This is a genomic window from Ornithinibacillus caprae (genome assembly GCF_009728145.1).
GTDB lineage: Bacteria > Bacillota > Bacilli > Bacillales > Amphibacillaceae > Ornithinibacillus > Ornithinibacillus caprae.
In genome coordinates this window covers 1-115,343 of the sequence record NZ_WOCA01000003.1, presented here as the reverse complement: position 1 = coordinate 115,343, position 115,343 = coordinate 1, and the positions used below count along the sequence as shown (strand labels likewise).

Annotated in this window: 126 protein-coding genes, 3 pseudogenes and 1 riboswitch; of the genes and pseudogenes, 95 read left to right on the top strand and 34 right to left on the bottom strand. The window is 35.6% G+C overall.

The features are described from left to right. Window positions 1-32: 32 nt before the first annotated feature. The 9 genes from GMD78_RS05510 (at window position 33) to GMD78_RS05470 (ending at window position 6,120) form a co-directional block, all read left to right on the top strand. Window positions 33-1,088, top strand: a complete 1,056-nt coding sequence (locus GMD78_RS05510) for a flavin-containing monooxygenase (RefSeq protein WP_155667751.1) — start codon at window positions 33-35, stop codon at window positions 1,086-1,088. A gap of 317 nt (window positions 1,089-1,405) precedes the next feature. Further along, complete coding sequence (locus GMD78_RS05505; RefSeq protein ID WP_155667748.1) at window positions 1,406-2,101, top strand: VOC family protein; 696 nt, start codon at window positions 1,406-1,408, stop codon at window positions 2,099-2,101. An 18-nt stretch (window positions 2,102-2,119) separates the two neighbouring features. Beyond that, a complete protein-coding gene (locus GMD78_RS05500; protein ID WP_343042137.1) occupies window positions 2,120-2,590 on the top strand; it encodes a VOC family protein in 471 nt (156 codons plus the stop codon). A 161-nt stretch (window positions 2,591-2,751) separates the two neighbouring features. After that, entirely contained in the window at window positions 2,752-3,570 is an 819-nt protein-coding gene (locus tag GMD78_RS05495) for an alpha/beta hydrolase family protein (protein WP_155667746.1), read from the top strand. A 387-nt stretch (window positions 3,571-3,957) separates the two neighbouring features. Next, the gene (locus GMD78_RS05490; RefSeq protein WP_196493739.1) at window positions 3,958-4,287 is read left to right on the top strand and encodes a hypothetical protein; all 330 of its coding nucleotides are present in this window, start codon (window positions 3,958-3,960) and stop codon (window positions 4,285-4,287) included. A gap of 224 nt (window positions 4,288-4,511) precedes the next feature. Further along, the gene (locus GMD78_RS05485) at window positions 4,512-4,850 is read left to right on the top strand and encodes a hypothetical protein (RefSeq protein ID WP_155667743.1); all 339 of its coding nucleotides are present in this window, start codon (window positions 4,512-4,514) and stop codon (window positions 4,848-4,850) included. Window positions 4,851-4,963: 113 nt separating this feature from the next. After that, on the top strand, window positions 4,964-5,329 hold the full coding sequence (locus GMD78_RS05480; protein WP_155667741.1) for a YybH family protein: 366 nt from the start codon (window positions 4,964-4,966) through the stop codon (window positions 5,327-5,329). Window positions 5,330-5,405: 76 nt separating this feature from the next. Next, window positions 5,406-5,573, top strand: coding sequence for a hypothetical protein (locus tag GMD78_RS05475; protein WP_155667739.1), 168 nt, complete (start codon window positions 5,406-5,408; stop codon window positions 5,571-5,573). A 70-nt stretch (window positions 5,574-5,643) separates the two neighbouring features. Then, complete coding sequence (locus GMD78_RS05470; protein WP_155667737.1) at window positions 5,644-6,120, top strand: SRPBCC family protein; 477 nt, start codon at window positions 5,644-5,646, stop codon at window positions 6,118-6,120. Between the two features lie 272 nt (window positions 6,121-6,392). On the opposite strand, the gene GMD78_RS05465 is transcribed toward GMD78_RS05470, so the two are convergent. Beyond that, window positions 6,393-6,836 carry an Lrp/AsnC family transcriptional regulator gene (locus GMD78_RS05465; protein WP_155667736.1) on the bottom strand — a complete coding sequence of 148 codons (444 nt, stop codon included), beginning with the start codon at window positions 6,834-6,836 and terminating at the stop codon, window positions 6,393-6,395. Between the two features lie 134 nt (window positions 6,837-6,970). Between GMD78_RS05465 and GMD78_RS05460 the strand changes: the two genes are divergently transcribed. Both GMD78_RS05460 and GMD78_RS05455 read left to right on the top strand, forming a co-directional pair. Next, the gene (locus GMD78_RS05460; protein WP_155667734.1) at window positions 6,971-7,372 is read left to right on the top strand and encodes a carboxymuconolactone decarboxylase family protein; all 402 of its coding nucleotides are present in this window, start codon (window positions 6,971-6,973) and stop codon (window positions 7,370-7,372) included. A gap of 258 nt (window positions 7,373-7,630) precedes the next feature. Next, complete coding sequence (locus GMD78_RS05455) at window positions 7,631-8,224, top strand: YdeI/OmpD-associated family protein (RefSeq protein ID WP_155667732.1); 594 nt, start codon at window positions 7,631-7,633, stop codon at window positions 8,222-8,224. A gap of 375 nt (window positions 8,225-8,599) precedes the next feature. On the opposite strand, the gene GMD78_RS05450 is transcribed toward GMD78_RS05455, so the two are convergent. Beyond that, window positions 8,600-9,316, bottom strand: a complete 717-nt coding sequence (locus GMD78_RS05450; protein WP_343042160.1) for an aspartate/glutamate racemase family protein — start codon at window positions 9,314-9,316, stop codon at window positions 8,600-8,602. A 110-nt stretch (window positions 9,317-9,426) separates the two neighbouring features. On the opposite strand from GMD78_RS05450, the gene pdxR reads away from it, so the two are divergent. After that, window positions 9,427-10,821, top strand: a complete 1,395-nt coding sequence (gene pdxR / locus GMD78_RS05445) for a MocR-like pyridoxine biosynthesis transcription factor PdxR (RefSeq protein ID WP_155667730.1) — start codon at window positions 9,427-9,429, stop codon at window positions 10,819-10,821. Between the two features lie 310 nt (window positions 10,822-11,131). Here the strand turns inward: pdxR and GMD78_RS05440 are convergent, their stop codons facing one another. Then, window positions 11,132-11,680, bottom strand: coding sequence for a flavodoxin family protein (locus tag GMD78_RS05440; protein WP_343042159.1), 549 nt, complete (start codon window positions 11,678-11,680; stop codon window positions 11,132-11,134). A gap of 44 nt (window positions 11,681-11,724) precedes the next feature. Then, window positions 11,725-12,300, bottom strand: a complete 576-nt coding sequence (locus GMD78_RS05435) for an NAD(P)H oxidoreductase (RefSeq protein ID WP_155667726.1) — start codon at window positions 12,298-12,300, stop codon at window positions 11,725-11,727. Window positions 12,301-12,434: 134 nt separating this feature from the next. Between GMD78_RS05435 and GMD78_RS05430 the strand changes: the two genes are divergently transcribed. The 21 genes and pseudogenes from GMD78_RS05430 to yiaA all read left to right on the top strand — a co-directional run bounded on the left by GMD78_RS05430 (window position 12,435) and on the right by yiaA (window position 28,709). After that, window positions 12,435-13,292, top strand: a complete 858-nt coding sequence (locus GMD78_RS05430) for a LysR family transcriptional regulator (protein WP_155667724.1) — start codon at window positions 12,435-12,437, stop codon at window positions 13,290-13,292. Between the two features lie 310 nt (window positions 13,293-13,602). Next, entirely contained in the window at window positions 13,603-14,130 is a 528-nt protein-coding gene (locus tag GMD78_RS05425) for a nucleoside/nucleotide kinase family protein (protein WP_155667723.1), read from the top strand. A gap of 69 nt (window positions 14,131-14,199) precedes the next feature. Further along, window positions 14,200-14,622 (top strand): hypothetical protein, encoded by a 423-nt coding sequence (locus GMD78_RS05420; protein ID WP_155667722.1) that lies wholly within the window; start codon window positions 14,200-14,202, stop codon window positions 14,620-14,622. A gap of 209 nt (window positions 14,623-14,831) precedes the next feature. Further along, window positions 14,832-15,743, top strand: a complete 912-nt coding sequence (locus GMD78_RS05415) for a serine hydrolase domain-containing protein (protein WP_155667721.1) — start codon at window positions 14,832-14,834, stop codon at window positions 15,741-15,743. 38 nt (window positions 15,744-15,781) lie between these two features. After that, window positions 15,782-17,041 carry a serine hydrolase domain-containing protein gene (locus tag GMD78_RS05410; protein ID WP_155667720.1) on the top strand — a complete coding sequence of 420 codons (1,260 nt, stop codon included), beginning with the start codon at window positions 15,782-15,784 and terminating at the stop codon, window positions 17,039-17,041. Between the two features lie 676 nt (window positions 17,042-17,717). After that, a pseudogene (locus tag GMD78_RS21925) lies at window positions 17,718-18,271 on the top strand (DUF3885 domain-containing protein). A gap of 76 nt (window positions 18,272-18,347) precedes the next feature. After that, window positions 18,348-18,779, top strand: coding sequence for a DUF4181 domain-containing protein (locus tag GMD78_RS05400; protein ID WP_155667719.1), 432 nt, complete (start codon window positions 18,348-18,350; stop codon window positions 18,777-18,779). 573 nt (window positions 18,780-19,352) lie between these two features. Next, complete coding sequence (locus GMD78_RS05395; protein WP_155667718.1) at window positions 19,353-19,976, top strand: hypothetical protein; 624 nt, start codon at window positions 19,353-19,355, stop codon at window positions 19,974-19,976. A gap of 464 nt (window positions 19,977-20,440) precedes the next feature. Further along, window positions 20,441-20,857 carry a hypothetical protein gene (locus GMD78_RS05390; protein ID WP_155667717.1) on the top strand — a complete coding sequence of 139 codons (417 nt, stop codon included), beginning with the start codon at window positions 20,441-20,443 and terminating at the stop codon, window positions 20,855-20,857. Window positions 20,858-20,986: 129 nt separating this feature from the next. Continuing rightward, on the top strand, window positions 20,987-21,412 hold the full coding sequence (locus GMD78_RS05385; RefSeq protein WP_196493738.1) for a hypothetical protein: 426 nt from the start codon (window positions 20,987-20,989) through the stop codon (window positions 21,410-21,412). Window positions 21,413-21,497: 85 nt separating this feature from the next. Next, complete coding sequence (locus GMD78_RS05380) at window positions 21,498-22,490, top strand: S66 family peptidase (RefSeq protein ID WP_155667715.1); 993 nt, start codon at window positions 21,498-21,500, stop codon at window positions 22,488-22,490. Window positions 22,491-22,622: 132 nt separating this feature from the next. Continuing rightward, window positions 22,623-22,853 (top strand): annotated as a pseudogene (locus GMD78_RS21825) (hypothetical protein). Between the two features lie 144 nt (window positions 22,854-22,997). Next, window positions 22,998-23,654: an HAD family hydrolase gene (locus GMD78_RS05370; RefSeq protein WP_155668035.1), complete on the top strand. Its 657-nt coding sequence runs from the start codon at window positions 22,998-23,000 to the stop codon at window positions 23,652-23,654. Window positions 23,655-23,707: 53 nt separating this feature from the next. After that, complete coding sequence (locus GMD78_RS05365) at window positions 23,708-24,160, top strand: hypothetical protein (protein WP_155667714.1); 453 nt, start codon at window positions 23,708-23,710, stop codon at window positions 24,158-24,160. Window positions 24,161-24,397: 237 nt separating this feature from the next. After that, on the top strand, window positions 24,398-24,835 hold the full coding sequence (locus GMD78_RS05360; protein WP_155667713.1) for a VOC family protein: 438 nt from the start codon (window positions 24,398-24,400) through the stop codon (window positions 24,833-24,835). Between the two features lie 211 nt (window positions 24,836-25,046). Further along, window positions 25,047-25,385: an ArsR/SmtB family transcription factor gene (locus GMD78_RS05355; protein WP_155667712.1), complete on the top strand. Its 339-nt coding sequence runs from the start codon at window positions 25,047-25,049 to the stop codon at window positions 25,383-25,385. A 21-nt stretch (window positions 25,386-25,406) separates the two neighbouring features. Next, window positions 25,407-25,904, top strand: a complete 498-nt coding sequence (locus GMD78_RS05350; RefSeq protein ID WP_155667711.1) for an SRPBCC family protein — start codon at window positions 25,407-25,409, stop codon at window positions 25,902-25,904. Window positions 25,905-25,947: 43 nt separating this feature from the next. Then, window positions 25,948-26,346 carry a VOC family protein gene (locus GMD78_RS05345; protein WP_343042158.1) on the top strand — a complete coding sequence of 133 codons (399 nt, stop codon included), beginning with the start codon at window positions 25,948-25,950 and terminating at the stop codon, window positions 26,344-26,346. Window positions 26,347-26,456: 110 nt separating this feature from the next. Beyond that, complete coding sequence (locus GMD78_RS05340) at window positions 26,457-26,807, top strand: DUF2200 domain-containing protein (protein ID WP_155667709.1); 351 nt, start codon at window positions 26,457-26,459, stop codon at window positions 26,805-26,807. A 308-nt stretch (window positions 26,808-27,115) separates the two neighbouring features. Next, complete coding sequence (locus tag GMD78_RS05335) at window positions 27,116-28,030, top strand: aminoglycoside phosphotransferase family protein (protein ID WP_155667708.1); 915 nt, start codon at window positions 27,116-27,118, stop codon at window positions 28,028-28,030. Window positions 28,031-28,238: 208 nt separating this feature from the next. Beyond that, window positions 28,239-28,709: an inner membrane protein YiaA gene (yiaA, locus tag GMD78_RS05330; protein ID WP_343042135.1), complete on the top strand. Its 471-nt coding sequence runs from the start codon at window positions 28,239-28,241 to the stop codon at window positions 28,707-28,709. A gap of 171 nt (window positions 28,710-28,880) precedes the next feature. On the opposite strand, the gene GMD78_RS05325 is transcribed toward yiaA, so the two are convergent. Further along, window positions 28,881-29,780: a LysR family transcriptional regulator gene (locus GMD78_RS05325; RefSeq protein WP_155667707.1), complete on the bottom strand. Its 900-nt coding sequence runs from the start codon at window positions 29,778-29,780 to the stop codon at window positions 28,881-28,883. 164 nt (window positions 29,781-29,944) lie between these two features. On the opposite strand from GMD78_RS05325, the pseudogene GMD78_RS05320 reads away from it, so the two are divergent. From GMD78_RS05320 to GMD78_RS05280, 9 genes and pseudogenes are all read left to right on the top strand, one after another. Next, window positions 29,945-30,648: pseudogene (locus GMD78_RS05320) on the top strand (SDR family oxidoreductase). A gap of 1 nt (window position 30,649) precedes the next feature. Next, window positions 30,650-31,237 carry a DapH/DapD/GlmU-related protein gene (locus tag GMD78_RS05315; protein WP_246187571.1) on the top strand — a complete coding sequence of 196 codons (588 nt, stop codon included), beginning with the start codon at window positions 30,650-30,652 and terminating at the stop codon, window positions 31,235-31,237. A gap of 327 nt (window positions 31,238-31,564) precedes the next feature. Continuing rightward, window positions 31,565-31,999 (top strand): hypothetical protein, encoded by a 435-nt coding sequence (locus GMD78_RS05310; RefSeq protein ID WP_155667706.1) that lies wholly within the window; start codon window positions 31,565-31,567, stop codon window positions 31,997-31,999. A 69-nt stretch (window positions 32,000-32,068) separates the two neighbouring features. Further along, the gene (locus GMD78_RS05305) at window positions 32,069-32,839 is read left to right on the top strand and encodes a GNAT family N-acetyltransferase (RefSeq protein WP_155667705.1); all 771 of its coding nucleotides are present in this window, start codon (window positions 32,069-32,071) and stop codon (window positions 32,837-32,839) included. A gap of 27 nt (window positions 32,840-32,866) precedes the next feature. Next, complete coding sequence (locus GMD78_RS05300) at window positions 32,867-33,376, top strand: GNAT family N-acetyltransferase (protein ID WP_155667704.1); 510 nt, start codon at window positions 32,867-32,869, stop codon at window positions 33,374-33,376. Between the two features lie 29 nt (window positions 33,377-33,405). Further along, complete coding sequence (locus GMD78_RS05295) at window positions 33,406-34,371, top strand: quinone oxidoreductase family protein (protein WP_155667703.1); 966 nt, start codon at window positions 33,406-33,408, stop codon at window positions 34,369-34,371. Window positions 34,372-34,401: 30 nt separating this feature from the next. Further along, complete coding sequence (locus tag GMD78_RS05290; protein WP_155667702.1) at window positions 34,402-34,941, top strand: hypothetical protein; 540 nt, start codon at window positions 34,402-34,404, stop codon at window positions 34,939-34,941. Window positions 34,942-35,501: 560 nt separating this feature from the next. Continuing rightward, window positions 35,502-36,317, top strand: a complete 816-nt coding sequence (locus tag GMD78_RS05285) for an aminoglycoside adenylyltransferase domain-containing protein (protein WP_155667701.1) — start codon at window positions 35,502-35,504, stop codon at window positions 36,315-36,317. Window positions 36,318-36,341: 24 nt separating this feature from the next. Further along, window positions 36,342-36,599, top strand: a complete 258-nt coding sequence (locus GMD78_RS05280) for a hypothetical protein (RefSeq protein ID WP_155667700.1) — start codon at window positions 36,342-36,344, stop codon at window positions 36,597-36,599. Between the two features lie 67 nt (window positions 36,600-36,666). Here GMD78_RS05280 and GMD78_RS05275 read toward each other — a convergent pair whose 3' ends face one another. Beyond that, window positions 36,667-37,119, bottom strand: coding sequence for a hypothetical protein (locus GMD78_RS05275; RefSeq protein WP_155667699.1), 453 nt, complete (start codon window positions 37,117-37,119; stop codon window positions 36,667-36,669). A 139-nt stretch (window positions 37,120-37,258) separates the two neighbouring features. Between GMD78_RS05275 and GMD78_RS05270 the strand changes: the two genes are divergently transcribed. The 3 genes from GMD78_RS05270 to GMD78_RS05260 all read left to right on the top strand — a co-directional run bounded on the left by GMD78_RS05270 (window position 37,259) and on the right by GMD78_RS05260 (window position 38,855). Next, the gene (locus tag GMD78_RS05270) at window positions 37,259-37,438 is read left to right on the top strand and encodes a hypothetical protein (protein ID WP_246187570.1); all 180 of its coding nucleotides are present in this window, start codon (window positions 37,259-37,261) and stop codon (window positions 37,436-37,438) included. 107 nt (window positions 37,439-37,545) lie between these two features. Next, window positions 37,546-37,815 (top strand): DUF1292 domain-containing protein, encoded by a 270-nt coding sequence (locus GMD78_RS05265; protein ID WP_155667697.1) that lies wholly within the window; start codon window positions 37,546-37,548, stop codon window positions 37,813-37,815. A 119-nt stretch (window positions 37,816-37,934) separates the two neighbouring features. Next, entirely contained in the window at window positions 37,935-38,855 is a 921-nt protein-coding gene (locus GMD78_RS05260; RefSeq protein ID WP_155667696.1) for an aminoglycoside phosphotransferase family protein, read from the top strand. An 815-nt stretch (window positions 38,856-39,670) separates the two neighbouring features. On the opposite strand, the gene yidC is transcribed toward GMD78_RS05260, so the two are convergent. After that, entirely contained in the window at window positions 39,671-40,471 is an 801-nt protein-coding gene (gene yidC / locus GMD78_RS05255; protein WP_155667695.1) for a membrane protein insertase YidC, read from the bottom strand. Then, a complete protein-coding gene (locus tag GMD78_RS05250) occupies window positions 40,420-40,788 on the bottom strand; it encodes a hypothetical protein (RefSeq protein ID WP_155667694.1) in 369 nt (122 codons plus the stop codon). Before GMD78_RS05250 ends, yidC begins: the two co-directional genes overlap by 52 nt. A gap of 190 nt (window positions 40,789-40,978) precedes the next feature. Here GMD78_RS05250 and GMD78_RS05245 point away from each other — a divergent pair, with 190 nt between their 5' ends. Then, the gene (locus tag GMD78_RS05245; RefSeq protein WP_155667693.1) at window positions 40,979-41,266 is read left to right on the top strand and encodes a hypothetical protein; all 288 of its coding nucleotides are present in this window, start codon (window positions 40,979-40,981) and stop codon (window positions 41,264-41,266) included. A 96-nt stretch (window positions 41,267-41,362) separates the two neighbouring features. Here the strand turns inward: GMD78_RS05245 and GMD78_RS05240 are convergent, their stop codons facing one another. Next, window positions 41,363-41,509: a hypothetical protein gene (locus GMD78_RS05240; protein WP_155667692.1), complete on the bottom strand. Its 147-nt coding sequence runs from the start codon at window positions 41,507-41,509 to the stop codon at window positions 41,363-41,365. A 20-nt stretch (window positions 41,510-41,529) separates the two neighbouring features. Then, window positions 41,530-42,765: a helix-turn-helix domain-containing protein gene (locus tag GMD78_RS05235; protein WP_343042157.1), complete on the bottom strand. Its 1,236-nt coding sequence runs from the start codon at window positions 42,763-42,765 to the stop codon at window positions 41,530-41,532. Between the two features lie 340 nt (window positions 42,766-43,105). Here GMD78_RS05235 and GMD78_RS05230 point away from each other — a divergent pair, with 340 nt between their 5' ends. The 7 genes from GMD78_RS05230 (at window position 43,106) to GMD78_RS05200 (ending at window position 50,880) form a co-directional block, all read left to right on the top strand. Continuing rightward, window positions 43,106-43,327, top strand: coding sequence for a heavy-metal-associated domain-containing protein (locus GMD78_RS05230; RefSeq protein WP_155667690.1), 222 nt, complete (start codon window positions 43,106-43,108; stop codon window positions 43,325-43,327). Between the two features lie 50 nt (window positions 43,328-43,377). Beyond that, window positions 43,378-45,282 (top strand): heavy metal translocating P-type ATPase, encoded by a 1,905-nt coding sequence (locus GMD78_RS05225; protein WP_196493735.1) that lies wholly within the window; start codon window positions 43,378-43,380, stop codon window positions 45,280-45,282. Window positions 45,283-45,294: 12 nt separating this feature from the next. Beyond that, the gene (locus tag GMD78_RS05220) at window positions 45,295-46,014 is read left to right on the top strand and encodes a Crp/Fnr family transcriptional regulator (protein ID WP_155667688.1); all 720 of its coding nucleotides are present in this window, start codon (window positions 45,295-45,297) and stop codon (window positions 46,012-46,014) included. 239 nt (window positions 46,015-46,253) lie between these two features. Further along, window positions 46,254-46,697: a MarR family winged helix-turn-helix transcriptional regulator gene (locus GMD78_RS05215; RefSeq protein ID WP_196493734.1), complete on the top strand. Its 444-nt coding sequence runs from the start codon at window positions 46,254-46,256 to the stop codon at window positions 46,695-46,697. After that, on the top strand, window positions 46,698-48,089 hold the full coding sequence (locus tag GMD78_RS05210) for an MATE family efflux transporter (protein WP_155667686.1): 1,392 nt from the start codon (window positions 46,698-46,700) through the stop codon (window positions 48,087-48,089). Window positions 48,090-48,353: 264 nt separating this feature from the next. Next, the gene (locus GMD78_RS05205) at window positions 48,354-49,364 is read left to right on the top strand and encodes a DUF1646 family protein (RefSeq protein WP_155667685.1); all 1,011 of its coding nucleotides are present in this window, start codon (window positions 48,354-48,356) and stop codon (window positions 49,362-49,364) included. A 355-nt stretch (window positions 49,365-49,719) separates the two neighbouring features. Continuing rightward, window positions 49,720-50,880 (top strand): endo-1,4-beta-xylanase, encoded by a 1,161-nt coding sequence (locus tag GMD78_RS05200; RefSeq protein ID WP_155667684.1) that lies wholly within the window; start codon window positions 49,720-49,722, stop codon window positions 50,878-50,880. Window positions 50,881-51,292: 412 nt separating this feature from the next. Here the strand turns inward: GMD78_RS05200 and GMD78_RS05195 are convergent, their stop codons facing one another. Beyond that, entirely contained in the window at window positions 51,293-52,312 is a 1,020-nt protein-coding gene (locus tag GMD78_RS05195) for a DUF3231 family protein (protein ID WP_246187569.1), read from the bottom strand. Window positions 52,313-52,496: 184 nt separating this feature from the next. Here GMD78_RS05195 and GMD78_RS05190 point away from each other — a divergent pair, with 184 nt between their 5' ends. Next, on the top strand, window positions 52,497-53,135 hold the full coding sequence (locus GMD78_RS05190) for a hypothetical protein (RefSeq protein WP_155667683.1): 639 nt from the start codon (window positions 52,497-52,499) through the stop codon (window positions 53,133-53,135). Between the two features lie 24 nt (window positions 53,136-53,159). Then, the gene (locus GMD78_RS05185) at window positions 53,160-54,017 is read left to right on the top strand and encodes a protein kinase domain-containing protein (protein WP_155667682.1); all 858 of its coding nucleotides are present in this window, start codon (window positions 53,160-53,162) and stop codon (window positions 54,015-54,017) included. Between the two features lie 125 nt (window positions 54,018-54,142). Here GMD78_RS05185 and lipA read toward each other — a convergent pair whose 3' ends face one another. The 3 genes from lipA to GMD78_RS05170 form a co-directional block, all read right to left on the bottom strand. After that, a complete protein-coding gene (lipA, locus tag GMD78_RS05180; protein ID WP_155667681.1) occupies window positions 54,143-55,078 on the bottom strand; it encodes a lipoyl synthase in 936 nt (311 codons plus the stop codon). After that, window positions 55,071-55,916 (bottom strand): lipoate--protein ligase family protein, encoded by an 846-nt coding sequence (locus GMD78_RS05175; RefSeq protein ID WP_155667680.1) that lies wholly within the window; start codon window positions 55,914-55,916, stop codon window positions 55,071-55,073. The genes lipA and GMD78_RS05175 overlap by 8 nt, the downstream gene beginning before the upstream one ends. 106 nt (window positions 55,917-56,022) lie before the next feature. Then, window positions 56,023-56,127, bottom strand: a riboswitch (TPP riboswitch). Between the two features lie 54 nt (window positions 56,128-56,181). Next, on the bottom strand, window positions 56,182-57,096 hold the full coding sequence (locus GMD78_RS05170; RefSeq protein WP_155667679.1) for a DNA-3-methyladenine glycosylase 2: 915 nt from the start codon (window positions 57,094-57,096) through the stop codon (window positions 56,182-56,184). 149 nt (window positions 57,097-57,245) lie between these two features. Between GMD78_RS05170 and GMD78_RS05165 the strand changes: the two genes are divergently transcribed. Together GMD78_RS05165 and GMD78_RS05160 are read left to right on the top strand one after the other, a co-directional pair. Then, window positions 57,246-57,809 (top strand): bifunctional transcriptional activator/DNA repair enzyme AdaA, encoded by a 564-nt coding sequence (locus GMD78_RS05165; protein WP_155667678.1) that lies wholly within the window; start codon window positions 57,246-57,248, stop codon window positions 57,807-57,809. Window positions 57,810-57,824: 15 nt separating this feature from the next. Then, a complete protein-coding gene (locus GMD78_RS05160) occupies window positions 57,825-58,361 on the top strand; it encodes a methylated-DNA--[protein]-cysteine S-methyltransferase (protein WP_155667677.1) in 537 nt (178 codons plus the stop codon). 124 nt (window positions 58,362-58,485) lie between these two features. Here the strand turns inward: GMD78_RS05160 and GMD78_RS05155 are convergent, their stop codons facing one another. Next, entirely contained in the window at window positions 58,486-59,769 is a 1,284-nt protein-coding gene (locus GMD78_RS05155; RefSeq protein ID WP_155667676.1) for a hypothetical protein, read from the bottom strand. Window positions 59,770-60,037: 268 nt separating this feature from the next. Here GMD78_RS05155 and GMD78_RS21290 point away from each other — a divergent pair, with 268 nt between their 5' ends. Together GMD78_RS21290 and GMD78_RS21285 are read left to right on the top strand one after the other, a co-directional pair. Next, window positions 60,038-60,238, top strand: coding sequence for a hypothetical protein (locus GMD78_RS21290; protein WP_196493733.1), 201 nt, complete (start codon window positions 60,038-60,040; stop codon window positions 60,236-60,238). Between the two features lie 2 nt (window positions 60,239-60,240). Continuing rightward, a complete protein-coding gene (locus GMD78_RS21285) occupies window positions 60,241-60,546 on the top strand; it encodes a class I SAM-dependent methyltransferase (RefSeq protein WP_196493732.1) in 306 nt (101 codons plus the stop codon). Window positions 60,547-60,943: 397 nt separating this feature from the next. On the opposite strand, the gene GMD78_RS05145 is transcribed toward GMD78_RS21285, so the two are convergent. Continuing rightward, window positions 60,944-62,017 carry a DUF4097 family beta strand repeat-containing protein gene (locus tag GMD78_RS05145; RefSeq protein ID WP_196493731.1) on the bottom strand — a complete coding sequence of 358 codons (1,074 nt, stop codon included), beginning with the start codon at window positions 62,015-62,017 and terminating at the stop codon, window positions 60,944-60,946. Between the two features lie 403 nt (window positions 62,018-62,420). Between GMD78_RS05145 and GMD78_RS05140 the strand changes: the two genes are divergently transcribed. After that, the gene (locus GMD78_RS05140) at window positions 62,421-62,783 is read left to right on the top strand and encodes a hypothetical protein (protein WP_155667674.1); all 363 of its coding nucleotides are present in this window, start codon (window positions 62,421-62,423) and stop codon (window positions 62,781-62,783) included. A gap of 105 nt (window positions 62,784-62,888) precedes the next feature. Here the strand turns inward: GMD78_RS05140 and GMD78_RS05135 are convergent, their stop codons facing one another. Both GMD78_RS05135 and GMD78_RS05130 read right to left on the bottom strand, forming a co-directional pair. Then, complete coding sequence (locus tag GMD78_RS05135; protein WP_155667673.1) at window positions 62,889-63,281, bottom strand: VOC family protein; 393 nt, start codon at window positions 63,279-63,281, stop codon at window positions 62,889-62,891. Window positions 63,282-63,359: 78 nt separating this feature from the next. Beyond that, window positions 63,360-63,959, bottom strand: coding sequence for a TetR/AcrR family transcriptional regulator (locus tag GMD78_RS05130; RefSeq protein WP_155667672.1), 600 nt, complete (start codon window positions 63,957-63,959; stop codon window positions 63,360-63,362). A gap of 193 nt (window positions 63,960-64,152) precedes the next feature. On the opposite strand from GMD78_RS05130, the gene GMD78_RS05125 reads away from it, so the two are divergent. The 3 genes from GMD78_RS05125 to GMD78_RS05115 all read left to right on the top strand — a co-directional run bounded on the left by GMD78_RS05125 (window position 64,153) and on the right by GMD78_RS05115 (window position 67,770). Then, window positions 64,153-64,890, top strand: coding sequence for an SDR family NAD(P)-dependent oxidoreductase (locus GMD78_RS05125; RefSeq protein WP_155667671.1), 738 nt, complete (start codon window positions 64,153-64,155; stop codon window positions 64,888-64,890). Window positions 64,891-65,153: 263 nt separating this feature from the next. Continuing rightward, window positions 65,154-66,575, top strand: a complete 1,422-nt coding sequence (locus tag GMD78_RS05120; RefSeq protein ID WP_246187568.1) for a Na+/H+ antiporter NhaC family protein — start codon at window positions 65,154-65,156, stop codon at window positions 66,573-66,575. A gap of 16 nt (window positions 66,576-66,591) precedes the next feature. After that, complete coding sequence (locus GMD78_RS05115; protein WP_155667670.1) at window positions 66,592-67,770, top strand: saccharopine dehydrogenase family protein; 1,179 nt, start codon at window positions 66,592-66,594, stop codon at window positions 67,768-67,770. On the opposite strand, the gene GMD78_RS05110 is transcribed toward GMD78_RS05115, so the two are convergent. Continuing rightward, a complete protein-coding gene (locus GMD78_RS05110; RefSeq protein ID WP_155667669.1) occupies window positions 67,759-68,445 on the bottom strand; it encodes a GntR family transcriptional regulator in 687 nt (228 codons plus the stop codon). The two genes, GMD78_RS05115 and GMD78_RS05110, sit on opposite strands and share 12 nt — an antisense overlap. A 167-nt stretch (window positions 68,446-68,612) precedes the next feature. Beyond that, on the bottom strand, window positions 68,613-69,788 hold the full coding sequence (locus tag GMD78_RS05105; RefSeq protein WP_246187567.1) for an MFS transporter: 1,176 nt from the start codon (window positions 69,786-69,788) through the stop codon (window positions 68,613-68,615). Between the two features lie 222 nt (window positions 69,789-70,010). On the opposite strand from GMD78_RS05105, the gene GMD78_RS05100 reads away from it, so the two are divergent. The 14 genes from GMD78_RS05100 (at window position 70,011) to qoxD (ending at window position 87,927) form a co-directional block, all read left to right on the top strand. Continuing rightward, complete coding sequence (locus GMD78_RS05100) at window positions 70,011-73,280, top strand: ATP-binding protein (protein ID WP_196493730.1); 3,270 nt, start codon at window positions 70,011-70,013, stop codon at window positions 73,278-73,280. 551 nt (window positions 73,281-73,831) lie between these two features. Next, window positions 73,832-74,137, top strand: coding sequence for a hypothetical protein (locus GMD78_RS05095; protein ID WP_196493729.1), 306 nt, complete (start codon window positions 73,832-73,834; stop codon window positions 74,135-74,137). A gap of 300 nt (window positions 74,138-74,437) precedes the next feature. Then, window positions 74,438-74,725: a hypothetical protein gene (locus GMD78_RS05090; RefSeq protein WP_155667666.1), complete on the top strand. Its 288-nt coding sequence runs from the start codon at window positions 74,438-74,440 to the stop codon at window positions 74,723-74,725. A 547-nt stretch (window positions 74,726-75,272) separates the two neighbouring features. Then, window positions 75,273-77,345, top strand: coding sequence for an McrB family protein (locus GMD78_RS05085; RefSeq protein ID WP_155667665.1), 2,073 nt, complete (start codon window positions 75,273-75,275; stop codon window positions 77,343-77,345). Next, window positions 77,317-79,821 (top strand): restriction endonuclease-like protein, encoded by a 2,505-nt coding sequence (locus tag GMD78_RS05080; protein WP_155667664.1) that lies wholly within the window; start codon window positions 77,317-77,319, stop codon window positions 79,819-79,821. The genes GMD78_RS05085 and GMD78_RS05080 overlap by 29 nt, the downstream gene beginning before the upstream one ends. Before the next feature lie 226 nt (window positions 79,822-80,047). Further along, a complete protein-coding gene (locus tag GMD78_RS05075) occupies window positions 80,048-80,995 on the top strand; it encodes an HNH endonuclease (protein ID WP_155667663.1) in 948 nt (315 codons plus the stop codon). Between the two features lie 35 nt (window positions 80,996-81,030). Further along, window positions 81,031-81,342, top strand: coding sequence for a hypothetical protein (locus GMD78_RS05070; protein WP_155667662.1), 312 nt, complete (start codon window positions 81,031-81,033; stop codon window positions 81,340-81,342). A gap of 350 nt (window positions 81,343-81,692) precedes the next feature. Beyond that, entirely contained in the window at window positions 81,693-81,827 is a 135-nt protein-coding gene (locus GMD78_RS21710; protein ID WP_281349678.1) for a hypothetical protein, read from the top strand. Window positions 81,828-81,992: 165 nt separating this feature from the next. Continuing rightward, window positions 81,993-82,820 carry a nuclease-related domain-containing protein gene (locus GMD78_RS05065; protein ID WP_155667661.1) on the top strand — a complete coding sequence of 276 codons (828 nt, stop codon included), beginning with the start codon at window positions 81,993-81,995 and terminating at the stop codon, window positions 82,818-82,820. 141 nt (window positions 82,821-82,961) lie between these two features. Continuing rightward, the gene (locus GMD78_RS05060; RefSeq protein ID WP_155667660.1) at window positions 82,962-83,690 is read left to right on the top strand and encodes a DUF4181 domain-containing protein; all 729 of its coding nucleotides are present in this window, start codon (window positions 82,962-82,964) and stop codon (window positions 83,688-83,690) included. A 395-nt stretch (window positions 83,691-84,085) separates the two neighbouring features. Next, the gene (gene qoxA, locus GMD78_RS05055; RefSeq protein WP_155667659.1) at window positions 84,086-85,039 is read left to right on the top strand and encodes a cytochrome aa3 quinol oxidase subunit II; all 954 of its coding nucleotides are present in this window, start codon (window positions 84,086-84,088) and stop codon (window positions 85,037-85,039) included. A 59-nt stretch (window positions 85,040-85,098) separates the two neighbouring features. After that, on the top strand, window positions 85,099-87,048 hold the full coding sequence (gene qoxB / locus GMD78_RS05050; RefSeq protein ID WP_155667658.1) for a cytochrome aa3 quinol oxidase subunit I: 1,950 nt from the start codon (window positions 85,099-85,101) through the stop codon (window positions 87,046-87,048). Continuing rightward, window positions 87,045-87,641: a cytochrome aa3 quinol oxidase subunit III gene (gene qoxC, locus GMD78_RS05045; protein ID WP_155667657.1), complete on the top strand. Its 597-nt coding sequence runs from the start codon at window positions 87,045-87,047 to the stop codon at window positions 87,639-87,641. Before qoxB ends, qoxC begins: the two co-directional genes overlap by 4 nt. A 1-nt stretch (window position 87,642) precedes the next feature. After that, a complete protein-coding gene (qoxD, locus tag GMD78_RS05040) occupies window positions 87,643-87,927 on the top strand; it encodes a cytochrome aa3 quinol oxidase subunit IV (protein ID WP_155667656.1) in 285 nt (94 codons plus the stop codon). Window positions 87,928-88,221: 294 nt separating this feature from the next. Here qoxD and GMD78_RS05035 read toward each other — a convergent pair whose 3' ends face one another. After that, the gene (locus GMD78_RS05035) at window positions 88,222-88,446 is read right to left on the bottom strand and encodes a hypothetical protein (RefSeq protein ID WP_155667655.1); all 225 of its coding nucleotides are present in this window, start codon (window positions 88,444-88,446) and stop codon (window positions 88,222-88,224) included. Window positions 88,447-88,701: 255 nt separating this feature from the next. Between GMD78_RS05035 and GMD78_RS05030 the strand changes: the two genes are divergently transcribed. The 6 genes from GMD78_RS05030 to GMD78_RS05005 all read left to right on the top strand — a co-directional run bounded on the left by GMD78_RS05030 (window position 88,702) and on the right by GMD78_RS05005 (window position 93,145). Then, window positions 88,702-89,283: a P-loop NTPase family protein gene (locus tag GMD78_RS05030; protein WP_343042133.1), complete on the top strand. Its 582-nt coding sequence runs from the start codon at window positions 88,702-88,704 to the stop codon at window positions 89,281-89,283. Between the two features lies 1 nt (window position 89,284). Then, window positions 89,285-89,587 carry a YfzA family protein gene (locus GMD78_RS05025; RefSeq protein WP_155667654.1) on the top strand — a complete coding sequence of 101 codons (303 nt, stop codon included), beginning with the start codon at window positions 89,285-89,287 and terminating at the stop codon, window positions 89,585-89,587. 206 nt (window positions 89,588-89,793) lie between these two features. Next, window positions 89,794-91,230 carry an MDR family MFS transporter gene (locus tag GMD78_RS05020; RefSeq protein WP_155667653.1) on the top strand — a complete coding sequence of 479 codons (1,437 nt, stop codon included), beginning with the start codon at window positions 89,794-89,796 and terminating at the stop codon, window positions 91,228-91,230. Window positions 91,231-91,442: 212 nt separating this feature from the next. Then, entirely contained in the window at window positions 91,443-92,231 is a 789-nt protein-coding gene (locus GMD78_RS05015) for a hypothetical protein (RefSeq protein WP_155667652.1), read from the top strand. A 1-nt stretch (window position 92,232) separates the two neighbouring features. Then, the gene (locus GMD78_RS05010; protein ID WP_155667651.1) at window positions 92,233-92,694 is read left to right on the top strand and encodes a hypothetical protein; all 462 of its coding nucleotides are present in this window, start codon (window positions 92,233-92,235) and stop codon (window positions 92,692-92,694) included. A 19-nt stretch (window positions 92,695-92,713) separates the two neighbouring features. Further along, window positions 92,714-93,145 carry a hypothetical protein gene (locus GMD78_RS05005; protein WP_155667650.1) on the top strand — a complete coding sequence of 144 codons (432 nt, stop codon included), beginning with the start codon at window positions 92,714-92,716 and terminating at the stop codon, window positions 93,143-93,145. Between the two features lie 308 nt (window positions 93,146-93,453). On the opposite strand, the gene GMD78_RS05000 is transcribed toward GMD78_RS05005, so the two are convergent. After that, complete coding sequence (locus GMD78_RS05000) at window positions 93,454-93,909, bottom strand: hypothetical protein (RefSeq protein ID WP_155667649.1); 456 nt, start codon at window positions 93,907-93,909, stop codon at window positions 93,454-93,456. A 23-nt stretch (window positions 93,910-93,932) separates the two neighbouring features. Beyond that, window positions 93,933-94,445, bottom strand: a complete 513-nt coding sequence (locus GMD78_RS04995) for an NTTRR-F1 domain (RefSeq protein ID WP_343042156.1) — start codon at window positions 94,443-94,445, stop codon at window positions 93,933-93,935. Window positions 94,446-94,882: 437 nt separating this feature from the next. Between GMD78_RS04995 and GMD78_RS04990 the strand changes: the two genes are divergently transcribed. Beyond that, complete coding sequence (locus GMD78_RS04990) at window positions 94,883-95,923, top strand: beta-carotene 15,15'-monooxygenase (protein ID WP_155667647.1); 1,041 nt, start codon at window positions 94,883-94,885, stop codon at window positions 95,921-95,923. A gap of 64 nt (window positions 95,924-95,987) precedes the next feature. On the opposite strand, the gene GMD78_RS04985 is transcribed toward GMD78_RS04990, so the two are convergent. After that, window positions 95,988-96,917, bottom strand: coding sequence for a DUF4349 domain-containing protein (locus GMD78_RS04985; RefSeq protein ID WP_155667646.1), 930 nt, complete (start codon window positions 96,915-96,917; stop codon window positions 95,988-95,990). A gap of 219 nt (window positions 96,918-97,136) precedes the next feature. On the opposite strand from GMD78_RS04985, the gene GMD78_RS04980 reads away from it, so the two are divergent. Next, window positions 97,137-97,958, top strand: coding sequence for an alpha/beta fold hydrolase (locus GMD78_RS04980; RefSeq protein WP_155667645.1), 822 nt, complete (start codon window positions 97,137-97,139; stop codon window positions 97,956-97,958). A 19-nt stretch (window positions 97,959-97,977) separates the two neighbouring features. Further along, on the top strand, window positions 97,978-98,133 hold the full coding sequence (locus GMD78_RS04975; protein WP_155667644.1) for a hypothetical protein: 156 nt from the start codon (window positions 97,978-97,980) through the stop codon (window positions 98,131-98,133). A 131-nt stretch (window positions 98,134-98,264) separates the two neighbouring features. On the opposite strand, the gene GMD78_RS04970 is transcribed toward GMD78_RS04975, so the two are convergent. Then, the gene (locus GMD78_RS04970; protein ID WP_155667643.1) at window positions 98,265-99,107 is read right to left on the bottom strand and encodes a dimethylarginine dimethylaminohydrolase family protein; all 843 of its coding nucleotides are present in this window, start codon (window positions 99,105-99,107) and stop codon (window positions 98,265-98,267) included. Between the two features lie 93 nt (window positions 99,108-99,200). Next, complete coding sequence (locus GMD78_RS04965) at window positions 99,201-99,509, bottom strand: DUF3892 domain-containing protein (protein ID WP_155667642.1); 309 nt, start codon at window positions 99,507-99,509, stop codon at window positions 99,201-99,203. A 200-nt stretch (window positions 99,510-99,709) separates the two neighbouring features. On the opposite strand from GMD78_RS04965, the gene GMD78_RS04960 reads away from it, so the two are divergent. Further along, complete coding sequence (locus GMD78_RS04960; RefSeq protein ID WP_343042131.1) at window positions 99,710-100,603, top strand: DMT family transporter; 894 nt, start codon at window positions 99,710-99,712, stop codon at window positions 100,601-100,603. Window positions 100,604-100,727: 124 nt separating this feature from the next. Here the strand turns inward: GMD78_RS04960 and GMD78_RS04955 are convergent, their stop codons facing one another. The 4 genes from GMD78_RS04955 to GMD78_RS04940 form a co-directional block, all read right to left on the bottom strand. Beyond that, window positions 100,728-101,087 (bottom strand): hypothetical protein, encoded by a 360-nt coding sequence (locus tag GMD78_RS04955; protein ID WP_155667641.1) that lies wholly within the window; start codon window positions 101,085-101,087, stop codon window positions 100,728-100,730. A gap of 142 nt (window positions 101,088-101,229) precedes the next feature. Continuing rightward, window positions 101,230-102,231, bottom strand: a complete 1,002-nt coding sequence (locus GMD78_RS04950; protein ID WP_155667640.1) for a DUF3231 family protein — start codon at window positions 102,229-102,231, stop codon at window positions 101,230-101,232. A 240-nt stretch (window positions 102,232-102,471) separates the two neighbouring features. Next, window positions 102,472-103,260 carry an HAD family hydrolase gene (locus GMD78_RS04945; RefSeq protein WP_155667639.1) on the bottom strand — a complete coding sequence of 263 codons (789 nt, stop codon included), beginning with the start codon at window positions 103,258-103,260 and terminating at the stop codon, window positions 102,472-102,474. 152 nt (window positions 103,261-103,412) lie between these two features. Continuing rightward, window positions 103,413-104,276 carry an EAL domain-containing protein gene (locus tag GMD78_RS04940; RefSeq protein ID WP_155667638.1) on the bottom strand — a complete coding sequence of 288 codons (864 nt, stop codon included), beginning with the start codon at window positions 104,274-104,276 and terminating at the stop codon, window positions 103,413-103,415. Window positions 104,277-104,507: 231 nt separating this feature from the next. Here GMD78_RS04940 and GMD78_RS04935 point away from each other — a divergent pair, with 231 nt between their 5' ends. From GMD78_RS04935 to GMD78_RS04920, 4 genes are all read left to right on the top strand, one after another. Then, a complete protein-coding gene (locus GMD78_RS04935; protein ID WP_155667637.1) occupies window positions 104,508-105,335 on the top strand; it encodes an amino acid ABC transporter substrate-binding protein in 828 nt (275 codons plus the stop codon). After that, on the top strand, window positions 105,322-106,023 hold the full coding sequence (locus GMD78_RS04930; RefSeq protein ID WP_155668029.1) for an amino acid ABC transporter permease: 702 nt from the start codon (window positions 105,322-105,324) through the stop codon (window positions 106,021-106,023). The genes GMD78_RS04935 and GMD78_RS04930 overlap by 14 nt, the downstream gene beginning before the upstream one ends. 15 nt (window positions 106,024-106,038) lie before the next feature. Beyond that, the gene (locus GMD78_RS04925) at window positions 106,039-106,788 is read left to right on the top strand and encodes an amino acid ABC transporter ATP-binding protein (protein ID WP_155667636.1); all 750 of its coding nucleotides are present in this window, start codon (window positions 106,039-106,041) and stop codon (window positions 106,786-106,788) included. A gap of 138 nt (window positions 106,789-106,926) precedes the next feature. Next, complete coding sequence (locus tag GMD78_RS04920) at window positions 106,927-107,091, top strand: hypothetical protein (RefSeq protein ID WP_155667635.1); 165 nt, start codon at window positions 106,927-106,929, stop codon at window positions 107,089-107,091. Between the two features lie 40 nt (window positions 107,092-107,131). On the opposite strand, the gene GMD78_RS04915 is transcribed toward GMD78_RS04920, so the two are convergent. Continuing rightward, entirely contained in the window at window positions 107,132-107,620 is a 489-nt protein-coding gene (locus GMD78_RS04915; RefSeq protein ID WP_196493728.1) for a YusW family protein, read from the bottom strand. 232 nt (window positions 107,621-107,852) lie between these two features. On the opposite strand from GMD78_RS04915, the gene GMD78_RS04910 reads away from it, so the two are divergent. Continuing rightward, window positions 107,853-110,129, top strand: a complete 2,277-nt coding sequence (locus GMD78_RS04910) for an outer membrane protein assembly factor BamB family protein (protein WP_246187566.1) — start codon at window positions 107,853-107,855, stop codon at window positions 110,127-110,129. Window positions 110,130-110,257: 128 nt separating this feature from the next. Further along, window positions 110,258-110,392 (top strand): hypothetical protein, encoded by a 135-nt coding sequence (locus GMD78_RS21705; protein ID WP_281349677.1) that lies wholly within the window; start codon window positions 110,258-110,260, stop codon window positions 110,390-110,392. 483 nt (window positions 110,393-110,875) lie between these two features. Here the strand turns inward: GMD78_RS21705 and GMD78_RS04905 are convergent, their stop codons facing one another. After that, window positions 110,876-112,075, bottom strand: a complete 1,200-nt coding sequence (locus tag GMD78_RS04905) for a PQQ-dependent sugar dehydrogenase (RefSeq protein WP_246187565.1) — start codon at window positions 112,073-112,075, stop codon at window positions 110,876-110,878. Window positions 112,076-112,287: 212 nt separating this feature from the next. Here GMD78_RS04905 and GMD78_RS04900 point away from each other — a divergent pair, with 212 nt between their 5' ends. Further along, window positions 112,288-113,190, top strand: a complete 903-nt coding sequence (locus GMD78_RS04900) for a cation diffusion facilitator family transporter (RefSeq protein WP_155667633.1) — start codon at window positions 112,288-112,290, stop codon at window positions 113,188-113,190. A gap of 254 nt (window positions 113,191-113,444) precedes the next feature. Here the strand turns inward: GMD78_RS04900 and GMD78_RS21530 are convergent, their stop codons facing one another. Then, window positions 113,445-113,636: a hypothetical protein gene (locus tag GMD78_RS21530; protein WP_246187582.1), complete on the bottom strand. Its 192-nt coding sequence runs from the start codon at window positions 113,634-113,636 to the stop codon at window positions 113,445-113,447. Window positions 113,637-113,869: 233 nt separating this feature from the next. Between GMD78_RS21530 and GMD78_RS04895 the strand changes: the two genes are divergently transcribed. Beyond that, the gene (locus tag GMD78_RS04895; protein WP_155667632.1) at window positions 113,870-114,733 is read left to right on the top strand and encodes an NAD-dependent epimerase/dehydratase family protein; all 864 of its coding nucleotides are present in this window, start codon (window positions 113,870-113,872) and stop codon (window positions 114,731-114,733) included. Window positions 114,734-114,869: 136 nt separating this feature from the next. Here GMD78_RS04895 and GMD78_RS04890 read toward each other — a convergent pair. Beyond that, a partial coding sequence (locus GMD78_RS04890) for a transposase (protein ID WP_196493727.1) occupies window positions 114,870-115,343 on the bottom strand: 474 nt, incomplete at its 5' end.

Here is a 115,343-nt window from a genome sequence, read left to right as displayed (position 1 = left end):
TAGAATGTATTTGTATGTGAGGAGTGAGAACAATGATAAATTATAAAGTTGTTATTATTGGAGGAGGTCAAGCAGGTATAGCAATGGGATATTACCTAAAAAAGGAAAATATTCCATTTGTTATATTGGATAAAAATGATCGCGTAGGCGATTCTTGGAGAAAAAGATATGATTCTTTGGTTTTATTTACTCCACGTAGATATAGTAGTTTACCTGGATTGAAGATGAAAGGTTTATTGAAAGAGTTTCCAACGAAAGATGATGTTGCGGATTATTTGGATAACTATGTTAAGCACTTTGACCTACCAATAATGCTTAAAACTAACGTAGTTAAAATACATAAACAGTTAGATGATACATTCCTCTTGGAAACTAGCAACGGGAAGATCAATGCCCAACAAGTGATAATAGCAACTGGGGCTTTTCAAAAACCTTATATACCTAATGTAATTAAAAGGGAAGCGGGTACTTTTCAGCTTCACTCTTCTGAATATCATTCGCCGAGGGAAGTTCCAGGGAGTGATATATTAGTTGTTGGTGGTGGTAATTCTGGAGCACAAATTGCAGTGGAATTAGCAAAGGATAAAAATGTTACAATAGCGGTTGGTCATAAATTCAAATTTCTACCTTTAACATTCCTTGGAAGAAGTATATTTAGTTGGCTGAAAATATTAGGGTTGCTTTATGCAGGTGAAGATACGCTAAAAGGTAAATGGTTTCAAAAACAGAATGACCCGATTTTCGGAAAAGAATTAAAAAAACTTATTAAAAATAAAATAGTTGATGTTAGACCTAAAGTTATACAGGTCAGTGATACAGAAGTTTGTTTTGAAGATAACACCCGAAAGAAATTCGAAAGTATTATATGGTCCACTGGTTTCATTCCTTCATACGAGTGGATTAATATAGAGGGAGTTATTTCTGATGATGGAAAACCAATACATAAAAGGGGTATAACCAAAGTTAATGGCCTATATTTTATAGGATTACCTTGGCAATATCAACGAGGTTCAGGGTTAATATGTGGAGTAAGTTTGGATGCTAATTATCTAGTACCAACAATTATGTCAAATGTTTCTAAAATATAAATATATCTTACTATGAATAATAGAGGGTGCAAGAGTTTAACTTGAAAATTATCATTTTAGAAAGAATTAAATATTAGTTTTATTAACTTTTTTTGTTGTACTGAAGTGTGCGGTTGTTAAAGAAGGTGATCATCATGATCATCTTTTTTTGTAAAAATACTTTTTGAGCTCTTTGTTAGTATCGAAGTAAAGGTTGTGCTAACAGTTTTACTATATAAGAAAAACTTATCAATAAAGAAAGGAAATTAGTATTTTTATAATTATCAGTTGTTTAGTAAAATTTAGAAAAGGGATAAGAAAAAAATGGAGGAATTCGTATGGAAATAAAGGAATTGTCATTACTAACATCTAAATTACAAGAAATGAAAAGATTTTACGTTGAAAAACTAAGCATCCCATTGTTTATAGAAAATGAGCAGTCATTTACATTAAAGATTGGTAATTCAAAACTTATATTTGTGAGTAGCGAGGAAGATTCTTTTTATCATTTTGCTTTTAATATCCCGAACGAAAAACTGATGGAAGCAAAGAATTGGTTGTCGGAGCGGACTGAAATATTAACAGAGGATGGAGAAGAAATTATTCATTTTCCCAGTCCATGGGACGCAAAGGCATTTTACTTTTTTGATCCATCAGGGAATATTGTGGAACTAATCGAAAAAGAAAGGCTTAATCAATTTAGCGATGAAGAGTTTAGTGGGGCTTCAATTTTAAGTGTAAGTGAAATTGGTTTTCCAGTAGATAGTCCGGAGAATTTCAAAGCGCTATTAAATGACCTTCATATTCCTGTATTTCGTGATTTTGAACAGTTTAAAGCATTGGGTGATGATCATGGATTATTTATCGTTGTCAATAAAAACCGAAAATGGTTTATGGGAAATAAAAACCCCGTTATTTCAAAAATCAATGTAACAATTAATGGAGAGAAAACGATGCTCATTAATGTACCGAATCATCCTTATAAAATAAAAGTAGAAGCATCTTGTAAAGATAAAGTCATTAATAATCGTTAATATAAAGGAGAGGTAGTAGTGATAAATGGATTATATGAAGCACATTTACCTGTAGAAAATTTAGAAATTTCGATTAAATTTTACCAAAGTTTAGGTTTAAAGTTTGCTTGGCGTGATGAAGAGACAGCTTTTTTTTGGTTAGAAGAGGGGAAAAGTTGGCTAGGATTGTGGGAAGGAATGGAGTACCAAACTACTTATCATCCATCATTGAGACATATTGCTTTTCGAGTTTCTTATGAGGATTTAAAGAAATCAATTGAATGGCTAGAATCCTTAGAAATTAAAGCTGTCCCTTTTGGTAGTAGAACTTCGGTTGAGCCGTTTATAAGACCGCATCAGGGAAATGCCTCAGTTTATTTTCGAGACCCAGATGGCAATAGTCTAGAATTGATGAGCTATATTGATGTTCCTGATCAATTAAAACATATTTCTGAAAAGTTATCATTTGAAGAGTGGGAGAAATTATTAATTAATAGTCAAAATAGATAAAAAAGATAGAACTGATAATTTATCAGTTTAACAGATGACCTTGGACCGTTATGAATTCTGTTTTAAACAACCTTTTATTTTTTTGCGAGAAAGGAGTAAGTTAAAATGGATAATATTTTCTTAGGTGGTAAATAGAGTTATTAATAAGAGAGGTGTCACTTATGACTAAAATAATAATCGAAGATAGCTTGGTGAATGACATACCGATTTTAAGTATTTATCAAAGTGAATTAAATAAATACCCGTTAATCTTTTATCTACATGGATATGGAGGAGATCGTGAACAAGCTATAGATTTTGGATATATGCTTGCAAAAAAAGGATTTTATTACGTTAGTATGGATTGTAAAGAACATGGTAAAAGGGAAACGAGGAACGAAAATAACAAGTTTTCTGAAGTATTTCCACCAAATACAGGTCTCGATACTTATGTTCACATGCATGAAATAATTGAACAGTCTGCAATAGATATACAAAGTCTCATTGAATATTATAAAAGTAGAAATGAGATTGACTCGAGTAAAATAGGAATAACAGGTTTTTCCATGGGGGGGTATGCATCGTTTTATATCGCTGCTAATAACCCTAATATTAAGGTTGCAGTTCCAATAGCAGGAAAGCCAGCTTTTACTAAAGCATGGAAAGATAGCATTCTATCAACTGGTACTTATAAACAATGGAGTGAACAGATTCAGAATGCAGAGAAAGAAATTGCCAAAAGAACAGAGTACTTCCAAAGGATAGATCCATATGAAAAGATGAGTAATTTTTCACCCAAACCATTACTAATTATCAATGGTGATCAAGATACTGATTCACTATTCATTTACTCGTTAGAACTCTATAAAAAGTTGCTACCATTGTACGCTGAACACCCTGAGAATCTTCAACTTTGGATGCCTTTTGCTGATCACCAATTTGCTTATAGGATGAAACTAAAAGTCTGCAATTGGTTTGAAAAGCATCTTGGCAGTCATTAATTGGATACTCATTTTCCTAAAAAAATTGAAGACATGAAGTTAAATATTCTGATTAGAGACGTTTCTTCTAGCAGTGTACGTAACCAAAATTATGGAGACCTAATTCAATGAAAAAACAATAATGAATGTAAGACTGAAATTGTTCGTTGAAAGTATTGATCCAGATGGTTATTATTTAAGAATTACATCAAGATATTAACGTTGTCGAACGGTTGTAATAATTAATTAGGACGGTCATCAATCGATCGTCTTATTTTATTATTTAATAATATCTTTAGAATATTATGTTAGTATTGATGTAGAGAAATTGAATCAACCAGGTAGCATTGTATAAAAATCTATTAATTTTGCCTAAAAAAGTAGAAAAGGAAGAGTTAATTTGAACCTTTGGGTATATTTCTTTCGGGAGATTACCTGTCCAATGTCGAATTTCCTTTTATTTTTAGTAGCTACAATGATTATCTTGATACTATGAAAAAAGCGGATTATATATTACATAACCATAATATTAATTTTCATATTCCAGGTCATGGTTCTATTACAGAAGAAGAACAGGAAATGTTAAATAGATTAAACTTTTCGAAGTATTATTTAGAACATCTAATGTCTTATAGTGGAGAATTATCAAAATATTGCCGTAAAAAGTTTAAGTTCTTTGAAGGGATGAAAAGTATTCACCAAGATAATAAAAAAATAGCAAGAGAAGAGAATGCCTAAGAAGTTTGGCTTGCACATATAAATGCGAGTTCATACCTGACTTATCTAGGTAATTCATTTTTTGATAACATCTTTACTTCGTTATTTTTAGTAACCGGTATATTGTTCATAGTTATTGCCTTTAAAGAAAAATCATAGTTTCTTCAACTATCAGGGCAATTGTTTAATAAGGGATATAGTATTAAAGGAATTTACTAAAGAAGATATCGGCTAGGGGGGATATTTTGATAGGTAGTATAGGTGGAATTACTGAAATAATAATCTCTATTTTAGTTTTTGTTTTACTTATAATTGGCTTGTGGTTTTGTAAAATTTATTCGTTTAAAGCAGGCATTTATTTTTTTCTATTGATCTTAATTCATAAAATTTATTCATTTGTAGCTCCTCCTTTAGTAGGACGTTATATAGACTGGCTAGGGGATGAGAATAAAAATTTATGGTTTGATATGACTACTGCAGAGTTAGTGGTTTTGTTTTCAATAATTCCTAATATACTTGAATTAGTTGCTTTCACTTTTTTAATTATTGGTTTTTATCGCTACTTAAACAGACGTGTGTGTTAATTCAAGAAGGATTAATCACTCTTTTTGTAGAAGTTATTAAACTATCTGGTCGGTAGTTCATGAAGATTTTAAATATATAAAGGATTTAAATGGAATTTAAGTGAGGAATGCAAATGAGTTATAGAAATGTTTTAGAAGAATATATCAAGTCTACAAACACGCATCATTTTGAGAATGTGAAACAGTTATTACACCCCAATGCAGTCTATTGGTTTTCCGATAAAACTTGTACATCAGTAGAAGAGATTCATAATTATTTGGAGAACTCTTGGAACATTATCAAGGAAGAAGTCTATTCAGTCTCAGATATACAATGGTTAGTAGTTGATGAAAATAGTGCAACTTGTATTTATACATATCACTATGAGGGGTATTATAATGAAAGCTTTGTATCTGGAAGTGGACGAGCTACAAATGTTTTTATAAAAGATCATGATCAAAAATGGAAATTAATCCACGAACATTTAAGCAGTAATTAATTACTCTTTTTCGGCTAACTCGTTGTTAATATAATTACGAGATAAATTAGTAAATACATAACAAGGAGAAACATTAATGAGACTGTGTTTTATTGGGGGAGGAATTCCTTTAACCGGGGAACTTGATAATGTAATGAATTATTTTTCACATCAGGTAGGAGCAGAAGATAAAGTCTTAATCATTCCTTTTGCAACCGAGGATTCAAAACTCGATAGATGGTTTGCCTTTGCAAAAATCCTTTGATTCAATAAAATATTTAACTATGTGTAAGTATTGGAAATTATAATTCATTCGAAAAAAGGGGGTAACATTTATGAGTAACTATGGCAGTCTCCATGAAAGAGATGGAAGATACGCTTTGGTTTTTGAACGTAAATATCCATTTAGTCCTGAAAAAGTATTTCGTTTTATAACGGATCCTGATTACTTTACTCAGTGGTATCCATTTGCAACTGGAGATATGGATCTTAGTGTTGGAGGAAAGATAATGTTCGATGATGGTGAAGGGTCAGTCTATGAGGCAGTTATTACCGAATTAATTCCTCCATATTTCTTTTGTTTTCAGGAAATTGATGATTTGTTAGAGATAAGAATACATGTAGCGGATCAAGGATGTACCTTGACATTTAGTCATACGTTTGATGATCAAACAATGGCGATATATATAGCGGCAGGATGGCATAGATGCTTGGATGTCCTTGGTCAATTAATCTATGGTCATACAGTAGAATGGGAAGATAATGCACTTGAATTACGTGAATACTACAAAACAAATTTGTATAAAAATTAGTTTACTTAAATATATGTAGCCGAATGCACAATAAGTTAATACGATTAATAATTGGTGGTTGTTTTTTTTTTGAAATTCACCCATGTAAATTGTAGAGCTTATTAAAGCTATAATCCCATTAACGATATTGTTGAGCACGATCAGGTATATCAACAAACAATTTCAACAAAACTAAATTTATGTAGTTGACTATGAAGAATTGAATATATAATATCCATAAATCTAGTTTATTAAACAGAGACTTAGTTGATAAAGGTGATTATTAGGAATGATCACCTATTTCTATTCTTATTAAATTTTGTCGGTACTTGTGAAAAAATAAAATATGTTGCAGTTTGTGCAATTTGGCTTACTTCATCGATGAATTTTTCTACATTAGTGAAAGTTTCAAATTGCATTTTAATCATATAACAAGCATTTCCTGCTATTCGATAACAAAATTCTACGTTTGGAAGCTTCTCTATATAATTTTTAAAAGACTTATAGTCACCATTTTTAACAGTTGCTTCAATAATGCACTGGATTGGTAAACCTAATTTCTCATAATCAACTTCTATAGTATATTTTTTTATAATGCCAAATGATTCCATTCGCCTCACTCGTTCCGTTACGGATGGTGAGGACAGATTCACCCTTCGCCCAAGCTCGCTCATTGATAAACGACTGTTATTATGTAGTTCATCTATAATCTTTTTGTCAATATCATCTATTTTCATTTTTAAAGTTTTCCTATCTTTAATTGTTGATTTTTGAAATTATTTATTTGATTATCGTTGCAAATTTAATGTTAATTACTTGTTATATTTTATATAATTAATTCACATATAAAATATAACAAGGAGGGACTTATATGGCAAGAATTGTTGAATCTAATTATGGGGAAACACCTTTTCAAAGATTATTGGGGCATAATAAGGATGTAATGGAAGGGTGGAGTCAGTTAGGTGATGTGTTAGAGAAAAATGGGATACTAAAATCTAATTTAAAGGAACAAGTAAGAAGAACATTAGCTCAAAGTAACGGATGTGAATATTGTAAAGCCAAAGGAAAACCAGATACAGGTAAGTTTGATGAAAAAACATCTATTGCAGTAGGATTTGCAGAAGTTTTCTTAAAACAAAAGGGAGATATAGCTGATTCAACTTTTGATGTTTTGAGAGAATGTTTCACTGAAGATGAAATAAGCGAATTATGTGCATTTATTTCTTTTACTACTGCTTCACAATATTTTGGTGCAATAATGAAATTATAACAGAATATAACCAATAGAATTATTCAACAAATGATTGCTTGTCTTTAATAAGAAGGCATCTTCGATGTGACTAAACCAAGTGATGAATATACAATAATTGTTCTTCAACTAATGGGTTAAATAGTTTAACAAGGTGATCATCTTTTTAACGAGGAATTTTAGTTGTAAAGGGATTAACAAAAAATTAACTGAGTAATTTGCTTCCTTAGTACTAATAGTATTAAAAACATATTTTTAAATAAAGAAAGGGTATATTTGATGATAAATAGTAGATTGAATCCTAAGGTTGATGAATATTTAAGTAAAGCCAATAAGTGGCAGGATGAATTTGAGAAATTGAGAGAAATCATTCTTGATTGTGAACTGACCGAAGAATTGAAGTGGAACAAGCCGTGTTACACGTTTCAGAAAAGTAATATAGTTATAATACAAGGATTTAAAGAATACGTTGCGCTTATGTTTTTCAAAGGTTCCTTATTAAAAGATCCAAATAGAATTCTAATCAAACCCGGGGAGAATTCGCAGGCACAGCGCCAGATTCGGTTCTCCAATGTACAAGAAATAGTTGAGATGGAAATGATTTTGAAGGATTATATTTATGCGGCAATTGAAGTGGAACAAGTCGGTTTGGAAGTGAAATTTAAAAAGACTACAGATTACGAAATCCCTGAAGAACTTCTAAATAAGTTTGATGATAACGCTAACTTGAAAACTGCATTTGAAGCTTTGACGCCGGGACGACAAAGAGCATATATTCTTTATTTTTCTAAAGCCAAACAGTCTAAAACTCGAGAGTCAAGGATTGAAAAATATATACCGAAAATTCTCAATGGAAAGGGATTAAATGATTAGAATTTTCGATGAGATAGTGAATTAATCTAACTTTAAGAAATTACCGCACTTTTCGTTTTATCAATCTGCTTATTGGTCAGAGGTAACATTGAATCAATTATTCTAGGATATCTTAAATGGCAACATCCAGAAGAATTATTTATTATAACTTCCGGTTTCGGAGAACTTATTGTTTTTTCTAAAGGTTGCTTTTTAATGTTTTTGAACCACAAAGATGTTAAAAGTTAATTTCCCAGGCAATCGTGTGAAAGTCGACTCCGAAGTCCACCAGGATACAATTTATAGCAAAAACGGACAGGCCCCAGTGTACTCAGTATTTGAAAACTCTAGATATAAAACCTGTCCTAGTAACCTACTAAAATACTCCATATTCTTTTAGATAGTTAATGGACTGTTGCTTTTATCTTGTAATCCAAGTTCTGCAACTTTATTTGCGTGTATTTGCGTAGTATCAAATAGTGGAATTTCTGTATCATCTTGTTTGATCAATAACGGAATTTCTGTACACCCTAGAATGATGCCTTCCGCACCATCCTCTACTAATTTTCTTATAATATCTAAATACTTCTCTTTAGACGAGTCCTTCAAATTTCCTTTACACAATTCATTGAAAATGACATCATGTATGACTTGCCTATCTTTTTCACTTGGTATTAGAACATCAATGTCGTGCTTGTTTAGCAATTTCTTGTAGAAAGATTGTTCCATCGTAAATTTTGTGCCGAGTAAACCAACTCTGGAAATAGACTGGTTTTGAATTTCGCTAACAACACAATCTACGATATGAATTAACGGTATATTGCAAGCTTTCTTGATATCATCTGCCATGAGATGCATTGTATTTGTACATATTACTATCAGTTCTGCACCACCTTTTTCTAAGCATTTTGCAGCCTCTACCATTCTACTTGTTGCTACTTCCCAATTACCTGATCTTTGAAGTGATGCAATTTCTTCAAAATCAAACGAATAAATTAAACATTTGGCAGAATGTATACCACCTAATTCCCGTTGAACATATCGATTGATATAAGAATAATAAACACTTGTTGATTCCCAGCTTAATCCACCAATTAATCCAATAGTTTTCACCACAATACGCCTCCTTTACATTAATTCAAAAATAGCATATTATACTGGTATTATATAGATCCAAAAAAAATAGATTTTTATAGTACCAGATTAATGGTGGTGATAATCTCATGTGGTTTCAAGTAAGTCGATCAGATAAAAAGACGTTAACATTGCAGGTTTATGAACAGCTAAGAGATTATATTTTAAATGGAACTGTAAAAGTTAATGACAAAATGCCTTCCACAAGGGAATTATCAAACTCTCTTGGTGTTTCTCGAAACATTATTATTGAAGTCTATGATCAGTTAGTCGCAGAGGGGTATTTAATCGTTCGTCCAAGATCTGGGACGTATGTTGCTCCGGGATCAACATTTAATAAGAGTCAACATCAACAATCCTATAACTCAGAGGAAAAGCATCATGAGAATACCAACAAGGAATTAATTGACTTCAAGGCTGCAACACCTGCTATGGATCATTTTCCCAGAAAAATATGGGGGAGATTGGCTAAAGAAGTGTACTATGATGCCCCAAATTCTATCTTTGGCTATCATTCTTCAGAGGGCATTATAGAACTAAAAGAGGAGTTATCTAGGTATCTTTTAAGGAACAGAGGAGTCGTAAGTCATCCTGATCAAATCATGATTACTTCCGGGGCAACTCAGGCATTATCATTAATTACCAACCTATTAATAAAAAATAACGAATATGTTGCTGTTGAAGATCCAGTGAGTGATGAGATGCGAACCATATTTTCCTATGGTGGTGCTGCCATATCTCCAATTCCTGTTGATGATAAAGGTATTAAACCAGAGGAACTTTCACAGGTGAATCCTCCTGGGTTTGTATTCATACTTCCTTCTCATCAATTTCCGTTAGGAGGAACCTTAACCATTCAAAGGAGAATTCAACTTATCGAATATGCACGTAAATTTAACTGCTATATAGTTGAAGATGATTATGATAGTGAATTTACATATGAGGGAACTCCTATACCTTCCGTTCAGGGGCTTAAACCAGATCGAGTGATTTATGTAGGTACATTTAGTAAAATTTTATCTCCTTCTTTAAGGATTGGGTATGTTGTATTGCCAACAAAATTAATAGATCGTTTCAAAAAAATAAAGTGGTTTACTGATAGACATAATTCATCCCTAGAGCAAATGATACTAGCTCGTTTTATCAAAGAAGGCTATATTGAGCGTCATGTTCGAAAGATGAAGAGAATTTACAAACAAAGAAGAGAGGCACTGGTCAAGAGTTTAAATCAACATTTCTCGGATTGTTCGATTTTGGGACATGCCGCTGGAATGCATTTAGTGGTAGAATTTCCATCCATCAAATTTAGTAAGCGTCTAATTCATTGGATACAAGAGCATTCTGTGAAAATTTACTCGGTTGAACAGTATTCTATTTTAAAAGGCAAACATTCCAATAAGATTGTTATGGGATACGGGAGCTTACCAACTGAAAAAATAGAAGAAGGTGTTAGAAGACTTAAAAAAGCCATAGAGACATATTGAATCAGAAAAAATCCAAAAGGTATTCTTGGATTCAGAGAACGTTCTCATGTCTATGTAATAATCCACGGGAAAGTGGAAGGGAATCATGAGTCTCAGCAGGTTATTTGTAAATAAGATAGTTTATCGGCATACAGTATACGAGTTGCAAGAATTAGATGAACGAGGCTTGGAAACATTATTCCCAAGCCTTGTAAATGCAAGCAACATTAGAAAGAAATGATCACAATTCACCTTTTTCATTTGTTTGTTCATATTAGGGCCTGCCTGGTTATAACCTTTTTTGTCTATCTAAAAAATTCTCAATCAGTATCTACTTAACGGTAGAACTTTTCAACTTTTCATTCCATAAATTTGCTTTTTTTAATGCAGACGAGTCTTTTAAAATTTCATTTGGTTTGTTTGCTTTACCAATAATATAATCGACAAATTCAATTCCTACATAGTTGAAAATATAATCAAACTGTTGTATCAGTGGTAGTGCGGAGATTTTGGGATCTGGATTGTTTCCAACAACAATAACATAAGCTTTTTTCTTTTTCATTTCTTCTTTGAAATCAAAACGATTATCCCTTAAATATTGACTCCATCTATCAATGAAATTCTTTAATTGACCAGACATTCCAAACCAATATAATGGTGTGACGAAAAATAGAGTGTCATGTTTTAGAAACTCTAAGAATAACCTTTCATAATCATCATTTACATCACTAAAATTTTCATTTGCATGTCTCTTATCTACTATAGGTTTTATTTCATTTTCCAATAGATAGATGGTTTTGTGGTCAATATCCTGTAAAGCCTTATTTACTAGATACTCTGTATTACCATTTCTTCTTGAACTCCCTAAAAGTGCCATAATGCTCATTGAATAACAACTCCTTCTGTAAATCGGTCGAAAATTTATTAATTCTTGGCATACTCTAATCCTAATTTATAGGCTTGATTTAGCCAATTTTCCATATAGCCCGGTTTTGCACCTATTGTTTCATATAAGAGCTTAAAATCTGAACTTGGAATTCCACAATAATCTGCTAAACCTATGTTAAAGTAATGGTCCATCATCTTGTCGTAACGTCTTTTAGTAAATCTTTCAATAGGGGCACCGGCTAGGCTAAGCCATAATACATGTTGGTGATTCAATTTATTCGGTCCATAAGCAAATCCGTAGTTCCATACACGATCAATGTATCCCTTTAACATGGCTGGCATACTCCACCACCAAAGCGGAAATACAAATGCCAATGCGTCAACTTTTTTCAATCTTTCCATTTCTACTTCAACTTCGGGTGAGAACTTTTGGGTATTAGTAGCCCATGTCGGTTCATCTTTCTCCCATAAAACCGGATCAAAATTGCTACGATATAAATCTAATATTTCAGCTTCATGCCCTGCGTCTATTAATCCTTGAACAAATCGGTTGGCAACCTTAAATGTTAAGGAATCTTTTCTGGGATGAGTTATAACAGTTAATATTTTCATATACTCTAACCCTTTCTTTTTTTATTTGAAAATGTTATACGTTCAGTTTATAGTAAGAATTAAGTTCAGTAAAATAGATGTTTTCGATATATTGATTCAGTAAAAATGATAATAAAGTAGAAAAGAGGTATGAAATGGAACTTCGCCACCTTATTACCTTTAAAACCATTGTTGAGACTGGTGGGTTTAAGAAAGCTGCTGAAGAATTAGGATATGCCCAGTCATCAGTTACTGGACATATCAAGGAATTAGAGGAAGAGTTAGGGAAACCGTTATTTGATCGTTTAGGTAGAAATATTACTTTAACTCAAGCAGGTAAAGACTTTTTTCCATACGCAATAGACATTATAAAACTTTATTCTAAGTCCAAAGAGGTAATAAATACATCAGATGGGCCTTCTGGTCAACTTACTATCGGAGCAAGTGAATCCTTGATGATCTACTGGTTGCCGGCTATCATTATGGAATTTATGGAAAAGTATCCAAACGTTGAATTAACACTAAAATCCCTTCATTATGAGGATTTGTCATCGCAATTAAAGAATGATGATATAGACGTTGCGATTCTAGTCGAATTACCTAATTGGAGTGTAAAAGATTTAACTACTGAAAAAATAAAGGATGAAACCCTTTCTCTGATAAAATCTGTTAGAAAAGTAAATAATACGACACCAGATACGATGCTTGTTACAGAATATTCATGTAGTTGGCGTCCTGCTGTAGAACAATATATAAAAAATGAAGGATATGAATCTATATCAAAAGTAGAATTACCCAGTGTTGAGGCAATTAAAAAGTGTGTTCTATGCGGACTAGGAAAATCTATGCTTCCCCAATTTATAATTAAAGAAGAATTAGACAATGGATTGATTGAGGAATTACAAGTAAATGGAGAATCCCAATCATTGGGGATTTATACAGCAATCCATAAGGGTAAATGGGTTTCAAAAAATTTAGAGGTATTTTTGGATCTCTTAATCTCGCAACGATAGTGGTTTCAATCGATTTTCAATCCGTATTCAGTGTTTTCTAACTGTGACTACATCCTTAAATTGTTATATTTCCTTTCTCTACTCTTGTTCAATCTTTAGACTTTTTCCCAATTTTGGGAGAAAGTTTTTTTTATAGTAGTAGAATATACTATACATTTTTGAAAAGAAAAGCGGAGGAATAACTACATTTGGGAGCAGAACCTAAAAATAGATGGGGTGGATTATAAGTATTCTGAATATATGGTAAAATAAAAAACGATAGATGTGAATATTTAAATTACATATGTACTTTAAAAAGTGGGTGGAATTAATGAATACAATTTATATTATATCTGGACCAGCAGGAGTTGGTAAATCCACAACTTCAAAGGGTCTTGCTGTACAGTTTGACAATAGTGCTTATATTGAGGGGGATTTTATCAATCATATGGTTATTGGTGGATACCTTCCACCGTGGGAAAGCGAAGAATTACTTTCACTAACTTGGGAAAATATAGCCGACTTAAGTATCAATTTTGTTCAGGCGAATATGAATGTAATCATTGATTATGTTGCTTTTCCAGAAGAAGTAGAAAAATTTTCTCAAAAGATTTATGCTGAGGTAAAAAGCGTAGAAATTATATATGTTGTATTATGGGTCGATAGTGCTGAACTGTTGAGAAGAGATGCTTTAAGGTTTAAAGAACATCAGATGGGAGTAAGATGTTTAGAATTAATGAATGATTTTGAAAGTAAAGGAATAGATAAACGCTTTCTCTATAATACAACCTACTTACAGCCATCAGATTTAGATGAAATCTTTCTGAATATAAGAGAAAATCCTTCATTCAAATATTAATTTTTACAACAAAGGGTGCTATTAGTTGAGAAAGAAAATCGATTAGTTTAAAAAAATAAGGGGGTAATTATGAAAAAGGGTAAATTTCAGTTTTTTTATATTATTAGTTTATTACTATTACTAATGATTTTAAGCAATAGGATGTATAACAATATAGGTGAACCTATTTTTTTAATAATTGTTATTATTGGTTCTCTGATAATAGGTCTGGTTGGGGTATATTTATTTGGAAAAGATATGAGAATTTATAAAAACTTGTATTTCGTAAGTTATATTATTACGATAGGGTTTGCGTTTGTACCAGTTCTAGGAGTTTATATCGAAAATGGTAATTATTATTATGGGTTCCCTGCTCAATGGTTCAGTTATTATTCGAATGGCTATGTTAACTTTGAGATATTAGGTTTTGTATTTAATTTTTTTATTATTTATTTAGTTCTTCGTTTTTTGACTAAAATAACCTCAAGTTTTTTTAAGAATAACCATACATAAATCAGTCATTTATATTAAAGTAACGGAGTCAATATTTAAAAAAGTCGATCATCGGAGTGTTAAGTTAACAAGGCATTATTGATGAATAAGAATAAAAGAATGGTATACACATTTACAGCGAAGATAAGTGGATTGTTGTTAGATATCATACTTAAAATAAGGAATCAATAATGTTATCAAAAGTTAAATGAGGTGTACTTATAGAAAATATGGAACATAATTCATATGAAAATTTAGAAAAAAATCTTAAAAGTTGTCGAATAGAGGGTTTTATCATAAACAAAGATGAAAAAAGGGTTTTTGAGTATTTTAAGAATAAGAAGGTCCAAGAAAAGCATTCGAAAGTTTATTCTATTACCAAAAGTATTACATCTATCTTAATTGGCATTTTAATAGATAGAGGTTTAATTCAAACTATACATTATCCCATATATAACTATTTCCCTGATATAATAAATAATAATGAATCAAGTAAAAGAAATATTACAATCTTTCATTTACTTACAATGACTTCTGGTCTTAAAGTAGCTAATTATCAAGCATCAAAAAACTGGGTTAATTCTATTTTGGAGCAGCCTGCTATTTATAATCCTGGAACAACCTTTCAGTATAATTCAGGGAATTCACATTTGCTTAGTGCCATTATTACTAAGGTTACTGACGTTTCAACAGCTGATTTTGCAAATGAAAGCCTCTTCAAACCATTAGGAATTAACAAGTATAGTTGGAGATCTGACCCTCAAGGTATTTATGAAGGTGGCTTTAGTTTATCTATGAACATTGATGATATGATGAAAATTGGCTTATTATTTTTAAATAATGGAAGATATAATGCGAAGCAGATTATTTCACCGATTTGGGTATCACAGTCTACTTCTGCTTACAAAAATGTCGGATTCTCAGAGTACGGAACTTACGGGTACGGTTTTCAACTATGGACGTTTGAGAGCAATAAAACGAAGGATTCAATTGATTATTACTATGCTAATGGAATTTTTGGACAATATATATTCGTAGTCCCAAAGTTAAATATAGTTGCAGTAGCAAAAAGTCAATTACAAGATAATAGAAAACATTTACCTAAACTCTATTTTGAAGAGTATTTACGGAGTTTGGTATGAATGAAAATACGAAGAGAAAAGTTGTGAGGAGAGAACTGATGCAAGAGGTATCTATGAAACTTGACACATATATAAATAATTATCTTAATTTGTGGGACTTTTACGGGGTTATTCAAGTCATTAAAAAAGATGAAATTCTTTTTGAAAGAGCATATGGTTATTCAAGTATTGAGTTTGGAATTAAAAATGAAATAAAATCTTGCTTCTCCATTGCCTCTATGTCTAAACAGTTTACTGCCTTTGCAATCATGCTCTTATATGACAAAAAAATGTTAGATATCGATAAACCTGCAAATCTTTTCCTCCCTATAGATTTGAAGATCGATGATTCGATTACTGTACATCACTTATTATCACATACTTCAGGGTTATATAATTTCTATAATTTTGAGAATGATTTTTTTGCTGAATATAATAGAATGAATTACTCAAGAATCGATTTTTTTAATTTATATATTAATAAAAAACCTATAAATCCATCAGGAAAAGAGTTTGATTACAATATTTCGAATTATAATCTACTTGCTTGGATTATTGAATATGTTTCAGGAGAAAATTATGAAGATTTTATTCGTAACAACATATTTATACCTTTGAATATGGCGAACAGTTATGTTGATGACGGATGTAAAACGATTAAAAATAGATCTTGTAATTATGTAAAAGATTTTGATGCAAACATAAAATCTCCTTATCATAACGAAAAATTTAGCATTGGTGCAGGTTCTATCATTTCAAACTCCGATGATCTATTCAAATGGTATTCCTGTTTGCGTGATCGGAAAATTCTATCGCAGAAAACTTATACACGATTTTTCAACAAGAACCAAGATAACTACTGTTATGGACTGGAACACCACCATGTTTACGGTACAGACAGATATTCTCACGGAGGAGATCACCTTGGTGTAACCACTTTTATGCAAAATTATTTTGATGAAGATATTTGTATAATCATTCTTTCGAATAATGAAGCTATCGATCAATATAGATTGGGGAATGCAATCTCTGATATTCTGCATCATGTTGATGTAACTCATCCGAACATTCATGAAGAATATTCCCTTAGCGAAGAACAGTTAAAAGAGTATTGTGGAACATACTTACAAAATAAGATTGAAATAGAACTCATCAAAGGAAATTTATACTTTACTAGGCTCAGGGGTAATCTTCATATTGAAATTTATCCGATAGGTAAAGGAAGATTTGTTCGAAGATATTCTGACCAAATTGCGCCATACAGAATAGCTAGGAATGAAAACGGTGATATGACTTTTTTCGGTTATATCAAGAAATAAGCTCCTCTATCAGAAAAAGAAATTAATTATAATGATAAAAAGTAAGATTAGTAAACTTGATTATCAACAACTCACAGAAGTTCTTTTAATAGCCTCTTTAACTACAGTGTATCATTAACTTCCAACGATTAAAGTGAAATGAAATCCTTTGACTGAAAGTACATAAGTAGTTGAATATGTTAATGATTTTCTTTAGAAATTGACGAGATAGTTGAAAAATGGTTTGGTGGAAAAGGTGTTGTAGGATTTTTTTGAAAAGAGAATTAAAATGAATAAAGCAACAAGCTTAAATGCAAAGAGAAATGAGGTTTGAACGAGCAATTAGATAAACTTATTCGAGAAAATTTTCCGCATTTAGAACTTAGAGTGCCCAAATGAAGTCGTAGAAACGTCAAACGGTAACTCAACGCCGCTATGAGTGCCCAAATGGAGTCGGAGAAACGTCAAACGGTAACTCATCGCGAGTATGAGTGCCCAAACGAAGCCGGAGAAACACCAAACGGTAACTCATCGCGAGTATGAGTGCCCAAATGAAGTCGTAGAAACGTCAAACAGTAACTCATCACCGCTATGAGTGCCCAAATGGAGTCGTAGAAACACCAACGGTAACTCAACGCCGCTATGAGTGCAACCTCTATTTTACTTATGGAAATATGGAATCAGATTTGAAATTTCTATGCCTTGGGTGGACCATGAGAACAAAATTAATCTTCAGCAAATAAAAGAAAGAACGGTTACAATATTCAATAAGGTGTTTAATAATATGGATGAAATGTTCCTTATTACGGATATACATTGTGAACAAAACAATACATTCTTGCAAAAGAGACCAACAAAAGTGTACCAGAAATATATAAAGAGTAAAGAGACCGTAAGAAAACTTCAACATAGAGTTTTACCGAATATGTTGGAAGATGAAGAAATGGTTACGCATAGATTTGTTCTGCACTGTAAAAAGAAAGACATTCGATTAAATCACTTTTAAATGCAATTAGTTATGAAGATTTCCCACATCAAGAGAAAATTTTAAAAGGGTTTCCGCGAAGTGGAATTGACATATATTTTGTCAATATTACTAAGAAAATGATTTACCATTTATATGATGATCGAGGTTGTGACGTTATTGCATCTAATAAAGAGGATTTATATTCACTTTATAAAGAATGTAACAAGTGGATATTGGACTATGACCGAGTCGAAATAGATAAAGTCTTCAAAAAAGAATATTGAGCTAACGCAGCAGCTTAATAAATAATAGAATTATCCTATAATGTAAATTCAGAAGTGTGGTGGGGGTGTTTTATATATGGGTTATGGTGTGGAGTCAGATTTTGGAATTAGATTAGTATTATTGTTAGCTATTGTTTTATTATTGTTGGTTTCATTTCATACAATAATGAGAAAATGGTTGAATGTGGAGAGGAAGAAATTCCTTTCCAATAATTACGTTAATGGGAAACATAAAAGTATTGAATGGACAATTAGAATTGTGACTATTGTCAGTCTTTTGTTAGGGTATGGTATAAACATTACAAGAGACCCAGCACATTGGTACTGGTTTTTACAGCCGTGGTTTATACTAATTATTTTTGCTTTTGTTTCTCAGATAGTTAGTGCTGTTATGGAACGAAAGTATGCACAAAATCCTAATGCTTATAAAGTGACAATTAGTGAAACAATATTTTTGCTTATTTTGCTCATTACCTTATTCAATACTGATTTTTTTGGATTAATCTAAGTTATGAAATATTGAATTAAAGAGGGTAGTAGTTGAATAAGATGATTTACTAATGTAATAGGACGATTGAATGATAGAAAGTTAGGTGCGTGAGGGGAAAAACGGTGATTGAATTTATTATCAGCAATATCTTTTGGTTAATCATTTTGGTAGTGATAATAGCAGTGCTAATTATTATAAGGTTTAAGTAAAAATATACCTGATCTAACGGGAGATATATTCCAATAATAAATGTATCACCTTTTAGTTATTCAATTACCGCTGCAGGTTTTGTTCAATAAGGAGAATTTCTATCTATCGAAGAACCTTAATAATTGAATGATATTGGAGGAGCATTATGTAGTTCAATACATATAGGAGCATTCCTGTAATGAAGAAATTTGAGGGTTGAAAAAAGTAAAACAGAGCGATTAAAATGGACCGTCTTTTCTATTGTAAAATCTCTCGATAATTTGTTTGGAATATTTTGTTAGTATTGAAGTGTGGAGTATTAAGCTAACAAGGCAGGTTAATGGAATTTAAGATTGTTGCGAAGTATTTTAGTAAAAATGTTTTTAGATTGGGGGAGGCTCTTTGATAAAAAATTTTTTCTTGTTCAGTTCTTTCTTATTTTTGTTCTTATTATTAAGCTCTGGTTGTACTAATTCAAGTGAAGATATAGCTACCATTTCAGTTAATTCAGATTCTGAATTTGCGAACACCTTTGAAGGGTTAAATTTAGGGATACTATTCGATTTTAATTTCAAATTACCTAATGCAGATAAAAGTTGGGTAAATCTTTGGGTAGAAAGGTACAATGATGGTAAAAAAGATTCTCAACCATTGACGCAATTATCTTACGGTAACAGCCCAAATGAATTTGAGGAAGGGAATTTGGGGTTTGGGATGATAAATCCTAATTCAGAAGATACTATAGTAGTTCTATATGGACCTGGTGTAAGCGCTCAACAATCAATAATCGAAAATGAATCTAAGACCGATATTATAAGTTCTTGGAACTATGCCATGGATAATAAAGAAGTAAATTTAGAATTAGGTGAAACAAAAATATTAGCAGCATATCGTGAAACAAAAAGCAACTCTATAAGTACGGTTGATTTACAAGATGAGGAATCAATAAAGAGAATGATTAAACAAGATGATATGGTACTACTACTGAAGATAAATATAGAAGAAAAAAATATGAATCATAACTAAAGGACTGTATGTACTACATTGTGAAGTAACGCACTTAATCTATAGGGGGCATGAGGTGAAAAAGATGGTCACTAAATTTGATCATCTTTTTCTTTTGGTAAAATTCAAATGTTATTTTGGAATATTATGTTAGTATTGAAATATTGAGTTAATTAGTTAACGGAGTAGTAGAGTTGAATATTGAGAGGGGGGAATATATTGGGGATAAGAAGAAGATAAATCTTACAGTCATATATATTTTTTCAAGACCCAGACGGACATTTGTGGGAAGTTGTTTGGAATCCAGCATGGAAATTTACAAGAATAAGTAAAGTATATCTTCATCTTCAGTTAAAGGATGCAAGAGTGAAATAAAGGATCATCACATTGATGGTCTTTATTTTCGGGGTTAATATTTAGAATATTATGTTAAGATTATACTAACTGGGCAGGTTTACTTAACGAGTTTTAGGAGGGAAGCGATAATGAAATATCTTGTTTTGATTGGTAGTATAATACTTCTCGGTGTGATAATAGGCTGTTCAGAAGAAAAAGAAGCGTTTGATGATGAGAATATAAATATCGAAGTCAAATCAAATACAATTGAAATAAAAAATGAATCTGGTTTTGATTTAGATAACCTTTCTTTGAAAATAAGCTATCCATATGATGCGGAAAAATCAAATAATACCAGTGCTGAAAGAGAAACGGTTAAATTTGTGGAAGATTTCAATATTAGATCTGATAAAACTAGGGAAATTTCAATGCCATTAAAACTCAAAGAGGACGGGATAGAAACTATTAATTTAGAAATTGACCTTAAGGGTAATGTAGTTGAAGGGAATGAAAAAGTACCTTTTAATATAGGGGGTTCGTTAAGTGGATTAGTTATAAACCCTTAACCTAATTGATTTATCTCAGTTAATAGAAATTTAATTCTTATTCAACTAAAGATTGATGTTTAACTTGTGTTCCGCAATCGGGCAATTTTGCGGAATAAATAAAACCTATACTGAAATGGGGTACATAAAGTGAATCGGATACTTTGTAGTGTGGTTATAATTATTTGTTTAATTGTTATAAACGGGTGTAGTGGAGCAAAGGAGAATGAGAAATTTAAAATTTCCGATGGTGACCCAGTTGTTATGACTCACGATATAGAAGATGGTATGGAAGAAAAACTTAAAGGTGTTCTTGAATACGATAATGAAACGAAATGTTTGTATATTAAGAGTACCATCAAAGATGATTTAAATAAAATTAAGGTACCCATTTGGCCAAAAGGTACTACTGCATATACAGAAAATGATCTACATGGTGTTAAAATTCCAGACCATGGAACCGTTCTTGAAGGAGATACTGTAGAAGGTGGTGGTGGTGGAGTTGATGCTTCGACTTTAGAAAGTGACTGTCTGGAAAAGGGTATAACTTTTGGAGTTACAAGCTTCAATAAATAAAAAGCATAGTTCCATTGTTTAACAAGATAATGGACTATTAAGATACTTCATAAAACAAAATCTGTCGTGGAAAGGTTGTTATTCTATGTTGAAACCTAAATTTTTGAAAAGAGGAGATACTGTTGGCATTATTACTCCATCGTCACCAGCACCGGTTCTATATAAGGAAAGATATCAAAGAGGATTAATTCAGTTAGAGAAAATGGGATTTAATATTATAGAGGGTTCTTGTACGAGGGAAATACAATCTTATCGTTCAGGTTCAATTAGAGCAAGAGCCGAAGAAATAAATGAGTTAATTTATAATGACGATGTAAAAGCAATTATAAGTACAGATGGAGGACTAAATTCTAATTCCTTACTACCGTATATTGACTACGAATATTTAAAAAACAAACCTAAAGTTGTAATGGGATACAGTGATGTCACTGCTCTTTTATTAGGAATATATGCTAAAACAGGATTAACTACTTTTTATGGTCCTGCTATTATCCCTTCTTTCGGTGAATTTCCTGAAATGTTACCAAAGGGAAAAGAGTATTTTGAAGATATAATGAAATTAAAGAAGAGAGCTCCGTTCTCGCTAGAAGTACCGTTGGAAAGGTTAGATTGGGACTCACAAGATAGAGAAAAAGAAATGTTCAACAATGAAGGATGGATACCACTTCGTGAAGGTATTGCCACAGGGAGATTGATTGGTGGAAATTTAAATACGATGACTGGATTCTTTGGTTCAGAATACTTTCCCAAATTAAAAGGAGCGATACTCTTTATTGAAGACGGCTATAAAGATATGGCTATTCAAGAACGTTCACTAAGTATGTTAAAAGCAGCTGGAGTTTTTGATGAAATTGCAGGTTTGGTAATTGGGAAGCATGACCATTTCAATGATTTAGGTTCGCCATTTTCACTCGATGAATTACTTATTGAAATAATTGGAGATACGAATATACCTATACTTTCAAATTTTGACATTGGACACACCTTCCCATCGCATGTATTTCCAATTGGGATTGAAGTAATTCTAGATACTACTCAAGGTACAATTACATTCCTTGAAGATGGTGTCTTCGAATAATACAGCTTATTTAAGTAAAGGGCGCAATAATTAGCTCAAAAAGAACAATCGGTTTTTGAACTAAACCAGCAGGGTAATTGAATAAAGAAGATTGAAAAGAAAGTAATTCACAAATAAAGGGAGGTATAAAAGGTGGACTTATTACTCTGGATAACTATTAGTTTCATATTAATCGGATTGGTTGTTCTCACTTCTATGAAAAAAGGTATGGAAAGTAAGCTCGCTTTTATAAAATCAAATACGGAAGACGAGGAAAGTTCAACATAAGCTAAATCCATAATTTGGTGGATAGGGAGTACCACAGCTTGGGGAATAGCGAGTATGATTCTTATTGTTTGGTGGTTTCATAATCACTTTGGATAACTGGTGGTTTCAAATGTACTTAAACGAACGAGTGCGATAGTTGAAGATGATATTTTCTGGTAAACCGAAATTTTGAAGGTTCGAACTAGGGCTTTATATTTAATGTAAGAAAGGATGTGAAGTTATTTGAGAGATTATAAAGCAATGCTATTTGATTTAGATGATACCTTACTTAATAGGGATAGGGCAGTAGATAAAATGTTTTTAATTATTTTTGAAAAGTGTTATGAGGATGTTAAGCAATCAGTGAAAAATGAGATGTGGCAAAAATTCAAACAATATGATAATAAAAACTGTGGCTATAGTGATAAAACAAAAGTTTTGGAATCATTCTTTGATGAATTTCCACCAAAATATAGATTGCCACGCAATTATATTCAAGAATTTTGGAATAATAATTTTCCTCATTGTTTCTCTATTGACCAAAATACTATAAATATCGTAAATACGATAAAGGAGCAAGTAAAAGTTGCAATTATAACAAACGGCTCATCTCAGAGACAAAAAGCAAAAATAATAAACACTAATTTAGATAGTTGTTTTGAAATAATAATTATTTCTGAAGAAGTAGGATTTAGTAAGCCTGACAAACGCATATTTGAATTAGCATTAAATAAGCTTAATGTGCAACCTGAAGCCACATTGTTCGTTGGCGATGATTTAGAAAAGGATATTAGTGGTTGTCAAAATGCAAATATAAAGGGCATATGGTTCAATCCTCATATGATAAAGAATGATACCGAAATAAAGCCATATGCCGAGATTAATTCTTTTGATAGATTATTAAGATATTTAACATAGTAATTCATTGCAGCACAGGAGTTAAACAAGAAAAAAATCCAATAAAGCGGGGAATGAAATTTTATAAGATGCTTTTATTGTTTGTTGCATTATTATTAGGTTTAACTGGCTGTCAGGAAAAAGATTTATCAGAAACTGCTGCGCTTGCAAAAGAATATCTTGAACAACAAGGTTATAAAGTAATTTCGTATGAACAACACCAAGAAAGTTACAAAATTATAGAAAGTAAAATTGAAACAATGCCTTATAGCTTTTATTGGAAGATGCCAGGCAATGACGCTAAACTATATGTTGGAAAAATGGTAGATGTTGAAAAATTCATTGTCAAGAATCACCCATTGGACAATTGGGAATGTTGTGATGGCGTAAAATCAAAAGGTAAAGTTTATGTCTATGTTTACGTTGTGGAAGATAAGGTTGTAGGTGGTACTTCGTTTCCTTATGGGGTAGATGACGCTGGATTAGTTGGTGGTTATTGGTCATTAGATGGAAGAACTGAAGAATAAACAAACCTCTACTTTCAACAAACGGGCTCAATAGTTAAACAAGTCGGTCTTATCCACGATCGCCTTTTCGTTTTCAATTTATTTTTGGAATATTATATTATTATTGAAGTGTTAAGGATTTCAACTACTGGGCAAGTTAGTTGAAGAAGGATATTTTCTTTTTTAAGCGAATTGAAGCAAATTAAACACAAGAATATAGGATATTGCAAAATAATAAAAAGATAGGAGGTATGAGATATGAAGATCAATAGAATAGATCATGTGGGTATAATCGTCAATGACCTTCCAGCCGCGAAAGCATTTTTTCTTGACTTTGGCCTTGAAATGCTAGGGGAAGGAGAAGTGGAAGGTGAGTGGGTGGAGCGGATAATAGGGCTTCAAGAAGTTAAAGAGGAGGTTGTAATGTTGCGAACGCCAGACGGTGAGGCGAATATAGAACTAGTAAAATTTCACACACCAACAGATGAAAATGGCATTCAGCATCCTTTGGCAAATACGCTTGGTATCCGGCATATAGCTTTTGCTGTTGAAGATATTGAAACCCTTGTTGCAAATTTGAAAAAGAAAGGCGCGGAACTTATTGGTGAGATACAAAACTACCAAAACGCTTATAAATTATGCTACGTTCGTGGACCAGAAGGAATTATTTTAGAGTTAGCGGAGCAAATCAAATAAATTTAGGATACTTCATAGGCATCTGGCTGATGTTTAAAGTTATTGAACTAACGAAACAGAAGAATTGAAGAATGTTTTTTAATTTGCACTCAACAATTTGTCAGTTTATGGAAGAACTAAAATTACACTTCTTTAGTGCATGAGAAATAGAAATGTTTTATATTTAACCAATTGGTTGAATAAAGGGATTATATCTGTTATATTTAACTACATGAACTATAATGATAATCATTTAAATAATATTTTTCATGCTTTAGCTGATTCAACAAGAAGAGAAATGGTTCAAATGATGGCGCAAAAGGAAAGGACAGTTTCTGAATTAGCAAAGCCTTTTGATATGTCCCTTGCTGGTATTTCAAAGCATATTAAGGTTCTCGAGAGAGCAAATTTAATGGAAAGGAGTGTAAAAGGAAGAACTCACATATGTCGCTTAAATACTGAATCTTTAGCTCAAGCTACTGAATGGCTTCGTTTTTATGAAAAATTTTGGAGCGATCGTTTTGATCTTCTGGAAAGTGAGTTATTGAAAGCTAAGAAGAAAGAACACTAAATTATCGGAAGGGGGAAATTTATGAACAACATCTCAACTACAACATTAACAATGAAAAGAGAATTTAATGTAAAACCTGAAAGAGTTTTTGACGCATGGTTGAATCCTTTAATGATGAAAAAGTGGTTTTTTACATTAGAAGGAACGAATAAGGTTGCACATAATGACCCCAAAGTAGGAGGAACTTGGGAAATCGTGGACCATAGAGATGGAATGGATTATCGAGCAGTAGGAGAGTACCTTGAAATTGATCCTCCTAAAAAATTGGTATTTACTTTTAAAATGCCTCAATTTAGTGAGTTAAAAGATACAATAACCGTTGAGTTAAAAGAAATTTCCACAGGCTGTGAAATGATTTTTACCCAGCTTATACATGTTGCCAAAGAAGAAAACTGGACAAAAGCAGATATGGAAAAAGCTCTAGGAGAGTATAAAGATGAGTCTGAACATGGTTGGAACTTAATGTTTATGGGGCTCAAAGAACTAGTTGAAACTGGATCTATTAGCTATAAAGGTTGATGACCTACAAGGATTATAAAAAACTATTATAAGGTGGATAAAAATTTCTAAAGTTACACCGTTTTTAATGTTTCAAGACGGAAAAGTAGAAGAAGCGATGAATTATTATACATCGCTAATTAGGGATTCAGAAATTAAAAGTATAGTCCGATATGGAGTCAATGAAGCTGGGGAAGAAGGAACAGTAATGAAAGGAGTTTTTTCATTAAAAGGGCAGGAATTTATGTGTATTGACAGTGACATAAGACATGAATTTTCCTTCACACCATCATTTTCAATCTATGTTACTTGCGATACAGAAGAAGAAATTGACAATCTTTATCAAAAATTGATTGATGGTGGAGGAGCCCTTATGTCTATTGGCGATTATGGTTTCAGTAAGAAATTTGGCTGGCTAGTTGATCGTTTCGGAGTGTCTTGGCAGCTTGATTTACCTAAATAATCTTATTGAAGGAAAAATCATCGTATTCAATTGATGGTTGCAAGGATGGTTATTTTGTTTGAACCAGAATATTTTTCGATAAAATAAAACCATATAAGGTAGGATGTATCATGAACAATCCCAAGATATATACAATGAGTTTTTCAAAAGTCTATCCCCTATATATTACAAAGGCGGAGAAAAAAGGGCGTACCAAAGCGGAAGTCGATGAAATCATCCGTTGGTTGACAGGGTATAGCCAGGAAGAGTTAGAAGCACAATTGGAAAAACAGTCAGACCTTGAGACATTTTTTGCAGAAGCTCCCCAACTGAATTCTTCACGGGCTTTGATCAAAGGTGTGATCTGCGGAGTACGAGTGGAAGACATAGAAGAACCAACTATGAAGGAAATTCGCTATTTGGACAAGTTGATAGATGAGTTAGCAAAAGGAAAAGCGATGGATAAGATTTTGCGGAAATAATAATTAAAAACGAAGAAACACTGATTTTAAAATGTAAAAAGAAGTGTACTTAAATGGGTGCAGTAATTAAACAAGTCGATCATCAATTGATCGACTTGTTTAATTGTTTACTATTATTTTTGGAATATTGTGTTAGTATTGAGGGGTGTAGGTTTATAATACCAGGTGTATGTATTGTTATTAGCTTGGCTATTGCAGAGTTAATTATAAAAAAATTCAACTAAGACAAGTTGTTCCTTTTCAAACAAACTGGGCAGGACATTTAAACAACAATGATTAATTAAAGTCTGTGTACAGGGAGGAAGAAAATGCATTACGGGATTGAAAATGTAATGGATAGAATATCATTCCTTAATGGTTATTCAAGCGTGGAAAAAGTCGAAAAGGGTTATTCACCTGATGATAAATACATAGTTATAAAGGGAAGAAATAAATATCTTTTACGTATTTCAGACATAAAATATTATCAAAAAAGGGAAGCGGAATATAAGTTGCTTCAAGAGTTACAAGAAAGGAATATTCGTTCACAAAAACCTATTTTATTTAGTGATATAAGAAATGATAACATTTGCTTTATGGTAATAGAATATATTGAAGGAACTCCTGCAATTGAAGCATTCAAAAGATGTTCTAATAGTATCCAATATCAAATTGGTTTAGAGGCTGGTAAGGAATTATATAAAATACATAAAATAAATGCCCCTTCTTATGTATCTAAATGGGAAGATAGACAAAGCAAGAAATATAGATATTACCTAAATGAATATAAGATCGGCAATTTTAAACATAAAGATGATAGTAAAATCATTAGTTTTATTGAAAATAATATAAAGTTAATAACCGATAGACCTAATACTTTGCTACATGACGATTTTCATTTGGAACATATAATACTTTCTGATTATAAATATAAAGGGATTATTGATTTTAATGGATACGATTACGGTGATCCATATCATGATTTCTATAATCTATCTTTGTTTAGTAGAAGAATTAGCGTGCCATTTGTTATAGGGCAAATTGAGGGTTATTTCTCAACTCAACCTGAAGACTATTTTTGGAAATTGTATTCCTTATATTCTGCAATGAATATATTTTCAACCATAGTTTGGACTTCAAATAATGACCCTAACTCATTTGATGATGCCTTAGAAAGAATCGAGATAATTTTAGAAGACCATGATTATTTCAACAGTATTAAACCTAAGTGGTATAACCCATAAATTTGTATACTCTTTTTAAAACCTTATAGCTATGTGAGTAAGCACTCTTATACTAGAGTTGAAGATGATTTGAAAACAATAAAAAAATAGATTAATCCCTTTTGAAAAATTTCGATAATTATAGTGGGATATTATGTTATTATGGAATTGTTATGATATGTGAATTTTTAGATTAAAAGAAGATATTTTTTCAAAAGGGGGCAATGTTGTGTCTGAGCAAAATGATGTTTTATTAGAAAAAGATGAACTCGAGAAACCCAAACCTGAAATAAAAAGAGTGGAAGGTGATCCAACTCCTGCATTTAAAGGGGCATCTTGGGCAGCATTATTAATTGGTGTTGTAGCTTATTTGATTGGCTTGTATAATGCAGCAATGCAGTTAAATGAAAAAGGATATTATTTTGCTGTTTTAGTTTTTGGATTATATGCTGCCATATCCTTGCAGAAAACGGTAAGAGATAAAGAAGAAGGTGTGCCTGTTACCAACATATATTATGGTGTTAGTTGGGTTGCATTAATTGTAGCTATAGTGCTAATGGCAGTTGGTTTATATAACGCTGGTAGCATTACTCTAAGTGAGAAGGGTTTTTATGGTATGGCATTTGTTCTTAGTTTATTCGCCGCAATAACCGTTCAGAAAAATATTAGAGATTCACAAAAAGCTAGAAAAAAAGAATAATTAGTCGAGCATATTGGCTAACTGGAATCAGGGATACTGACATGATACATTTTCGGGAGTACTATAATATTTCTTTGTAAGAGTGGTAATGATATTAGGTTATATAATATGAGAAAATTTTACCTATGCGATTCTGATAAGAGTCGCATTTTTTATTTAGGTTTGTTCTACCTAACTATTTTTAGAAGTGTACAATTCGATATTATTTCGAAGCTGATCTAAAAACTTATTTGCTGCCTTAGAAAATACTTGATGTTTTTTCCAGATAATATTTAAGTTAGCTTCTGATCTAGGATGAAATGGTTTAAAGCAAAGGTTACTATTTCCTGATGTGTTGATTAGTTTATCTAAGCATAAGGCGTATCCAATATTTTCTTCAACCATTAATGCAGCATTGTAAATCAGATTATACGTTCCCACAATATTAAAATTCTCGATATTTTGTCCCAACCATCCCGATAATTCATTACTGACAGTAGTTTGACGTGAAATTAAAAGTGGTTTATCCATTAAATCTAATGGCTGAATGAACTGCTTGTTTGCTAGTGGGCTATCTCTACGCATTAAAACTCCCCAAACATCTGTAGCAGGTAATTGTATATAATCGTATTTCTGTTTATCTGTTGGTTCTATAACAACACCGAAGTCTATCAATCCACTATCTAATTTACTTTTAATATCATCAGCATTACCACTGTATAAATGAAATCGAATACCTGGATAATTTTCAATTAATTCTTTTGATGTTCTAGCAATAAAACGCATAGCATCTGTTTCACCACCACCAATGTAAATATCACCACTAATAATTTCTTTTGATTCCTTTAAACTGGCCTCGGTTTTATCTGCTAACTCAACAATTTCTTTTGCTTTTTTTAATAAAAATATCCCTTCGTCTGTTAATGTGACCTTTCGATTTCCTCTTACAAATAAAGTTGTTCCTAATTCTGTCTCAAGGTCTCTTAATTGTCTGGATAATGTAGGTTGGGTTAGATGTAGCTGTTTTGCAGCAGATGAAATATTCTCTTCATACGCTACTGCAATGAAATAGCGTAACACTCGGATTTCCATAACAATCTATCTCTCCTTATTATTAGCATGCCCGAAAGGTATATGAGTATATTTGATATAGGTATTTGATATTTGAATTGTATCATTTTATGATTTAATTGAAAATGATAAATCTTTAAAGGAGGATTTATAATGGCTATTAAGGATAAGGTGATTATTATATCATGGGTGCTTCTAGCGGAATTGGTGAAGCAACCGCAAAAAATTTAGCTGAAAAGGGGGCTAAATTAGTACTAGCAGCACGTAGAGAGGATAACTTAAAGGAGATTAGAGAATCTCTTCCTAATGCACACATTGTCTATAAGAAAGCTGATGTTTCAAATTATGATGAAGTACAACAAGTCGTTGATTTGGCTATTTCTGAATACGGTAAAATAGATGTTCTCTTTAATAATGCCGGATCATGCCAACAGCACCGTTAGTTGAGGCAAAACGGGATGAGTGGAAAAACATGCTGGACATAAATGTAATGGGTGTTCTAAATGGAATTGCTGCTGCACTTCCTAAAATGGTTGAACAAAAGTCAGGGCATATTATCTCGACCGATTCAGTTGCTGGTCATGTTGTCTATCCAGACTCTGCAGTTTATTGTGGTACAAAATTTGCAGTAAGAGCAATTATGGAAGGACTACGACAGGAACAACGGGAAAATAATATCAAATCAACAATTGCATCACCAGGTGCGGTTCAGACTGAACTATATAAGACAATTAGTGATAAAAAGGTTTCAGATGAACTTCATAAAGCCCAAAGAGAGTGGGGACTAGTTGCGGAAGATATTGCTCAAGCAGTTGCTTATGTCATTGATACACCTGAAAGAGTATCAGTTAGTGATATGATAATTCGACCAACAAATCAAGAAGTGTAAAATGGGTGATTTTAAAATGGACATGAAGGAATTTATAGATTTTTGTAAGAAAGGCAATCCCATTTCGGGGGAGGACAAGGAATTACATGGACTGTTAACTCAATGTAGTTTTGAAGCCCAAAAGGTCACAATGGAATTGAATACATCCTATCATTCACAAGTGGAAATAGTAGAGATTTTTAGTGAAATAACTGGTAGCAAAGTTGATCCGTCGTTTACGTGTTTTCCACCATTTTATACAGACTTTGGAAAAAATATCACTATTGGAAAGAACGTGTTTTTGAACACTGGATGTTCATTCCTAGATAGAGGTGGAATAAGTATAGGGAATGGTTCAATGCTGGGCATGAATGTCACGATTGCTACACTTAATCATGGGTTACCTTCAGAAACAAGAAACACAACATATCCCTCTCCAGTTGTAATTGGTGAAAATGTATGGGTTAGGTCAAGCGCAACAATTCTACCTGGTGTGATGATTGGTGACAACTCTGTAGTTGCGGCAGGAGCTGTTGTTACTAAGGATGTCCCAGAAAATACTGTTGTTGCAGGAGTACCAGCAAAAGCTGTTAAAGAAATAAATAATTAATGTAGATTAAGTTTTGGTAACATTTTTCAAAAAGATAGGTTGTGTCACCATAGATTTGCACCATTTGATTGTGACAGACCTTAAACTACAGGTTCTTTTACTGTATAACTACTATACAGATTATAATTTATAAAGGTTGGGTTTCTTGAATTTACCCAGCCTTTTTTGTGTGAACTGGTATTTAACCTGTAATTTCAAAGTTATGTAATCGGAATTAATGCCTTTTTATTATTTGACAAAATTCAATAATATTTTGGAATATTATGTTAGTATGGAAGTAGGGAATATTAACCATAGGAGTTGAATTTAAAAGAGGGGAAAAGGTATATGGTCTATAACATAACACCTGGGAGGCTATCTATTTTTAATGCCATTTTTGTTCTCCTATTATGGCATGTATTATCGGAGAACTTTGGTAGGTCTTTACTTATACCTATATTGGTTTTGCTGATAGCTGTCGGAATAGCATCTATTCGGTTTAAGTTTAAAATCATGGATGAACAGCTAGTATACGAGATATTATATTTCTCCAAATCCATTATCAAAAAGGAAATTTACCCGTCTCAAATCATTCAATTGAAATTTATACGAGTGGGATGGGCAAAAAAAGCTGCCATTATAGAAATAGATAAAGGAATTAATATTAGATTAGCAGTTTTAGAGCCACCAACGGCGTATGAACATTTATTAAAGTTTGCAGAGAAACACGATATTTCCATATTAAAAACAAGGGATTATTTAATTTTGGAAAAGATGAAATGAATGTTTCTAGATAAGTGAACTAATGTAAAGATGATCAAGTAATAACTAACACTAGAAAGAAGGAACTGAATGATTATTGAAGCGAATAGTGAAACAAGAAAAAAATTAGTCTCAATGTTTGAGAATATCGATAGTACGATAATACGATCATATCTCCAAGGACATATGGGGACTGCATGGGTGGATGATCTTGAGAATCCAACGGTTGCTCAGATAACTGTGGGCATTTTTGTGTTTTTTGCTGGGAATCCTTATGCGAAGGAAGCGGAAGAATTACTTTTTAATCTTCCTGATTTTACTTTAGCGATTGTTGACAAAGAGGAATGGAAAGATCGTATAGAAACAGTACATCATGGTTCAACGGAGAAGTTTCAACGATATAGGTTTGAAAAGAAACCAAAGCATCTAGATCGAGCGCAATTAATGAGCTTAACGTCTACACTGCCAGAAGAATACGTTCTTAAAAGAGTTGATAAACATATTGCAATCGCACCTTCTTTCCATGAACTTTCGGAAGACTTTGTAAGCCAATTTGATTCTATTGATGATTTTTTAGATAGAGGAGTGGGCTACGCAATTTTACACGAAGGACAGGTTGTTTCTGCAGCAACGTCCTACAGTATTTATGATGATGGAATTGAGATTGAAGTTGCTAGTCACCCTAATCATAGAAGAAAAGGGTTAGCAACTATAACAGCAGCTGCCTTGATCGTCGATTGTCTGGATAGGGGAAAGTACCCTAGTTGGGATGGAGCGAATACTGAATCGGTTATGTTAGCCGAGAAACTAGGTTACATATTAAAAGAATCGTATGATACGTACTTTATCGAGAAAAAATAGCAAGTTATTTTTAGGGGGAGAGCGCAAATGGACGTTTCGTTATCAATAGCTCCATATGAAGATAAGTCCACCCTTAGCCATTTGATTCAGTTATATCGGTATGATAGCAGTGAATTTGATGGACATGTTTTAAATCAGCACGGACTATACAATTATAAATATCTCGATCATCAATGGACTGAGGATTATCGTCGTCCTTTTATAGTACGAGTCGACGGTGAAATTGCAGGTTTTGCACTGATGATCGTCGATGTACCAAGAGAATTTGTTACATATAGTACAGCAGAAAAGACACATGTAATCAGTGATTTTTTTATCATGAGGAAGTTTAGACATAGAGGTGTGGGTAGAAAAGTGGCGTATTCTCTATTTGATCAGTTTCAAGGGACATGGGAAATTAAACAAACTGAAAATAATAAACCAGCGTATGAATTCTGGAAAAAAATCATATTAGATTATTCAACTAGTAAGTCGTTCAACGAAAAAATAGTTAATAATGAAAAGTGGAATGGTCCAATCTTGGTTTTTGAATCCTAATCATTTGGAGTTTTGAGGGGGATATAGAAATGAAAGCAGTAATCCAACGTGAATTTGGTGATGTGAATGTACTTTCATACGAAGATATTGATATACCAAAAATAGGGGAGAACGAAGTCTTGATAAAAGCAGCCTATACAAGTGTAAATTATGCTGATATTAAAAAGCGTGTAGGAAATAAAGGGAAAGGTAAATTTCCTTTAATACTTGGATTGGATGTGGCAGGGACTGTTGAAAAGGCTCCAACAAATTCGAACCTTTCAAAAGGAGACCGTGTGATAGCTTTTCCAACGAGCGGATCATACGCAGAGTATGTAGTTGCGAATGAACTATTAGTATTTAAAATTCCTGAACATCTTGAATTAGAGCAGGCTGCAACCTTGCCAACCGTATCTATATTATCTTACATTCTTTTACATGATATTGGACAAGTAAAACCAACAGATACGATCGTCATACATAGCGCTGCTGGTGGAGTAGGGTCAACACTAGTTCAATTAGCTAAATTATTGGGGGTTCAGAAAATAATTGGAACTGTCGGGAACCTAGAGAAAGAAAGCTATGTAAAAAAATTAGGTGTTGATGTCGTTTGCACCTATGAAACGTTTACAGAAGAAGTTTTAAAACAGACGAATAATCAAGGTGCTAATGTCATCTTTGATTCAGTTGCCGGAGAGGTAACGAGTAGAAGTCTAGGGTGCTTAGCATTTTACGGTACGCTTGTTCAATTTGGTAATAGTAGTGGTAAAGCTGGTACTTTCAAAACTAGTGACGTACATAGTAGTTGTAGGAATATTAAAGGTTTCAGCTTAGGAACAACTAGAAAGCACAATCCAGAACAATTAGCTCCTGTCGCAGAAAAGGTTTTGGGTTTATTTGCTTCTAACAAAATTTCTATTCCGATTGCACATATATTTAATCTAGAGGATGTTGCACAGGCGCATAAATTAATTGAAAGTAGAAATTATCATGGAAAAGTTTTGATTAAAATATAGATTATTGCTTTAAGATGGGAGGTTTAATCAATGAATAAATTGATTAGCTTCGTTGTTTTTGTTAGCTTTATATTTCTTATTGGTTGTACTAATTCGATAAAGTATAACGATGAAGATGTTGCAGCCATCGTTAGAGGAGAAGAAATAACAATTGGTGAGCTGCGCTTTTTATATCAAGATCAGAAATTGCTGGATGTGATTGACGGGGTTGTTAAAGCTGAGTTAGCCGTCCAAGAAGCTAAAAAAATGAATCTCGATGTATCCAAAGAAATAAAAGAAACCATTGAAGCACGTGGTGGCTATCCACCTGATGATATAGATAACCCCACTGCAAAATCTATTCGTGAATTCGCTGAACCACAAGCAAAAAAACTTGGAATGGACCCAGGAGAATATTACGAAAAGTATATTGAAATAACAACTACTACAGTTGCATATATCAATGCTTATGTGCATGAAATTCTAGGTGAACCGGGCGATAATGTGGAAGAATATGATGAACGAGCAAATCAATTGCTGAATGATTTAGTGGAAGAAAACGAAGATGAGATTGAAATTTTAATAGAATAGTGGAATGAGGATCCTATAGGGTGGTGGAGCGGATCCTGGTTCCGTTAAAAGGAAAAAAAGTTGCATATAGTAGGGTGAAGCGGATCGTGATTCCGCTAATAGCACATAAGCAATAGATTTTGGAGTAGAAAGAGGCAAATAACGGAACGAGGAACCGAAAACATGCTCTAAATTGGTGATTTTTAGGGAATAGCGGAATGAGGAACCAACTAAATTAGCGAAGCGGATCAATGTTGAAAGAAATATCGACTCTTGATAGATTCATAATATAATTGTAGAAACAAATCAAATCCTCAAACGTATGTAATAGCAATAAACGTGCAGGAGGGGTTATATTCAAACGAAAAAACTACACTATCTTATTGCTGTTATATCGTACCCGATAACCATGTTACATTTTTTCTTTGGTAATTACACAAGAGAAAAGTTACTTTCAGGTATAGCTTTCTTTTCCGTTGCTACTGTTATTTACATTGGACTTGTATTTTTATTTTTTAACGTGATGGAGAGTAGTTATAGCTTTCAATCAACAAATAGATTAAAACCCAGGAGCAAATCACATGAATAGAATTCCAAACGTCGTTCTCAATTTACTCAATGATTATATGTATTTATGGAATGAACGATTACCACACACACTTGAAGGATTATACCTGCACGGTTCAATTGTGCTTGATGCATATACAAATAATTCAAGTGATATCGATTTTATTGCAATCACCAAAAATCGACTATCAAATGATGAAATTGTTGTCATGACGGAAATCCATAAAATTATTTCTAACAAATACATATGGCCAGAAATGGATGGTTCTTACATCGTTTGGGAGGACCTAGGTAAGGATGAAACGTTTGATCATCGTTCATACCCTTTTTACAATGGTGGAGAAATTGGATATAGTACACAATTTAATCCAGTTACATGGTGGCTATTAAAAACGAAGGGAATTAATATTTTAGGGCAAAGACCAACTGATTTAAATTTGAAGGCTAACAAAGAGGATTTAGTTTCATATGTACTAGAAAATATGAATTCTTACTGGTTAAATCGTGTTCAAAGACTGGAAAAGTCAGTAGAGGAATTACTGGATATTTCGACTAAAGAGGAAATAGACAAAGAAGTTGAATGGACAATTTTAGGATTGCTACGTCAATACTACACCGTAAGGGAAAGAGACATCATTTCTAAGCTCGGTGCAGGAAGATATGGATTAGTCCATCTGCCAGCTGATTGGCACACGATGATTCAAGAAGCAATAAATATCCGTGAAAATAGAGGAACAAGCTTATTTAAATCGGAAGAAGATAGAATTGACTGTATGTTACGATTCTCCAAGTATTTAATAGGTTTTTGTAATCAATTAATGTCTACATAATAAATTGGGGAGGGAGGATGGGACATGAAGAATGCGATGGCCTCTTATTTTGGAGCTTTGTTCTTTTACTTTTTAAGCTTTATTTCCGCCTTTTCAATTGGATTATATGTATTATTAGGTGCAGTTTTATTTCTAGTGTTAGGGATAGCAAAGTCTTTGAATTTACTAAGGAAGAAAATCAATTATTTGTTTTTTAGTCTGGTTTCAGTTGTAATATGGTATCTCTTGATAAGTTTCGTTGATGATTATTATTTATTTTTCCCTTTTGCAGTTTTCTCATGACGTACAAACAAAACGCACCTCATTTTAAGGTGCATTTTGTTACATGTATATTTTTTCCTGCAATAAGTTACTTTTCCAACCTTCTAAATCCTTCTTGCTGTAAATAGTCAGCTGCGGCCTCATAGGTTGTATGAGTAGCATCGAGCATGTCACCAGCATAAACATTCCATAAGTCAAAATCATGTACGAGTTTAAGTGTTTGATTTTCCTTATTGATCCATGTTTCTTCAAAAGGCTCTTGTTCAGATAGGGAATCAATCGATTGTTTGATCACTTTTCTAAGCTCTTCCTCTGAAAAGTCACGAATGTTCACCATTCCTTTACTATCAACATCATAGTCATCATCAATTAACTCTGCATAAACAAAGCCGTTACCGTTTGGATGGAGACGATAAACTACGATTTTTTTGTCCATCACACTTTCTTCATAATGGAAATTAACTCTGCCAAGTGAAACATCATGACGCTTAAGCTCTGGAAAAGATTCAATAATAGCAAGTTTTTCTTCAAATGTAAGCATGGTACCTCCTGGTAGTAAGTAAAGTATATTTATTAGTATATCCTACTTAGCGCGTAAAAAATAGTAAAGCCAATAGATGAATCATTTTCAAGGCTCAAACGTATGAAAATATACATTGTAAAACATGGGGGAATATTTTTTGATAAAATGGCGGGATAAGGGAAATAGGTTAAAGCATAAAGAAAATTATTCCATACTTGACCTAATCGCAGATATCCTGATATGGATTCCAGAAGTTCTACTGTTCCCGATAAGGCTTTTATTTTGGGGGATGCGTGGGCTTGGGAGAGTAATTGGGAATTGGCTAGATGTGTGGTGAGAAGTCCACCTTCACACTCATATGAAAATTCATCAGATAATGAAGGATTAAATTCAGCATTAAAGGTAACCATAGAATTAGGACTTTACCAGAAGGAGGACTAATTAATGGATGAAATTAAAGTAGGAGAGGTATTTACTATTAGTGATGAAAACACTGAAGACCAAGAGGTAGAAGTGCTTGCTAAGGTGACCTTAGAAGGAACAGATTATATTGCAGTTGCTTTTACAGAAGACCTAAAGGGAGGAAATGAGGAGGAAATTGATATCTTCTTTCTCAAAGTAGAAGCAGACGGAGACCTAAGCGCAATTGAAAGTGATGAGGAATTTGATAAGGTTTCTGCAGCTTATGATGCGCTATTAGCAGATGAAGGCTAATACTTTCAGAAAAGATTGACAGTAATGAACAATAAAATTATACTTATATTCGTCTCAAAAAGAAGTAATCGTTGCTAGGTTACTTCTTTTTAGTTTCTAACCTAATAAGGAGTGAAGCCATGAAAGTAAAAGATGATATCATAAGTTACCTCTTGGAGTACAACCCTCACTTAAAAAATGCTACTTCAGTAAAACAACTTGAAAAAGGGTTTTCCCATGATAAGAAGTATATTATCGATGACTCGTATCTGTTAAGAACGTTTACCAGTGAAGATGAAGCAAGAAGAAAACAGGAATTTGAGGTGATCAAACTTGCATCCAACTATTCCACATACGTCCCAAAGGCTATCGAATTTAATACAGTACATGACTTTCATACGAGCTACATGCTCCTAACTTATCTTCCTGGGGAGGATGGGGAGGAAGCATTGAGTAAGTTAACCGAAGAAGAGCAATACAATGCTGGATATGTTGCTGGAGTAGAATTGAAAAAACTACACCAAGTGAATGCGCCCGCAGATTATCCTTCCTGGTACTCGATTAAGAAAAAGAAGAGTGAAAAGTATTTACAAGAGCTAAAAGATATTTCCATTGAAGAACAGATTAAAGAATTGCTTGAAGCCTATATTCACAAGCACGAACATCTCATGCTCGATCGACCAAATACATTTCAACACGATGACTTCCATCCATCTAATCTACTTATAAAAGATAAGGAATTCGCTGGAATCATAGATTTTCAGCGGATGGATTGGGGTGACCCTGTTCACGATCTACATAAATTAGGTTTCTTTTCCAAGCATGTAAGTATTGAATTTACAAAAGGTATTATTGATGGTTATCACAATCATAACGTTACGGATGAATTCTGGAAATTATACGCGCTATACAGTGCCATGCATGTGGTCTCAGCAATCGTTTGGGGAAATAGGCAAGGACCAGAATCATTTGAAAAACTTTTAATATATTCATTAGAAGTTATTGAGGACCATGATTCTTTTCGAAACATTATTCCAAAGTGGTATGATTCTTCGAGATAATGAGTGGGTGCCCGGATGAAGAACGGTAACTCATGGCCGTTATGAGTGCCCATCCGAAGCGGAGCAATCGCCAAACGGTAACTCATGGCCGTTATGAGTGCCCATCCGAAGCAGGAGAACCGTCAAACGGTAACTCAAAGCCATTATGAGTGCCCATCCGAAGCGGAGCAACAGCCAAACGGTAACTCATCGTCGTTATGAGTGCCCATCCGAAGCGGAGCAACCGCCAAACGGTAACTCAAAGCCATTATGAGTGCCCATCCGAAGCAGGAGAACCGTCAAACGGTAACTCATCATCGTTATGAGTGCCCATCCGAAGCGGAGCAACCGCCAAACGGTAACTCATGGCCGTTATGAGTGCCCATCCGAAGCAGGAGAACCGTCAAACGGTAACTCAAAGCCGTAATGAGTGCCTATCCGAAGCAGGAGAACCGTCAAACGGTAACTCAAAGCCGTAATGAGTGCCTATCCGAAGTGGAGCAACAGCCAAACGGTAACTCATGGCCGTAATGAGTGCCCATCCGAAGCGGAGTAATCGCCAAAAGGTAACTCATAGCCATTATGAGTGCCCATCCGAAGTGTGAACAATCGCCAAAAGGTAACTCAAAGCCATTATGAGTGCCCATCCGAGGCAGAAGAACCGTCAAACGGTAACTTAAAGCCGTAATGAGTGCCCATCCGAAGCAGGAGAACCGTCAAATGGTAACTCATAGGCGTTATGAGTGCCCATCCGAAGCAGAGCAACCGCCAAACGGTAACTTATAAAAAAATTAAACAGGACAAACCTCCAGTTTGTCCTGTTTTCCTAATATATATTAAGCTGTACTTTCAGCAGTGGTATAAACTTTACGAGCAACGTACGTTTGCACCATTAAGAATAATCCTCCGACTGCCCAGTACAGTGGTAATGCTGCTGGTGCTGAAAGAGAAAATACTCCAATCATAATCGGGGAGATCCATCCCATGATAGCCATTTGCTTCTTCATATTTGGATCCATGTTCATTTGTGATACTTTAAATTGCGCAAAATAGACAGCAACCGCGATTAAAGTCAGAATAATATCTGTCTGACCTAAGTCAAACCATAAAAAGGAATGTGTTGCAATTTCCGGTGTTTGGCGGATCGCATAAAAGAAGCCAATCAAGATCGGTAGCTGAAGTAGCATTGGTAGGCATCCGCCAAAGGCTGCCATTGGACTCATGTTATGCTTTTGATACAGTTGCATCATCTCTTGTTGCATTTTTGATTTGGATTCTGGATCTGTTTTTCCACGATACTTTTCCTGCAATGCGTCCATATCAGGCTTCATAACTTGCATTTTTTCTTTCATTTGCATACTGCTTTTCGTTTGTTTTAAAAAGAACGGCATCAATGCTAGGCGTATTGCCAACGTAATAATGATGATTGACAGGCCATAGCTATCATGAAAAATACCAGCAATCCATTTTATTAACTCAGAAAATGGTATTACAAATACTTGATTAAAGAATCCTCCTGAACTTGCCTCCGTGGGATCGACCGGTGTCCCTTGACACCCGGATAAAATAAATAAGAAAAGAACTCCTAAAATAACGCTATATTTTCGAATGAAAGTGAATACGGATGTTTTCTCCATTGTTTTCCTCCTCGTAATTTCATTGCTTGAAATAATGAGAAGGAATCTGCATCTGTATCATCATCTGGAGCTTCTATTCGCTTTGTTTTGATTGCGATCCAGTTGCGAAATTCTATCAACCTAGGAATCATGATTTGGTTAGGCAGTAGCTGAATCTGAATTTCATGCCACTTTCGAATATGGAGATGATTTTCCCATACACTGTGGTGAACCCCATTATAAAATCGATTCAAGTAAAAGATTGACAACACGGCACTTACATATAGGTAGAGTGGGGAAAATTCGTTAGCGAAATCATTAATCATTTCTAAAAACATCTGTATTCACCTCCTTTTTGTTTTTAAGTAATACGTATCTATCATAAAATAGGTTTCAGTTTTTAACAAGTGTCGTCAGCAGGGCATACTTCCATATTTTACTTCAATTCTACTTAGAAAAATGCAGGAAAGAACCAAGCTTATCCCCGCATATAATTAGATACAAATTATATACGGGAGGGATTTTTCTGTGCATGAGAAAATGAGACAATTAGAATTCCCAGTAGTAGGTAAAACGTATATAAGTAAAAGTCGGAACAGTAAATACAATAAGGTAAAAGTACTGGAGCATAAAGAGGATATATATAAATTAACTGGTGGTGAATCGCCAGTAAGCTTGGTGATTTATAAGGTCCTTGAACCGATGGATGCCAAGGACAATATTGATATCGAAATTAGTGATTATTTTTATGCTAACTATAGGAGTGAAAAGTCTCTCGTTTGCTGGAATTGTAAACAGCGGATTAATGAAGGGTAAAAAAGGTTTGCCTTACACAAAAAAAGAATACGCTTTCACCATAAAAAAAGAAAAAGCGTCCATTGGGCGCTTTTCCATGAAACAATTTTAGCTGTGTTAATGACCACCCTCACCAGGATCTGAACTATCATGGTCAGGATGTTCTTCATCTGCAAGTATGATGGTATGGTTTACATTACTTGCAGAAAGTCCTGATAAAATTAGAGCGAATGATACAAAAGAAATAGCAATTAACTTTTTCATTATAAACCTCCACATAATTATTAAATTTTGTTTCTTACATTTAATGCATGATTATAGTAGCTGGCTGATAATTTGTATTTCCTATTATTAAAATAGTAATCAGCCAATATTTTTAGATAGGAGAATTTTTCATAATGTAATTCCCTTTCTTCTAGATAGGGAATGATCTTTTTAAGAATTATTTGATCTAAAGATGTGTTATCTCCATTAATCAATTGTTCATAGAGTTGAAATTCCAGTGTATAGAAGGAATCTAAATTCCCTTGGGATATGATCTCTAGTCCTTCTTGTAGCCACCTCTTGGAATTATAAATATCATGACGTTTATAATGCTCTTTCATTAAACTAGCAATTGGAACGATTTTCTTTTCTATGGGGCTCTTATCCCTTAGTTTATAACTTTCTAGGTAATAATCAATAGCCTCTTGTGATTTATTAATGATGGAGTTCAGATTGCCAATATTTTGTACTGCGATCGCTAAAAGATTGTTATCATGGGTAAGTCGGGCAATATTCTCTGCATTTCGATAGCTTTGAAGAGCGTTTTCCATCTCATGTATTCGCAAAAACGAAATACCAAGTAAAATATGACATTGACCACACTTTTCTTGGTTATAGCTTTTTTGATAGTTATCCAATGCTTCATTAGCATAAGTGATGGATAGATACGTTTTTCTAGAATAGCTTGCTGATAGTGCAATCATATAAAATAAACTATTTTTTTCTTCAGATTGTAAATGGTAGGCATTGGCAAGGAAGTTTTCTGCAAGCTGAAATCGTTTTAATGCTTTAGGGTAAGCTGATTTTGTGAAATGATAATAACCAGAGAATTTATGCCAGTAGTAAAGGTTTGTTTCTGTAAAGTGCTTGGATTGTTTTTCTAACCAAATAAATTGTTCATAGGCAGCCTTTTTATTTTTTATCAGTATAAAATACCTAAGCTTATGTAGCTCAAAAAGATTTAACAAGTCTTGGTTTGATATTAAATCAATGTTTTTTTCTATCTGTAAAAAGTTTTGATCGATATCCTTCATATTGCTATAAAATAGGTCTTTAAACCATGTTTTACATAATAAGACCAAGTGACCTTGTTCTTCAATTAATGGTTGAATGTCTAATTTTTCACATAGTAAATTTATTATTTCCTGTGAAGGTTCTGCATAACCATTTTCAATTTTTGATAGGTAAGGAATAGAAACAATCCCATCTGCTAGTTCCGATTGTGTCATGTTTAATTTTAATCTATGATATTTTATTCGATTACCAACATCCTTATTAATTTTCCCTCACCCTCTTTTTTATTTTTTTAAAGGTGGCCTTATTATAAATGTACCATTAATACAGTATCTTTGGTATTGGGAAATTTGTCTGACTAAATGGTAGTTTTGTCATGCTTTTTATAAGGGATGGAGTTATTTTATTCAAGAAAATTACATGATTCGACAAATTGTATTGTATTTTGAGTTTGGTCGGGGTTTGGGTAGATAAACATCGAACATAGAACGGAAACGTAATTTTCATAACTTGATGTGCATCAAGTTATTTTTTTATGACCTCTTTTACAATGAAGATGTAGAAAATAAGGAGGTAATGGAAATGACCAAAGCAGTATTCCAATTAGAAGCATTAACTTGTCCATCTTGTATTAAAAAGATTGAATCAACTCTTGATAAAATGGATGGAATAGAATCAGCAAAAGTATTATTCAATGCCAGTAAGGTGAAGGTACAATTTGATGAAAAAAGGACCACTTCTAGTCACATCGAACAAATCATTGAGAAGTTAGGCTATCCAGTACTAGCTTCAAAAGTTTCTTAAGGAATAGCCTTCGCGGGCTATTCCTAAGCAGAAAGGGGGTTAGTCACCTGATGAAAATAACTACGAAACATAAAAACTATCTTACTGCACTAGCTGGTATAGCAATCGTCGCTAGTTTTGTTGCTGGTAGGCTTGAACTTTCTCAGTTAAAAGATGTTGGTTTGATTTTTGCAACATGCATTGCAAGTGTTCCGATCGTGATCAAAGCCTATCAAGCAGTACGAATGAAAGCCTTTAGCATTGAATTACTAGTTACAATCGCAGTTGTTGGTGCGTTGTTTATCGGCGAATATGTGGAGTCTGCAGTTGTTACTTTTTTATTTTTATTTGGAGCATATTTAGAAGCACGTACACTAGAAAAAACACGCTCATCCCTAAAGGAATTAGTAGAAATGGCACCACAGGAAGCTATTGTCATTCGAAATGGAGAGCAAACCGTGGTACCGGTGGAACAAGTTGATGAGGGGGAGCGTATTATCATCCGATCTGGTGGAAAAGTTCCGGTGGATGGAAGAATTGTAGCAGGTCAAGCATCCATCGTCGAAGCTAGTGTGACTGGGGAAAGCACCCCGGTTGTGAAAAAATTAGCGGATAACGTATACAGTGGAACAATTGTCGATAGTGGGTATGTGGAAGTGATAGCGGAAAGGGTTGGAGATGAAACAACCTTTGCAAAAATAATTGAACTCGTAGAAGAAGCGCAAGAATCCAAAACGAAAACTGAAAAATTTTTAGATCGGTTCTCTAATGTATACACACCCGCAGTTGTTTTGCTATCAATCATTGTCTATGTCATAACAAAAGATCTTCATCTAGCGATAACCTTTTTAGTGGTAGCCTGTCCAGGAGCTCTAGTCATTGGTGCACCTGTCTCCAATGTAGCTGGAATTGGAAATGGGGCCAAACACGGTGTTCTGGTTAAAGGTGGGGAGATAATGGATACTTTTTCAAAAGTGGACACACTCCTATTTGATAAAACTGGTACCCTTACGAAAGGAAAACCTGAGGTTACGGAAATTATGACATTCGGTAGGTTTGAAAGAGAACAGTTACTTCGAATCGTAGCACAAGCCGAAATGATATCTGAACACCATCTTGGGAAAACCATTGTTAAAGAAGCTCGTTCCAAGGGATATGATATGAAAACCCCTGCAGAAGGTGAAATTATCAAAGGGAATGGAATTCGAGCAAAAGTGGATGGACATCATGTTGTAGTAGGAAATCGTAACCTAATAGATGAAGAAGTAATTGAAATTATAGGCGAAATAGAGCATTATGCTGTAGCTAGGGAAAGATTAGGTAACACAGTGATTTTTGCTGCAGTAGATGGAAGGATAGAAGGGATTTTTTCGATTGCTGATCAAGTCCGTGAAGATGCACCAAAAGCTTTAGCGGAGATGAGAAAAAATGGCATCAAGAAGATCATTATGCTAACAGGGGATAACCAATATACAGCTGAGTTAGTTGCCAATCAGTTAGGGCTAGATGAGTACCATGCTGAAATGCTACCAGAAGATAAGGTAGAATATGTTAAACAATTAAAAGAACAAGGGCATGTCGTTTCGATGGCTGGAGATGGGATTAATGATGCACCTGCAATTGCGACTGCTGATATTGGTCTGGCAATGGGCGAAGGTGGAACAGAGGTATCCATGGAAACAGCGGATGTTGTATTAATGGCAGATAAACTGATGCAGTTTTCTCATGCCTATTCGCTATCGAAAGCAACCATTCGTAACATGAAGCAAAATACGTATTTTGCTGTAGGTACGGTATTTCTTCTATTATTTGGCGTTTTAATAGGATCTGTCCATTTAGCATCAGGCATGTTCATCCATGAAGCAAGTGTCTTACTTGTTATACTAAATGCCATGCGTTTGATTCGTTTTAATCATAAAAATACTACAATAGAAGAAGATTTAGATAATGTGGTAAGCTTAGGATATAACGAGTAGAGGAGTGGGAAAATGGAAGCGAGACATGAATATCGGCAGGAGCATGGCCATAATTGTAACCATGCAGAAGGTTCGTGTGTTTCGTTGGTTCCAATTTTTAATCATTTAGAAGCGGAGCAAATGGTAGAGATCATGTCAGTAGTTAAATCAATTTCCTTTAAAAGAGGAGAGATTATATATCGTGCAGGTGAGGAGTCTGATTCTTTATTTATCGTAAATAAAGGAAAAATAAGAATTTATCGCCTATCAGAATCTGGTAAGGAACAGCTTGTAAGGATATTGAATCCAGGAGACTTTATGGGAGAGTACGCCTTGTTTAGTAAGTCTACCCATGAATCCTATGCTGAAGCGATGGTTCACACAGAAGTATGTATGGTAAACTATTCGGACTTACAGGAGTTACTAGTAAAATATCCGACGATTTCGTTGAAGGTCCTATCTGAATTCTCATCTAGACTAGAACAATCAGAAAAACAAACCACTCGATTCGCAACGGAAAAAGTAGATACAAGAATTGCTCTTTTTCTAGCAGAGTGCTTGGGAAATAAGGACCAATCCGTGATTACCCTCCCAATGAATAAGAAGGACCTAGCATCTTACCTAGGAACCACTCCAGAAACAATCAGCCGAAAACTAGCAGAACTAGCAGAACTAGAAGAAGAAGGACTAATCAAACAAAAATCAAATAAAGAAATCGAAGTATTAGACTTGAACGAGTTGTTGTTGGTGTAGGGTCAGGTCCCTTGTCCCAGTACAAAACTATGAACAATTATACGTATACTAATTTTTTGGGGGGCAGAAGTATCTGCCCCCCTTGATTTATGAATAAAATTCGACAAGTGACAGACACTTGTCGAATTTGGTAAATTCTTGAATGGTTAGGTCGCTAACAAATTAGGACAATCTTATTGCACTTATTTATTTGTGGTGGTAGTATTGTATGGTGTTATTTTGTTAGGGAGGTAAGTAATTTGGGGAGAAATATTGAAGAAAAGGTTGGGTATCAGATCGGAGTAGTTGCCCATCTATTTCATAATCAATACAATGAGCAGCTAGCTAAATACGATGTGACTGTCGCTCAAGCTAGAGTATTATACTTATTAGTTGAGCAAGGACCACAATCCCAAGGAGAGCTGCAGCAACAATTATATATAAAAGGATCTACAATGAACGGAATCATTGAATCACTTTTAAATAAACAGTTGATTGAAAAAAGCGAGAGCTTACATGATAAGCGATCTAAAATGATTAGCTTAACCGAAAAAGGTAGGATCATAGATCAACAGTTATGGGATGACATGGCTGAAACAGAGGATCTCGTATTAAAGGACTTTAGTATAGAAGAAGTAGCAATGATGAGGCATTGGCTAATAAAATTAAAATCAAATATTATTGAAATGAAAGAAGGGAAATAATTGGAAGCAAAAAAACAGACAGAATTGCTTGGTACACAAAAGATTTCAACTTTGCTCCGTAATTTATCCATTCCGGCTATGATCGGAATGTTTGTAATGACGTTATATAACGTGGTCGATACGATCTTTATTTCATATGGAGTTGGAATTGATGCTGTTGCTGGTACGACGGTTGCATTTCCACTTATGATGATTGTGATGGCTGTTTCAGCAGCTCTAGGCGTGGGGGGAGCATCGGTTATCTCGCGCCGTTTGGGTGAACAAAGAGGGGATGAGGCAAACCAGGTATTTGGTAATATCATCTCGATGATCGTGATTGTAAGTGTAGTTGGTCTAATCATTGCCTTTTTTGCATTAGAGCCGATACTTGTTATCTTCGGTGCGACACCTTCTACGTTAGGTTATGCTATGGATTATATGTTCCCGATTATGTTTGGTACATTTTTCTTCTCATTCGGATTTGCAACGAATAACATTGTACGATCAGAGGGTAATGCTAGATTTGCTATGATGACGATGATTGTACCTGCTGTAATCAACATCATCTTGGATCCCATTTTTATTTTTGCTTTAAACATGGGAGTACAAGGAGCAGCGATTGCTACGGTTATTTCACAAGCTAGTGTTACGCTGATGATTTTTCAATATTTCCTAAGTGGAAAAAGTACGTTAAGCTTAGCTGTACAACACTTGAAAATTAAATGGAATATTGTAAAAGAAGTAATGGCGATCGGAATGCCAGCATTTGTGCAACAAGCTGCCGGAAGTCTAATGATGATTGCAATTAACACGATGTTAATCCAGTTTGGTAGTGAGTTTTATGTAGGTATTTACGGCTTAATTCAACGAATTGTTATGTTTACGGTAATTCCGATTATGGGAATCATGCAAGGAATGATGCCAATTGTTGGTTATAACTACGGTGCGAAGAATTATGAGCGAATGAGAGAAACGATTTGGATAACATTAAAAATCGTTACCATTTGTGCAACGGTTATTACGTTGCTACTCGTGTTCATTCCATCTCCGTTCTTGCGTATTTTTACGTCTGATCCTGAAGTAATTAAAGAAGGATCATCGGCGATGAGAGTGTTATTCGTAGCGTTCTTTGTCGTTGGTGTACAAATCGTTGCAGGTGGTTTATATCAAGCATTAGGAAAACCAAAACAAGCACTAATATTATCCCTATCGAGACAGATACTCATTTTAATTCCGTTAGTGCTAATTCTACCGCACTTCGTTGGGGTTATGGGTGTATGGATGGCATTCCCAATTTCAGACGTATTATCGTTCCTTTTAGCTTCGGCTCTCCTTTACCGAGATCGAGATACGATATTAGTTAAGGGGAAAGATGAAGAAGAAAATAAGGAATCGGATGTTGTGTCGGTTTGATGATAAGACCCTAAACACTTTTTATGAAAGTGTTTGGGGTCTTTTTTATGTGAGGTGGGATTGGGGGAGGGGTGAGACAAGGAATGGGACAGTGGACCTGACCCCGGATTGCGGATCACATTGGGACAGTGGACCTGACCCCGGATTGCGGATCACATTGGGACAGTGGACCTGACCCCAAAGACCTGATGAATAATGCGCGCGATAAAAAAATATGTATAGGGTAGACAAGTATTTTCAACTTATGTAAAGGGGACTGTAACATTGACTGTTGGTCTTATCGTTATTTTATTGCTAGTTTTATTCTTACCTTTTTTTGTAAAACCTATTGAACGAAATTTAGAGGCTTTTTTATTTGTGATGGGAATTATAGCGGCGATCATTAGTGGGATATTGGATAGTACACTATGGATGCGAGCAATCAAAAATCCAATAAATATTACTTTGGTTGTGTTAGTTGCTAGTTTGTTCTTTAAATGGCTAAGACAGCCTATTCAACGTGCTATGTTAAAAGCTATTCGATATGTAGATATGAATGTTTTCCTAACCTTAATGATTGTTAGTTTAGGAGTTTTATCCAGTGTAATTACGGCAATAGTTGCTGCGATTGTTTTGGTATTTTTGATAAGCATGTTGCGTATTGACCGAAAGACTCAAATACGTGCAGTCATTTTGTCCTGTTATTCGATTGGCTTTGGTTCCGTACTAACACCTGTCGGAGAGCCTTTAGCAACGATTACGACAAGTAAGTTGGATCAGGATTTTTTCTTTCTTTTTCACCTAATAGGTTTGGAAGTAATTGTTGGGGTTCTTGCGATTGGAATCTGTGCGTTATTTATTCTAAGGCCAAAGCAAACAGAGAGAGTGGAGGGTGGGAACGACTCTGAAAGTTACATTCATATCTTTACTCGCTCCATGAGAATCTATTTATTTGTAATGGGCCTAACGTTACTTGGTTCCAGTTACCAAACGCTTGTAGATCGATATCTGCTCGACCTTAACACAAGTATTATATATTGGATAAATATTGCGTCTGCAGTTCTTGATAATGCAACCTTGGCTGCAGCTGAAATTAGTCCAGCGATGCCAGTAGAGACAATCCGATTCATTTTACTCAGTTTAATCATTAGCGGAGGAATGCTTATCCCGGGTAATATTCCAAACATAATTGCAGCTAATAAACTAGGAATCACAAGTAGAGAATGGGCGAAGTACGGACTTCCGTTGGGAATAGTTATGATGAGTTTGGTATTTGTGTATCTTGTATTTGTGTAGTAATAATTCGACAAGTGCCTGTCACTTGTCGAATAAAGGTAGACTGGGACAAGGGACCTGCCCCCAAATGCCCCGCAACCTTTGCAATCAGGGACCTTACCCCACGTCCCACTCACATTCCAATAGACTGGGACTACAGACCTGCCTCCTTATAGGTAATAATATCTGTTTTTTGGGAATTCTCTTAAAAACTTTGTTTGTTCAATTGATAAACTAAGATTCAGTGCTATAATGAACATGCTAGCAATAGACAAAAAGCTTTTTGTCACCCATTAATGTAACCGCTTTCTAGGAGGATTTTAATCTTTGGAGTAGCTACTTGATTCTCAATAAAAATTAGGAAAGGGAGAATTCGATGCGAAATGTACTGCGTAAACCAATTATAGTTGGAATGGCTCTTGCTTTAATGATTCCATCAGGAGTAGGTATAGCTTTAGCTGATGAAGAAAGGGAATCTATTAGTGCTCTGGAAGCACCTTCACTCGAAGCTAGATATGAAGAGTCGTTTAATATAGGAGCTGCCGTTGAACCATATCAATTGGATGGAATTCAAGGGGAAGTTTTAAAACGGCACTATAGTAGCATTGTAGCAGAGAATGTTATGAAACCAATTAACATTCAACCAGAGGAAGGCACATTCAATTTTGAAGAAGCAGATAAAATTGTTCAATTTGCTAAAGAAAATGATATGGAACTTCGTTTCCATACGTTAATTTGGCATAGCCAAGTGCCAGAGTGGTTTTTCTTAGATAAAAATGGAAACCAAATGGTTGAGGAAACGGATCCAAAACAGCGAGAAAAGAATAAAAAACTTTTACTGAAGCGGTTGGAAAAACATATTAAAACCGTTGTTAAACGCTATAAGGATGACATTAATTCTTGGGATGTTGTGAATGAAGTCATTGATGAATATGCACCAAATGATAGAGGACTTCGCGAATCTCCATGGTATCAAATTGCCGGAGACGATTATATTAAGGTAGCGTTTGAAACAGCTAGAAAATACGCTGGGGAAGACGCAAAACTCTATATTAATGATTATAATACCGAAGTAGAACCAAAAAGGACCTATTTATATAATTTAGTAACCGATTTATTGGAACAAGGTGTACCGATTGATGGGGTTGGACATCAGTCGCACATCCAGATTGGTTGGCCTTCCCTTCAAGAAACGGAAGAATCCATTAACATGTTTGCGGAGCTTGGATTAGATAACCAAATCACGGAACTGGATGTTAGTCTATATGGCTGGCCACCAACACCAGCTTATGATACGTACGAGGACATCCCTGCTTTTGAATTCGAACGACAGGCGGATAGATACGATCAGTTGTTTGAACTGTATGAGCGATTAGATGATAAAATTAGTAATGTGACGTTCTGGGGCATTGCGGATAACCATACATGGTTGGATGACAGGGCAGAGGATTATAATAATGGGGTAGGAAAAGATGCACCATTTGTTTTTGACATAGATTATAACGTGAAACCTGCCTATTGGGAAATCATTGATTAAGAAAAAGGGGAGTTGCTGGTAGTACGGGATCAGTTGCGGAGTAGGTTTGCATCTCTGAATATGATGTGGTAATGGGATCTATTTTTTTAACCACTTTGTTTAACCAATAAACAAATGAATTGTGTAGGATCCAGGTAAAATATCCTGCATTAGCGCTGCCTCGTAACGAGGGTGCCTCGGCAATTTTGGGGAGGCACCCTTATTTAATAGGTCTTTTAAAACCACTGGTTAAATAGTGTTAAAAAATAAGAGAGGATATAAAAAGAAGTAATCGTTCCATTGATTAAAGGCGGTTGCTTCTTTGCAATCAGGGACCCAACCCCATGTCCCACTCTTTCTTGCAATCAGGGACCTGACCCCATGTCCCACCACAACCAAAGACTGGGACAAGGGACCTGACCCCAAGTCACAACTACCTGTTTCCTGCTTCTGGTTGTTTTTCTAGCCATCCGTGTTTAACCATAAGGTTGTAACAGATTACGCCAGCTTCCATTGCATGGTTATTGACAACATAGTAGTTTACTACCAAATCAGATCTTAAGCTTGAACCTATTGCAGCACCATAATAAGAGAGAGCTGTGTTTATTAAGAACGCTGCATGAAACATCATTAACTTGTCCGAAAAAGGGCTTATCGTAGAATTAGTGACCTCGCCATCCCAATTTTCTGGTACTGGTAGATTTTCTTGTTGTAATATCTTATCAAAACTGTCCGCATCTTTGCCTGCTAATTTCACATTTTTTAACATGAAATTACGAACGTCTTCTCGTACTGCCACCTGATTAAATCCTAAACTTAACGATCGAACAAATCCCGTTTTCTTAGAATTAAAGAAAAGATTGCTTATTTCCGAACCATTAAGTAGTCTTTTCTCTCCAAAAAGATTGGCAATTATTCCGGTTGAATCAATAAACTCCGCCTTAGGAGGGGAAGGAATGGAGGGAACGCTAGAAAAAATATGCTGTTTCTTAGCGACTTCATCTATTTTTTGGAACAATTCCTTCGATGTTATTGTACATTCCATAAAATAATCTTGGATGTCTTTTCGCTCTGAGTTTATAATAGCTAAGCTATAAGCTGTCAACCCATGTATGGTCATTATATAGGAATAAAAAAGTAAAAAACGGTCAGAAAATAGTCGTGGGGCATTCAGATTCACATCATTCTCTGTAAATCCTATAGGAACTTGGAAATTTTCCCTTTCGAAAAAGTCCTTAATTTTTTCGACATGGTCCTTAGCTAACCGTAATGCAAATCGTAATATGGATTTTATCTCATCATCTTCAACAATTTTAAGAAAGTATTTATAAACACAAATTGCCATCGTATCGCCCATATACTGAAGCCATAGCCCGGATACTTCAGCTGCAGTTAAGTTATTGACCTTATTTTTGTCCCCTAAATAGTTAGTTAAAAAGGAATTCTTCCACAATAGAAATACCTCCAATTGATTGATACATGTATCAATTATTTTATGAAAGATGTGGTGGAATATACAGATAATAACTAGTAGCACCTACTATAGTCTTTCCTTTCTAAACTTAATATTTAATATTGGTAATGAATGGAGTATGATTAAAATAGATAGGACTGATGGGAGAGGTGTGAAACGATTCATGAATTTTTTCCTTGATTATAATTGGGAATTGTTTATTGCTGCTGAGATTTTGTCTGTAGGAGCACTGATTTTATTTTGTGTTTTTCGTTACTTTTTCAATAAAAAACGATTAAGCATGCTGTTTATTCTTCTTTTCTTACTTCTCATGGCACTTGAGGCACTATTAGGATTATATGTCTATAGACATACAGGTGAAATTTCGACATTTATAATAATTATTGTTATTTTTATCATTTACGCTTGTACATTTGGTGTGTTTGACTTTATTAGACTGGATCGGTGGATGCGTGAGAAAATTGGAAAGTTACGTGGCGTTGAATTATTGACTACAAAAGATTATGAGATAATGGAAAGAAATCGAAACCCTAAATATATCGCAAAAAAATATCGAATTTCTTCCTTTATTCATCTTGTGATTTTTGTGATCGGTCAATCTATTTTCTGGCTAATGGGAACGGATAGTATTTCCGAATTGAAAATGTATCTAACTGATTTTACATGGCTAGAAAATGGGGAATCAGAGGGTACTCCTTATCCCAATGATACTATTTTTGCAGTTGGCGTTATTTGGGGGATTGTATTTATTGCAGATTTTCTCTATTCTTGGTCGTATACATTGTTTCCTAGTAAAAAATAACGGACTTTAAATTGGAGGTAATCTATGGATAACCCCAACGTATTTCAAATCGATAATATTCCATATCGACTAAAAGAAGAACATGATTTTCAATGGTTAAGAGCTCTTGGTAAGGTGTTTTGTGTTTTTGATGAACAAGATTCTGGGAATATATGCTTTGGTGTGGAGAAGGATGGGGTTAAAAAGTTTGTAAAATATGCAGGAGCTAGAACCATAGCGTTTTCGGGTCAATCAATAGATGCGATAGAGACGCTGATAAATTCGATTACGCTATATCAAAACTTACAGCATCCACATTTAGTGACAGTGTTGGATCATTTCGAAACGGATAAAGGATATGCAGTAGTATTCGATTGGTTTGATGGTGAATGTTTACATTCACATTGGGCTTTTCCACCACCACAGAAATACATACACCCTGATTCACCTTATTATCGTTTTAAACATTTACCTGTTGAGTTACGATTACGATCCTTTCGAAGTATATTGGAATTTCATGTACATGTAGAAAAGATGAATTACGTGGCGGTTGATTTTTATGATGGCAGTATTCTATATGATTTTAACTCTCATACCACAAAGATTTGTGACATTGATTTATACCAGAAAAAGCCATATACCAATACAATGGGAAGACTATGGGGCTCTTCAAGATTTATGTCGCCAGAGGAATTTGAACTAGGTGCAGAGATAGACTCAAAAACCAATGTGTTTAACATGGGGGCGATCGCATTTAGCCTATTTGGAGGCGAGCTTGATCGCTCCTATTCTAAATGGGATGCAGGTGAAGCACTATATGAAGTAGCTCAAAAGGCAGTGGAAGAAGATAGAAACTTACGATTTTCCTCCGTTGAAGAGTTAGCTTTAGCTTGGAATATGTGATTTGGGGTTATGTGATTTGGGGTCGGGTCCCAAATCGCATCCCAAATCGCATTTTTAATCCCTCAATGCCTTGGGATCAGTCTACTATCAGTGGGGGAGGAAAGCCCCCACTGAACCTTATTTGATTAGAAAATTTGTTTTTCTTCTTGTTCTTCAATGCCTTTCATATATTTGATTCTGTTTTGTTTGGATGCATTACTTACTTGTTCGTCTGCGTGATAAGAGGATCTAACTAAAGGACCAGCTTCGCAATGCTTGAACCCCTTTTTCAGTGCAACTTTCTTTAATTCATCAAACTCATCCGGGTGATAATAACGTTCTACTTTTAAATGTTTTTTTGTTGGTTGTAAGTATTGGCCGATTGTCATTATTTCTACATCATGAGCAAGTAAATCGTCCATTGCTTCGATGATTTCTTCTTTTGTCTCTCCTAATCCAACCATAATGCTAGATTTTGTTGGGGTGTTTGGGGCAATTTCTTTTACCCGTTTTAATAACTGCAATGAACGGTCATACCTAGCAATAGCGCGAACCTTTTTTGTTAATCTACGTACGGTTTCTATATTATGGTTGAAAATATCTGGTTCACTATCCATTAAGGTGTGCAGACTTTCGTAATCTCCCTTCATATCAGAAGGTAAAACCTCGATGGTACAACCAGGGTTTAACGTGCGAATTGCCCGTACGGTTTCAGCGAAAACTGCCGCACCACCATCATTTAAATCATCACGCGCAACAGCTGTCACGACGACATGTTTTAATCCCATGACCTTTACGGATTCAGCCACTCGTTTTGGTTCTCCCCAATCAAGCTCATTCGGTAGTCCTGTTTTTACCGCACAGAAGCGGCAACCACGTGTACACGTATCACCTAAAATCATAAAAGTAGCTGTTTGGCGTTCACTCCAGCATTCATGAATATTAGGGCATCTAGCTTCTTCACAAACGGTGTTTAAGCTTTTTTCACGCATTAACTTTTTTAGCCCCGTATACGATTTGTTCGTATTTAGTTTAATTTTGAGCCATTCTGGTTTACGAATATATTCATCTTGTTTAGACATTTTGTATAGACTCCTTTAATAAGCGATTGTAATTCCATTCTTCTGATCTATATTTTGTCTCGGCTAAATGATAAACTTCTTGCCACCTGCTGTCTGAAAGCTCAAAAGGATGGAGGTTGATATGTAATCCTTTTTCAAAACCTTGATAAAAAGCATTCTTCATCATGTCAAATGTGTGTACTTTATTTTTTAGTTGATCCACAGTAATTGCCTTATTTTGAAAAGCAGCAAGCTTCCGCTGTTTTATTTTTTCAGAAGGGAAACGAAACAGGTCATAGAGCATCTTGGCATTCATACTCATTGGAATCGATCCATGTTGTAAAAGGCATCCCTTTTTTCTTGTTTGTGCATTTCCAGATAATTTTTTACCATCAACAATCATTTCGTAAAAGGCTGCTTTCTCAAAACAGACAGCTGAACGATCTTTTTTTTCACTGTTCTCCGGGGTTGCATAATCAACCGTGATAGTTAAGTTCTTAAATCCTTCATAAAGTCCTTTTGATAACACATAGTACGCTTCTCGAACGGAAGCAGGGATAGCTGGATGATCTTCGGAAATGACGATACTGTATGTAAGTTCATTATCATGCAACACAGCACTGCCTCCAGTTAAGCGACGTACAAACTGACAACGATAGTTCTTCATGGCATTAAAATTAATGGAGTCATGGACCCTTTGATAATGACCAACTGATAAAGTGGGTGTGGACCATCCGTAAAAGCGTAATGTTGGTGGGATTTCACCTTTGCTGTGCCAATTTAATAAGGACTCATCTAATGCCATATTAATAGCAGCATCCTGGTGTCCACTATCTAAAAAAAACCAATCTTCTCGCAAACAATCACCTCCTTCTTGAAAAAAATTAATTTTGTGCAGCCACAAAAAAACTGCACTCAACATGTGAGTGCAGTCGATGTGTACATAAAAAATCCATACACAAATAACCGAAAAAACTGCACTTACCCACGCTAGTATTACCTATATCGGGTGCAAAGGGTTTAAACAAAAATGTTATTCTCAGCCAATGATGGCTCCCCTAGTGCTTTCATATTCTTCTTCATCATAGCAATAGTATTAATTGTTGTAAAGTATTGCCAACTTATTAATACAGTACGCGCCATAAATAAAAGGTTGCGTATGCTTCCCAGTCTTTCCATGGGGAAGCAAGTTTCAATATCTCTTCTTTTGTAGGTTTTCGGTCCATATTTCGTAATGCTTTTATCGAGTTAATCAGGCCTACATCATCGATTGGAAAAGCTGTTGGAAAACGGAGGCAGCGCATGAGCACGTAATTAGCAGTCCAAGGACCAATGCCTCGTATATTGATCAACTTTTTTTCCGCATCTTTAAAATTCAACGACAATAAATTTTGCTTCGATAATACTCCACTTGCAATTAATCTGGCTATGCCAACGATAAATTCTCTTTTTCTAGCAGTCATTTGGACAGTCTCCAAATCAGATGGGTTTAGTTGTGCAATTTTTTCATGGGAAGGAAACATCCAATACTGTTTCCCATTCCACTCAATGAAATCACCAAATTGCTCTACAAATTGTCTTTTTAAGGAATAAGCAAACGCTAAGTTAATTTGTTGTCCTAAAACCCCCCAACATAAGGCTTCAAATAAATCATGGATCCCAATAATTCGTAATCCAACATAATCTTGAGCAGGTTTTTGGAGTAGTGGATCTGCTTTAGCCATTTCATAAAATGGTGTTAAATCTGTGTCAAGGTCAAACCATTCGCGGATATACATTACGATTGTATCCTGTTGCCATGGCTCTGTGGGTTTAGTTTCATTTAAAATCTGAACAACCATTTCTTTATTGTCGATCACGCTGATCTGTATTAAAAATCGATCTTCCCCGATGGCTATCGCTCTTCTAATGTTTCCGTTATCGATTTCATACAGCAACTCATTTTTTTCTCTTGTTAAGTAGTCTAAATTTATATCTATGTCAAAATCATTGGGTAATGGAATAATAATAATATCCTCTTGACCTTCATACCACGTCAATTTTACTTCCCCCTTTACAGCAAGTTTTTCTAAACCTCATCTTATCACAAAAATTATTTTGAAATCTTGCTTTTACATCCCAAAAGCCTTCCAATCCCCAAACAGAGGAGATACAATTGGAGTGAGAATTGGTTGCAGAGGTGAGGAATATGTTACATGATGTAGAGGATGAAATGTGGCAAGCGATAGTAACGAATGATGCTACCTATAATGATCAGTTTTTCTATGCGGTAAAGACGACACGGATTTTTTGTAAACCTTCATGTAAATCACGAATCCCGAAAAAGGTGAATGTGTGTATTTTTCATACTGCAGAACAAGCTATCCGTGCAAATTTTCGTCCTTGTAAACGTTGTAAACCGACGAATGAAATGTTACCCGATCAGGAATGGGTAGCACTGATCACCGAATATATCGATAACCATTTTACAGAAAAACTAACATTAGCTACATTGGCAGAAATCGCTCATGGGAGTCCCTACCATTTACAACGCACCTTCAAAAGAATCAAAGGAATAACTCCTAGTATGTATGTACAGGAACTACGAATCAAGAAGTCTAAGGAGTATCTAAGGCAAACAAATGTTGCAATAGCAGATATCTGCCAAAGTGTAGGCATTCCGAACATAGCTTATTTCACAACGTTATTTAAACAGAAAATAGGACAAACTCCAACACAATTTCGCCAGTACCATCAAAAAAATTTTGGATAAGAGGGGAGGGGTCATATGAAGACGGATCAAGTGGAAATTTATTGGACGTTATTAGATGGAATGGATGGGCATATGTATATTGCTGCAACTACTACAGGACTATGCTTTGTAGGTTCGCAGAATAAATCATTTGAGGAATTAACAGAGTGGGTAAAAAAGCATTATCCAGGAAGTTCCCTCACAGAGAATAAGGAGAAGCTGAAGTATTATGTGGATGAAATCCTAGAATATCAACAAGGTAAACGTAAAACCTTTACATGTCCAATTGACTTGAATGGTACAGCTTTTCAGCATGTAGTCTGGGAGGCACTGCGTGAGATTCCATACGGACAGACTACATCTTATTCTGACATTGCAAACAAAATTGATAAACCAACTGCCGTTCGTGCTGTAGGGGCAGCAATTGGAGCGAATCCACTATTAATTACCGTACCATGTCATCGAGTCGTAGCAAAAAATGGTTCGTTGACTGGCTATCGAGGCGGCCTAGAAATGAAAAAACAGCTTTTGGAATTGGAAAGGCGGGGGTCAGGTCCCTTGTCCCAAACATAATAAAATTTCCCCATATAGTTAGATGAAGGAATAGGAATATTTTCTGTTAGTTACATTTGGGGAAGTTTTTGATAAATAAAAGTGAACTGGGACGAGGGACCTGACCCTACGTCCCAGTTCACTTTTAGGCGCCTTTTTCATCAAATGGTGATGGTTCGAAATCGATTTCAATGTCATATTCTTCTAAGAACTTTATGTAATCTTCTGTTGAAATAGTATGTAGTTTTGAATATTCCACACGATCTTCACTTAATGGTCTAAAACGGTCCAATGTAAGAACTGTCTCACCATCCCCAGAAATTGCAACAAAACTGGATCTTTGGAAATCTTCCTGATCTGCTTCGTCTAGGTATTCATCTTTATAGGTTGAATCAAAATAAGTAATATCGGCCGTATCAGGTGCTAGCCATGTATCTGTTTCCATATTATAAATAACTTGACCATATTCTCTTACTTCATCAAATACAAATCCATTTGAACGAACAAAATTCATATCAAAACCGTGTCCTAAATGGATTTCTTCCTCAGAATCTCGATTATAAATGTAACTGTCAACATAATTATAATGTTTTCCGCCGGTTACTCCGCGATAACGATACATAATATATTTTCCGTCCGGTGATATTCTACCTTCGACTGTAGTTGCCTCATCATCATCTGGTACAGATTGAAATGGTACGGGCTCTGAATCACTTGTTGTATCGAAAACATACGAATTCCAATATTCATCATTCGCTCCGTAGATAAAGAAAACTTCATTATTTTGGTCCACACTAAAGTTTAAAATAGTTGGCATGTCTTCGATTTCAATAAAAGGCTCTTCTCCATCTTCTGTTAGTTCATAAATTGTTCCATCTTCACTGAACTCAGTTGTATATAAGACTCTACCGTCATTCAGTACATGTACGTTTCTATCTCTATCGGTTGAATGTGTAATGGTATTTTCCGTAATATCATAAACAACAGATACCCTGGTATCTTTCTCATCTTTACACGTACCTGTAAAATAGATAGTATCTGCTGCGTTTACATTGTATTTACAATCTGAAAAACTATCTACAGACGAAGCATCAAACATATCCCCATTATAATAAAAATAGGGTGTATTCGTTTCATCTTCACCTGAATCGTCAACTAAATCAAAATATACAACACTCCCATCATAATTAATGGAAATATTTTCTCGAGTAATATCATCCTCTTCCTCAAGTGTATGAATTTCAGTAACTTTTGATCCACTTACATCCGATTCGGAATCATTTTCAGCGTTCGAATCTGATTCGTCTTTATTATTAACCGGATATGAATCCCCTTGATTAGGTTCTGCAGCATCATCATCTGATCCACAACCTATTAAAAGTAATCCGGAGAATAAAATAATCATAGCTAGTTTGTAATATTTATTCATTACTATCTCCTCCCATCAAGTACTAAAATTAACAATCATTACCAGTGAAGTCAACGCAAAAACAAAATCTTCTAAAAAATGGTGCTAAAGACACGGGCTTAAATTGTTGATGAAACTTTAGTCGTGGGCTATATTTCACTCCAAACTAGTTGAGTAAATTGATAATGATGTATACAGTTAAATTTTAGGAATTATGTGTCAAATAATCAGACTAAATTAAAAAGTTATATTATACTTTATTATAGAAGTCTTATAAAGGAGGAAATCAATGAAAATAGAGAATCCAGGTTTTAATTATGATGAACATGGAAAGAAATACTCCAATTACAGACAAACGGATCCACGAATTGAACGGTATGTATTTGATGCCTTAGGAACAGCAAAAACAGTGCTTAATGTTGGGGCGGGGGCAGATCCTATGAACCATCAGATCGTTATGTTGTTGCAGTTGAACCCTCAAGTTCTATGAGGATGCAGCGAATTAATGCTAATAAGGTTCCTGCTGTTATTGGAACAGCAGATTCATTGCCATTTGATGAGGATGCCTTTGATGCTTCTATGGCTATGCTCACGGTCCATCATTGGCCAGACCTTGAAAAAGGATTGAAGGAGCTCAAGAGAGTTACTCGAGGCCAAATTATAATCATGACATATGATCCATATGCACTTGATGTCTTTTGGAATACCTATTATTTTTCCGAGTTGATTGAGGTGGAAAGGTCCCGTTATCCGGGGATAAAGCGTATCACTGATATACTGGGGGAAATTCCGAAGTAAAACAAATTCCAATTCCACTAGATTGTAAGGATGGTTTTCAAGAGGCTTTCTATGGGCGACCAGAAGCATTCCTGCAAAAAGAAGTGCGTTTATCCCAATCTGCTTGGGGATTCCTATCAGATGAGCTTGAACAAAAACTTGTTAACAGATTAGAAGATGATCTTCAATCAGGAAAATGGGATGAAAAATTCGGAACACATCGAAACATGCCCTACTTTAACGGAGCACTCCGACTAATCATTTCAAACTAATTTGGGGTCAGATCCCTCGTCCCAGTGTGAGTGCAATTTGGGGTCAGGTCCCGCGTCCCAGTCGAAACAATGCGATTTGGGACCTGACCCCGTGTCACACCAAATGCCAATGAGGGACCTGACCCCATGTCCCACCCATGTCCGATTTATCCTATTTCTTGTAGTCTTATGTTTCCAGAGTTGGTTTGTAGGTGTATTTGGTTTTCTCCTTTTCCGATGGAGCCGGACATTCCTCGGTTGGATTTGTGGTCAAACTTGATTGGTATATTGGTGATAATCTGACCTGATCGTGATTGAATATCAAGTGCGGTATTTAGCTGCTTGCTATCGGCATGCACGGTGATATTCCCGCTATGTGCTTTAAAATCTATTGAATTACCATTCGTTAACGTTAGATTTACATTCCCCGATGTTGAGGTGCCTTTCACATTCCCTAAACATTGATCGATCTTTAAATTTCCTGATGAAATATAGGTTTCAAGGTTTTTGATTCTACACCGGACTAGTGCGACATTTCCGGATGAAGCCCTTGCTGAGGCATGGTCGACATAGACTTCCTGTAAACGAATCGATCCTGAGGATGCCTTCACGTCAAGTTTATCTCCATGGATATTTTTTAACGTAATGGATCCCGAATTAGCTCCGCCTTGGACATCGCCATAAACGGTATCTATTGCTACAACCCCTGAGGAAGCAGAAAATCTGAATTTGTCTACCGTGAAATTAGTTGCTTTAATTCTTCCAGATGATGCCTTTACATCTACCTGATTTGCTTTGATATCTTTTACTTGAATAGACCCCGAGTTAGTACCCATATGGATTGTATCAGCTACTAAATTGCTAACAGTAACTTTTGCTGAGGCAGTTCTTAATCTCCATAGATTAGCAATATCATTTGGAACAATTACCTTGAGGTGACACGGAGGTATTGTCCTAAAAAAGCTAATACTAGTCCCACCAATTTTTTGCGCTTTAATCTCAACGGAATCACTTCTTTGATTAATTGAAAGAATTGGCCCGCTTTCATAGGTATCTAATATCATATCTATTCTTGGTTCATCATGAGTAAGAATTTCTATCTTTATGCTTGAAGTTGTAATGGCAAGTTCATTTAATGTACGTACATTAATCGATTCTTTTTGGACAACTTCTTTATAACCAACAGCCCTTCTAACTGATTTCCATATTCTCGAAATAAGAGATTCCTCTGAATTTTTCATTATCGCATTCCCCATTAATTAAATTATTTAAGCTTAGCTTCATTGTAGTTTAAACATACATGTTGCTACAACCTACTGTCGATTGAATTCTTCTCCATCTAGAGGAGGAGAAGGGAAATATGGAAGTTTAAGGAGATCCCTCTTTTTATATATTCCTATATACGAGAAACTAGTAAATTCAGAAAGTCAACCTCTATATAGTAAAGGCAGGAATTAAACGACCATCTATATCTGTGAACTGATACTCTTTGGCCAAATCTCCGACTTTGAACACACGCCCGCTCTTCTCGTGGAGAGATCTGTTAAGAAAATTTGTGACTCATCAGGTTAAAAAGCAATCCAGAAGAAACAGAACAAAGCCGCAAATGATACAGTAAAGATAAAAATCATGGAGGTAATCAAAATGGAAGTGACAAGGACGGAATTCAAAGGTGGAAATAACATTGCCTTAAAGATTCCCAAATTCAAGTATACCGAAACGGTACATTTTTATAAGGAGGTGCTTAAGCTACCGTATGTAGGTTTCATGTCTGGGTCTCATGCCTTTCAGTTTGGTGATGTAACGCTGTGGTTAGATTGTATGGAAAATTACTCCCAACAAGATGTATGGCTGGAGATTCAAACGGAAAATGTAAAAACAGCAGCAGAGTACTTACATGCGAATCATATTCATAGAAGAGATGAAGTGGAAGTACATGAGAACTCAGAAGGTTACTGGATTTCGGACCCAAGTGGGACGATCTTAAGAGTCAATCCAGATAAATAATTTTAAAAGATAAGTCTCCCTTGTATGGAAAAACATCCGTTACACCTTCTTGTCTATACTACTAAGGGAGACTCTGTTCATTTATCTTCACTTGAGGAACTTGTATCAGGAATGCTCCTCAAATAGATCAAGTTTGTTTCCGTAAAGATCCTCAAAACAAACACCTTTACCTCCTGGTACTTCTTTGGGCTCACCATAAAAATTTACACCTTTAGCCTTCAACTTTTGATATGTTTGATGAATATCATCTACCTTAAACATAAGGAAAACTTGCTTAGCAGCTTGTCTACCAACCAGTTGTTTTTCCTCATCGGTTTCCGCCTCTACTAGTTCAATAACGACCTCGCTATTAGTTTGTGGTGCAACGGTTAAATAATTCCAATTGTCACTGAATTCTTCTTCATCTCGAATAATAAAACCTAATTTTTGAGTATAAAATGCTTTTGCTTCTTCTTTGTCATTTACAAAGAGAATAATTTGACAAGTACTACCAATCATAGAAAACATCCTTTCTCATTCATAGATACGTCGATTATATCACTGATAATCAGATGTATTTCTTATATATTGCTGACTTCATGCATGGCCAACATACATAACCATTTCGATATGCGTTTGTGACAGCTTAATAACCTCTTCAATAAACTCATCCTGAGTAGCGGCAAAATCCGTGTTAATCCAATTGGTTAAAAGACCATAAAAGCCATATGCCGTGTAGCGTGTGAAGTAATCCATATTAACTGGTTTATTGTTAATTGTGCTAAATTGAAATTTTTCTTGGTAGATTTTTAAGATGGTTTGCGGAAATCTTGTATGAAACTCTGGAATAGTATCTTGATAGTTTATTAACGCAAAAAAATTACGGTTTTCATAAATATAGCTAATGATCTCAAAGGACTTTGCATTTAGCTTAACGGTACTTATTTTTCTACTAGATTGATAGGCTTTTCCGACAGATTCCTCAATTCCTTTAAGCATACGATGAAGTAAATCTTCAGCTAAATCGAATTTATCCTGGTAATGTATATAAAAGGTACTTCGATTGTACTTGGAGTATTGAACAATATCTTTCACTTTAATAGATTGGAAGCCTTTTTCTTTTATCAAGTCAATGAGTGCTAATTGGAAATGTTCTTTCGTTCGGTTTTTACGTGGAGTTTCAAGACGTTCTTCCATTAGAATACCCCCAATAATAATCAGTTTTCTATCAAATGTATAGCTAATAGACAAAAACTCAGGATGTGTCTACCTAGTAGACATTATGAATTTTTTAATGATTGGATTCGCTCCATAAAGATACTACAATAAAGCTGTAAACCTTTTCAAGGCTAATAGGTTATCATAAACATTATAACAGGGGGAATCGACAATGGGAAAATTACAAGATAAAGTAGCCGTAATCACTGGTGGAGTATCTGGTATCGGTGCTGCAACAGCGCGTTTATTTGCATCTGAAGGGGCAAAATTAGTATTAGTAGATATGAATGAGGAAAAAGGTACTGTTATTGAAGAAGAGTTAAAATCTCAAGGTTCTGAAGCTATTTTTGTAAAAGCTGATGTAACTAGTGAAGAAGAAGTGAATAATATTTTTGAAACGACATTATCTACGTTTGGGAAAGTAGATGTCCTATTTAATAATGCAGGGATTGGTGCTGTAAAACCAACAGAAGAGCTAACGTACGCTGAATGGAGAAAAACGGTGGAAGTTGATTTAGATGGTGTATTCTTAGTTGCACAAGCTGCAATCAAAGAATTTTTGAAGGCCGGCAGTGGTGTAATTGTCAATACAGCGTCCATGTATGGTTGGGTTGGATCACCAGGAAGCGCAGCATATAACGCAGCAAAAGGCGGTGTAGTTAACTTAACTCGTTCTCTTGGCCTTGAATATGCAGAACGTAATATTCGTATAAACGCACTATGCCCAGGATTTATTGAAACACCTATTCTAGGTGATACAGATCGAGAATTCCTAACAAACGCAACACCAATGAAGCGACTAGGTAAACCAGAAGAAATGGCAAAAGCTGTATTATTCATGGCTAGCGATGATTCTTCGTTCATGACTGGTAACTCTTTAGTAGTTGATGGTGGATATACAGCACAATAGATTGGAATAGTAAGAGGGAATCCATTTTGAATTAGTTCAGAATGGATTCTTTTTCCGTTCACAGGTAGGAAATTATAAACTTCCCTAAATTCACCATAAAGGGCTTGGCGAATTTATAAGAAATCTCCTTAGGTGTTTCGATAGATTGGTATACGGATCAAATGTAGTTGTTATGTATCCTTAAAAAAATCCCTTATAAAAATTGTACTACAATCCTGTAGTACAACATAATATTTTGTAAACGCTTTCTTTATGAGGGAGGAATGATTACATTGGATGGTGTAACGACGTTAGGTTTTATATCGGTTTTACCTCCACTAATTGCTATTGTACTTGCTTTTTGGACAAGGGATACGATTTTGTCCTTAGGTATAGCATGTGTGGTAGGGGGGTTATTAGCTGGTGGAGGATTGCTTGGGTTTCCTAATTTAATGAAGGAAGCTTTAGGTAATGAGAGCTTCTCTTGGATCTTTCTTTTAGAAATTTTTATTGGTATCTTAATTGCTTTTTTCCAACGAACAGGTGCGATTCAAAGCTTTGCAGAAACTATCGGTAAACGGAATGCATCGAGAAAAAAGATTGGAGCTACGACATGGTTCATGGGATTGTTTGTATTTTTTAGTGATTATTTTAGCCCGGTATTTGTTGGTTCCACCATGAGAAAAGTGACGGACAAGGTAAAAATGTCGCGCGAAAAACTGGCTTATATCTGTGATTCTACTTCAGCGCCAGTAAGTGTGATTGTACCGATTACAGGCTGGGCGGTATTTATATCGGGTTTGTTAATTGGACTAGGACCGATCCAAACGGAATCCGATGCCATTGCTGTGTTCACAAAATCAATACCTTTTAACTTTTATGCAGTTTTATCCGTATTGCTAGTTGGGCTTATTGCAACAGGTGTTGTAAAAGATTTTGGTCCAATGAAAAAAGCGGAAGAGAGAGCCCAAAAGGAAGGAAAATTAATTCGCGATGGCTCAACACCTTTAGTATCCAAGGAATTAACGAGTATTCAGCCCTATTTTAAAGATCGATTACTTAGTATCGTATGGAATTTCTTTTTACCCGTGTTACTCATCATTACCATTGCAGTTGGAACATATATTGGTCTTGGATCAGCAAAAACCATGGAAGCTTTCCTAGCTGCTGTTATTTTCCTAGGCATCGTCATGCGTATGCAAGGAATTCCAGTAAAAGACATCATGAATACCGCAATGAATGGGATTAAAGGGATTATGCCAGCGATAATGATTTTAGTTTTTGCTTACACCATTAATGCGCTTAGTGAGCAGATGGGAACTGCAAACTACCTCATTCAAGTAACGGAATCGTGGTTAAATCCAGGATTACTCCCTGCGATCACATTCTTACTAGCAGGATTAATTGCTTTTTCCACTGGCACGTCTTGGGGAACATTTGGAATAATGATTCCGATAGCAGTTCCGATTGCTATTGGATTTGCCGGTGGAGATATCAACACTGTTGTTCTAGCAACGATTGCTGCTGTTGCTGGTGGTGGCGTGTTTGGAGATCATTGTTCTCCATTATCGGACACAACCATATTAGCTTCTACAGGTGCAGCTGTGGACCATATCGATCATGTTCGCACGCAAATTCCATATTCTATCCTAGTAGGTTGTATCGGATTATCAATCTACTTGGTGCTTGGATTAGTAGGATCATAGGAGGAGGATTTTTACGATGAAGGTTGTTGTACTAGGTGGATCTGGATTACAGGGAAGGGCAGCGTTACAAGACTTAGGGAATAGTTCACAGGTTACGGAGATAATTTGTGCCGATGTTTCCTTTACTGGTGTAGACAGTTTTCAAGAATACTTGAACATGGATCTGATTACAAAAAGAAAAATAGATGCCACATCACAAGAAAACTTGGTTGCACTTTTTCAAGAAGGTACTGATGTGGTTATCGATTTGTTACCGAAGCAGTTTAACGAAATAGCGGCACTAGCTGCAATTGAAGCAGGGGTTCCACTCGTGAATTGCTCGTATGCGAGTGGGCTTTCCGATGCGGTGTTTGAGAAAGCAAAAGAAAAAGACGTTGCAATTATGCCAGAAGCAGGTCTAGATCCTGGAATTGATTTGGTATTATGTGGCTATGGAGTTAGTCAACTAGACGAAGTTCATGAATTATATTCGTATTGTGGTGGGATTCCAGCAGCAGAAGCAGCCGATAATCCATTAAAATATAAAATCACCTGGAATTTTGATAGCACGTTAATGTCGTATAAGCGACCAGCCTTGTTCATGCGCAATCGAGAACTCATAGATATACCTGCAGATGACCAACATAATGAAACGTGGCGTACCGATATCACCCTTGCAGGTATTAAGGGACTAGAGACGATTCCAAATGGTAATGCCATGAAGTTTGCTAGATTACTAGGGATCGAGGATGAAGTCATTAACACCGAACGAAGAACGATCCGGTGGCAGGGTCATGCGCAATTTTGGAGAAATATGGTTGGGTTAGGTTTTCTGGAGAGAGAACCAGTTCCTGGACTGGAGGGAGAAATCACACCTTATAACTTTATGTTGAAGCATTTAGAGCCTCGCCTGCAATACAAAGAGAATGAGAAAGATCTGGTGCTGATGAAAAATGTTATTCGTGGCAAAAAAGATGGAAAGGATATCGAACTAATCTATGAACTAATGGATGAGCGAGATGTAGAATCGGGATTATTTGCCATGAACCGAACCGTTGGGTATACAGCAAGCATCGTAGCACAAATGATTGGCAATCAAACGATTACGAAAAAAGGGGTACTCTCGCCGACAACCGATATACCCTATCAATTATTTATAGAAGAAATCGGCAAGAAGGGAATTAGAATTCATGAAAAAGAAGCGTCAGCTAAATAAATCACGAGCTTGGTGAAAGCTTTTCACTCTAGTTTTGTATTCATCAATGGTGGTACTAATATGAGTGGCTAACAAGCTGGAAAAGGATGATTGATCTTGATGAATAAGATAGTTTACTAGCATCTGATGCTCATTGGAGCCTCGGGTGTCTTTTTTTTGATGACTGATATTATGATAAAAATGGTCATACAACGCGAGGTAAATATGGGTTTGATTAATCATCTTGATCGTATTATTTTTTAAAAATCTATTATTGCAGCCTTCAATTAGGGTGGAGTGGAATGCTTTGTTCATATCCATATAGGCTAAAAAATCGGATTGTTGGTAGCTTTCTTTTTCGAGCTGGTTCAATTCCTTTAATTTTGCGATGTCATCTGTAGTAATCCATTCCATAATATTGTTTGATGCTAGTAACTCGAGTTGTTTACGATGGGTAAAGGCTTCGGAAATCTCATCCACAGTAGGATTAATGACGTGTGCTCCTTTATTTGGTGAGATCGTTAAGAAACCTTCCTCCTGTAACTTAGAAAATGCTTGGCGAATGGGGGTACGGCTAATGGAAAGGGATTCCGATATCTCATTCTCTACCAGTTTCTGTCCTGGAGCCAGCTTCTGCTTGTATATAGCAGCTTTTACTGTTTGATATACATATTCTTTCATCGATTGTTTTGTCATAAACTACCCCTCGAATAATTAGTCTGATTTTTGTGATTACTATTATTATAGATTAATGATTGGTGAAAAGGAAAGTGGGACAATGGGGTCGGGTCCCTGATTGCATGGGACAGTGGGTCTGACCCCAAGTTGCACTCTGGGACAGTGGACCTGACCCCAAGTTGCAATCAATACTCAATAGGTGCTTGAAAAGGAGAACTGGTCTTTGTCTGGAATCTTGAATACCCTATCAATGTAAGAGCCAGCATTCCTATTGTAAACGCGATAAAGTATGGAGAAATGAAATCGCGAATGACGCCTGTAATAAATGAGCTGGTGATCATCCCAAGTGAGTAAATGGCAGACATGACCCCGAATGCCCGACCATATCCATTATTGGAAACAGAATCTGTAAGTGCAGTAGCAATTGCTGGCATGATGATACCAAAAAAGAATCCAACGAGGAATAGGGACACTGGCAATGATAATAATCCCTGTAAAATAATGAATACGACCATATTCATCCCAAATAAGCCAAACATTATCCGTTTTATTGGATTAAAACGGTTGATGAAAAGTAGGGATAACGATAAGAACGTTCCAATCCCCATAAAGCTGAATAATTGCCCGGTAGTAGCTGTAGAAAGTCCTTTTTCAACGGTTAGATATGGAACCTCATATATAATGACACCGTGTATATACATCAATGCAAAGCCAGTTACAAATACAACCTGTAACTGTGGCATTTGTAATATATTTAGGAAACTTAATCTATTTGATTGATTCCCTTTTACAACGACCGTATGTTGTGTTTCTTTTATAAAGGAAGTAGCGTAGATTGCTGTTAAAATTAGTGATCCTCCAATGATTAAATATGTGTTTGCATAGCCAATGGTAGCCCCTAGTTTTCCCCCAATTAATGGTGCAATAATACTGGCGCTGGTTCCAAGAATTCCATTAATCGCCATATTCTTTCCTTGTTGATGGCTATTCTTCGCATACCCCGATAGTAAAGCTAAACCAGATGGCACTAAAAATGCTAGTGAAAATCCATTTAATGCACGGAGTACGAATAGATTCATGGTACTGGATACGAGTGCATGGAAAATGAATAGTATTCCCGATAAAAATAATGAAATGATGATAAACACTTTCTTACCAAATCGGTCGGATAATGGACCAGCGATCAAGTTCCCCGTTAAATTAGTAAAGGATGCAATACTAAGCATGATTCCAATCAAAACACTGGATGCTCCCAGCTTTGCTGCATATGGAGTGAAGATAGGTGACTGAATACTCATCACTAAACTTATTAAAAACATGACCATAAAAATGTGTAACTTATTCACAGCTGTTTGTCTCAATTTTTTCACCTCAAGAAAATGTATGACAAAGGTGAACGAAATAGACGAGCTTCTGGAGAAATTATGTGGGGACAGGTCCCTCGTCCCATTCTCCGTAAGTTCCTTGTCCCCTAAATTTCTCAAGGGTAAATTATCGACAAAATCCGACAAGTGACAGGCACTTGTCATTAAATTGATTATTTTTCTGAATTTTTATATATTTTATATATGGGGGGATATTGTGTGTTGAATTTCCGGTTGAATTTGCCTATTGCCTTTATTATTATATTTTTGATTAGTCAATGTTTTCTTGGTACATCTGTTTTGGCTGATGACGTGATGGATACGATTAAACTACAGATGGGGGAAGATGAAACATTAGTAAGCAATAACTTATTTATATTAGAGGATAAAGATAAAAAGTGGACAATAGAAGATGTACGGAAAGCCCCATTAAAAGATCAATTCATCCATAGCTCACAAAAAATACCGAATTTTGGATACACCACCTCTGCGTATTGGATTAGCTTTCAATTAATAAACAATACAAATTATACGGATCAATATTTAGAGATAGATTATCCACCTATACATGAAATAGATATATATGTTTTTAATGAGTCAGGCCTCCTTGAGGACAGCCAGCATTTAGGTGCTAAGTACCCATTCTATGATAGAATCCTACACCAACCTACTTTTTTGTATCCGTTTTCTATTGAACCGGGAGAAAAATTAACATTTTATTTTCGGTTTGAAACGGAAGGCTCTATGCAAATGCCAATTTATGTTAGAAGTCAGTCAGGGCTAGTTATGGAAAAACAGCAAAGTTTCTTACTCCAAGGCATTTTTTATGGTGTAACAGGCATTATGGCATTCTATAATCTATTTCTCTATTTCTCATTGCGCCACATGAGCTACTTGTATTACGTCTTTTATATTATCTTAATCATACTAGTGACCTTAGCTTTAAAGGGAATTGCCTTCCAGTATCTATGGCCAAATTCTCCTTGGTGGAATACTAGGTCCATCGTCTTTTTTATGAATATTGCGGCGATAGCTACTCTTTTATTTGCCAATAGCTTTCTTAATTTACCGAAGCGATTACCAAATGGAATAAAGATTTTAAAAGGGCTGATTGTGTTTAATCTTGGTAATGCTGTACTGGTGTTATTTTTCTATCAACTCGCTCTAAACATTATGGTTATCGGTTACATTGGCTCAATTATTTTTGTGTTAAGTTCAGCAATCCTCTGTTTAAAAAATGGAGTACGACAAGCCAGGTTCTTTATTCTTGGTTGGTTTTTGTTCTTCTTTGGAGTCATCCTTTCGTTATTAGCTGATGCTGGGATCATTGCGCTTACTGCATTTACGCAAAACGTGTGGCAGATAGCAGCCTGTCTAGAAATTATCCTGTTGTCTCTAGCTCTTGCAGATCGGATTAATATGCTTCGAGCGGATAAAGAAAAGGCTGTACAAGAATCACAAAAGAATCAGGAACTAGCGTTGGCTAATTTAAGGCACGCTGATAAATTAAAGGACGAGTTTCTCGCAACTACTTCGCACGAATTGCGAACACCTCTGCATGGAATAATTGGAATTGCTGAAACGTTAAGAGACGGGGCAACTGACAAAATATCAAAGGATATGCAGGATCACCTTTCTATGATTATCACTAGTGGAAGAAGATTAAATAATTTGGTGAACGATATTTTAGACTTTACGAAGTTAAAAAATAATGATTTGACCATTCATTTAAATTCCGTCAATATGAGGGATTTAATAAATGTAGCCATAACAATTTGTGAGCCTCTAGTAAAAAACAAACCTGTTAAGCTTATGAATCAAGTTAATTCTAGTATTCCAAATGTGTATGCTGATGGAGATCGCTTGCTACAAATCTTTTACAATTTAATAGGAAATGCAATTAAATTCACAGATAGTGGAGACATTACGATCACAGCTGAAAAGGTCCAGGAACATATAAAATTTACTATTTCCGATCAGGGAATTGGAATACCTCCTAACCAATTAGAGTCCATTTTTGATTATTTTTATCAGGTAGAATTGGGAAAGACAAGAAATAGAAGTGGAACAGGTATAGGCTTAAGTATAACGAAGCAATTGGTAGAGCTTCAGGGAGGGGAAATTAGTGTGACATCCAAGGTTGGTGTTGGTTCGGAATTCAGCTTTACTCTACCAATTTCTTATAGTAATGCTAAATCATCATTAGAAGAAATATCTGCTTCTATCATACCTTTATTACGTACAGAACAAGTAATTGAGCTAGACGTCCCAAGTTCAAGTCCCGATCATACAAATAAAGCGAAAATATTGATAGCAGATGATGAACCTGTTAACTTGCAAGTTTTATCAAACCAATTGAGACTTGATGGTTATGAAGTAATAACTGCTACAGGTGGGGAAGAGGTTATGGAAATTATACAACAGGATCATTTAGTTGATTTATTAATTGTTGATATTATGATGCCAAAAATGTCGGGTTTTGAGGTTTGTAAGGAGCTACGAAAAAAATATTCACTAATAGAACTGCCCATATTAATGTTAACCGCAAAGAATCAGTTGTACGACAAGCTTACTTCATTTCAAGTAGGTGCTAATGATTATTTGGTAAAACCAAGTGAAAAGCAGGAGTTATTAGCGAGAGTTAAGACGTTGATTCAATTAAGTCAAATTAATCGAGAGCTTTTAAATATGAATGCGCTATTAGAAGAAAAAGTTCATGATCGAACTCGTAAATTGCAAACAGCAAACACCGACCTAGAGAAGGCAAATGCTGAGTTGAGTCGAATGGAACAGTCGAGACGTCAGCTATTGGGAAATATTGCACATGATTTAGGGACTCCAGTTGCTGTTATCCAAGGCTATGTTCATGCTATAGAAGAAGAAGTAATTCCAGCTAATGACACCCACTATTTGGGAATGGTTAAGAACAAGATTCAGCTGTTGAATCGTTTGATTAGTGATTTATTTGAGTTATCCAAATTACAGCTTGGTAAAATTAATGTGAATAAAAAGGAAGTTAATCTTGCGTACTGGATTGAAGGGGTTTGTAATAAGTTTGGGCTAGAGATAATGCAAACAGGAAGACAATTCGAATCGATTAAATCTAGCAATCAATTAAATAACTATGTGTGTTATGTAGACTTAGATAGAATGGATCAGGTTTTTTCCAATTTAGTTTCCAATGCTATTAAGTATACTTCTACAAATGGAAAAATTATGTTCGCCGTTCATTTGGATCAAGCTAGCAATCATATTATCGTTGAGATTCATGATAATGGCAAAGGAATGAACGAAGATGTTTTGCAGCATATTTTTAACCGTTTCTATCAAGGAGCTAAACCTTTGAATGAAACAAATTTAGGAAGTATGGGATTAGGATTATCAATTGTAAAGGAAATTATCCTTTCGCACGAGGGGGATGTTTGGGCTGAAAGTGAGTTACATAAAGGGAGCACATTTTTTGTTCAATTACCTATTTATCCCGTGTGAAATGGGTAAAAAGAGCCTCATCTCGAAATTTCAGGTAAGTAAATAAAAAAGTCGTTATAAGTGGATCTTCATAAATGTCTACCACTAAAAACATGGAAAGTATAAATTAAGTGATTAAACTAGTATAGCCCTGTACGTCTAGCTCCAGAATAATATGATTAGAAAGTCTGCCTATACCTTGTAAAGACTTATTAAATAATAAACGAGATCGGGTATAAGGGTGAAATAATTAATTGAAGCACAAATCTCGAAAAATAAAACGCATGAATTAATTTATTTATAGATTACATGTGTTTTATTCATTCTAAGGCGATTTTGCCTATGTCAGGCTCTGTATATTTCTTTGTTTAAGCTATTGATAGTATGATGATTCATTTTACTCTACAGAAAGTGATTTTAAGCGTTAGTTAACAGCGCAGTAGTATTTTAATTTTAAATAACTTCTGTCAAGGGTTTCTCAACAACTTGAGAACAATAATACGAAGGTGTTTCTTTTTTTGTGAAAGAAGTATATTTAAACTGCGTTATGATTGGTGAAATATGGTAAAGTAATGGTATTAAATGTTAAGGAGTACTTAAATGTTTTTGAATCACCAGCCTATCCTTTTTCACGCCAGTATACATTTTATTTAGAGGGTATGCTAACTAATGATTTCAATACGTTGAAAGAAAATCAACAATTTGAGCTTTTAGAACGGACAAACTTTGGCCAATATCAATTTTATGACGGTCATCAGTTTGATGTAGTATCCCTGAATTTAACAAGTGACTCGGATACATATACGATAACCTCAAGTAGTTTGGATAAAAATGGCGAGAGCTTTTGGCACCAACTTAAAAACCCATTTGGTGATTGAGGGGAGTGATTTAGTTTATTTGGAGAACTTGTAAAAAAACCGCCCAGATCCAATAATCTTTAGGGTTATCATTACTTATTTATTTTTGATATTCATTAATATTAGGTAAAGATGAAAGTTTCTCCAGAAGAGTATTTCTTTCATGGATAATATTCTTTAGATACGAATGAGTTAATTGGTTAGAGAGTGAACTAGGAGTTTCAGCAATTCGTACAATTACTTTCTTTTATCTAATATTTTATCTTGGTTGGTTTTATTCATACTCCAACCCTCCAATCATTTTATATATCGAGGGTTGAGATGTTAATCGACAACTGGTTATATATGTCTGAAATTATACATGCTTATGAAAGAAAGTTACCTATAGAAGAAGGTGTATACACTGATTTTTACTTACCAGTTGGAAAAGTATACATAGAATACTGGGGACTGGAAAATGATCCAAAATATCAAAAAAGAAAAGAAGAAAAGTTAAAAATATATGAAAAGTATGGGTTTAATTTGATAGAAATTCAGGACTGGGACATACAAAATCTAGATGATATTTTGCCAAAGAAATTGTTGAAAATTGGAATACAGGCATATTAATGTATAAAATTATATTCTTTAATGATTAGAACCTGGTCTTTGTAATGGAAACCCAAAGATCAGGTCTATTTTTTAATAGTGCTTTTAGGAGGGATTTTACATTATAATGTCGAAATGTATACTAAATAATCTCACAGAATTCGGAGGAAAAGCTGAAAAACAAAGTAGCTTATATAAGCTGTAGGAAAAGTGATCGGAGTTATAGTTGTCTAGCAAGTGAAATAATAAATGCTCTGTCTATGTTCTTGAAAGAAATGAAAATAGGAGTTTATTTTTAGTTGATTGTTTACAATTAATTGGTAATGGCAAGGTTCTAAACATACTTCAAATATTATTTATATATTATATTACATTTTGATAGGATATTTAAGCTATTGGAAAGTATAAAACAGTTGTTATCGGATATAGCGTGGTTTTCCCTTTTGCAAACTAACCAGAACATTCACATTAAGAAGAAGGGTAATTTAACTCTCTATATTTAATTGTATAAACTCCATGGAATAGCCAGTACAGAAACGAAAAATATTATAAGTTGGTGACAAAAATTATGATTAAACAAGTAAGAAGTTGGTCAAAGGACGAAAGACAAGATTTGATCGCAACAAAAAAAGTAGATTGGTCTATTTTCGAGTATGGTTCACAAATACCTAATGAGTTTCATAGAGATTTTATCACTGCTAACGGAAATAATTCTTTAGAAGTTGGTGAGGAAGCCAATGTAAAGTTAATAATTAATGATCAACCTTACCAAGCTAAGATAGTAAATAACAGAAGAAAAGATTATGAGAAAGGTTCTCTGCAACTAAGATACGATCAAAACAAAAATCTAAAGGAGAATCTAAGAGAATCATTTTCAGTTTCTTATAATTATTTACTAGAAAATCGTGAAGAAAAGTCTAAGAAACCTGTTTTCACTCCTGAAGATAAAGCAGAATTTATCGATTTCTATCAAACAAATGAGCCTTATGTATATAAAGTAAAGTTTCGTACCAAAAAGAAGAAATCAAGAAAACCATCTTTTTGGTGGGTGAACCAGGGGAAGACACATAATCAGGAAAAAGATGGGGGCTATCTTTGGGCGCCACAGAAAGCTAAACATGGGAGAGAGGTAGATCATCATAAACGACTATTAGAAGCCAAAGCTGGTGACATTGTGCTTTGCTATTCGGCCAAAGAAGTGAGGGCAATTGGAATAGTTAAAGAACAGGCGTTTGAAGCCCAGAAACCTACTGAAATTACCAGTGATGAATGGCAAGTAAATGGATATAAGTTAGCACTTGGTTATTATGAATTACAACCGACCATTGCTAAAGAAGAGATTCCTATCCAGTGGCGCTTAGATGAACTTGGCCCTTTTAATAGAAAAGGGGATATTAACCAAGGATACTTTTATCCAGTTTCCAACACATTTGCTCAAAATCTATACCAGCAATTTTCGGATCGTTTTCCAGTGGAGGTGCGAACAATAATGACTGAATATAACTTAGATTCCTCAAAAGAGAAAACTAGTGAAAGTTCAAAGGAATACCTGTCGGATAAGGAAATGGTTGATCATATACATAATTATATATCTTCGAAAGGTTTTTATTATAAAGAAGATGAGGTAAAGAATCTTTTCCTCTCGCTAAGAACAAAACCGTTTGTCATCTTGTCTGGGATTTCTGGGACAGGGAAGACAAAAATAGTAGAATTGTTTGCGGAAAGTATAGGAGCAACAGAAGAAAATGGACGATTTAAGTTAGTACCTGTTAGGCCGGACTGGAGTGATGGTTCAGACCTATTAGGATATGTCGATATTAAGGGGGACTTCCAAGCTGGTCCTCTAACAACATTCATACAAGATGCTCAGAATGATGAATCTAGACCATATTTTGTTGTATTAGATGAGATGAATCTTGCACGAGTAGAATACTATTTTAGTGATTTTTTAAGTGTAATAGAAAGTAGAAAGTGGAAAGACGGAGAAATAAAAACTTCTGCTTTAATACCACAGGAGCAGTTAAATGAAGAAATAACTATTCCACCAAACTTGTATGTTATAGGTACGGTTAATATGGATGAAACGACTCATCCATTTAGTAAGAAGGTATTGGATCGCGCAAATACGATTGAATTCAATGAAGTAAAATTAGATGGGTTTAATTTTTCTAGTGCGAGTGATGTTGGTTCGATACAGTTACCAAATGAACGAATTCAATCGCAATACCTTTATTTAAAAGATGCATATGACAAACACCAACAAATTATCCATGATGTCACGGATAGGCTGCTAGAAATAAATAAGATTCTTACTCCAATTCAGGCTCACATCGGATACAGGGTTCGCGATGAAATTTGTTTCTATTTAATTTACAGTAGGTATTTGATGGGATTTGATAATGCATTTGATTATCAATTACATCAAAAGATATTACCAAGAATCACTGCAAGTGAACCTAGAGCTTTTAAAGTATTGGAAAGTATTTATGAATACTGCACGAATCATCAATTTGAAGAGGAAGAACCGGAAAATCAAGCAGAGATTTTAGAAAACGCCAAATATCCAAAATCTGCGAAGAAAGTACATGAGATGCTTAGAAGGGGGCAGATTGATGGCTTCACTTCTTTCTGGATCGGTTAATGAGGATACGGAATTAGTAGAAATAGAAACGAACGATTTCCATTTATATATAAAGGGTAAACCTTTTCACGATAGGTATGAGGGTTTACAAAACTATAAAATGATTGAAATAGAAGAAACGATGGAGTTTTCCGCAACAGGAGAAGGTGTTCAATCGGTATTAATCTATGATTTGAAAGAGGAAAAATTGACAAGTAATTTACATGTAGCTCCTATATTTTTTGAAAATCGAGTCTATCAATTAGTAATTACACCAAAAAGTGATAAGAAGCTATCCTTCTATCATGAGCATCCGGCTTTACGTAAAGCTGTTACAAGTGTTGGCACACACCCACACCAAGTGTTGATGGGAAACCTTCAGTTTCAAAATGAAGTAGGATATTCGACTTTTGAAATTCATGATGAAAATAAGACTGTTTTACTTCAAGTTACGATGGAGATTTATCCCATTAAGTTAAATTATAAAGAGGATTACAAAAAGCTATTAGAAGAAGTGAACGAAGAAGTATACAATCTAGCGTACGATTTTATTAAAAAGACTTATTTAGGTGCGACGACTTCGATAACTTCACAACCTACGTGGTCAGAATTTTATCGTTTATTTGATAATCATTTCACCAGTCTGATGAATTCGATCAACGTGATTGAGAGACAACCTCACCACCAATTAATCAAAACCTATAAAAAGGTGAGGGGAGATCAACTGAAGAAAGTAGATGCTTTAGGGCGTAACTATTTAAGGAAACGACCCCAACTGTTTCGAAAAGTTTTAGACGGACTATCAATAAATGGGCAGAAGATGATGCCTGAACACGGTCTTAATGTGAAAAAGGAATTGTCTTATAATACGTTAGAAAATCAATTTATTAAATATATGATGAAGCGGTTAGTGAATAAATTAGATGGTCTACTAGATACGATCGAATCACCAAATCATCCTTATAAAAAAGAAAATGATGCTGATCTCCTTCAAAAAATAAGTCAGATGAGGACAAAGCTTGAAGGGAAAATTAGGTCCCCCATTTGGAGACAAGTGGATGAACTTGATCGTTCTGTTATGAGCTTAGTTATGCAGATGGCACCAGGTTATAGGGATGTTTATAAAATTTATTTAACAGTATCTCGCGGACTTATTCTTCATGGACAACTTTATAATATGTCTGTTAAAGATGTTGCTACCTTATATGAATATTGGACATTTATAAAGTTGGGACAAATCCTAGCTGCAAAATACCCAATGGTCAGTCAAGATATTATAAAGGTAAAACGTAGCGGGCTAATTGTGCGGTTGGATGAAACTGCTTCTGCTAAAAGAGTATTTAAACATCCAGTTACTAGTGAGAAGGTCACCTTGCATTTTCAAAAGGCAAACCGGAAACTTCCTACTGTATCACAAAAGCCTGATTCCATACTAAGTATCGAGAAAAATGGTAAAAATCACGCCTATCATTATATTTTTGATGCGAAGTACCGAATTGATTTTGCAGCGGAAGGTACCTATTATAAGCGAAATTACCTACAACCCGGACCTTTAGAAGAAGATATCAATACGATGCACCGCTATAGGGATGCATTGGTTCAAAAAGAGAATGGGCCATACGAAAGATACTCATTTGGAGCGTATGTTTTATTTCCTTGGTTTGATGAAGAGGGTTATGAGGAGCATGACTTTTATAAAAGTATAGACCAGGTAAATATTGGTGGATTTCCTTTCTTACCAAATAGCACACGATTAGTAGAGCAATTTATCGAAAGGTTGATTGAGAAAAGTCCAGAGGAATTGCAAGAAGAGGGGATTCTTCCAAAAGGTACATTAGACACGTGGCAGTCTTCTTTAGAAGAGAAGGTTTTAATAGGAAAAGTGGAAAACGATGCCACTTATCAAGACAGTCTGAAGAACAAAAGATTTATTATCCCGTTAGAAAATTTAAGAGCGGGCTGGCAGGAAGCTAAGTATGTTGGACTGTATCTTCCAAAGAAAGAATTCGGGAATCAAGATGGAGTTTCCTTATTTGGTGAAATCGAGGAAATAAAATTTAGTAACGGTAATGATTTTAGCGTTGTTAGTAGCACTGGAAAGTATGTTGTGTTTGAAGTTAAGTTATGGAAGTCACTCGATAAAGCTATTAAGCCAGTTAAGTATGGGATTATGCATTATATGATGACTACCTTATATAACTTAAAAGAAGCTACTGAACTTCCTGAACTTTTTATGAAATCACCCGAAGAAATGAAGATATGGAAAATGTTAAGAAGAATCTCCAAGCGTTCAAGTCTTCAATTAGATAGTGCGAGTGTTGATTTGGCTGAAAAAGTATCTCAATTTGAAGTGCTTGGTTTGATAGTTATGATCGATCAAAAAGAAGAGAAGGTTGTAATAACTAGGGGAGAGACTGATACTGAAATTTCATTAAAGTTATTGAGGGAGCAGCCTTCTAAGGTGTTTCGGGTGGTAAGTGAACTATTGGTTAGATGAAAATAGTAAATTTGGGAGTGGAACATTATGTTTTTGATTGATAGGGATAAGAACAGGATCTCTAAACTAGAACAAAAAAACATTTAATGAGTTAGGATTTAGAGAAAGAGAACATTTACAGGAGTAGCTAGCATACAATCCGGAAGTATTCAAAGTTAATGTTCTTTATAGAAAAGATACTCTAATCAAATCTTTATCTTTGTTCATAATGAGGGGGAGTAAAGTAATGAAGGGAACATTGGTATTTAGAATGCCTACACCAGTTAAAATAACTGGTCGTACATCTAGTATTACGAATGCATTTGTTAATGGAGTTATTCCTTGTATTGAACCTTCTGAAGTGGAAATAATGGAAGTGCTAAATATATTAGGAATGTCTGATTTCATACGATGTGCTTATTGTGGTGGGAGCTATACTGAATGGGACCACTTTAGGCCACTGATTCAAAATAAAAGACCAACCGGATATATCTCTGAGATTAATAATTTAGTGCCTTCTTGCGGGAAGTGTAATCAATCAAAAGGAAATTCATATTGGAAAGACTGGATCATGGGGGATGCACAGTTATCTCCCAAAACACGTAATGTTGATCAGTTACAATTGATAATTACTAGACTTGAAGAGTATGAGAGATGGAGCAAACCTATAAAAGTTAGTTTTGAAGAAATTGTAGGTAAAGAGGCTTGGGAAGAGCATTGGAAGAACTGTGATAACTTACATAACATGATGCGAAAGAGTCAAATTTTATCAGATGAAATTAAGCATACGGTTAGTAGAAGCATAAATCCATCATTTGGACTTAGTTCAGCAAAAACTAATGAATCAGAAAAGGTTAGTGTTAAGTCAGATACTATCAAAAATAAACGTAAAGTTAGTGTCATTGTAAAAGAAGAATTGAAAAGAGTATTAGTCAGTAATCGGGTTCCTATTAATCAAATTGAGTTATTTCAAACATTAGAATACTCTAAGGAAGTATTTAAATTAAACTTTCCATTATTAAAAGAAATAGATGAAACAAAGGATTTTGATGTGCAAAAACAAGACTCTAAAGGCAGAAATAGATACTATAAGGATCCATTAACCATTTTTGGAAAGAAATATTATCTGTGTTCACAATGGTATGAGAATAATCGAGAATTTTTGTTGAAATGGATTGAAGAGAATAGTATATAGATCTAATAATATTTAAGAGTGGGAGTACAAAATAAATGGAAAATAAGATTTTATTAGAAAGACTTGCAGATATACCACAAATCATACTCAACAAACATCTTAAAAGCGAACGTATTAATGGTGAATGTATCACAAGAAATCCAAAGAGTCGTAGAAAGAACGTAATAGGTGATATCAATCCAGAAGGAAGTTACTTTAGATTGTATAAAGATGGGGAATGGATATCCAAAAACAAATTAAGTATTAATACCATTGAAGAAGCAATAGAATGGATTAAGAAGGTTAATGATAATGATTTAAGTTGTAAAAATAGGCAGGGGGATCAGATATGTAATATAAAGTACTAAGTACTGCGATTTATTAGCACAAGGTACAAAACAAGTAGGTGCTAATGTTTCAGTGGATGATCATTCAAAATTGAAATAGTAGATAAAAACAATATAAAAGTTGAGATGGAAGACATTAAACAGGACTCTGATATTTAGTGTTTATTAAAAGAAGATTCAATGAAAAATGCTTTTATTTTCATTTGAGAAGAAGACTAGGAGAAGAATTTCTCATTCGTAACAATGTGCGTATTTATACGGAGTACTATACACAAGGAGAAGGATTGGTTTAGTTGTAGCGACTATAGATCCTGATAAGACAGAAGAGAATTATTTAGGTGTCTGTATGAAATATAATTGTGATAGTTGAAATGAAACTAAAAAGCGCATATGTAAGTGAAAATATATATTATAAGGACATAGAAAGAGTATTGTCTTACATTGAAGCTGGAAGTGCAACAACATGGCATTATTTAGCTTTTATTCAAGAAAATTATTTTGAATAAAATTGGATGTTGTTGTTGGTTAACACAAGATCGGTTGATAGAACTGGATCATGTCATTAGCTTATACACATGATTTTCTTAGATTTCACTATTACTATTATGTTTTTCCTATTTAGAACCGATATTATTATTGAATAGTAATGAGAAAAAATAAGGAGAAAATTCATGCTGTTTAACTTATTTAAGAAAAAGGAAAAAGCGTCTAAGAATAATCAATATATTGATAGTTACAAGAAGAAACATGACAACCCAAAAGTCGCAGCCAGAAAAGGAGAAATTGGAGAATATAAAATAGATATCCAACTCTCTCAACTCCCAAAAGAGTACAGATACCTAAACGACATAATGATCGAAAATCCAAAGTCTATATCTAGTTACTCTCAAATAGACCATCTTGTAATTACTCCATATGGTATTTTTGGAATTGAAACAAAGAATTATCAGGGAACAATTTATGGCGGAAAGGATCGAAAAACGTGGCTTGTTAATGGAAAGTTTAAGATGTTGAGTCCAATCATTCAAAACTATGGTCACATAGAGGCACTAAAAAAGTATATCGATAAAAAATATCACGAAAAGTTTATATCCATTGTCTCGTTTACCAAACGTTGTACGTTAAAAATTGACTTCGAACTCAGAGATATCCATTCAGATGAACTAGTAATCTATGATATTTACCTAATCGAATCTATAAATAGAAAAGTATCTATTTTAAAAATGAAACATAAAGAGCCATTACTGACGGAAAAAGATCAATTGGCAATTTTTAATGCTTTAATGAAAGCAAACATTATCGATCCAAAAGCCAGAGAGGCTCACACTACTAGAATTAAAGAAAAGAAGAAAACTAATAACGGAATAATAAATAATTCGAAATGTGTGGTATGCAATCAAGCAGTGTCGCAAAAGGTTGCTATATATTGTTTATCTAATAAAAAGTTTAACGGCAAGATATATTGTTATGATCATCAGAAATTAAATGATAAGTGTTAGGTTATAAAGTTAGTAACTGAAAGATTTTGACCCCAGTTCATGAATGTACTAAATGTGAAAAGGAATTACAAGGTGGAATGATACCGCTTTCTAAAAGATTATCAACTAAACTATTGGACGTATTTCTAAGGGGGTTACTAGATGTTTGATTTTCTTCTCCTTTTTATTTTGCTAGTTTTTATCGTTACATCTATTATGGCTCGTTACATAAGAAATAAATATACGTACGACACTGGTCATCGGTACCCACCAATAAACAACACCCACAAATGGGTAAATCGAATACTCATACTTTTTATTGCCTTGAGCGTAATCGGAGCATTTGTTTTTTCTTATGCTGCGGAGAACTATATCTTAATATGTATTATTCTGATCATCATTCAAAATGGGTTTAGTGCTTATATGGAGTATAAACATGAACGCGAAGAGAATGATTATATGATTAGTTTGGTCTGGATGACAGCCTCTTTAGTCATTTTGGTGGGTTTTATGATATTCACCTTACCAACAAAAACGGTTGATGATGTCCTACAAGATTATGAAACGTTTAACCCTGAGCTTATCGAACAATTGGAAATAGAAAATGATGCTTGGAAAGAAGAGGAAATGATGTATAGCCGTAAAACATACTTGGAAGATAAGAAACTGATTGATGAAATACTTTCTGAACTGTCTCAGGTTGAAGTTAGAAATAGCTTGTTTGGTTTTGACAAACGGGATAGTCACTATGGTTTATATATTAGGGAAAGCGAGTTTTATTACATCGCAGTATATGAGGATTATTTGAGCATTGATTTTGAAGATTATAAAGTTGTAGGTGACAATGATCTTTATAGAATGCTAGAAGAGATTGAGATAGATTGGGAATAGTTTGTTGAACAATATGTGATTTTGCCCACAGTTTCCCTGAACTCTTATAAAAACACTTCCAGTTCATTAGAGTGAACAAACATGGAAGTGTTTTTCTTCATGAATCCCCACCAAAAGTTGATCCACTCCCCACCAAAGTCGATCCACCACCCACCAAAATTGATCTACAACCCACTAAAGTCGATCCACCATCCCACAAAATCGATCCACTCTTCACAACTATTGTGTAAATTTTTACTATACGTCCATAAAATATACACACCTTATTGAAGAATTTGTGAAATATTTCTCAAACTATTGTTTTTCTCCTGTGAGAATAATAGTATATAAAAATCAAGATAGAAATAATTTAGAAGAACAGTATATATAGGCAACTTTTGGAGAGGAGTAACGACATGAAATTCAAATGGGCATTGTTATCGCTAGTTTTCACTATATCCACAGTGCTAATAGGTTGTGAACCGGTTCTCGTTTTGGATCCAAAAGGTCCACAAGCGGAGACGACAGCAAATGTTATTTGGCTATCCATCGCAACCATGGCAGTTATTGTCATTGTTGTTTTTACACTTTTAGTGATTATTTTATTTAAGTATCGAGCTTCGAAGCAAAGTGAAGATTATGAACCTCCACACATTGAAGGAAATCATATTGTGGAAGGAATTATCGTTGGGATCCCTGTGTTAATCATCATTTTCCTTTCTGTTGTATCGGTGAAATCAACGTATGAAGTTGAATCAGTGCCTAAAGGATATGAGGACCAGGAACCACTAGTGATTTATGCTTCATCTTCAAACTGGAAGTGGCATTTCAGTTATCCGGAAGAAGACATTGAAACAGTAAACTATGTATTTATACCGACGGATCGTCCGGTCGAGTTTAAGCTCTATTCATTTGGACCGATTACTAGTTTTTGGGTACCACAGCTTGCTGGGCAAAAATACGCCATGGCTGATATGGTAACTACCTTACATCTAGCAGCGGAAGTGCCTGGAGAATATATGGGACGTAATGCAAACTTCAGCGGGGAGGGGTTTGCCGAAAACATATTCAATGTTACTGCCATGTCACAAGAGGAATTTGATACATGGATAGATGAGATCCATGCTACTGCAGAACCTCTCACAGAAGATGAGTTTGATAGATTATTAGAACCAGGACATCTTGGGCAAATGACATTTACAGGAACACATTTAGATTTCTTACCACCTCCTGAGGGAGAACATGGTGGACACAATCATGGACCAAGTGAATCCGAATCACCATCCCATATGGAGCACGAATATTCCGACCATGAAGATCATGAACATCATGATCATGGGGAGCATGATAATCATGACAGTCACGAATAAGGTCGAGTTTGAGACAACTAGATTGACTAAATTACGGTACCTCGAAAGGAGTAAGGAACATGGAATTTTTTGATAGATTCGCCGTGCCACATCCCAGTCCATTGATTTATGCATCAATGGTTGCGATTGGTCTTACCGTCATGGCAATTATCTTAGGTATTACGTATTTCAAAAAGTGGGGATATCTATGGCGGGAATGGTTAACAACCGTTGATCACAAGCGAATCGGAATTATGTATATCATTTCTGCTTTGCTGATGCTTTTCCGTGGTGGTGCAGACGCCGTTATGATGCGTTTGCAAACCTCGGTTCCAGATAACGCGTTTTTAGATGCGCAGCATTATAATGAAGTTTTTACAACGCACGGGGTTGTCATGATATTCTTTATGGCAATGGCGTTTGTTATTGGATTAATGAACTTTGTCGTTCCGCTTCAAATTGGAGCACGGGATGTAGCATTTCCACGCTTGAACGCGATTAGCTTCTGGTTATATTTTGCCGGGGCAATGCTTTTTAATATTTCCTTTGTTATTGGTGGATCACCTGATGCAGGATGGACGAATTATTATCCACTGGCAAGTACTGATTTTAGTACCTCTGTAGGCGTCAACTACTATAATTGGGCATTACAGATTTCTGGGATCGGTACGCTAATGACTGGGATTAACTTTATTGTTACCATCCTTAAAATGAGAGCACCAGGCATGAAATTAATGAAAATGCCAATGTTTACATGGTCTGCTCTGATCACAAACATTATTATTGTATTTGCTTTTCCTGTCTTAACGATTGCACTTCTAATGGGGACATTCGACCGTCAGTTTGGAACGAACTTCTTTACATCTGTAAATGGTGGGATGGACATGATGTGGGCCAACCTATTTTGGGTTTGGGGCCATCCGGAAGTGTACATTTTAATTTTACCGGCATTTGGTATATACAGTGAGATTATTTCTACCTTCTCACGACGTAATTTGTATGGATACAATTCGATGGTGAGTTCGATGGCCATCATATCGCTGTTATCCTTCTTAGTGTGGGTACACCATTTCTTTACCATGGGACACGGGGCACTAACAAATAGTATTTTCTCCATTACGACAATGGCTATTGCTGTGCCGACGGGGATAAAAATCTTTAACTGGCTTCTGACGATGTGGAAAGGGAAGATTACGTTTACCGTTCCAATGCTCTACTCCGTAGCGTTTATTCCACTATTTACGATTGGTGGGGTTACTGGGGTTATGCTTGCTATGGCGAGTGCGGACTACCAATACCATAATACAATGTTCTTGGTAGCTCACTTCCACAACGTAATTATTCCAGGAGTTGTCTTTGCTATGTTAGCTGGACTTACCTACTGGTGGCCAAAAATGTTCGGGTTTATGCTTAATGAACGGATCGGAAAATGGGCATTTTGGAATCTTGCCATCGGATTTTGTTTAGCATTCTTCCCAATGTATATCACTGGTTTAGATGGTCAGGCTCGTCGTATGTACACGTATTCGGAAGCAACTGGGTTTGGTCCGTTAAATATGCTGTCGTTCCTAGGTGCTGGAATTATGGCTATCGGTTTTGTCCTAATTGTATATAACGTATATTATAGCTTTCGTCATGCTCCTCGAAATGTTGGAGATGATCCATGGAACGCACGTACGTTGGAATGGGCAACACATAACCCTGTTCCAGAGTATAACTTTGCAATTACACCGCAAGTTGATTCATCACAGGCGTTCTGGGATTCCAAGAAACATGGATATCAGTTATTTAAGGATGATTTAAAAGATATTCATATGCCAAATAATAGTGGATTACCAATTATTATGGCCGGATTATTCTTTATCTTTGGTTTCTCATTTGTCTTCTTTATTTGGGCTGGTGTCATCCTTTCAGGCATAGGTATTTTAGCTTGTATGGCTTACCGTTCGTTTGAGAAAGACGATGGATATCATATCCCAGTGAAGGAAGTAAAAGAGACAGAAGAAAAATTTGGAGGTGCTAAGAAATGAAGATAGATCACTCGCAGCCTCTTGAATATAGCACCGAACAAAATAAGATGAATATCCTTGGGTTCTGGATATTCCTTGGTGCAGAAATTATGCTTTTTGCAACCTTATTTACTTCTTATTTTGTTTATGAGGATCGAATCGGAAGTGGCCCAGCAGGAGCAGAAATTTTTGGGATCACACCTGTTTTATTCGAAACGTTTATCCTGTTGACAAGTAGTTTTACGATTGGGCTTGCCATTCATGCGATGCGTATCCAACGTACCAAAGCGATGCTTGTGTTCTTAGGCATTACGCTACTGCTTGGAGCTGCATTCCTTGGCATTGAAATATATGAATTTACCCATTACTATCACGTGGGTGCAACACTTCAGACAAGTGCGTTTACTGCCATCCTGTTAACCACATTAGGAACACATGGTGCACACGTCACGTTTGGGCTTTTCTGGGGATTATTCATTATCCTGCAAATCAGAAAGCGTGGATTAACTCCAGAAACGGCAAATAAATCATTTATTTTCTCATTGTATTGGCACTTTCTAGACGTGGTTTGGATCTTTATCTTCAGCTTCGTTTATTTGAAAGGAATGATGTAATATGAAAGAATTATTTCCTTTGAAACAAGTAAATGGCTTTATATTCTCCTTGCTGCTTACGGTTATTGCACTTAGCGTGTATTTCATGGATCTGTCATTTGAGTTAGGGATGACCATTCTTCTCATAACAGCATTCGTTCAAGCTACCGTTCAGTTAGTCGTATTTATGCATGCTGGAGAAAGCGAAGATAAAAGTGCTATTTATACTAGTACACTGTACGGGATTATTATTGCATTGTTTACCGTATTTGGTTCTTTATTGGCAATGGTGTGGGGGTATATGTAAAAATTAATACTAATAACGGAACGAAGATTCATGCCGACTGTTTTGGCGGTCCCTTTAATAAGCGCAATTGAGTAAAATAACGGAACGAGGATTCACTTCTAATGTTGTTGTGAATATTCATTTTAGATTAGACAGAAGAAATCCGTACTAATTCAAATTCTACTTTAGAATTTCGAAGGATAGTACGGATTTTTTTGATTTAAACAACCTAGTTTCAGTTTTGTAGTCTTGGAAATTTTCCTTTTAGAGGTAGGGTCTGTCGAGCTGATTTAGTGGCCCCTCATTCCGGTTTCGTTACGAGTTATTTTCGTTCTTATTCCGTTCCAATACCTCTTCAGTTGCTACTAAAAATAATCCCATAATAAAAATAAACACTCCACCCATAATGGTACCGTAGCCAATTCCAACTATGTTGGCGAAATCGTTTACAAATCCATAGAAAAATAAAATAACTCCAACTACTAATATTGGTACACAAACATACTTCGTTACATGTAAGATCCGTGGATTAGATTGCATGATCATCAATCCTCCTTATAGTATATTATTCAATCCGTACACAAATTTGTCAAATTTAATTTAACATTTTTTGAAATTTGTATAAACAACTTGACAAATGAAAGGGGGGATTCGTGAAATGGATTTTCCTTATCTGATAGGAGAATGGGTCTATTCCTCTTCACTTTTCTGAATATTAGTAATCATGTTATGATTACTGTAAAATTGATTCTATTGCAGAGCATGTGGTAAAAATACGGTTAAGAGGGTGACGGTGTGGAACGAATTATGGTATTGGGGGTTTCTGCTGGTGTAGGGAAGTCAACATTTGCACGGAAATTAGGAGCTGCCTTACATTTAAATGTTTATCATTTAGATGCTTTTTATTGGAAGCCGAACTGGATCGAAGCATCATTAGAGGAATTTTCTAACGCGCAGCAAGAAATTGTCAATCAGCGTCAATGGATTATTGAAGGAAATTACAGCAGTACACTTGAGATTCGCGCTAAACATGCGGATACGATTATTTATTTAGAACTACCACTCTACATTTGTATGTTTCGTGTTGTAAAGAGATGGTTAAGGAACATAGGAAAGACACGACCTGATATGGGAAAAGGGTGTAAGGAAAAACTAGATTGGGACTTTATTAAATTTATCTATACGACTTATTATCCTCGAAAGAAAAACATGGACAAACGATTTCAGTCACTTCAATCAGTCGGTTCTAAAAAAGTTATTATTACCTTAAAGAGTAAAAAGGCTATCGCTTCTTTTATAGACCATATAAAAAGGGAAAACGAGATAAATTGGGAGGGGGAAATGAAATGTCTAAAGAACCAGAAAAAAAGTAAATAAATTGAAGATAAGGAAAACATTTCGTGGCTTGATTATCCATATTATCATTTTCGTTGTTGCTCAACTTGCTTTCTTACTATTTGATGGCTATACTGGTTGGCATATTTTTAACCTGAATCCTGGTGGGGAATGGGTGGTGGTTAACCTAAATCTACTAACACAATATGTTCAACTATATGATAGTCAGCAGTTAAATGGTGTTACAGCATTATGGGGGTTGTTTTTATTCATCCATGGTCTAGTTACTGTTGCCAGTCACTTTCTGTCAAGGAGGGAGAAGCCCTATAATGGTGAATTTTTATGATGATGTGAAGATGTTGCTGTTAATTCCATACCAGTTACGTTTAAAAGAAGCCGTTAATAGATTTGGGGCTTCTTTTTTGTTGAAAATTCCAATCAATCACCTGACATGATTATTTACAAATTATTAACATGACAGAGCTTCTTAATTGAGGTATACTGTTGACTTCAGTAGTAATACTACAGGTTAAGTAGGTTGGAGGAATACAGATGGAAGTAAAAATAAATTCTAAGTTGATATTAATAACGTTCATGATTGGTGCGTTTTTTGCCATACTGAATGAAACGTTATTGAATATAGCTTTAACCGAGTTAATGAACGTGTTTGATGTAGGGCGACCAACGGTACAATGGATGGCGACAGGGTTCATGTTAGTGATGGGTGTTTTAATGCCGATCTCTGCCTTATTAATTCAGTGGTTTACAACACGAAGAATGTTTATTAGTGTAATGACGATTTTTTTAATTGGAACAACGATTGCTGCATGTGCGATTAATTTTCCTATGTTATTGGTTGGACGAATGATTCAGGCAGTTGGCACGGGACTATTGATTCCAGTCATTATGAATACCTTATTATTACTGTATCGACCTGAGGTTCGCGGGAAGATTATGGGAACGTTTGGATTAGTGATCATGTTTGCTCCTGCAATTGGACCAACATTGTCTGGAGTTATTGTTGACTTATTAGGCTGGCGTTGGTTATTTATTTTGGTTATCCCGTTTGCATTATTTTCTATTTTATTTGCGTGGAAATACTTAGAGAATGTAGGGGAAGTGACACGTCCGAAAGTAGATGTGATTTCTATAGTATTTTCATCAATTGGGATTGGTGGGATCGTTTACGGGTTTAGTAGTGCAGGACATGAATCGGCAGGACTTTTCTCTACGAATATCATCATGATCATTGCGGTCAGTTTGCTGAGCTTGGTGTTATTTGTTATCCGCCAATTGAAGCTAGAGGAACCATTATTAGATGTCCGTGTGTTCAAATATAAAAATTACACAAGAGGAATTATTATATTTGTTATAGTTATCATGGCCATGTTTGCCTCTGAGATTGTCATGCCTATGTACTTACAAGGACCACTTGGCTATTCGGCTAAACTGACAGGGTTATTGCTGTTACCTGGAGCGATCTTAAATGGAATGATGTCACCGGTGATGGGGACGTTGTTTGATAAATTTGGACCTAGGAAGCTGATTATTCCGGGAACGATTGTGATCATTGGAGTGATGATCTTCTTTAGCAATATTTCCCCTTCTGTACCAATTTGGGCGTTCATCCTTGTTTATATCTTATTGATGGTGTCTATATCTGCAATTATGATGCCGTCTCAAACCAATGCATTAAATGAATTGCCGAAACGTTTATATCCACATGGAACAGCGATCTCGAATACATTGCAGCCTGTCGCAGGTGCATTAGGGGTATCTGTGTTTGTAAGTATTATGACACACGGTGAAAATTCATATTTACAAGAAGTATCTGGTCCAATTACGCAAGAAACTATGAATGAAGCGATGACATTAGGTGTTCATCATGCTTATTGGTTTGCGTTAACACTCGCTTGTATTGCTTTTGTTGTTGCGCTATTTATTCGCAGGGCTGTTTCTCCGGATTATGATGAAAGTGGAAATAATTAAATCGAATAAATGACGCTAGAAGTAATCGCTATAGCAAAAGCGGTTGCTTTTTTTGGGCAGACCGATTTTGCGTAAGTGCAACTCGGCATTCACCATAAAGGCTTGGTGAATGCCGAGTTTTCTAGTGAAAATATGGGGGATTTGGATATTTTTTAGCAGAATATAGCAGACTAATTGAAGGTTATCATTTGACTTCTGTAGGAGAGACAATCATGAAGAATTATTCATCAACAAACCAAGAACGTCGTTTTAAGGCGTATGTAAGCACGCTTGGAACGACGCAATTACATTTACGTAATCCGTATATTATTGCTTGGTGGTCTGCAGCGTTTCCGGGGTTTGGACATCTCCTTTTGTCCAAATACCTCAGGGGATTTGCTTTGTTCCTATGGGAAATGTTTATTAATATAATGTCAAACTTAAATCTCGGTATTTTCTATTCCTTTACAGGAAATATAGAAATGGCGAAGAGTGTATTAGATCCTAGGTGGTTACTGTTATATCTGCCAGTTTATATATACGCGATATGGGATAGTTATCGAACATCTGTCGATTTGAATAAAGTATACTTACTGGCCGAACGGGAAAATGCTGATTATACTTCTTTTAATATTACAGGGATGGAAATTAATTACCTTGACAAACGAAGACCGTTTATGGCAGTCATTTGGTCGCTACTAACGCCTGGGTTAGGGCAACTGTATATTCATCGAATTATAACGGCTATTTTCGTGACATCGTGGTTTATTATATATGTTTATTTTTCAGGGCTTCTTAAAGCTGTTCACCATCTTTTTTTAGGGCAGATTAATCTAGCGACAGAAGCCTTAGATCCTTTTTGGTTACTCTTTTTACCTTCCATATATGGATTTGCTGTATACGACTCTTATGTCAATACGGTAGAAAATAATAAGTTATTTGAAAGCGAACAGAGGAAGTTTTTGAAAAAGAATTACCAACAATACCGTGTGAAAATCCCTGCTCATCATGAGGTGAATTAACATGCAAATTTTTTCCACTTTTGAACATTCCTCCTATTTGGAGCTAGTCCTTTCCGTTTTAAAAGAAATAGGAATTGATCAACATCAAATTATGGCTGTTCCAATGAATAATCGCACAGAGGAACGAAAATTGTTTGATACGCTTCACCGTTCAGACGGTATCAGCTTGTTTGATAAAGGAGCAGCTATCGCAGTGGCATTTTCGGTCATTGGCACGAGCATTGGGTTTGTGTTGGAATGGGGACCGATCTATTGGGGGCTGATTGCAGGTACGATTGGATTCCTTGTCGGTTTTCTTATTGATTTGTTTATTTATAAAGTTCTCCATAAAAGAAAAAGAATATTAAGAGGTAAAAAATCAGAAGTGGTTTTAGTGATTGAGTGTCCTAAAGAACAAGCGGAAAAGGTGGAAAAAATACTATGGGATCACCTTGCATTGGGAGTTGCTAGAATTGAAGTGTAAATAGGGAAGGGGTAGCCTTATGATTTACATGTATGTTATTACTGGAATCATTTTATTGGTTTATTTGGTGATAACCAAACATATGGAACGGCGCACTATCTACAATGTTTGGGTTACGATTATTTGTATCGAACTAGTAGCTGATTTAATTCTGTGGAATATTATGGAGTTATATTATTTTGCAGGAGATAGACAGTTTGATTTTGGGGTAATGTTGATTAAGTTTCTTACAGCTCCTATATTTGGAATTCTATTTCTAAATTATATGCCGGATAGTTTTTCCCGTTTTATCGCGTATTGGGTACTCTGGACAGCATTTACTATTTTCTTTGAGTGGACAGCTGTGTATTTTGACTATATAACATATACTGGTTGGAATTTGTGGTATTCATCTATTTTTTATATACTAATTTTTCCGTTTTTAAGGTGGCATTATTATTATGTTAGGTGAGATATTGTAATGGGAGAAGGTATTTACTTCCTGGGTGGCAGGTAGGAAAGAATAAATTTTCCTATCCATCATAAGTGCAATTTTGCATAAGGCAAGTTTTCTAAATGAAAAGTCCATATAACTTGGGAACAACTTTTAACTTTCAGTAAAGGGAAAAAAAGGCTCGGATTTGACCGAGCCTTTTAGTATTAATATATTTGCTAATACTTTAAATATAAGTGGATTTTTTTGCTGGTTATGAATAATCAACTACAGCTTTAGCAAAGTATATCCTTGCTTTTTTATTAGCTTAAGGAAATACCTCCTGTTTAATAAAATAAATAGGTGTCTGCTAACGGAGAACCTGTAGTTTCAAATCCGCAAACGATAGCAATTCTTGTACCTTCGGAAATGGGTACATCAATACCAGGTAGTGAACCCGATAGGATTGTATTGGCTGGATAGGATGTACCTCCAACATATGGCGTATCGACAAATGTTTGAGTTTCTGGAATCAAAGTGAAAGTATTACTACCTGAAGGTGCTGTTGCTAGAGCTACATAAGGAAAAATCTCTTGTCCTGCTGGTGGAGTAAATGCTAGGTTTGTTACACTCATATAAATGCTTTCGATAATGCTATCAAATGGCATAATAAATGAATATGCATCTCCTGCAGGAAAACTAAAAGTACTTCCGTCTGTTATAGAAATAGCAGGGCTAAAATTACCAAATCCAGAAACCAAAATGGTTGATGATTCCCCAGTAGCGTTTGAGGCAAGTGTCACAGTATTACCTGTAGCGAACGTAATTATTCCTCCACCCGTTCCAGTAGCCCCTGTAGGGCCGGTAACGACCGAGGTCCCGTTGCTCCAGTAGGCCCGGTGGCGCCTGTAGGTCCAGGTGATCCTGTACCACCTGCTTCCAATAAAGCGATATCGTCTATATATACAAACGGAGCAGTCAATGCACTTACAGGCTTACTAATTATAACTTGCGCTTGAGTGGTTCCAGCAGGGGAAATTTCTGTTGTTTGGTATATTTCTAACCATGTATCATCCAAAACTACAGAAATACTACCATATTCAATCTCCGTTTCTAGTCCCACTGCGAGAACATTGTTCATATCATTTAAAAATAGTACTTGGAGATTTATTATTGGACTTTGTTGAAGGTTACTTTTAGCAAGAGAAACTAATAACTCATAGCCTGTATCTGGTTCTGCTGGTACAATTTGTGATACAGAAGCGGTAAATGAACTATTAGCAAGTCGAGCTGAATAATTTCCAGAATGAGCATATTCAGTAATAACATTTGCGTTGATTGTTTCCCAAGCTGTAAAGTCACCAGTTTCAAAACTACCATTTATAATTAGATTATTGATTGGCTCCTTTGCAAATGAAAATTGTTTCTCTACCAGATTTTTCTAGTATTGAAACTCAAGATTATACTATGTCAGATCCGTATGCTTGTTCAGGCTGCTACCCTTTACCAGGACAAATTAAGAGAAATTGTGCAGTATTACATGTCTCAATAGTCTATTTTAAACGATTTATTAGGAAGTTATGTTACTTATCAACTCTTTAGTGCAGTTGTAGATAATGTCTAGTGTGGAATTATCTGATAGAAACTGTAGACAGCGATTTTAGAGAAAATCATAATTACTTGATTAGATTCATGGCTAATTATGGTAAAATTTAAATAGAGAATTTTATCTACATGGTTTTAACATCATTCGATGGTGGTGAGGGGAGAAAATTTATGGTTCTTAAGCGGGAGCTTCTGCATCATGGTTGGCTATTATTTCTATTTGCAGTGGTTGGTTCTAATGTCGTGTTATACCATACAACGTTTGGGGTCCGTATCATTCCTCAGGATTCTAATGGAGTTGTCATTGGGTCTATGATTGATTTAGCGATTATATCTCCTATCCTTTATGTTACCTGGATGAGAAAGTGGAGCTGGAAGTATATTTTAATGACGATGGCTGCAGGTCTAATTCTGATGCGGTTTCTTATACCGATGCAATACCTAGAACCTTTTGCGACGATTACATGGGTAGGGTTCGCCATTGAAGGATTACTTGTGGCAGTAGAGTTATTTATCATTGTTTCTCTAGTAAAATATCTGCCACGTATTATTCAAACCGTGAAGCAAAGTACATTACCGGTTATATTTTCATTTCATCATGCAGTAGCTGCGAATGTGAAGCACTCACCAGTAATCCAGGTTATTTGCTCTGGGATGCTGATGTTGTATTTTGCCTTTGCTTGTTGGAAAAAACAGCCTCGCTTGGATGATTCCACATTTACATTACATCGAAAAACGAGTTTTATAGCTTTTCAAGTAATGCTAATTCATGCAATTATTATTGAGACAATTGGTATTCACTGGTGGCTACATCATTGGTCGCCAATTCTTTCGTACATTTTATTGATATTAAATATCTATTCTGTAATCCTATTAGTAGGAGATATCCAAGCAGTACGATTAAATCCTGTTCTTGTAACTGACAAAAAGCTATATATTTCCTTGGGGTTCATGAAACGTATGGAAATTGAATGGTCTAATGTGGAAAAGTTAATAGATGATCCACAAGTGTTGGGAGAGAAGCCAACAAAGGAAACGATAGAATTCATCGCAAAAGATCTAGAAAAGCTACAGTATACGGTTATTCTTCAACTAAAACAACCTACATACGCAGCGCTGTTTTTGGGCGTGAAGAGGAAATATAGTCGGATTGCTATTCGAGTAGATGAACCGGAGAAGTTTATGAAAGTAATTCTAGAAAAAGTTGCGTGAAAAGATGGTGCCAGTCTCATCAGTTGAGAGTGGCACCTTTTTTTGGATTGAAAATGAAAGTGAGTTATAAGTCACTATGGTTGTTCTTCATTTTCTTCCTAATAATCCAGTAAAGAACCAGCCCAATAACCGCCAGCAATAGAAGCACTGGTAGATTTCCAATCAGGAGGACAACTAGGCTAGAAAAGAACGATAGAAGCATATTGATACTTTTTAAGAATTGTTGCTTCGTGCGATCCCATGTGTCTAAATTATCTTCATCCATGCTTGATAAAGTCACATTATTTTCTTGGATATGAATCGTAACAGTTGCTAGGTCAGATTTGTTTTCTAGGTATTTCATCCGACCCATTATTTCTTCAATGTCTTCTTGAACAGTTGCTAAATCATTCGAGATGGTTAACAGGTCTTCTGTTTTTTCTGCCTGTTCCATGAAGGATAGCAAACGCTCTTCTACTACTCGTTTGGACTTCAAGCGTGATTCCAAATCAACATATTCTTCTGTCACATCTTGGCCAGATGTCGAACTTTCCAATACTTTATTGCTACCTTCTTCTACTAGGCGTACAAATTCATGAAAGAGATCCTGCGGAATTCGTACGGTTATATATCCACTTGTCATTTCATCCCCTTGTCCTCCGTGTGAATTGGATTCCACTATATATCCACCGCGATCGGATACTTGAGTCTGAATCTGATCTAGTGTTTGTTGATAATCCTTTACTTCGATAGTTAGGTTGGCTGTATAGATGATTTTTCGATCAACTTGACCATCCAGCCCATCGGTGGATGTGGCTTCTTCATCTTGCGCTTCCTCTGCTTCGTCCGCTTTGTCACTACTACTATCATTTCCCACTGAATTGGAAAAACTGCTTTTCTCTTCTTCATGAATAACTTCCATATCACTAATTGCTTCACTCTCACCTGAATCATTGCTGCAGGCAACAACAAAAATGCTAATACTAAGTACGATTAAAAATAGGATTTTTCTCATCTTGACACCCCTTTGTCTATTTTCTATTCACACAAATTTAACATTATACCTTTCATGTAAGACGGAATGAAATGGGAAAATGTTGCAAGATGTATATGATTTGGGATGTCATTTGGAGTCAGACCCCGAATTGCATGTACCCCATATGGCACGGACTCAAAAATGTTGTTATTTATGGATAGCATTGTGTACTCTAATAATAGATAGGAGGATTATTGTATGCCATTTTGTGAAGTAAACAAAGCATCTATATATTATGAGGCTATCGGTGAAGGGATTCCAATGGTGATGATTCATGGGTTTGGGATAGACCACCGACTCATGAAGGGATGTATGGAGCCGATTTTTGATGAAAACTCTGGTGTCAGAAGGATATACTTTGATCTACCAGGTATGGGGAAGACGAAGGATTACGGAGAGATTCAGCATGCAGATGATATGTTGGAAACAGTGTTAGATTTTATTCAAAAAATGATACCGAATCACCCCTTTTTGCTTGCTGGAGAATCCTATGGCGGCTATTTAGCTCGTGGAGTAATTGCGAAGCAACCGGAACATATTGGGGGACTGGCCCTTCTTTGTCCGGTCATAAAACCTAAGAAGCAGGAGAGGGCACTTCCAACCAAGACAATTTTACATAGAGATGATGACTTGATGAATCGATTAACTGAGAAGGAAAAACAGGCGTTTCGTTCAGAAAGTGTTGTGTTGGACGAGCAGAATTGGAACCGATTTCGAGATGAAATTTACAAAGGATTGAATATCGCAGATGAAGGATTTCTTGGAAAAATTGTGCAAAACTATAGCTTAAGTTTTGATGTTGATGAAGGGATTTTTGACAAACCAAGTGTCTTTATCTTAGGCAAACAGGACTCCACTGTCGGCTACAAAGATGCCTTTCAACTTCTAGATCATTATCCGAGAGCTTCTTTTGCTGTATTAGATCGAGCGGGTCACTACCTGCAAATCGAACAGGCTGGCTTATTTAACAATCTTATGGGTGAGTGGTTGGATAGAGCAATGAATGAATGGGTATTTTAATGAACGAGGAGGGTCAGTAATGGTAAACCAAGACTTTGACAAATTCATTAAAAATCAGAAAAGGGAAAAGGCGATTTATCCTGGACATGGAGAGCGTGCCCAAAATACAGATCCAAAAACAAATAATCGTAAAGTTTCTAATCAACACCCAGGAGCAGAAGGACGAGATATCTAGAACTAATCGAGTGGGGCATCGTACCTCACTCGATTTCAAGTATGTGTAACTTTGGATGTGGTTTAGGCTGTAACTTGGGGTCAGACCCTGGATTGTATCGTGGCTGGGACAACAGACCTGACCCCAAGTAGCTATGCTCTTAACAGTGGAAGGGTGGAGCATCGAAAGGAGCCGCCTGATTTAACAATTTCTGAAATATCCACTTCAATGACTTCAAATCCTTTATTACACATTTGGTTGTTTACGTCTTTATTCATCGGCAAACTGAAAACTTTTCTATTTCCAATGCTTAGTACATTGGTTGCTAAAGCGTGCTGCTCTTCATAGGATACTTCAATAAGTTCGTATCGTGAAGAAAATAATTGGATGTCTTCTTTTGTTAATGCTTCTGGATATATGATAGCAACTTTAGGTGACAGTATATTGAACACACAGTCTAAATGTAAGTATTTTTGTTTAAATGGGATGGCTTTTACGTCGTATTGTCCTAATAAGCTTTGAATATGGTCAATTGCAGCTTGGTTAGTCCGATTACTAATTCCGATATAAATCGTATCACGGTCAATAATCACATCTCCACCTTCAATTTTATCACCGATTAAGTTATAGTAAGAAATCTCCTCATCCTTCAGCCAAAACTTTAAAATATTTTCTTCGCCTTTTCGTACGTCATGGGCCATCTCTGCTACAAAAAGGGTTTGACCAAGCGTAAAACCAATATCTCGTGTGAAGACTTGTTCTGGAAATTCTTTATGATACGGAAGCATAATTGGTTCAATCCCGTGTCTGTTTAACGCATCAACAAATTTACGATGCTGCTTTAACGCTAAGTTGACATGACCTTTGACATCATTAAACTGCTGGCTTGAATCATGTATTACTTGTCTGGTAGTCATGTATTGGGGCTCACATAATATTACTTTTTTTAGTTCATCGTACTCATTGTTGCAGTAGGTTTTTGGTTGATGCATCATATTTCCTCCTGAAACTAGTTTGTTGAGAGATGAGAGGGACAGGCTGTCCCAACCAACACCTTCACCTGGGACAACGAACCTGACCCTAGATCACTAAAATTCTGGTAAATTATCCAAATTATTCTCCTTGATTCCATCTGGTTCACTTCGTATGATATCCCGTCCATATTTATGAAATACATCAATATGTGCAATATTTCCAGTCTTTGCTTCTTCCAACGCTGTAACATAATCTAGCTCTCGTCCAGAATTGGTTTTAAAAGCGATGATATCTCCATCGTCATTTTTTCTAACTGCAACAATTTCTTCCTTACCATTGGTTTCTTCTTGATGATCATTAGCTTGGACTTCACTCTGGTTTCGGTACTCATTGTAAATTTGTTCGAAATCTTTTTCAGGCATTGTTTTAACCTCCTAATCATGCTAGAACCTCATCCTTATTTTGTTCTAACAGGAGATATTCAATCCTAAAATCAGAAGAATTTCTTTTCTCAACTGAACATGAGATAATAATAACTATCATTTTTGGGACATTGGGGTCAGACCCTCTGTTTTATTATTTGGGACAAGGGACCTGACCCCAAATCGAGGGGGAGCGATACGTGAGGGCTAAGGCTACGTTTATTTTAGTAATGCTTATTTTTGGGAGTATTGGGTTGTTTGTGAGGAATATTGATCTTTCTTCCAGTGAGATCGCTCTTTTTAGAGGAGCTATTGGAAGCATTTTTTTAATTAGTGCTAGTTTTTTTGTGAAGCAGAGATTTAATCTTAAAACTACGAAGCGAAATCTATTGATGCTAGTTTTATCTGGGTCTGCATTGGGATTTAACTGGATATTCTTATTTGAATCGTATCAGTATACGACCATTTCGAATGCTACGCTTAGCTACTACTTTGCACCTGTTTTTGTCATGGTCTTGGCACCTTTGTTACTGAAGGAAAGCTTGTCATGGAAGAAAGGACTCAGCATTATCATAGCCGTTACCGGGTTATTTTTGGTTGTCCAACCCGATACAGGGTTGGGTAGTGGATCCTATAATCATCCAGTTGGTATAGGTTACGGATTATTAGCTGCAGCATTTTATGCGAGTGTTATTTTAATGAATAAATTTATTAAAAATTTATCGGATTTTGAGACAACAGTCATGCAGCTATCAATTGCCTCAATTGTATTGTTTCCTTATGTAGGATTGACCGAGAGCATGTATTACGCTGAATTGGATATGCAGTCACTTATCTTGATCGTTATCCTAGGGATCATTCATACTGGAGTTGCTTATTTATTGTACTTCTCAGCAATGAAAAAATTAAAGGGACAAACTATTGGAGTATTTAGTTACATTGATCCGATCTCCGCTGTAATCATGGCTGCGATCATTTTGCATGAAAGTATGAGTATTATTCAAATTATAGGTGGAATTTGTATATTAGGATCCACCCTAATAAGTGAGGTTACAGTTAAGAAAGCAAAAGGAAAGGGGAGAGTTTCTGTGTGATTTGGGGTCAGACCCTGAGTGACACGCAACTTGGGGTCAGACCCCAAATGTACAAAAATAACACCTCCATCCTGTTTTTGGTGTGGAGGTGTTATTGGTTTTAGGGTTTATGCAGCGCGAGGAATTAGGTTTGCTGCTCGGAAAGTTGTAGAAGTTTTTCCTCATGTTGGGCTACTTTAGATAATAAGAAATTTGTAGTTTTTTGTGTATCTGTTAAATCTATGCGTATTCCATCAACTTTTTGTTCAAGTCGATCGAAACGCTTGTCCATATGGTCAAACTTCTTCTCGAACTTTTGCTCCATTTGAACAAATCTCTTCTCGAATTTATCATCCATCTGTTGAAATTTTCTCTCAAACTTATCATCCAATTGTTCGAATTTCTTTTCAAACCTATCATCCATCTCTTTAAATCTCTTGTTAACCTGATCTGAATGGGATCTTAATACATGTAAAATTTCTTTCAGTATAGTTTCTTGTTCCATGTTATCGTTCACCTCCTTTTGAATAGTATAAATGAATTCGGATAGATTGAAAAGAAGTAATAGATTTTTGTTAAAAGCTGTATTTTGTAAACGTAAAAAATGATCTCCAGGACCTCCGCTAGGTCACTTGAAGATCACTTCTTTATTTTCTCAACTCATCTCGATTCTCCATCTGTGGAGGTTCTTCCATCCACCCATGCTTAATCATGACTCTTGCACCTTCATGGGCATATTCGAAGACATCCTTCATGATCGTCGTGATTTTTGCTGATAAATCATTCCTTAAGCTAAAGGAGGTTCCTACTGAGTTTCCTCCGATCGCAAAGCTACAAAACAGACTTGTGCAATACATCATCATCTTATCGGAAAATGGAGCTATAACTGAACGTGTAGCATTACCACCAGATGGGGCAGGAGTTTGGACTCCATCCTGTAAAAGGACTTCATTTAATTCCTTGATAAAACTTTTTGATAATTCAACTCCTTTGGAGAAATATTTCTTTGTATCCTGCTCACTAGCACATTGAGCAAATCCAGTGATCATCTGCATTCCGACTATGTTTGATTCTATTGCATGAAATATGTTCGCTACTTCCACCGTATTAATCGTTCTGTTATTTCGAAATGGATTTAATCCACCTAAATACGATGCATCCTTTACATACTGTACGGATTGTGGCATGGAAACATAAGGTGGCCGGGCGAGCATGCCTTTTTCAATTAAATATTGCGTACATTGGTTATAGTATTTTTGTGTAATTGCTGTGAGGTCTTTATACAACAAAATAATATCTTCGCGAGATGACATGGTAATATTTAATGTATGCATAGCCATACTAATTTCCTTAATCAAGCGAACGAACATGATATCGAAACCATTGTCATACAGTTTAGGCACTTCTTTATTTACATCTTCGGTCGTAAACCCTACCGGTATTACTGCAACTTCCTCCTGGAAAATAACCATGATTTTTTCTACATACGGATCAATTTCATGGTATAATTCCGTCATAATTGTTTTTGCTTTTTCATCATCAGCCTTTTCGATAAAGTATTCCAAAAATCTTAGAATCATGGTTTTTTGTTGGTAAGTTAGCCATAACGTTCCAAGCTCCGATGAAGTTATTTTGGATTTTTCGGGCATGGTTGTTCCTCCCTAGTAAGTTTCCTAGTTGTTAGTATGCCTAAAATGTAATTAATTATTTATTAAATTATTGGTTTATTTGGATAGGGTACCAATTGGATTCAGGTCCGAAATTGCAACTCAAAACACAAATCAGAAGTAAGGTCCTGAATTGCATCCAAAACGCTAAACAGGGGTCAGACCCCAAATTGCATCACCAAAAATGCAAATCAGGGTCTGACCCCAAATTCCGTTTTATCTTCAAATAGAATAGGAGTGGATTAGGTGTTGTTCGATAAATGCTGCTAAGCCATCGTTTTGGTGATGTCCGGTGATGAAGTCGGCTACCTCTTTGACTGCATCACTTGCATTATCCATGGCGACGCCCATTCCAGCATGTTGAAGCATTTGTATGTCATTTGGTCCATCCCCAATGGTTACAACTTCATCTGTGTTAATTCCAAATGCATGTAGTAATGTCTCAATTGCTGACCATTTGGAGACTCCTCGAGAAACAATTTCAAATCCATCGTGCCAATCAATTACATCGGCCTCATCTTTAAAAAGAACAGAAAATTCTGGGCACGGTATACCCGTTCGAACACTATATTTAAGGACGTCTGGATAATTTGCATTCCGTAAATCACCAATGTAACGAGGAGAAATTTGTCCTTCCGTTATCCAGCTTTCAATCTCTTCATTCATCTCTTTACAATATAGTCCATTACTTGCGTGTATAAGCACATTGCAAGGAATTTCTGCAGTCAAACGGAGGAACCGATCTTCATCCAATTTGACAGGTTTCATTTGCATTACTTTTCCTGTTATTGCATCGTGAATTGATGCACCGTTTAAGCAAATCATCGGTGTTTGAAGGCCAAGTTGTTTATGATAGGGTACCGTAACGTCATAGTGTCTACCAGTTGCTAGAAAAACTTTGACACCCTGATTCATCAGCTTGTTAATTGCTTCTGTATTGCGTCTGGAAATGTTGTTCTTAGCTGTTAACAGCGTTCCATCCATATCAATAAACATCGCACGTACTTTCATTTTTTAGTGCCCCCTTTATTCTTCTACGTTCATCATACCATTTGATTGTAAAGGCAGAATTAATATCTTGTATGGATTGTTTGAAGTTTTGTAGATGAGAGGAAAAGCATAAAAAGTTTTTTATCCTGCAAAAAATTAACGAAAAACATCTGTCATAAAGGTTTGGCGTATGCCAAGTTTTTAATAAATTCCTTGCGTGGTATCGCTAAACCATAACCTTGACCTAGATGTACACCTAAATTTTTTAGATAGGTAAGGTCTTCTAATTTTTCTATCCCTTCTGCTAATACGGTCGTGTTTGATTGGTTTGCAAATTCAACCAGTAAGTGAATTAGTTGTTGCTGTGGCTCATTACAGTGAATATTATCGATTAATGTCCGGTCAAATTTAATAAATTCAGGTTTTAGATGAACGAGTGTTTTTAAGCTGTTATAGCCACTCCCAGCATCGTCAATGGCAATTCTAAATCCTTGAGAGCGGTAATTGGATAAGATCCGTTCAAACATCGTAAAGTCCGTGACCGCGGTTTTTTCTGTTAGTTCAAAAACGATTTGATTAGGTGAAATATTATAGTTTTGTAGCAACTCTAATGTTTCACCACTTTTGTAGTTGGCGTCCACTAATACGTTTGGATGTATATTAATAAATAATAAGCAATCTTTCTGTTCGGGGTGTTCTTTTACCTGATCATGGAATTTCTGAATGGCTAAATTCCTAGTGAGCTTTTCAAGGTGAAACACTTGGTTGGTTTGTCCAATATAACTATAAAAACCCTCGGTTGTTGGGAACTGCTTAGAATTTTGTGGGCGATTTAATGCCTCATAACCTATGATTTGATTTGTACGTAAATGAAAGATTGGTTGATAAAAGGTGGTTAACAATTTGTTTTTTATGATTTTTTTAAGTTCAATAAACTTCAAAAAATCATTCGTTTTAGCTAAATTTTTCCTTTTTGCGTAATTTAAATAGGAAAACAGGTCATTGATGCTAATCTTTGAAAATAACGAAGTATCCATAATAAGCGCCCCATCTATTTTAAGTAATTAGTTTAAGCATACTGGAGAATTATTAACCTAGTATTATTTCTTTGTAAAAATTGATACAGAGCTCCAAAATCGACAAATCGACAAGTGCCTGTCACTTGTCGATTTGTCGATTTAACCCCTTTTCATTGGTTTATGAATAATTCCGTGGTTTCTTAAAAAAATAGTCAGGAGAGAATTTATTTTTGGATGGGAGTTATGATGATGAAGAAGTTTATGTGGGTGGTATTTATCGCGTTTATGGTAATTTTTTCAGGTTGTGGTACGGATACGGAAGACGAGCCTACAGATAATGGTGGTCAGGCAGGGAGGGATGCTGATGGCCCAGCCAATTCATATGAAGAAATAATGGAAAGAGGGGTTCTAACTGTTGGAACAGAAGGGACGTATCCTCCATTTACTTTCCACAATGAACAGGATGAATTAACTGGTTATGATGTGGAAGTGATTAGAGAAGTAGCTGACCGTATGGGCTTAGAAGTCGAATTTCAGGAAACACAGTGGGATGCTATGTTTGCTGGTTTGAACTCCGAACGGTTTGATTTGATTGCAAATCAAGTAGGAATCAGAGAGGATCGACTTGAAAATTATGATTTTTCCATTCCGTATACGATTTCTTCTCCGGTTATCGTTGTACCTGAGGATAATACAGATATTAATTCGTTTGAGGATTTAGAAGGAAAACAATCGGCACAGTCTCTAACCAGTAATTATGGAGATATTGCTGAAGAATATGGTGCTGAGCTGGTTTCTGTTGAGGGACTAGCACAGGCAATCGAACTAATAAGACAAGGTCGTGTTGAGGTTACAGTTAATGATCGCTTAGCAGTACTTGATTTTATGCAAGCACAACCAGAGGCAGGAATGAAAATTGCTGCACGCACGGAAAGTTCATCGGAAAATGCATTTGCGTTTCGGAAAGGAAATGAAGAATTAGTAGAGGCAGTTAATAAACAATTAGAGGCAATGAAGGAAGACGGGACATTAGCTGAAATCTCGGAAAAGTGGTTTGGTGAAGATGTTTCTCAATAATATTGTTTTTGCTATTACAGCGAATATGGAGGGATGGGAGTTATTCCAAAATTCTCTTCTTCCTATGATTCAAGGAGCAATTAAATATACCATTCCGCTCACATTAGTTTCTTTTACAGTTGGAATATGTCTTGCGCTCCTTACAGCTATTATGCGTCTATCGAAATCTAAAATCCTAACCGCTCCAGCTAGAGTCTATGTATCAGCAATTAGAGGTACCCCATTACTAGTTCAGCTATTTATCGTATTTTTTGGATTGGGGAGCATAGGGTTAACGATCGATCCATTTCCTAGTGCAGTAATTGCATTTTCTCTTAATGTTGGTGCTTATGGTTCGGAAATCATTCGTGCTTCGATTTCCTCGATTCCAAAAGGACAGTGGGAAGCGGCACAGACAATCGGAATGAATTATGGTCAGGCACTGAGGAGAATTATTTTACCACAGGCCGCGAGAGTTTCGATTCCGCCTTTATCTAATACATTTATTAGTTTAGTTAAAGATACATCACTAGCATCACTTATTTTGGTAGCGGAATTATTCCGAAAAGCACAAGAAATAGCTGCACGAACGTATGAATTCATGCTTCTTTATGTAGAAGCTGCTATTTTATATTGGATTGTTTGTTTTGCTCTGTCTATCGTTCAAGACCAAATCGAAAACCGACTTGACCGTTATGTAGCTCGTTAGGGAGGAGGAGTCAGATTGTTTTTATCCGTAAAGGGATTATCAAAGTCGTTTGGGGATTTAAATGTATTAAAAAATATAGATATAGCTATTGATGAAGGCAATATTATCACGATTATCGGTCCATCCGGATCTGGGAAAACTACGTTACTCCGGTGTTTGAATGGACTGGAGATCCCTGATCAGGGAAGGCTTGTGTTTCATGATGGTTTTGAAGTGGAATTTGGTCAAACCTTGAAAAAGAAACAACTCATGGAGTTAAGTCGTAAATCAGGAATGGTGTTTCAATCCTATAACTTGTTTCCCCATAAATCAGCATTGCAAAATGTAACGGAAGGACCGTTATTTGTCCAAAAAAGAAACAAGCTGGAAGTTTTACAACTGGCAGAGAGTATTTTGAAAAAAGTTGGATTAGCAGACAAGAAGGATCTATACCCTCACCAGCTATCAGGTGGACAACAACAGCGTGTAGGGATAGCGAGAGCATTAGCAATTGAACCAGAATTAATGCTATTTGATGAACCAACTTCCGCATTAGATCCTGAGTTGGTCGGAGATGTGTTGAAGGTCATGAAGGATTTGGCAAAAGAGGGATGGACAATGGTGATTGTCACTCATGAATTGCGATTTGCCGAGGAGGTTGCTGATACGATAATCTTTATGGATCAAGGTCAAATTGTCGAACAAGGACCACCTAGCCAAGTGTTACGAAATCCAACTCAAGAGCGAACAAGTCAGTTTATTCAACGAGTGATGAATCCTTCATAGTGTTCCTAAGACTTCAGACTGAAAATCTCTACATTTTAAGTTGGGATTTTTTGTGCGGTAATTTCAGTCGTGGTGCCGAGGTTAAAAAGCTGTCAGGAGAGTATGATAGAAATATAAGATAACCGAGGAGGAGATAAAATGTATAACCAATATTATAGAAATGTAGTGGAAGACCACATGGATCAATTAAGAAGATCAGCCGCGGAACATAAACAATATGCAAACGTCAAGCGTGAAAATAAGAAAAAGACGAAAATGAAAAAACACCAACATACATTATTTCGCTTAAGAAAAGCAGTATGACAAAAATCGACAAGTGACAGGCACTTGTCGATTTTTTTAGTTATCTTTTTACTACATAGTCTACTTCTGTTCCGTCTGTGAATACTACTTCTAGGGTTGCTTTTAGGAAATCTTCTGGTAGGTTAAATGCTTCTAGTGAAGTGGATATGGCTTCTTCGTCTGACATGTCTGGGTTTAGTTCTAATTCCAATAAGATAGGGAACATCGCTTCAAATGCCTCTGAGCCTCGAGACTGTACGTCTTCAAAAGGATTGTAGAATTCAGCTTCGATGATTCCATCGTCGTCTTCAATTTCCCCTTCAAATTCTGTTTCTTCATAAATTACATCAAAATCGTAAACGACATAATCTAGCTCAGACATTTTATCCACCAAATCTGTTTGGCTCATAGCTGGTTGGCTTTCAACATCTTGACTGTGATTTTCTGTATGTTCAGATGTATTTTCATCCTCGTTCTCGTTGTCAGCTGCACAAGCTGAAATCATAAAAATAGCTGCTAGAAATATAGCAGACATTACTAGCTTTTTCATAATAAAACCTCCATATTTTAACTGTATAGTAAGCATTATTTCCAAGTATATAAATAATAAACATGTATTTTCATAGAAAAAATACTATTTTCACAGATTAAATTCAAAACTTCATAGTCATCAAAATCTGACGTTTTATTCTGCCACTTTCATATTTATTTGGTTATTTTTTTCATATTAGGGCAAATTACCAATGAATATTTTACAAGATTGAGAAAGGAGCTTTGAGTGAATGAAAAGATTGGAAAATGTGATGTGGATCGTCATTGCTGCCGTCGCAATTATATCGATTGGTGGGTATTTTATTTTTCAAAGTGTCACTCAAGATGATCATGCAGAGTCTCCTGTTGAAGAAGATACAGATCAAGAAGAATCGGTTCCTGAAGAAGGGGAACAACAAGAGGGGGCTGAAGGTGAGGAAGTGGAGGAACGATCCGCTTCAGATCATCAATCTTGGCAGCATATAGACTATACGTGGGATACTGCACCAAAGTTTTCTGCAAAGGATCTAATGGAGCCTCCAACAAGTAACTGGATCACATTTGGTGGGAATATCTACAACGGCAGATATTCACCATTAGACCAGATAGATACTTCCAATGCGAGTGACTTAAAAGCGGATTGGGTTACTAGTCTTGGGTCTGGTTATGAGTTTAAATATTCTGGTGAAGCGACCCCACTAGTCTATGACGGTGTGATGTTCACGATTACTGGTGCCAATAATGTCTCTGCACTAGATGCAACGACGGGAGAGATTATATGGGAGTTTCGCCCAAAACTAGCGGAAGGTTTAGACACGCTATGTTGTGGCTGGGCTAGTCGTGGTGTTGCTTTAGGGGATGGAAAAGTGTATGTTGCTTTATTAGATGCAAGACTAGTAGCGCTCGATCAAAAAACAGGCGATGTCGTTTGGGAAACACAAGTAGATGAATGGGAAAAAGGATATACCATCACTAGCGCACCGCTGTACTATGATGGGAAGGTCTATACTGGAATTGCAGGAGGTGAATATGGAATTCGAGGGTATGTCGCTGCTTATGATGCAAATTTAGGTAGACAAATTTGGCGAACCTATACGATTCCTGCTCCTGGTGAGCCTGGACATGAAACGTGGCCGGATGATAATGATGCATGGATCAAAGGTGGAGCACCAGTATGGCAAACACCAGCTATTGATCCAGAGTTAGGATTAATTTATTTTGCAACCGGTAATACTTCACCTGACCTTGATGGTAGTAACCGGGAAGGGGATAATTTATATGCCGATTCGATGTTAGCACTCGATGCAAACACCGGTGAATATGAATGGCATTTTCAACAAGTTCATCATGATATCTGGGATTTAGACCCAGCAAACCCTGTTGTTTTATATGATGTGGAAATAGATGGGAAGATGCGAAAAGGCATAGCCCAAGCTGGTAAAACAGGCTGGGTATACATGTTGGATCGAACCAATGGGGAACCGCTCCTTGGTATTGAGGAAAAACCGGTTCCACAGAATGAGAATCAAAAAACATCTCCGACACAGCCATTCCCGGTTGGTGATAATTTTGTTCCACAGGATATTACTGAAGAAGATATTGAACGGGATTTACCAGAGGATTTTGAAGGGGAAGTTGGAAGTATTTTTACCCCGTTCTGGGATGAACCAGTTACGGTAAAACCATCTCCACAAGGTGGAGCCAACTGGCCTCCATCTGCGTATAATCCGGATACCGAATTATTCTATGTGTTAGGTAATGACAATTATTTTGCTTATGCACATTATGCAGAGGACGAAGCGAATGTATTTGAAGAAGGTAAGGAATGGATCGGAAGTGTTTGGCAACCCGTATCCAACGCACCATTCCGGGGTACGGTTACTGCCTTAGACATTAAAACGAATAAAATTGTATGGCAACGTAACTGGGACACTATTGCTTATAGCGGAATTTTAACGACTAAAGGCAATCTCGTTTTTGTAGGTCATAATGATGGTCGAATTATCGCATACGATGCAGAAACTGGTGAGGATGTATGGGAGTTTATGACGGATGCCGGCGCGAATGCACCACCGATCACGTATGAAATAGATGGGAAACAGTACATCTCAATCTTCTCAGCTGGAAACTCACTTGCCGGTACTCAGCATGGAGATAAAATTTATACGTTCTCCCTTGAGGGTGAGTTTGAGTCGTTAGACGATATCACAGATGAGGATATCAATACTTCACCCATCCAGTCTGATGAAACAGAAGAGGTGGAAGAAGAACAAAATGCCCAAGACGATGTTGTCCAAAACGGTCTTAACGTATATGAAAACAACTGTTTAGCTTGTCATGGCGCTGAGGGTGTTGGTGGTCATAATGGACCTAACTTAGAAAACAGTCCAATGCTTGCTGATCCTGAAGCATTGATTGAACAAATTAAAAATGGAAGTGGAGCAATGCCAGGATTTGAAGATTCATTATCCGAAGAGGAAATTAACTCATTAGTCGAGTATTTACAGAGTCTTGCTAATGAAGGATGATATTTCAGGGTGTGTTGTGGTGTTTATGTAATGTAGAAGGTATCACTTGATTAAGTAATATAAAACGCGTGGATAATTATGGTCCATGCGTTTTATAGCTGTTTGATTAAGGGGGGGGGTGGGGATGAGTGAGTGCCCAACTGCTCATCGGAGTTATGAGTGCCCAAATGCCAATCAGAAAACAAGAAACGGTAACTCATCGGAGTTATGAGTGCCCAAATGCCAATCGGAAGACAAGAAACGGTAACTCATCGGAGTTATGAGTGCCCAAATGCCAATCGTAAAATCAAAAACGGTAACTCATCAGTGTTATGAGTGCCCAAATGCCAATCAGAAGACAAGAAACGGTAACTCATCGGAGTTATGAGTGCCCAAATGTTAATCAGAAAACAAGAAACGGTAACTCATCGGCCACATGAGTGCCCAAATGCCAATCAGAAAACAAGAAACGGTAACTCATCGGCCACATGAGTGCCCAAATACCAATCGAAAAAAACAAAACGGTAACTCATCATATGATATGAACTCGAAAATACTTCTCCAATAACAAAAGGCAATCGTTCCTATATGGAGTTGAACGATTGCCTTTTACTTTATCCCAAATATAACAGGCATTAAGACCCCCACTTCAAATGACGTAAAACCAAGGAGGTTAAGTGGGGAACAACTGCCAGTAAATGTCCGATTCGTTCATCTAACAACCAGTGTGGGGATAGATAAAAACCCCCACTGATTGAAGATTCACTTTATTCCGTTGTATTTGCTTTTTCCGTTAATGATAAATTAATTAAACGATCGTCTTTATGTTCTGGATTACCACGGCTATCATGGTTATTGGTGATCGTATATAATGCGTCATCTTCAATCATAACATCCCTTAGTCTTCCTACATTATCGAAGAAATCATTAATGGTACCATCTGCAATGTCATAGGTAAATATTTTTTGGCCAGCTAAAGAAGCGATGTAAAGCTGTCCATCGTTGTAAGCCATTCCTGAAGGAGCCCATGTGTCCTCACCTGAATGAAAAATTGGTGACACCATATTTACTTCTTTTTCATCACCTTGGACCAGTGGCCAACCGTAGTTTTTCCCTGCTTCGATAACATTAATTTCATCATGCCCATCGTCTCCATGCTCAGAGCTATATAGTGTTCCTTCACTATCCCAAGCAAATCCTTGTGGGTTGCGATGTCCATAGGAAAAAACATAGGAATCATTAAATGGATTGTCCTCAGGGATTGTACCGTCTAATTCCATGCGTAAAATTTTTCCCGCTAAGCTATCCAAGTCCTGTGAGAAATTTGCCTGTCCCGTATCACCAGTTGTGGCATATAACAAACCGTCTGGACCAACTTGGATTCGACCTCCATTATTAATTTCGCCACCAGGGATTCCATCTACAAGTACATCTTCTTCCTTCCACGTATCGCCTTCTAATATTAGGGAAACGATCCGGTTTAATGGTACACTATCTTTCTCATACGTATGATAAGCAAGCGCGCGATTTGATGTCTCGAAATCTGGTGCTAGAGTAAACCCTAAAAATCCACCTTCTCCTTCATGAAGAATTTCTTCCATTACATCTACATGCTGTACGTCAACTAATCCGAAATCACCATCAATTTGAATAACGGTTCCGTCTCGTTGGCTTAAGAAAAATGTATTTCCACTTTTGTTGATCGTCCAAGGAATAAATAAGTTATTCACTTGTACACTTCCATCATCAGAAGCTACCACTTCAATAGATTCTTCTAATGCTTCTACTGCATCCTGATTAAATAATTCTTCATCCGTATTTGTAGATTCATTGGTTTCTTCTGTTGTATCATCATCACCTGTATTTATTAAAAATACAAGTCCGATTGCAAGTATAAGTCCTAGTAAACTTAAATACAGATACATAGATTTTTTCAAATAAATCACCTCTAATCTATTATTTTTCATATCTATCTTTTCCAAATCACAAAAATATAAACATTATTTTTTTCTGGAGTTTCCCGTAGGCAAAAAAATAGAGCTAATAATTGGAAGTTTCATCCTACTAATTTACTTCATACCTCACAAAAACGTTGCTCTAGACTCATTTGATATGTATTTGATAGGATATAAAAGCAATAATAAGTAATTGTATATACATAAATGACGGTGGTGTTTAGATGGATAATCGTTTTAAACAAGCAGAGATCGCAACATGGATAGGGATGGTTGTTAACGGTTTATTAGCAGTTATGAAAGGTATCATTGGTTGGTTATCGGGAAGTAGGGCATTAATCGCGGATGCAGCTCATTCAGCTTCCGATGTAGCGGGTTCTATTGCAGTTCTTGCTGGACTGCGTACTGCAAGAAAACCACCTGATGAAGATCATCCTTATGGTCATGGTAAGGCAGAGAATGTTGCAACGATCATTGTAGCAATTCTTTTAATTTTTGTTGGTTTTGAGGTTGCTATGTCATCCTTTGAAGTATTTTTAGGTGAAGCTCCAACAGCACCTAAAGGGTTGGCATTGGTTGCGATCATTGTTTCAATACTAGTGAAGGAATTGTTATTTCAATATAAATTTCGTCTTGCAAAAAAAATAAATAGTTCTGCCTTACTCGCAGAAGCTTGGCATCACCGTTCCGATGCACTTTCATCTATGGCAGCATTTGTAGGTGTTCTTGGTGCGATATTAGGTCAATATTTTAACATTCCGATTCTTGTTTATTTAGATCCACTGGCAGGTTTGTTCGTTTCATTAATTGTTATTAAGATCGGCTTCTCTTTGGTGAAGGAATCAAGTTCTATTATGATGGAGCAAGTACTAGAGCCTGAGAAGATCAAACCTTTTATGGATACAGTGATGAATGTTCCAGGGGTTAAACGAATTGATGAACTATTAGCAAGAAACCACGGACACTATATCGTTATCGATATTAGGGTTAGTGTGGATCCGTATATTACGGTAGAAGCAGGGCATACCATCTCTAAGGATGTAAAGGATGCGTTACTCGAGCATCATGATGATGTGAATAAGGTATTTGTACATATTAATCCATATCGACCAGAAGATGATGAATAAGGGATTATGAAGGGCAAAAGCAAAATGAATCGAGAGTGAAATGTCCGTGACAATGGCTGTCACGGATTTGTTTTTTTAGAGCGAGAGCGAAACGTCCATGAGAGAGATTGTCATGGACGAAAAGAATACAGATTGAGGGCAAAGTGTCCATGACAAAGGCTATGAAGAACAAAACAACCCCCATATCCAAAAGAAATGTCCTTCATTCAAAAAATGAAGGACAAATCTCAGACGAAGACCATTCAAATTTCTATTTAATAATATCCGTAATAGTATGGAGGGTAGCCATAATAATATGGATAACCGTAAGGCGGGTACAAAAGTGTACTCCCCAAGAGCCCTCCTAATACGCCGCCAAGAAAAGGTGCCGCATAGAATGGTCGGGGATAATAATAAAATGGACGTGGGAAGCCGTAGAATGGTCTGCCAAAGATTCTCTCATCCATTTGATTTGCTTGTACGTGGTACGCGGGAATTTCTTGAATCTCATTGCTCATAACATAACCTCTTTTCGTTAAATCCATTCTTCATTTTATGACAGGAGTTTAGAAATGTAGCCTGTTTCCTTTTATTCGTAAAACGATTGTAGAAACGTTCAGCCCTCGAATCTGCATCAAACTATTCTAAAAATACTCATAATCAAGTATAATTTTATAGAAAGAAGAGAGGAGCCAGTGAAATGGAAAAAGCGTTAGTTTTCGGTGGAACTAGGTTTTTTGGCGTTAATCTAGTCCAGTCGTTATTAGATAAAGGTGTAGTGGTAACCATTGCTACGAGACAAAATAGCGCCGATCCGTTTGGTGATCAGGTCGAACGGTTGAAGCTAGACCGATTTAATAAAGATTCTCTAACGGAGGCAGTAGAGGGGAAAAATTGGGATGTCGTATTTGATCAACTGTGTTTTTCTTCCGCGGATGCTGAGATTGCTGTCAAAGCATTGGAAGATAAAATCAAGCGGTATGTTTTTACGTCGACGTTATCCGTTTATGATGATAGGAAAGAAAATCCAGAGGAAAAATTCGATCCATATACATATGAATTAAAGATGGTTTCTAAGGAAGAGGTTTCTTATCAAGAAGGTAAAAGACAGGCAGAGGCTTATTTCTTTCAAAAGGCATCTTTTCCAGTAGTAGCTGTTCGAATTCCTATCGTATTAGGAGAAGAAGATTATACGGATAGATTGCTCCATTATGTTAGAAGTACTAAAGCAGGCAAGCCTGTCTACTTTCCAAATCCAGATGCAGAAATGTGTTTTATTCATCAACGTGAAGCAGGGAAATTCCTGTCATGGATATCGGGTAAGGATTTCAATGGACCAATTAATGCTTGTGCAAATGGACATATTGCCATAAAGGATTTAATGGATTTGATTGGAGAGCAACTAGAGAAAGAAGTAACAATTACAACCGACCAACAGCTTGAATCCCCATATGGCATTTCAAATACATGGTCATTAAGTAATGAGAAAGCTACAAAATTAGGATATTCGTTTACTAACCTAAATGATTGGTTACCAGGGTTAATTACGTATTTAGCTAAATAGAGATGAAAAAACATCCATGTGGATGTTTTTTCAGCTTGTAGAGAAAGTAGGTGTTTTTTCTCTACAAGCTTTTTTAATTCTGTCATAACTGTTTTATTAAGTAAGAAATTTTTATTGAAAATAAACTCCCACACAACTAGCCTAGCTTTGCTAGGTGTGTGGCAATCTTCTTCATGTTCTGGCACGCTGCTGTGAGTAGTACTTGCTCACTCGCATTGTGCAATCCCCTTAACCTGCAGTAGCGAAGCCCATGCAGTTCTTTCGAATCTGCGAAGCTCCGCTCAACTTTTTCTTTTCTATATTTATAAAGCATTTTTCCAGATTGTGATAACCTATTCAATCTAACTTTTTCCTTGAATTCTTCCCAAACATGCCGAGTAATTACTTTTTGATGGTTCTTCGATCTTGTACATTGGTCTAATAATGGGCAACTTGCACACAATTTGGGATCTGATTTATATTCCCTGTATCCATCTCTACTGGTAGTAGAATAGGTTAAATTTTGTCCGTTCGGACAAATGTAAATGTCTTTATACTTATCATATTTAAACTTCCACTTTGGAAACAGACCTTTTGTTGGATGGTATCTACGATGGGCAATTACTCCAAA

Coding starts and splice junctions, on each gene's coding strand:
- GMD78_RS05095 (WP_196493729.1), top strand. CDS start 73,832: ATGGTATTAAATGTTAAGGAGTACTTAAATGTTTTTGAATCACCAGCC.
- GMD78_RS04955 (WP_155667641.1), bottom strand. CDS start 101,087: ATGGAACAAGAAACTATACTGAAAGAAATTTTACATGTATTAAGATCC.
- GMD78_RS05140 (WP_155667674.1), top strand. CDS start 62,421: ATGGAAGTGACAAGGACGGAATTCAAAGGTGGAAATAACATTGCCTTA.
- GMD78_RS05035 (WP_155667655.1), bottom strand. CDS start 88,446: ATGCAATCTAATCCACGGATCTTACATGTAACGAAGTATGTTTGTGTA.
- GMD78_RS05495 (WP_155667746.1), top strand. CDS start 2,752: ATGACTAAAATAATAATCGAAGATAGCTTGGTGAATGACATACCGATT.
- GMD78_RS04965 (WP_155667642.1), bottom strand. CDS start 99,509: ATGCCTGAAAAAGATTTCGAACAAATTTACAATGAGTACCGAAACCAG.
- GMD78_RS05080 (WP_155667664.1), top strand. CDS start 77,317: ATGGCTTCACTTCTTTCTGGATCGGTTAATGAGGATACGGAATTAGTA.
- GMD78_RS05005 (WP_155667650.1), top strand. CDS start 92,714: ATGATTTACATGTATGTTATTACTGGAATCATTTTATTGGTTTATTTG.
- GMD78_RS04900 (WP_155667633.1), top strand. CDS start 112,288: ATGGATAATCGTTTTAAACAAGCAGAGATCGCAACATGGATAGGGATG.
- GMD78_RS05110 (WP_155667669.1), bottom strand. CDS start 68,445: ATGACAAAACAATCGATGAAAGAATATGTATATCAAACAGTAAAAGCT.
- pdxR (WP_155667730.1), top strand. CDS start 9,427: ATGTGGTTTCAAGTAAGTCGATCAGATAAAAAGACGTTAACATTGCAG.
- GMD78_RS05400 (WP_155667719.1), top strand. CDS start 18,348: ATGGGTTATGGTGTGGAGTCAGATTTTGGAATTAGATTAGTATTATTG.
- GMD78_RS05360 (WP_155667713.1), top strand. CDS start 24,398: ATGAAGATCAATAGAATAGATCATGTGGGTATAATCGTCAATGACCTT.
- GMD78_RS05315 (WP_246187571.1), top strand. CDS start 30,650: ATGGGTGATTTTAAAATGGACATGAAGGAATTTATAGATTTTTGTAAG.
- qoxB (WP_155667658.1), top strand. CDS start 85,099: ATGGAATTTTTTGATAGATTCGCCGTGCCACATCCCAGTCCATTGATT.
- GMD78_RS05115 (WP_155667670.1), top strand. CDS start 66,592: ATGAAGGTTGTTGTACTAGGTGGATCTGGATTACAGGGAAGGGCAGCG.
- GMD78_RS05085 (WP_155667665.1), top strand. CDS start 75,273: ATGATTAAACAAGTAAGAAGTTGGTCAAAGGACGAAAGACAAGATTTG.
- GMD78_RS05365 (WP_155667714.1), top strand. CDS start 23,708: ATGAAATTTTATAAGATGCTTTTATTGTTTGTTGCATTATTATTAGGT.
- GMD78_RS05325 (WP_155667707.1), bottom strand. CDS start 29,780: ATGGAAATCCGAGTGTTACGCTATTTCATTGCAGTAGCGTATGAAGAG.
- GMD78_RS05335 (WP_155667708.1), top strand. CDS start 27,116: ATGCATTACGGGATTGAAAATGTAATGGATAGAATATCATTCCTTAAT.
- GMD78_RS05130 (WP_155667672.1), bottom strand. CDS start 63,959: ATGGAAGAACGTCTTGAAACTCCACGTAAAAACCGAACGAAAGAACAT.
- GMD78_RS04910 (WP_246187566.1), top strand. CDS start 107,853: ATGAAAAGATTGGAAAATGTGATGTGGATCGTCATTGCTGCCGTCGCA.
- GMD78_RS05135 (WP_155667673.1), bottom strand. CDS start 63,281: ATGATTGGTAGTACTTGTCAAATTATTCTCTTTGTAAATGACAAAGAA.
- GMD78_RS05145 (WP_196493731.1), bottom strand. CDS start 62,017: ATGAAAAATTCAGAGGAATCTCTTATTTCGAGAATATGGAAATCAGTT.
- qoxA (WP_155667659.1), top strand. CDS start 84,086: ATGAAATTCAAATGGGCATTGTTATCGCTAGTTTTCACTATATCCACA.
- GMD78_RS04915 (WP_196493728.1), bottom strand. CDS start 107,620: ATGAAAAAGCTAGTAATGTCTGCTATATTTCTAGCAGCTATTTTTATG.
- GMD78_RS21285 (WP_196493732.1), top strand. CDS start 60,241: ATGCAGCGAATTAATGCTAATAAGGTTCCTGCTGTTATTGGAACAGCA.
- GMD78_RS05455 (WP_155667732.1), top strand. CDS start 7,631: ATGATAAATAGTAGATTGAATCCTAAGGTTGATGAATATTTAAGTAAA.
- GMD78_RS05370 (WP_155668035.1), top strand. CDS start 22,998: ATGCTATTTGATTTAGATGATACCTTACTTAATAGGGATAGGGCAGTA.
- GMD78_RS05340 (WP_155667709.1), top strand. CDS start 26,457: ATGAACAATCCCAAGATATATACAATGAGTTTTTCAAAAGTCTATCCC.
- GMD78_RS04950 (WP_155667640.1), bottom strand. CDS start 102,231: ATGCCCGAAAAATCCAAAATAACTTCATCGGAGCTTGGAACGTTATGG.
- qoxC (WP_155667657.1), top strand. CDS start 87,045: ATGAAGATAGATCACTCGCAGCCTCTTGAATATAGCACCGAACAAAAT.
- GMD78_RS05460 (WP_155667734.1), top strand. CDS start 6,971: ATGGCAAGAATTGTTGAATCTAATTATGGGGAAACACCTTTTCAAAGA.
- qoxD (WP_155667656.1), top strand. CDS start 87,643: ATGAAAGAATTATTTCCTTTGAAACAAGTAAATGGCTTTATATTCTCC.
- GMD78_RS05505 (WP_155667748.1), top strand. CDS start 1,406: ATGGAAATAAAGGAATTGTCATTACTAACATCTAAATTACAAGAAATG.
- GMD78_RS05015 (WP_155667652.1), top strand. CDS start 91,443: ATGAAGAATTATTCATCAACAAACCAAGAACGTCGTTTTAAGGCGTAT.
- GMD78_RS05125 (WP_155667671.1), top strand. CDS start 64,153: ATGGGAAAATTACAAGATAAAGTAGCCGTAATCACTGGTGGAGTATCT.
- GMD78_RS04905 (WP_246187565.1), bottom strand. CDS start 112,075: ATGAAAAATAATAGATTAGAGGTGATTTATTTGAAAAAATCTATGTAT.
- GMD78_RS05230 (WP_155667690.1), top strand. CDS start 43,106: ATGACCAAAGCAGTATTCCAATTAGAAGCATTAACTTGTCCATCTTGT.
- GMD78_RS04970 (WP_155667643.1), bottom strand. CDS start 99,107: ATGATGCATCAACCAAAAACCTACTGCAACAATGAGTACGATGAACTA.
- GMD78_RS05510 (WP_155667751.1), top strand. CDS start 33: ATGATAAATTATAAAGTTGTTATTATTGGAGGAGGTCAAGCAGGTATA.
- GMD78_RS05420 (WP_155667722.1), top strand. CDS start 14,200: ATGAAAAAGGGTAAATTTCAGTTTTTTTATATTATTAGTTTATTACTA.
- GMD78_RS05220 (WP_155667688.1), top strand. CDS start 45,295: ATGGAAGCGAGACATGAATATCGGCAGGAGCATGGCCATAATTGTAAC.
- GMD78_RS05290 (WP_155667702.1), top strand. CDS start 34,402: ATGAATAAATTGATTAGCTTCGTTGTTTTTGTTAGCTTTATATTTCTT.
- GMD78_RS05465 (WP_155667736.1), bottom strand. CDS start 6,836: ATGAAAATAGATGATATTGACAAAAAGATTATAGATGAACTACATAAT.
- GMD78_RS05295 (WP_155667703.1), top strand. CDS start 33,406: ATGAAAGCAGTAATCCAACGTGAATTTGGTGATGTGAATGTACTTTCA.
- GMD78_RS21710 (WP_281349678.1), top strand. CDS start 81,693: ATGAAACTAAAAAGCGCATATGTAAGTGAAAATATATATTATAAGGAC.
- GMD78_RS04990 (WP_155667647.1), top strand. CDS start 94,883: ATGGTTCTTAAGCGGGAGCTTCTGCATCATGGTTGGCTATTATTTCTA.
- GMD78_RS04920 (WP_155667635.1), top strand. CDS start 106,927: ATGTATAACCAATATTATAGAAATGTAGTGGAAGACCACATGGATCAA.
- GMD78_RS05310 (WP_155667706.1), top strand. CDS start 31,565: ATGGTCTATAACATAACACCTGGGAGGCTATCTATTTTTAATGCCATT.
- GMD78_RS05185 (WP_155667682.1), top strand. CDS start 53,160: ATGGATAACCCCAACGTATTTCAAATCGATAATATTCCATATCGACTA.
- GMD78_RS05260 (WP_155667696.1), top strand. CDS start 37,935: ATGAAAGTAAAAGATGATATCATAAGTTACCTCTTGGAGTACAACCCT.
- GMD78_RS05155 (WP_155667676.1), bottom strand. CDS start 59,769: ATGAATAAATATTACAAACTAGCTATGATTATTTTATTCTCCGGATTA.
- GMD78_RS05020 (WP_155667653.1), top strand. CDS start 89,794: ATGGAAGTAAAAATAAATTCTAAGTTGATATTAATAACGTTCATGATT.
- GMD78_RS05065 (WP_155667661.1), top strand. CDS start 81,993: ATGCTGTTTAACTTATTTAAGAAAAAGGAAAAAGCGTCTAAGAATAAT.
- GMD78_RS05120 (WP_246187568.1), top strand. CDS start 65,154: ATGATTACATTGGATGGTGTAACGACGTTAGGTTTTATATCGGTTTTA.
- yidC (WP_155667695.1), bottom strand. CDS start 40,471: ATGGAGAAAACATCCGTATTCACTTTCATTCGAAAATATAGCGTTATT.
- GMD78_RS05075 (WP_155667663.1), top strand. CDS start 80,048: ATGAAGGGAACATTGGTATTTAGAATGCCTACACCAGTTAAAATAACT.
- GMD78_RS05165 (WP_155667678.1), top strand. CDS start 57,246: ATGTTACATGATGTAGAGGATGAAATGTGGCAAGCGATAGTAACGAAT.
- GMD78_RS05225 (WP_196493735.1), top strand. CDS start 43,378: ATGAAAATAACTACGAAACATAAAAACTATCTTACTGCACTAGCTGGT.
- GMD78_RS05355 (WP_155667712.1), top strand. CDS start 25,047: ATGAACTATAATGATAATCATTTAAATAATATTTTTCATGCTTTAGCT.
- GMD78_RS05410 (WP_155667720.1), top strand. CDS start 15,782: ATGCAAGAGGTATCTATGAAACTTGACACATATATAAATAATTATCTT.
- GMD78_RS05265 (WP_155667697.1), top strand. CDS start 37,546: ATGGATGAAATTAAAGTAGGAGAGGTATTTACTATTAGTGATGAAAAC.
- GMD78_RS05250 (WP_155667694.1), bottom strand. CDS start 40,788: ATGTTTTTAGAAATGATTAATGATTTCGCTAACGAATTTTCCCCACTC.
- GMD78_RS05200 (WP_155667684.1), top strand. CDS start 49,720: ATGCGAAATGTACTGCGTAAACCAATTATAGTTGGAATGGCTCTTGCT.
- GMD78_RS05305 (WP_155667705.1), top strand. CDS start 32,069: ATGATTATTGAAGCGAATAGTGAAACAAGAAAAAAATTAGTCTCAATG.
- GMD78_RS05160 (WP_155667677.1), top strand. CDS start 57,825: ATGAAGACGGATCAAGTGGAAATTTATTGGACGTTATTAGATGGAATG.
- GMD78_RS04980 (WP_155667645.1), top strand. CDS start 97,137: ATGCCATTTTGTGAAGTAAACAAAGCATCTATATATTATGAGGCTATC.
- GMD78_RS21530 (WP_246187582.1), bottom strand. CDS start 113,636: ATGGATGAGAGAATCTTTGGCAGACCATTCTACGGCTTCCCACGTCCA.
- GMD78_RS04930 (WP_155668029.1), top strand. CDS start 105,322: ATGTTTCTCAATAATATTGTTTTTGCTATTACAGCGAATATGGAGGGA.
- GMD78_RS05390 (WP_155667717.1), top strand. CDS start 20,441: ATGAAATATCTTGTTTTGATTGGTAGTATAATACTTCTCGGTGTGATA.
- GMD78_RS05010 (WP_155667651.1), top strand. CDS start 92,233: ATGCAAATTTTTTCCACTTTTGAACATTCCTCCTATTTGGAGCTAGTC.
- GMD78_RS04940 (WP_155667638.1), bottom strand. CDS start 104,276: ATGGATACTTCGTTATTTTCAAAGATTAGCATCAATGACCTGTTTTCC.
- GMD78_RS05090 (WP_155667666.1), top strand. CDS start 74,438: ATGTTAATCGACAACTGGTTATATATGTCTGAAATTATACATGCTTAT.
- GMD78_RS05425 (WP_155667723.1), top strand. CDS start 13,603: ATGAATACAATTTATATTATATCTGGACCAGCAGGAGTTGGTAAATCC.
- GMD78_RS05380 (WP_155667715.1), top strand. CDS start 21,498: ATGTTGAAACCTAAATTTTTGAAAAGAGGAGATACTGTTGGCATTATT.
- GMD78_RS05275 (WP_155667699.1), bottom strand. CDS start 37,119: ATGCTTACATTTGAAGAAAAACTTGCTATTATTGAATCTTTTCCAGAG.
- GMD78_RS05060 (WP_155667660.1), top strand. CDS start 82,962: ATGTTTGATTTTCTTCTCCTTTTTATTTTGCTAGTTTTTATCGTTACA.
- GMD78_RS04935 (WP_155667637.1), top strand. CDS start 104,508: ATGAAGAAGTTTATGTGGGTGGTATTTATCGCGTTTATGGTAATTTTT.
- GMD78_RS05415 (WP_155667721.1), top strand. CDS start 14,832: ATGGAACATAATTCATATGAAAATTTAGAAAAAAATCTTAAAAGTTGT.
- GMD78_RS05430 (WP_155667724.1), top strand. CDS start 12,435: ATGGAACTTCGCCACCTTATTACCTTTAAAACCATTGTTGAGACTGGT.
- GMD78_RS05190 (WP_155667683.1), top strand. CDS start 52,497: ATGAATTTTTTCCTTGATTATAATTGGGAATTGTTTATTGCTGCTGAG.
- GMD78_RS21290 (WP_196493733.1), top strand. CDS start 60,038: ATGAAAATAGAGAATCCAGGTTTTAATTATGATGAACATGGAAAGAAA.
- GMD78_RS05480 (WP_155667741.1), top strand. CDS start 4,964: ATGAGTTATAGAAATGTTTTAGAAGAATATATCAAGTCTACAAACACG.
- GMD78_RS05435 (WP_155667726.1), bottom strand. CDS start 12,300: ATGAAAATATTAACTGTTATAACTCATCCCAGAAAAGATTCCTTAACA.
- GMD78_RS05470 (WP_155667737.1), top strand. CDS start 5,644: ATGAGTAACTATGGCAGTCTCCATGAAAGAGATGGAAGATACGCTTTG.
- GMD78_RS05280 (WP_155667700.1), top strand. CDS start 36,342: ATGAAGAATGCGATGGCCTCTTATTTTGGAGCTTTGTTCTTTTACTTT.
- GMD78_RS04945 (WP_155667639.1), bottom strand. CDS start 103,260: ATGAAAGTACGTGCGATGTTTATTGATATGGATGGAACGCTGTTAACA.
- GMD78_RS05350 (WP_155667711.1), top strand. CDS start 25,407: ATGAACAACATCTCAACTACAACATTAACAATGAAAAGAGAATTTAAT.
- lipA (WP_155667681.1), bottom strand. CDS start 55,078: ATGTCTAAACAAGATGAATATATTCGTAAACCAGAATGGCTCAAAATT.
- GMD78_RS05475 (WP_155667739.1), top strand. CDS start 5,406: ATGAGACTGTGTTTTATTGGGGGAGGAATTCCTTTAACCGGGGAACTT.
- GMD78_RS05300 (WP_155667704.1), top strand. CDS start 32,867: ATGGACGTTTCGTTATCAATAGCTCCATATGAAGATAAGTCCACCCTT.
- GMD78_RS04975 (WP_155667644.1), top strand. CDS start 97,978: ATGGTAAACCAAGACTTTGACAAATTCATTAAAAATCAGAAAAGGGAA.
- GMD78_RS04985 (WP_155667646.1), bottom strand. CDS start 96,917: ATGAGAAAAATCCTATTTTTAATCGTACTTAGTATTAGCATTTTTGTT.
- GMD78_RS05240 (WP_155667692.1), bottom strand. CDS start 41,509: ATGAAAAAGTTAATTGCTATTTCTTTTGTATCATTCGCTCTAATTTTA.
- GMD78_RS04895 (WP_155667632.1), top strand. CDS start 113,870: ATGGAAAAAGCGTTAGTTTTCGGTGGAACTAGGTTTTTTGGCGTTAAT.
- GMD78_RS05285 (WP_155667701.1), top strand. CDS start 35,502: ATGAATAGAATTCCAAACGTCGTTCTCAATTTACTCAATGATTATATG.
- GMD78_RS05070 (WP_155667662.1), top strand. CDS start 81,031: ATGGAAAATAAGATTTTATTAGAAAGACTTGCAGATATACCACAAATC.